Annotated in this window: 86 protein-coding genes and 1 riboswitch (1 of these 87 cut by a window edge); of the genes, 27 read left to right on the forward strand and 59 right to left on the reverse strand. The window is 65.5% G+C overall.

Features of this window, described 5'->3' with window-relative positions; genetic code table 11:
• Positions 1 to 1,935: the 3' portion of a 5-methyltetrahydropteroyltriglutamate--homocysteine S-methyltransferase gene (metE, locus tag ACK4HJ_RS02010; RefSeq protein WP_409827217.1), read on the forward strand. The gene continues 363 nt to the left of window position 1, outside the view; the window shows 1,935 of its 2,298 coding nt (coding positions 364-2,298); its start codon lies beyond the left edge, outside the window; the stop codon is at positions 1,933 to 1,935.
• 141 nt (positions 1,936 to 2,076) lie between these two features.
• Here metE and glmS read toward each other — a convergent pair whose 3' ends face one another.
• Positions 2,077 to 4,032: a glutamine--fructose-6-phosphate transaminase (isomerizing) gene (gene glmS, locus ACK4HJ_RS02015; protein ID WP_409827219.1), complete on the reverse strand. Its 1,956-nt coding sequence runs from the start codon at positions 4,030 to 4,032 to the stop codon at positions 2,077 to 2,079.
• Positions 4,033 to 4,174: 142 nt separating this feature from the next.
• Here glmS and ACK4HJ_RS02020 point away from each other — a divergent pair, with 142 nt between their 5' ends.
• Both ACK4HJ_RS02020 and ACK4HJ_RS02025 read left to right on the forward strand, forming a co-directional pair.
• Positions 4,175 to 4,663 carry an Lrp/AsnC family transcriptional regulator gene (locus ACK4HJ_RS02020; RefSeq protein ID WP_409827221.1) on the forward strand — a complete coding sequence of 163 codons (489 nt, stop codon included), beginning with the start codon at positions 4,175 to 4,177 and terminating at the stop codon, positions 4,661 to 4,663.
• Positions 4,664 to 4,905: 242 nt separating this feature from the next.
• Positions 4,906 to 5,958, forward strand: a complete 1,053-nt coding sequence (locus ACK4HJ_RS02025; RefSeq protein ID WP_409827222.1) for a diguanylate cyclase — start codon at positions 4,906 to 4,908, stop codon at positions 5,956 to 5,958.
• A 56-nt stretch (positions 5,959 to 6,014) separates the two neighbouring features.
• On the opposite strand, the gene ACK4HJ_RS02030 is transcribed toward ACK4HJ_RS02025, so the two are convergent.
• The 3 genes from ACK4HJ_RS02030 to ACK4HJ_RS02040 all read right to left on the reverse strand — a co-directional run bounded on the left by ACK4HJ_RS02030 (position 6,015) and on the right by ACK4HJ_RS02040 (position 9,370).
• Entirely contained in the window at positions 6,015 to 6,845 is an 831-nt protein-coding gene (locus ACK4HJ_RS02030; RefSeq protein ID WP_409827224.1) for a sensor histidine kinase, read from the reverse strand.
• A gap of 10 nt (positions 6,846 to 6,855) precedes the next feature.
• Positions 6,856 to 8,289 (reverse strand): bifunctional UDP-N-acetylglucosamine diphosphorylase/glucosamine-1-phosphate N-acetyltransferase GlmU, encoded by a 1,434-nt coding sequence (glmU, locus tag ACK4HJ_RS02035; RefSeq protein ID WP_409827226.1) that lies wholly within the window; start codon positions 8,287 to 8,289, stop codon positions 6,856 to 6,858.
• Positions 8,290 to 8,611: 322 nt separating this feature from the next.
• Positions 8,612 to 9,370, reverse strand: coding sequence for a Crp/Fnr family transcriptional regulator (locus tag ACK4HJ_RS02040; protein ID WP_409827228.1), 759 nt, complete (start codon positions 9,368 to 9,370; stop codon positions 8,612 to 8,614).
• 112 nt (positions 9,371 to 9,482) lie between these two features.
• Here ACK4HJ_RS02040 and ACK4HJ_RS02045 point away from each other — a divergent pair, with 112 nt between their 5' ends.
• Positions 9,483 to 9,881 carry a BLUF domain-containing protein gene (locus ACK4HJ_RS02045; protein ID WP_409827229.1) on the forward strand — a complete coding sequence of 133 codons (399 nt, stop codon included), beginning with the start codon at positions 9,483 to 9,485 and terminating at the stop codon, positions 9,879 to 9,881.
• Positions 9,882 to 10,012: 131 nt separating this feature from the next.
• On the opposite strand, the gene ACK4HJ_RS02050 is transcribed toward ACK4HJ_RS02045, so the two are convergent.
• A complete protein-coding gene (locus ACK4HJ_RS02050) occupies positions 10,013 to 10,390 on the reverse strand; it encodes a DUF2917 domain-containing protein (RefSeq protein WP_409827230.1) in 378 nt (125 codons plus the stop codon).
• A 105-nt stretch (positions 10,391 to 10,495) separates the two neighbouring features.
• Positions 10,496 to 11,035, reverse strand: a complete 540-nt coding sequence (locus tag ACK4HJ_RS02055) for a DUF2917 domain-containing protein (protein ID WP_409827232.1) — start codon at positions 11,033 to 11,035, stop codon at positions 10,496 to 10,498.
• A 121-nt stretch (positions 11,036 to 11,156) separates the two neighbouring features.
• Here ACK4HJ_RS02055 and ACK4HJ_RS02060 point away from each other — a divergent pair, with 121 nt between their 5' ends.
• On the forward strand, positions 11,157 to 12,158 hold the full coding sequence (locus ACK4HJ_RS02060; RefSeq protein WP_409827234.1) for a LysR substrate-binding domain-containing protein: 1,002 nt from the start codon (positions 11,157 to 11,159) through the stop codon (positions 12,156 to 12,158).
• 102 nt (positions 12,159 to 12,260) lie between these two features.
• Here the strand turns inward: ACK4HJ_RS02060 and tyrS are convergent, their stop codons facing one another.
• The gene (gene tyrS / locus ACK4HJ_RS02065) at positions 12,261 to 13,493 is read right to left on the reverse strand and encodes a tyrosine--tRNA ligase (RefSeq protein WP_409827235.1); all 1,233 of its coding nucleotides are present in this window, start codon (positions 13,491 to 13,493) and stop codon (positions 12,261 to 12,263) included.
• 205 nt (positions 13,494 to 13,698) lie between these two features.
• Here tyrS and ACK4HJ_RS02070 point away from each other — a divergent pair, with 205 nt between their 5' ends.
• Together ACK4HJ_RS02070 and ACK4HJ_RS02075 are read left to right on the forward strand one after the other, a co-directional pair.
• Positions 13,699 to 15,057: a peptidoglycan DD-metalloendopeptidase family protein gene (locus tag ACK4HJ_RS02070; protein WP_409827237.1), complete on the forward strand. Its 1,359-nt coding sequence runs from the start codon at positions 13,699 to 13,701 to the stop codon at positions 15,055 to 15,057.
• A gap of 78 nt (positions 15,058 to 15,135) precedes the next feature.
• Positions 15,136 to 16,245: an anhydro-N-acetylmuramic acid kinase gene (locus ACK4HJ_RS02075; RefSeq protein WP_409827239.1), complete on the forward strand. Its 1,110-nt coding sequence runs from the start codon at positions 15,136 to 15,138 to the stop codon at positions 16,243 to 16,245.
• Between the two features lie 113 nt (positions 16,246 to 16,358).
• On the opposite strand, the gene erpA is transcribed toward ACK4HJ_RS02075, so the two are convergent.
• The 6 genes from erpA to ACK4HJ_RS02105 form a co-directional block, all read right to left on the reverse strand.
• Positions 16,359 to 16,724, reverse strand: a complete 366-nt coding sequence (gene erpA / locus ACK4HJ_RS02080; protein WP_409827241.1) for an iron-sulfur cluster insertion protein ErpA — start codon at positions 16,722 to 16,724, stop codon at positions 16,359 to 16,361.
• A gap of 61 nt (positions 16,725 to 16,785) precedes the next feature.
• Entirely contained in the window at positions 16,786 to 17,184 is a 399-nt protein-coding gene (locus ACK4HJ_RS02085) for a polymer-forming cytoskeletal protein (protein WP_409827243.1), read from the reverse strand.
• Positions 17,185 to 17,343: 159 nt separating this feature from the next.
• On the reverse strand, positions 17,344 to 18,054 hold the full coding sequence (locus ACK4HJ_RS02090; RefSeq protein ID WP_409827244.1) for a DUF6776 family protein: 711 nt from the start codon (positions 18,052 to 18,054) through the stop codon (positions 17,344 to 17,346).
• 162 nt (positions 18,055 to 18,216) lie between these two features.
• A complete protein-coding gene (gene rpsI / locus ACK4HJ_RS02095; protein ID WP_409827245.1) occupies positions 18,217 to 18,609 on the reverse strand; it encodes a 30S ribosomal protein S9 in 393 nt (130 codons plus the stop codon).
• Positions 18,610 to 18,621: 12 nt separating this feature from the next.
• Positions 18,622 to 19,053, reverse strand: a complete 432-nt coding sequence (gene rplM, locus ACK4HJ_RS02100) for a 50S ribosomal protein L13 (RefSeq protein ID WP_291504048.1) — start codon at positions 19,051 to 19,053, stop codon at positions 18,622 to 18,624.
• A gap of 184 nt (positions 19,054 to 19,237) precedes the next feature.
• The gene (locus ACK4HJ_RS02105; protein ID WP_409827247.1) at positions 19,238 to 21,145 is read right to left on the reverse strand and encodes a serine/threonine protein kinase; all 1,908 of its coding nucleotides are present in this window, start codon (positions 21,143 to 21,145) and stop codon (positions 19,238 to 19,240) included.
• A gap of 296 nt (positions 21,146 to 21,441) precedes the next feature.
• On the opposite strand from ACK4HJ_RS02105, the gene ACK4HJ_RS02110 reads away from it, so the two are divergent.
• The gene (locus ACK4HJ_RS02110; RefSeq protein ID WP_409827249.1) at positions 21,442 to 22,329 is read left to right on the forward strand and encodes a 23S rRNA (adenine(2030)-N(6))-methyltransferase RlmJ; all 888 of its coding nucleotides are present in this window, start codon (positions 21,442 to 21,444) and stop codon (positions 22,327 to 22,329) included.
• Between the two features lie 169 nt (positions 22,330 to 22,498).
• On the opposite strand, the gene ACK4HJ_RS02115 is transcribed toward ACK4HJ_RS02110, so the two are convergent.
• The 5 genes from ACK4HJ_RS02115 to ahcY form a co-directional block, all read right to left on the reverse strand.
• Positions 22,499 to 23,005, reverse strand: coding sequence for a hypothetical protein (locus ACK4HJ_RS02115; RefSeq protein ID WP_409827251.1), 507 nt, complete (start codon positions 23,003 to 23,005; stop codon positions 22,499 to 22,501).
• Between the two features lie 334 nt (positions 23,006 to 23,339).
• A complete protein-coding gene (locus tag ACK4HJ_RS02120) occupies positions 23,340 to 23,858 on the reverse strand; it encodes a septal ring lytic transglycosylase RlpA family protein (protein ID WP_409827253.1) in 519 nt (172 codons plus the stop codon).
• A gap of 104 nt (positions 23,859 to 23,962) precedes the next feature.
• On the reverse strand, positions 23,963 to 24,814 hold the full coding sequence (metF, locus tag ACK4HJ_RS02125) for a methylenetetrahydrofolate reductase [NAD(P)H] (RefSeq protein ID WP_409827255.1): 852 nt from the start codon (positions 24,812 to 24,814) through the stop codon (positions 23,963 to 23,965).
• A complete protein-coding gene (locus ACK4HJ_RS02130) occupies positions 24,811 to 25,809 on the reverse strand; it encodes a TlyA family RNA methyltransferase (protein WP_409827257.1) in 999 nt (332 codons plus the stop codon). The genes metF and ACK4HJ_RS02130 overlap by 4 nt, the downstream gene beginning before the upstream one ends.
• A gap of 175 nt (positions 25,810 to 25,984) precedes the next feature.
• A complete protein-coding gene (gene ahcY, locus ACK4HJ_RS02135; RefSeq protein WP_409827259.1) occupies positions 25,985 to 27,421 on the reverse strand; it encodes an adenosylhomocysteinase in 1,437 nt (478 codons plus the stop codon).
• Positions 27,422 to 27,489: 68 nt separating this feature from the next.
• Positions 27,490 to 27,572, reverse strand: a riboswitch (S-adenosyl-L-homocysteine riboswitch).
• Positions 27,573 to 27,687: 115 nt separating this feature from the next.
• On the opposite strand from ahcY, the gene ACK4HJ_RS02140 reads away from it, so the two are divergent.
• The 8 genes from ACK4HJ_RS02140 (at position 27,688) to ACK4HJ_RS02175 (ending at position 37,547) form a co-directional block, all read left to right on the forward strand.
• On the forward strand, positions 27,688 to 28,464 hold the full coding sequence (locus ACK4HJ_RS02140) for an SDR family oxidoreductase (protein ID WP_409827261.1): 777 nt from the start codon (positions 27,688 to 27,690) through the stop codon (positions 28,462 to 28,464).
• A gap of 126 nt (positions 28,465 to 28,590) precedes the next feature.
• Positions 28,591 to 30,219 (forward strand): peptide chain release factor 3, encoded by a 1,629-nt coding sequence (locus ACK4HJ_RS02145; protein ID WP_409827263.1) that lies wholly within the window; start codon positions 28,591 to 28,593, stop codon positions 30,217 to 30,219.
• A gap of 124 nt (positions 30,220 to 30,343) precedes the next feature.
• Positions 30,344 to 31,594, forward strand: a complete 1,251-nt coding sequence (locus ACK4HJ_RS02150; protein ID WP_409827265.1) for a hypothetical protein — start codon at positions 30,344 to 30,346, stop codon at positions 31,592 to 31,594.
• Positions 31,595 to 31,970: 376 nt separating this feature from the next.
• The gene (locus tag ACK4HJ_RS02155; protein WP_409827267.1) at positions 31,971 to 32,318 is read left to right on the forward strand and encodes an EamA family transporter; all 348 of its coding nucleotides are present in this window, start codon (positions 31,971 to 31,973) and stop codon (positions 32,316 to 32,318) included.
• A gap of 9 nt (positions 32,319 to 32,327) precedes the next feature.
• Positions 32,328 to 33,299, forward strand: coding sequence for a glycosyltransferase family 2 protein (locus ACK4HJ_RS02160; protein ID WP_409827269.1), 972 nt, complete (start codon positions 32,328 to 32,330; stop codon positions 33,297 to 33,299).
• A gap of 39 nt (positions 33,300 to 33,338) precedes the next feature.
• Complete coding sequence (locus ACK4HJ_RS02165; protein ID WP_409827271.1) at positions 33,339 to 34,718, forward strand: hypothetical protein; 1,380 nt, start codon at positions 33,339 to 33,341, stop codon at positions 34,716 to 34,718.
• Positions 34,719 to 34,812: 94 nt separating this feature from the next.
• A complete protein-coding gene (locus tag ACK4HJ_RS02170) occupies positions 34,813 to 36,666 on the forward strand; it encodes a hypothetical protein (protein WP_409827273.1) in 1,854 nt (617 codons plus the stop codon).
• Entirely contained in the window at positions 36,663 to 37,547 is an 885-nt protein-coding gene (locus ACK4HJ_RS02175) for an HAD-IIB family hydrolase (RefSeq protein ID WP_409827275.1), read from the forward strand. The genes ACK4HJ_RS02170 and ACK4HJ_RS02175 overlap by 4 nt, the downstream gene beginning before the upstream one ends.
• 477 nt (positions 37,548 to 38,024) lie before the next feature.
• Here ACK4HJ_RS02175 and ACK4HJ_RS02180 read toward each other — a convergent pair whose 3' ends face one another.
• From ACK4HJ_RS02180 to ACK4HJ_RS02195, 4 genes are all read right to left on the reverse strand, one after another.
• On the reverse strand, positions 38,025 to 39,515 hold the full coding sequence (locus ACK4HJ_RS02180; protein ID WP_409827277.1) for an NYN domain-containing protein: 1,491 nt from the start codon (positions 39,513 to 39,515) through the stop codon (positions 38,025 to 38,027).
• 76 nt (positions 39,516 to 39,591) lie between these two features.
• The gene (locus ACK4HJ_RS02185; RefSeq protein ID WP_409827279.1) at positions 39,592 to 40,554 is read right to left on the reverse strand and encodes a Bug family tripartite tricarboxylate transporter substrate binding protein; all 963 of its coding nucleotides are present in this window, start codon (positions 40,552 to 40,554) and stop codon (positions 39,592 to 39,594) included.
• Positions 40,555 to 40,704: 150 nt separating this feature from the next.
• Positions 40,705 to 41,136 carry an Lrp/AsnC family transcriptional regulator gene (locus tag ACK4HJ_RS02190; protein ID WP_409827280.1) on the reverse strand — a complete coding sequence of 144 codons (432 nt, stop codon included), beginning with the start codon at positions 41,134 to 41,136 and terminating at the stop codon, positions 40,705 to 40,707.
• Positions 41,133 to 41,555 (reverse strand): hypothetical protein, encoded by a 423-nt coding sequence (locus tag ACK4HJ_RS02195; protein ID WP_409827282.1) that lies wholly within the window; start codon positions 41,553 to 41,555, stop codon positions 41,133 to 41,135. The genes ACK4HJ_RS02190 and ACK4HJ_RS02195 overlap by 4 nt, the downstream gene beginning before the upstream one ends.
• 257 nt (positions 41,556 to 41,812) lie before the next feature.
• Between ACK4HJ_RS02195 and ACK4HJ_RS02200 the strand changes: the two genes are divergently transcribed.
• Complete coding sequence (locus tag ACK4HJ_RS02200; RefSeq protein ID WP_409827284.1) at positions 41,813 to 43,693, forward strand: putative nucleotidyltransferase substrate binding domain-containing protein; 1,881 nt, start codon at positions 41,813 to 41,815, stop codon at positions 43,691 to 43,693.
• An 831-nt stretch (positions 43,694 to 44,524) separates the two neighbouring features.
• On the opposite strand, the gene ACK4HJ_RS02205 is transcribed toward ACK4HJ_RS02200, so the two are convergent.
• The 9 genes from ACK4HJ_RS02205 to uvrA form a co-directional block, all read right to left on the reverse strand.
• The gene (locus ACK4HJ_RS02205) at positions 44,525 to 46,765 is read right to left on the reverse strand and encodes an exonuclease domain-containing protein (protein ID WP_409827286.1); all 2,241 of its coding nucleotides are present in this window, start codon (positions 46,763 to 46,765) and stop codon (positions 44,525 to 44,527) included.
• Positions 46,762 to 47,148, reverse strand: a complete 387-nt coding sequence (locus ACK4HJ_RS02210) for a response regulator transcription factor (RefSeq protein WP_409827288.1) — start codon at positions 47,146 to 47,148, stop codon at positions 46,762 to 46,764. Before ACK4HJ_RS02210 ends, ACK4HJ_RS02205 begins: the two co-directional genes overlap by 4 nt.
• Complete coding sequence (locus ACK4HJ_RS02215) at positions 47,145 to 49,940, reverse strand: ATP-binding protein (protein ID WP_409827290.1); 2,796 nt, start codon at positions 49,938 to 49,940, stop codon at positions 47,145 to 47,147. The genes ACK4HJ_RS02210 and ACK4HJ_RS02215 overlap by 4 nt, the downstream gene beginning before the upstream one ends.
• A 4-nt stretch (positions 49,941 to 49,944) precedes the next feature.
• A complete protein-coding gene (locus tag ACK4HJ_RS02220; RefSeq protein ID WP_409827291.1) occupies positions 49,945 to 50,256 on the reverse strand; it encodes a hypothetical protein in 312 nt (103 codons plus the stop codon).
• Positions 50,257 to 50,416: 160 nt separating this feature from the next.
• A complete protein-coding gene (locus ACK4HJ_RS02225; RefSeq protein WP_409827293.1) occupies positions 50,417 to 50,779 on the reverse strand; it encodes a hypothetical protein in 363 nt (120 codons plus the stop codon).
• Between the two features lie 162 nt (positions 50,780 to 50,941).
• A complete protein-coding gene (locus tag ACK4HJ_RS02230; RefSeq protein WP_409827295.1) occupies positions 50,942 to 52,747 on the reverse strand; it encodes a sodium:solute symporter family protein in 1,806 nt (601 codons plus the stop codon).
• 11 nt (positions 52,748 to 52,758) lie between these two features.
• Positions 52,759 to 53,019 carry a DUF4212 domain-containing protein gene (locus ACK4HJ_RS02235; RefSeq protein WP_409827297.1) on the reverse strand — a complete coding sequence of 87 codons (261 nt, stop codon included), beginning with the start codon at positions 53,017 to 53,019 and terminating at the stop codon, positions 52,759 to 52,761.
• A 356-nt stretch (positions 53,020 to 53,375) separates the two neighbouring features.
• Positions 53,376 to 53,876 carry a hypothetical protein gene (locus tag ACK4HJ_RS02240; protein WP_409827298.1) on the reverse strand — a complete coding sequence of 167 codons (501 nt, stop codon included), beginning with the start codon at positions 53,874 to 53,876 and terminating at the stop codon, positions 53,376 to 53,378.
• A 199-nt stretch (positions 53,877 to 54,075) separates the two neighbouring features.
• Complete coding sequence (uvrA, locus tag ACK4HJ_RS02245; RefSeq protein WP_409827300.1) at positions 54,076 to 59,949, reverse strand: excinuclease ABC subunit UvrA; 5,874 nt, start codon at positions 59,947 to 59,949, stop codon at positions 54,076 to 54,078.
• Positions 59,950 to 60,153: 204 nt separating this feature from the next.
• On the opposite strand from uvrA, the gene ACK4HJ_RS02250 reads away from it, so the two are divergent.
• A complete protein-coding gene (locus tag ACK4HJ_RS02250; protein WP_409827302.1) occupies positions 60,154 to 61,272 on the forward strand; it encodes an ABC transporter substrate-binding protein in 1,119 nt (372 codons plus the stop codon).
• A 160-nt stretch (positions 61,273 to 61,432) separates the two neighbouring features.
• Positions 61,433 to 62,551, forward strand: coding sequence for an ABC transporter substrate-binding protein (locus tag ACK4HJ_RS02255; RefSeq protein ID WP_409827304.1), 1,119 nt, complete (start codon positions 61,433 to 61,435; stop codon positions 62,549 to 62,551).
• 55 nt (positions 62,552 to 62,606) lie between these two features.
• On the opposite strand, the gene ACK4HJ_RS02260 is transcribed toward ACK4HJ_RS02255, so the two are convergent.
• The 13 genes from ACK4HJ_RS02260 to ACK4HJ_RS02320 form a co-directional block, all read right to left on the reverse strand.
• Complete coding sequence (locus ACK4HJ_RS02260) at positions 62,607 to 64,265, reverse strand: MFS transporter (protein ID WP_409827306.1); 1,659 nt, start codon at positions 64,263 to 64,265, stop codon at positions 62,607 to 62,609.
• Between the two features lie 214 nt (positions 64,266 to 64,479).
• Positions 64,480 to 65,136 carry a 2-hydroxychromene-2-carboxylate isomerase gene (locus tag ACK4HJ_RS02265; RefSeq protein ID WP_409827308.1) on the reverse strand — a complete coding sequence of 219 codons (657 nt, stop codon included), beginning with the start codon at positions 65,134 to 65,136 and terminating at the stop codon, positions 64,480 to 64,482.
• The gene (locus tag ACK4HJ_RS02270; RefSeq protein WP_409827310.1) at positions 65,133 to 65,447 is read right to left on the reverse strand and encodes a DUF1289 domain-containing protein; all 315 of its coding nucleotides are present in this window, start codon (positions 65,445 to 65,447) and stop codon (positions 65,133 to 65,135) included. The genes ACK4HJ_RS02265 and ACK4HJ_RS02270 overlap by 4 nt, the downstream gene beginning before the upstream one ends.
• Positions 65,444 to 65,974 carry a YbaK/EbsC family protein gene (locus tag ACK4HJ_RS02275; protein ID WP_409827312.1) on the reverse strand — a complete coding sequence of 177 codons (531 nt, stop codon included), beginning with the start codon at positions 65,972 to 65,974 and terminating at the stop codon, positions 65,444 to 65,446. The genes ACK4HJ_RS02270 and ACK4HJ_RS02275 overlap by 4 nt, the downstream gene beginning before the upstream one ends.
• 27 nt (positions 65,975 to 66,001) lie before the next feature.
• Positions 66,002 to 66,916 carry a hydroxymethylglutaryl-CoA lyase gene (locus ACK4HJ_RS02280; protein WP_409827314.1) on the reverse strand — a complete coding sequence of 305 codons (915 nt, stop codon included), beginning with the start codon at positions 66,914 to 66,916 and terminating at the stop codon, positions 66,002 to 66,004.
• A 46-nt stretch (positions 66,917 to 66,962) separates the two neighbouring features.
• Complete coding sequence (locus tag ACK4HJ_RS02285) at positions 66,963 to 67,454, reverse strand: DUF3592 domain-containing protein (protein WP_409827316.1); 492 nt, start codon at positions 67,452 to 67,454, stop codon at positions 66,963 to 66,965.
• 52 nt (positions 67,455 to 67,506) lie between these two features.
• On the reverse strand, positions 67,507 to 68,427 hold the full coding sequence (locus ACK4HJ_RS02290; RefSeq protein ID WP_409827318.1) for a 2-hydroxyacid dehydrogenase: 921 nt from the start codon (positions 68,425 to 68,427) through the stop codon (positions 67,507 to 67,509).
• A gap of 37 nt (positions 68,428 to 68,464) precedes the next feature.
• A complete protein-coding gene (locus tag ACK4HJ_RS02295) occupies positions 68,465 to 70,486 on the reverse strand; it encodes an acetyl-CoA carboxylase biotin carboxylase subunit (protein ID WP_409827319.1) in 2,022 nt (673 codons plus the stop codon).
• Positions 70,487 to 71,206, reverse strand: coding sequence for a DUF4126 domain-containing protein (locus ACK4HJ_RS02300; protein WP_409827321.1), 720 nt, complete (start codon positions 71,204 to 71,206; stop codon positions 70,487 to 70,489).
• A 16-nt stretch (positions 71,207 to 71,222) separates the two neighbouring features.
• Complete coding sequence (locus ACK4HJ_RS02305; protein WP_409827323.1) at positions 71,223 to 72,020, reverse strand: enoyl-CoA hydratase/isomerase family protein; 798 nt, start codon at positions 72,018 to 72,020, stop codon at positions 71,223 to 71,225.
• Positions 72,017 to 72,526, reverse strand: coding sequence for a DinB family protein (locus ACK4HJ_RS02310; RefSeq protein ID WP_409827325.1), 510 nt, complete (start codon positions 72,524 to 72,526; stop codon positions 72,017 to 72,019). The genes ACK4HJ_RS02305 and ACK4HJ_RS02310 overlap by 4 nt, the downstream gene beginning before the upstream one ends.
• 8 nt (positions 72,527 to 72,534) lie before the next feature.
• Entirely contained in the window at positions 72,535 to 74,142 is a 1,608-nt protein-coding gene (locus ACK4HJ_RS02315; RefSeq protein ID WP_409827327.1) for a carboxyl transferase domain-containing protein, read from the reverse strand.
• A gap of 22 nt (positions 74,143 to 74,164) precedes the next feature.
• Positions 74,165 to 75,901 carry an AMP-binding protein gene (locus tag ACK4HJ_RS02320; RefSeq protein WP_409827329.1) on the reverse strand — a complete coding sequence of 579 codons (1,737 nt, stop codon included), beginning with the start codon at positions 75,899 to 75,901 and terminating at the stop codon, positions 74,165 to 74,167.
• 102 nt (positions 75,902 to 76,003) lie between these two features.
• Here ACK4HJ_RS02320 and ACK4HJ_RS02325 point away from each other — a divergent pair, with 102 nt between their 5' ends.
• The 3 genes from ACK4HJ_RS02325 to ACK4HJ_RS02335 all read left to right on the forward strand — a co-directional run bounded on the left by ACK4HJ_RS02325 (position 76,004) and on the right by ACK4HJ_RS02335 (position 79,291).
• Positions 76,004 to 77,143, forward strand: coding sequence for an AraC family transcriptional regulator (locus tag ACK4HJ_RS02325; protein ID WP_409827331.1), 1,140 nt, complete (start codon positions 76,004 to 76,006; stop codon positions 77,141 to 77,143).
• Positions 77,144 to 77,282: 139 nt separating this feature from the next.
• Entirely contained in the window at positions 77,283 to 78,407 is a 1,125-nt protein-coding gene (gene ribD / locus ACK4HJ_RS02330; RefSeq protein WP_409827333.1) for a bifunctional diaminohydroxyphosphoribosylaminopyrimidine deaminase/5-amino-6-(5-phosphoribosylamino)uracil reductase RibD, read from the forward strand.
• A 215-nt stretch (positions 78,408 to 78,622) separates the two neighbouring features.
• A complete protein-coding gene (locus ACK4HJ_RS02335) occupies positions 78,623 to 79,291 on the forward strand; it encodes a glutathione S-transferase family protein (RefSeq protein WP_409827334.1) in 669 nt (222 codons plus the stop codon).
• 52 nt (positions 79,292 to 79,343) lie between these two features.
• Here ACK4HJ_RS02335 and ACK4HJ_RS02340 read toward each other — a convergent pair whose 3' ends face one another.
• From ACK4HJ_RS02340 to ACK4HJ_RS02360, 5 genes are all read right to left on the reverse strand, one after another.
• Positions 79,344 to 79,598: a hypothetical protein gene (locus ACK4HJ_RS02340; protein ID WP_409827336.1), complete on the reverse strand. Its 255-nt coding sequence runs from the start codon at positions 79,596 to 79,598 to the stop codon at positions 79,344 to 79,346.
• 104 nt (positions 79,599 to 79,702) lie between these two features.
• The gene (locus ACK4HJ_RS02345; RefSeq protein ID WP_409827338.1) at positions 79,703 to 80,224 is read right to left on the reverse strand and encodes a glycine zipper domain-containing protein; all 522 of its coding nucleotides are present in this window, start codon (positions 80,222 to 80,224) and stop codon (positions 79,703 to 79,705) included.
• Positions 80,225 to 80,398: 174 nt separating this feature from the next.
• Positions 80,399 to 81,052, reverse strand: a complete 654-nt coding sequence (locus tag ACK4HJ_RS02350) for an HAD family hydrolase (RefSeq protein ID WP_409827340.1) — start codon at positions 81,050 to 81,052, stop codon at positions 80,399 to 80,401.
• A gap of 76 nt (positions 81,053 to 81,128) precedes the next feature.
• Positions 81,129 to 81,533, reverse strand: a complete 405-nt coding sequence (locus ACK4HJ_RS02355) for a YchJ family protein (RefSeq protein ID WP_409827394.1) — start codon at positions 81,531 to 81,533, stop codon at positions 81,129 to 81,131.
• Between the two features lie 29 nt (positions 81,534 to 81,562).
• A complete protein-coding gene (locus ACK4HJ_RS02360; protein ID WP_409827342.1) occupies positions 81,563 to 82,270 on the reverse strand; it encodes a DUF4197 domain-containing protein in 708 nt (235 codons plus the stop codon).
• A 312-nt stretch (positions 82,271 to 82,582) separates the two neighbouring features.
• Here ACK4HJ_RS02360 and ACK4HJ_RS02365 point away from each other — a divergent pair, with 312 nt between their 5' ends.
• Positions 82,583 to 83,761 (forward strand): peptidoglycan-binding protein, encoded by a 1,179-nt coding sequence (locus tag ACK4HJ_RS02365; protein WP_409827344.1) that lies wholly within the window; start codon positions 82,583 to 82,585, stop codon positions 83,759 to 83,761.
• 142 nt (positions 83,762 to 83,903) lie between these two features.
• On the opposite strand, the gene ACK4HJ_RS02370 is transcribed toward ACK4HJ_RS02365, so the two are convergent.
• Positions 83,904 to 84,962, reverse strand: coding sequence for a hypothetical protein (locus ACK4HJ_RS02370; protein WP_409827346.1), 1,059 nt, complete (start codon positions 84,960 to 84,962; stop codon positions 83,904 to 83,906).
• Between the two features lie 316 nt (positions 84,963 to 85,278).
• Between ACK4HJ_RS02370 and ACK4HJ_RS02375 the strand changes: the two genes are divergently transcribed.
• A complete protein-coding gene (locus ACK4HJ_RS02375; RefSeq protein ID WP_409827348.1) occupies positions 85,279 to 85,920 on the forward strand; it encodes a LuxR C-terminal-related transcriptional regulator in 642 nt (213 codons plus the stop codon).
• Positions 85,917 to 88,511 carry an ATP-binding protein gene (locus ACK4HJ_RS02380; protein ID WP_409827349.1) on the forward strand — a complete coding sequence of 865 codons (2,595 nt, stop codon included), beginning with the start codon at positions 85,917 to 85,919 and terminating at the stop codon, positions 88,509 to 88,511. Before ACK4HJ_RS02375 ends, ACK4HJ_RS02380 begins: the two co-directional genes overlap by 4 nt.
• Before the next feature lie 27 nt (positions 88,512 to 88,538).
• Here the strand turns inward: ACK4HJ_RS02380 and ACK4HJ_RS02385 are convergent, their stop codons facing one another.
• From ACK4HJ_RS02385 to ACK4HJ_RS02425, 9 genes are all read right to left on the reverse strand, one after another.
• Positions 88,539 to 90,308, reverse strand: coding sequence for a hybrid sensor histidine kinase/response regulator (locus ACK4HJ_RS02385; protein WP_409827351.1), 1,770 nt, complete (start codon positions 90,306 to 90,308; stop codon positions 88,539 to 88,541).
• Between the two features lie 46 nt (positions 90,309 to 90,354).
• Positions 90,355 to 91,485 (reverse strand): acyl-CoA dehydrogenase family protein, encoded by a 1,131-nt coding sequence (locus tag ACK4HJ_RS02390; protein WP_409827353.1) that lies wholly within the window; start codon positions 91,483 to 91,485, stop codon positions 90,355 to 90,357.
• A 38-nt stretch (positions 91,486 to 91,523) separates the two neighbouring features.
• A complete protein-coding gene (locus ACK4HJ_RS02395; protein WP_409827355.1) occupies positions 91,524 to 92,192 on the reverse strand; it encodes an SDR family oxidoreductase in 669 nt (222 codons plus the stop codon).
• A gap of 116 nt (positions 92,193 to 92,308) precedes the next feature.
• The gene (locus ACK4HJ_RS02400) at positions 92,309 to 93,502 is read right to left on the reverse strand and encodes an acetyl-CoA C-acyltransferase (RefSeq protein WP_409827357.1); all 1,194 of its coding nucleotides are present in this window, start codon (positions 93,500 to 93,502) and stop codon (positions 92,309 to 92,311) included.
• Positions 93,503 to 93,568: 66 nt separating this feature from the next.
• Complete coding sequence (aceK, locus tag ACK4HJ_RS02405; protein ID WP_409827358.1) at positions 93,569 to 95,374, reverse strand: bifunctional isocitrate dehydrogenase kinase/phosphatase; 1,806 nt, start codon at positions 95,372 to 95,374, stop codon at positions 93,569 to 93,571.
• A gap of 83 nt (positions 95,375 to 95,457) precedes the next feature.
• A complete protein-coding gene (gene can, locus ACK4HJ_RS02410) occupies positions 95,458 to 96,117 on the reverse strand; it encodes a carbonate dehydratase (protein WP_409827359.1) in 660 nt (219 codons plus the stop codon).
• A 40-nt stretch (positions 96,118 to 96,157) separates the two neighbouring features.
• Complete coding sequence (locus tag ACK4HJ_RS02415; RefSeq protein WP_409827361.1) at positions 96,158 to 97,348, reverse strand: isovaleryl-CoA dehydrogenase; 1,191 nt, start codon at positions 97,346 to 97,348, stop codon at positions 96,158 to 96,160.
• Between the two features lie 39 nt (positions 97,349 to 97,387).
• Positions 97,388 to 97,849 carry a PaaI family thioesterase gene (locus ACK4HJ_RS02420; protein WP_409827363.1) on the reverse strand — a complete coding sequence of 154 codons (462 nt, stop codon included), beginning with the start codon at positions 97,847 to 97,849 and terminating at the stop codon, positions 97,388 to 97,390.
• 42 nt (positions 97,850 to 97,891) lie between these two features.
• The gene (locus ACK4HJ_RS02425; protein ID WP_409827365.1) at positions 97,892 to 98,287 is read right to left on the reverse strand and encodes a MerR family transcriptional regulator; all 396 of its coding nucleotides are present in this window, start codon (positions 98,285 to 98,287) and stop codon (positions 97,892 to 97,894) included.
• A gap of 123 nt (positions 98,288 to 98,410) precedes the next feature.
• Here ACK4HJ_RS02425 and ACK4HJ_RS02430 point away from each other — a divergent pair, with 123 nt between their 5' ends.
• On the forward strand, positions 98,411 to 99,484 hold the full coding sequence (locus tag ACK4HJ_RS02430) for an MBL fold metallo-hydrolase (RefSeq protein WP_409827367.1): 1,074 nt from the start codon (positions 98,411 to 98,413) through the stop codon (positions 99,482 to 99,484).
• Between the two features lie 24 nt (positions 99,485 to 99,508).
• The coding region (locus tag ACK4HJ_RS02435) for a class II glutamine amidotransferase (protein WP_409827369.1) at positions 99,509 to 99,730 on the forward strand (222 nt) is incomplete at its 3' end.

A 99,730-nucleotide genomic window follows, 5' to 3' on the forward strand; every position in this document is an offset into this window, starting at 1 on the left:
ACCAAGTGGTTCGACACCAACTACCACTACATCGTGCCCGAGCTCACGGCGGCCACGCAGTTCACACTGGACGCGTCCCGCCTGCTGGAACAGCTGGCCGAAGCCCGGGCCCAGGGCGTGCCCGCCAAGCCGGTGCTGATCGGCCCCGTGACCTACCTGCACATCTCCAAGGCCAAGGACGGGTCGGACAAACTGGCCCTGCTGCCGCGCCTGCTGGTGGCCTACACCGCGCTGCTGGACACGCTGGCGGCACACGGCGTGGTGTGGGTGCAAGTGGACGAGCCGGTGCTGGTGACCGAGCTGGATGCCGACTGGCAATACGCCTTCACGACCGCATACCACCAGCTCAAGACTGCGAAGGTCAAGCTGCTGCTGGCCACCTACTTCGGCCAGCTGCAAGAGAACGCGTACCTGGCCGCCAACCTGCCCGTGGCCGGCCTGCACATCGACGCGGTGAACGACCGCGACGGCGTGCTGCCCCTGCTCAACCTGCTGCCCGCGCACAAGGTGCTGTCGCTGGGCGTCATCAACGGCCGCAACATCTGGAAGACCGACCTGACCGCCGTGCTGGACTGGCTGGAGCCCCTGGCCGAGCGCCTGGGTGACCGGCTGTGGATTGCGCCGTCATGCTCGTTGCTGCACGTGCCGGTGGACTTGGCGCAGGAGCAGGCGCTGGATCCCGAAGTCAAAAACTGGCTGGCCTTTGCACTGCAAAAGCTGGACGAACTGCGCGTGCTGGGCCGGGCCCTGAACGAGGGCCGCGATGCCGTGCACCAGGAACTGGCCGCCAACCAGGCAGCGCTGGCCGCACGCCGCAACTCGCCACGCGTGCACAACCCCACCGTGCAAGCTGCTGTGGCCCGCATCGCCCCGCACTTCGGCCTGCGTGAAAGCCCGTACGCCCGCCGTGCACCGCTGCAAGCAGCCCACCTGCAGCTGCCGGTCTATCCCACCACCACCATCGGCTCGTTTCCGCAAACTGGCGAGATCCGCCGTGCGCGCAGCGAATACAAGGCAGGCCGGCTTGAAGAAGCCGGCTACCACGCTGCCATGCGCGCCGAGATCGAACGCAGCGTGCGCGAGCAGGAAGCGCTGGGCCTGGACGTACTGGTGCACGGAGAAGCCGAGCGCAACGACATGGTCGAATACTTTGGCGAGCAGCTGGAAGGCTACGCCTTCAGCCAGTTCGGCTGGGTGCAGTCCTACGGCTCGCGCTGCGTGAAGCCGCCCATCCTGTTCGGCGACATCCACCGCCCCCGCGCGATGACGGTGGACTGGATCGCCTACGCACAGTCGCTCACACGCAAGCCGATGAAGGGCATGTTGACCGGCCCCGTCACCCTGCTGAACTGGTCCTTTGTGCGCGACGACCAGCCGCGCGCGGCGTCCTGCAAGCAGCTGGCCCTGGCCATCCGCCAAGAGGTGCTGGACCTGGAAGCGGCCGGCGTGCGCGTGATCCAGATCGACGAAGCTGCCCTGCGCGAAGGCCTGCCGCTGCGCCGCGCGCAGTGGGCCGACTACCTCGGCTGGGCCGTGGAGTCCTTCCGCATCACCGCCAACGGCGTGCGCGACACCACCCAGATCCACACCCACATGTGCTACTCGGAGTTCAACGACATCCTGGACGCCATCGCCCGCATGGACGCCGATGTGATCACCATCGAAACCTCGCGCTCGGACATGGAACTGCTGGATGCGTTTGAGCACTTCCAGTACCCCAACGAGATCGGCCCCGGCGTGTACGACATCCACTCGCCCAACATTCCCAGCGAAAGCCACATCGTGCAGCTGATGCAAAAAGCCGCCGAACGCATCCCTGCCGAACGCCTGTGGGTGAACCCCGACTGCGGCCTCAAGACCCGCCAGTGGGCCGAAGTGCTGCCCGCGCTGCGCAACATGGTGGCTGCGGCGCAGCAGTTGCGGGCGGCGGCCTGAGCGCTACTCCACCGTCACGCTCTTGGCAATGCCTGATTCGGTTGTGCCGCCGCATAACTTCGCTGCGCAAAGTGAGCGGCGTCCAAGCCGCGCATCCTGGGCGCTGCGCGCGGCGGCTTTGCCGCCCCCAGCCCACGCCGGTCATTCGACCGTCACGGACTTGGCCAGGTTACGCGGCTTGTCCACATCCGTCCCCCGCGCACATGCCGTGTGGTACGCCAGCAGCTGCAGCGGCACCACGTGCAGCAGCGGGCTCAGTGGACCGTAATGTTCGGGCATGCGGATCACGTGCAGGCCTTCGCCGCTTTCGATGCGGGTGTCGCCGTCGGCCAGCACATAGAGCACGCCGGCGCGGGCGCGCACTTCCTGCATGTTGCTCTTGAGCTTTTCCAGCAGCGCGTCATTGGGGGCCACGGTGACCACGGGCATGGCGCTGGTCACCAGGGCCAGGGGGCCGTGCTTGAGTTCGCCCGCGGGGTAGGCCTCGGCGTGGATGTAGCTGATTTCCTTGAGCTTCAAGGCGCCTTCCAGTGCGATGGGGTAGTGCAGGCCCCGGCCCAGGAACAGCGCGTTTTCCATGCGGGCGAAGTCTTCGGCCCAGCTGATGATTTGCGGCTCCAGGGCCAGCACGGCTTGCAGGGCCACGGGCAGGTGGCGCATGGCCTTGAGGTGGGCGGCTTCCTGCTCTTCGCTCAGGCGGCCCTTGCTTTGGGCGAGGGCCAGGGTCAGCAGGAACAGGCCCGCCAGCTGCGTAGTGAAGGCCTTGGTGCTGGCCACGCCAATCTCCACGCCCGCGCGGGTGATGTAGGCCAGCTTGCATTCGCGCACCATGGCGCTGGTGGCCACGTTGCAGATGGTCAGCGTGTGCTGCATGCCCAAAGACTGCGCATGGCGCAACGCAGCCAGGGTGTCCGCCGTTTCGCCGCTCTGGCTGATGGTGACGACCAGGGTGCGGGGGTTGGGCACGCTGGTGCGGTAGCGGTATTCGCTGGCCACTTCGACTTGCGTGGGGATGCCCGCGATGTCTTCCAGCCAGTACTTGGCGGTGCAGCCGCTGTAGTAGCTGGTGCCGCAGGCCAGGATGAGCACGCTGTCGATCTCCTTGAACACGCGCCAGGCGGCAGCACCGGGCTCGCCGTGCAGGCCCGCGCCGTCAAACAGCTCGGGCACGATGCCTTCGACACCCTCCAGCGTGTCGGCGATGGCGCGCGGCTGTTCAAAGATTTCCTTTTGCATGTAGTGGCGGTACGGCCCCAGCTCGGCCGCGCCGCTGTGGGCCAACACGGTGCGCACGGGGCGCTGCGCGGGCGTGAGTGCGGCGCCATCCTTGCCGACGATCCAGTAGCGGCCCAGTTGCAGGTCCACCAGGTCGCCTTCTTCCAGATAGACGATCTGGTCCGTCACGCCGGCCAGGGCCATGGCGTCGCTGGCCAGGAAGTGCTCGGACGCCGCACCGGCGGCCGCGTCCTTGCCCACGCCCAGGATCAGCGGCGAGCCCGCACGCGCGCCCACCACGCGGTGGGGTTCGTCCTTGTGCATGACAGCGATGGCGTACGCGCCATGCAACTCGGCCACGGCGGCCCGCACGGCGTCGAACAGGTCGCCGCTGTAGTGGCTGTCCACCAAGTGGGCGATGACTTCAGTGTCGGTCTGGCTGGCAAACACGTAGCCACGCGCCTGCAGGGTGCGGCGCAGCTCTTCGTGGTTCTCAATGATGCCGTTGTGCACCAGGGCGACGCGACCGGGCCTGGCCGCGTCGCTTCCGTCGTTCTGGCCTGGGGTGCCTGCGGCATCGCCCGTGCCGTGGCTGAAGTGCGGGTGGGCGTTGTGCACCGCCGGTGCGCCGTGCGTAGCCCAACGCGTGTGGGCAATGCCGGTGGCGCCGTCAATGTGCTCGGTGATCACCTGCTCCAGCAGCTCGGCCACGCGGGCGGTGCTGCGGGCGCGCTGCAGGCCGGCGGCGCGGCACGCGTCCAGGCTGGACGCGTGCACGGCCACGCCGCAGGAGTCATAGCCCCGGTATTCCAGCCGCTGCAGGCCCTGGACAAGGATGGGAACGATGTTGCGCGTGGATACTGCGCCGACGATGCCGCACATGGTGACTGCCTTGGAGGTGAATAAGGAATGGAGGCGATGGTAGGCAGCCGATGTGTGAATTTGTGATTGATATTGAACAGAGTTTGAATTTAAATTTCATTGACCCATGCTTATGAAATTTTGATTCATAAAATTCAAGGATATGGAATCCATCACCCTAGACGCTGTGGACCTGCAGCTGCTGCACCTGCTGCAGACCGATGCCTCCCAGAGCAACCTGGCCCTGGCCGAGCAGGTCCACGTATCGCCCCCTACCTGCCTGCGGCGGGTGAAGCGGCTGCAGGACGCAGGCCTGATCGAGCGGCAGGTGGCCATCCTGCAGCCTGACCGGCTGGCGGCCCTGCAGGGTCACGGGCTGGCGTGCATCGTGGAGGTGTCGCTGGACCGCCAGGGCGCCGAGCTGCTGGACGCGTTTGAAGCCCGCGCAGTTGCCGATGAGGCCGTGCAGCAGTGCTGGCGCGTGTCGCCCGGGCCGGACTTTGTGCTGGTGGTGCACACGCGGGACATGCCGGGGTATCTGGCGCTGTCGCAGCGGCTGTTTGCGGGGGATGCCAATGTGCGTAACGTGAAGGCCTTTTTTGCCACCAAGCGCGCAAAATTTGATACAAAAGTGCCTCTAGCGCTTAACTAGCAAGCGCTGGCAGCTATCATTTTTGATTTCACCGCTCGCGCCGCGCCATGTAGCAGCAGTCCGTCAAACAGGCGGGGAAGGCGTGGTCATTTGTTGCTGGCATCTGGCGGCGTGCACGGGTAAGCTCCCCGCCACCTTTCCTGCCGTCTGCGCACACCCCCTCCAGCACACGCGGTCCGCCCCACCAGCCCGGGCGCCCCGGCCTTTGTTCCAGATTTTTCTGATCCCCGTCGCCGCACCGCATGCCCACCCGCCGCCGCCAGATGCCCCGCCGTATCTACCCTCTCCGCATTCTGGGCATGGGGCTGGGCGGCATGGTGACGGCCGTGGTGTTGTGGGAGCGGCAGGCGTCCATCTACGCCTGGGTGGCCATGGCACTGCCGGCCTTTGTGTGGCCGCATGTGGCCTACCTCATCACGCGGCGCAGCGCAGACCCGTACCGGGCCGAGGCGCGCAACCTGCTCATCGACTCGGCCATGGCAGCCAGCTTTGTGCCGCTGATGCACTTCAACCTTCTGCCCAGCGTGCTGCTGCTGACGCTGACCATGGTGGACAAGATCACCACCGGCATCCGCCGGCTGTGGGCGAGGTCCATCCCCGCCATGCTGGCGGGCGGACTGGTGGGGTTGGCGCTGGCGGGTTTTCACTGGTCGCCCGACACGTCCATGCGCGTCATCGTGGCCTGCCTGCCGGTGATGGTGCTGCACACGCTGTCCGTCAGCGTGGTGAGCTACCAGCTCATCCGCAAGACGGCGCAGCAGAACCAGCAGCTCGATGAACTGCGGCGGGTGGACGCCCTGACGGGCCTCTTTGGGCGCGGCCACTGGCAGGAGCAGGCCGAGGCCGCACTGCGCCGCCACCACACCACCAGCGAGCCGGCCTGCATGCTGCTGCTGGACATTGACCACTTCAAGGAGATCAACGACGAACACGGCCACACTGTGGGCGACGAGGTGATCCGCGCTCTGGCGCATGTGGTGCGTGGCAATGTGCGGGCGGGCGACTGCGCTGGACGCTATGGCGGCGATGAGTTCGCAATCATTCTGCCCGGCATGAAAGCCAAGGACGCGCTGGCGATCGCCCACCGCATCCGCGAGCAGACCGAAGGCGTGCGCCTGCGCAGCCTGCCGGGCCTGCGCATCACCAGCAGCATTGGCGTGGCCCCCGCCGACCACCGCCACAGCAGCCTGCGCGCCTGGATCGACGCAGCCGATGCGGCGCTGTACGCCGCCAAGAACGGCGGGCGCAACCGTGTGGCGGGGCACATGGAGCGGGACCTGGCACCGGCGGTGTAGCGGCCCACCCCTCACACGGCGCCCCACGGCGCCACACAGCGCCGCACTGCCCGGCGCTATGCCGGTGGAGTGTTCGTTGCCATCGCCGCCGGCCACAGCACCCGCACTGTGCAGCCTTCGCCCGGCACCGCCGTTGCACTGATCTGGGCACCGTGCCGCTGTGCAATGGCGCGGCACAGGGCCAGCCCGGTGCCCACACCTTCGAACTCGCCCTCCCGGTGCAGCCGCTGGAACACGCCAAACAGACCGGCCGCGCGCGCAGGGTCAAACCCCACGCCGTTGTCCTGCACCACAAAGCCATGCTGACCCGCGGGGGCCGACGCGTCTGCCAGCACGGCAATGCACGCCTGCGCCACGGGCCGCGTGAACTTGAGCGCATTGCCCAGCAACTGCACCAGCAGGGTCTGCAGCAGCGCCGGGTCAGCCTGCAGCGTGGGCAGGTCGGGCGCCACCCGCCAGTCCACACTGCGGCCCGCGGCCTGCGGGGCCAGTGCGACGCGGGCCTGTGCCACTGCGTCTGCCAGCGGCACGGCTTGGGGATGCAGCGGTGCGCGGCCTGCGCGCACCAGGGCCTGCAGGCCGTCAATCATCAGGCCCATGCGGCGGGCCGACTGGTCCATGGTGGCCAGAAAACCCAGCGCCTCCTGCACCGGCTCGCCCTGCGCCACATCGGCGGGCAGGTCGCCCAGTACCTCGCGGACCAGCGTGCCGTACGACGTCACGTGCCGCAGCGGCGCACGCAGGTCGTGCGATACAGCGCGCAGAAACTCTTCCTGCGCAGCCGCCATGTCAGCCATCTGCTGCTGGCAGCGGGCCAGTTCGGCGCGCAGCTGCGCGGCCTCGTCAGAGGGGCTTGCCGGGGGTGCGGAGGGATCGTGCGACGCCATGTTCAGCGCCTTACGGGGCCTTGGGCAACTTGGCAGGGCGTTGCCAGTTTTCTTTGGTGATCTGCTTGCCGCGCGCCACGCTCAGAGCGCCGGGGGGTGCGCTTTTGGTGAGGGTGCTGCCCCCACCCACCGTGCCACCGGCGCCGATAGTGATGGGTGCCACCAGCACGCAGTTGCTGCCGATGTGCACGTCGGCCTCGATGACCGTGCGGTGCTTGTTGGCGCCGTCGTAGTTGGCGGTGATGCTGCCCGCGCCATAGTTCACGCGCTCACCCACCGTGGCGTCGCCCAGGTAGGCCAGGTGATTGGCCTTGGCGCCGTCGGCCAGCGTGCTGTTCTTCACTTCCACAAAGTTGCCGATGTGCACCTCGCGGCCCAGCTGCGCGCCGGGGCGCAGGCGTGCAAACGGGCCGATCAGCGCGCCCTCGCCCACGGTGGCGCCGGCCTTTTCGCCGTCGATGTGGGTGTAAGGGTGGATCACGGCGCCCGCCGCGATGCGCGCGTTGGCAATGCAGCAGTTCGCACCGATGGTGACGCCCTCGCCCAGCTCCACGCGGCCGGTGAAGACGCAGTTCACGTCGATCTCCACGTCTTGGCCGCAGACCAGCTCGCCGCGAACCCCGGTGCGCGCATCGTCGCGCAGGTCCAACCGCGCCGGGTCGGCCAGGCGCACGCCCTGCTCCATCAAAGCGCGCGCCGTGCGCAGCTGGTGGGCGCGCTCCAGCTCGGCCAGTTGCAGCGGGCTGTTGACACCTGCCACCTGCAGCGCGTCGCTGATGCGGTGGGCCACCACGGGCACACCGTCGGCCACGGCCATGGCGACGATGTCGGTGAGGTAGTACTCGCCTTGCGCGTTGTCATTGGTCAGCCGCGTCAGCCAGCCGCGCAGCAGGCGTGCGGGCACAGCCATGATGCCGCTGTAGATCTCGGTGATGGCGCGCTGGGCGTCGCTGGCGTCCTTGTGTTCGACGATGCCTCGCACCGCGCCATCGGCGTTGCGCACGATGCGGCCGTAGCCTGTGGGGTCCGGCAGGATCACGGTGAGCAGTGCCAACTTGCCGCCCTCACTGGCGGCCACCAATGCGCGCAGCGTGTCCGCCTGGGTCAGCGGCACGTCGCCCGACAGCACCACGGCCGTGCCGTCGTCCGGCAGCTGCGGCAGGGCCTGCTGCACGGCGTGGCCGGTGCCCAGCTGGGGTTCCTGGCGTGCAAATTTGATGTCAAAACTGCCGCTAGCGCTTTTGTAGTCTGCGCAAGATGCTTCCACTTCTGTAGCACCATGGCCGGTGATGACGATGGCGCTGCGGGCCTGCAGGTGCGCGGCCTGGTCCAGCACGTGGTGCAGCAGCGGGCGTCCGGCCAGGCGCTGCAGCACCTTGGGAACGCGGCTTTTCATGCGCGTGCCTTTGCCGGCCGCCATGATGAGGATGTCAAGTGAGGTCATGGAAAAGCTCTGAATCGGTAGAAGCTGCGGCGCCCGCGCACCCAAAGTGGCGCAGGCGGCATGCGCTGGATTATCGGCTGCCCCTCATGCCACAGCCCCGCCTTACGGTTGCTACACAAACCATAGCTGCTAGCGCTTGCCTAATAAGCGCCAGAGGCCATTTTGCCTTGAATTTTTTGCAAGCTAAGGACACCAGTCCACTGAATCCGAGAAATCGGCGGTGCGTGAGGGCCCGGCAAGGCCGCAATCTAGGCGCAGAGCGCAGTCGGGTTGCACACCCGCCGCAGCCCCGGCGCACCGCCAATTTCTTGGATTCAGTGGACTAGAGCAGCGGCATCAGCCGCGGCGGCGTGTTGTAGTACTCGGCAATGCGGGCCAGCGCCTTGGTGTTCAGCAGCCGCAGGCGCCCGTTCTTCAGATCGTGCAGGCCCAGGGCCGACAGGCGGCGCAGTGTCTTGTTGGTGTGCACCAGCGACAGCCCCAGCGCGTCGGCAATGTGCTGCTGGTTCAGCGGAAACGCCACCGTGCCGTCGGCGTCCACCAGCCCGATGCGGTCCAGCCGCCTGTACAGATGCATGAGCAGCATGGCCACGCGCTCGGTGGCGTTGCGGCGGCCGGTGGTCAGCAGGTTTTCGTCCAGGTGCCCTTCGCTGTGCGCAGCCAGCCAGGTCACGTCATAGCCCAGCCGCGGGTGTTCGCGGAATACGGCCCACAGGCTGTCGTTCTGGAACACGCACAGCGCGCAGTCGGTCAGCGCCTCGATGCCGTGGGACGACACCTCGCCAAACTCTTGCTGCAAACCCACCAGGTCGCCCGGCAGCACAAAGTTGAGGATCTGCCGGCGCCCGTCGCTCAGCGTCTTGTAGCGAAACGCCCAGCCGGAGTACAGGGTGAAGAGCTGGGCGTTGCTCTGGTTCTCGCGCACCAGCGCCTGGCCGGCCTCCACCACCTGGGCGCCTTGGCGAAAACCTTCGATGAACGCCAGCTGCGCCGGGGTGACCAGGGTAAAGGCGCCCGTCTGTCGCAGCCTGCATGTGTGGCAATTTTCGGGGCAGGCGGCGGGGGGCGGGGGGGCGTTCATGGTGGCGAGATTCTAGAGAGCCCCGGCCGGATGTTTGCGTGTGCGGCGGGCACCACAACTATGTCTTTTGACATTGCACAAGCCCCACCCTCCACCTACATTGACCCCCTCTATGGAAATCCGCACCGCCCTCTACGAGGTCCTTTACGTGAGCACGATTGCTCCTGATCAACCTCTGAGCGTGGTGGCAGGCATCGCCGGGCGTGCGCGCACGGCCAATGCCGCACTCGACATCACCGGGCTTTTGATTTTTGACGGCCAGCGCTTTTGCCAGCAGCTGGAAGGCCCGCAGAAAGCGGTGCTCAAGCTCATTGAGCGCATCCGCAACGACCCGCGCCACGTCAATGTGGAAGTGCTGCACCACGGCCCGCTGGCGGGCCGGCGGTTCCAGAGCTTCAGCCTGGCCTTCAGCACCGTGGAAGACGCCGATGCCCTTGCCCGGCTGGAGCAGCTGGACGGCGCCACGGCGCTGGCCGCCTTCGAGGCGGTGCGGGAAGAGCTGGTGCTGTGATCCGCCATCACATCCACATCCCTGTCTGAATAACAAAAAAGAGCTGCCAGCGCTTGCAGTACAAGCGCTGGCAGCTCTTTGGATGGCTGAGCCCCGAGCGGCCCAGCGTGCGAAAAGCCCGAAGAGTGCGCTCAGGCGCAGCAGGCATCGCCCCAGGCGGGAGCCCCATTGCCCACGGACGCACGGCGCCACCAGGCGGCGGGGCGTGTGTCGGCAGCATCGCCGCGCACCCAGCGGTACTGCAGGCGGCGACCGTTGAGTGCCTCCACCACGACCGACTGGCCTGCGGCCACGGGCAGCGTTTGGCCAGCGCACAGAAACACATCGCTGCTGTCGCCCAGGCCCTGGCCCAGCGTGACCCAGGCCTGGCCTTCGGCAATGCGCAGTGTCATCGCGGCCTTGGGGGCCAGGGTGACGGCGGCGCCTGCGGCCACGCTGCCCGCCTCACCGGCGGCAGCGCCCGTGGCGCGGGAAGATGCAAACAGATGAAGAGCGTGAGAGGTTGTCATGGTTTTCTCCGGGTTAACCCTAATAAGACCGTATGGTGCGCCGACTGCAGAACAACGTCCAATGAAAAGCACGGCGCTGATTGATGCTTTTCCTGCATGAAGCCGTCAGGCGGCGTTGCGCGACCACTGTGGCGCTATCCGATTGAGAGCAAACCGGGCCAAACCAGCGGCAAACCGGCCGCCTGCGCCTGTCACATCGGCCAGCGCCGCGCCCAGGGCACGCCCGCCCCGGCCCAGCGCCTGCAGTGCGTCGCGCAGGGGCTGCACCACACCGCATTCCCAGTCCCGGGCGGCGGGGCTGGCGGACTCGGGCAGCACAGGGGCTGCGAGGGGGTCCCAGCGGAATGCCACGGCTGTGGCGTGATCGTGGCTGCTCCAGGCCTCCATCACCACATGCTGGCCCGGCGAGACGGTCAATTGCTCGCCAGCGTGCAGCACATGGTCCGCAGCGGCGCCGGGCATGTCTGCCAGTGCACCGCACAAAGTCACCCACGCTTGACCCTGCGCAATGTGCAGTACGCCAGGGATTTCGGGACGCAGCGACAAGGCTTTGCCTGTGGCCAGATTCCAGCAACCGGCCGCGCGACTGCCAGCCGTGGCGGCGTGGACGGATTGTTGCGATTCCAGAACGTTGCGGGGGGACATGACAGGCTCCTTGGCTTCAGTAAAACGTGTTGAGGAGCCTGAATGGTGCGCCTTGCACCGTACACAGTCCAATGAAAACGCGGTACGCTATTCATTCCGCCACCGCATGAATCATGCCGCCATGACCGCTGCTGAATACTCCCCTGCCGTCTTGCGCACCCGGCCTGTGGCCACCGGGCATTGGCGCGCCTTTCTGGCCGTGGCCAAGCACCTGAACTTCCGGGCTGCGGCCGATGAGCTGGCGCTCACCCAGTCGGCCGTGAGCCGCCAGATCCAGGCGCTGGAAGAAGAAGTGGGCGTGCCCCTGTTCCTGCGCCACACGCGCGCGGTGGAGCTGACCAGCGCGGGCGCGCAGTTGCACCGCGCCGTGGGCCCGGCGCTGGAGCGCATGGACGCGGCTGTGCGCCTGGTGCGCCAGACCGCCGGGCGCCGCAGCGTGGCCATCACCACCTGGGCCAGCTTCGCGTCGATGTGGCTGATCCCGCGAATGGAGGAGTTCCAGCGCGACAACCCGGGCATCGATATCCGCATTGATGCGAGCGACGTGCAGGTGGACCTGGAGACGTCGGACGTGGACCTGGCCTTGCGCTATGCCATGCCCGCCGGGGCCACCCAGGGCGGCATCCGCCTGTTTGGCGAGCAGCTGGCCGTGGTGGCAAGCCCCTGGCTGCTCAAGAGCGGCAAGCCGCTGCGCACCCCCGCCGATGTGGCGCAGTTCACCCTGATCGAGGCGGGCGACGCCCACCGCACGCACTACCTGGAGTACCTGAGCTGGCGCCGCTGGTTCGACACGCGCGACCTGACCAAGCTGCAGCCCCAGCGCTGGCTGTACTTCAACTACGCGCACCAGATCGTGCAGGCCGCGCTGGCCGGCCAGGGCCTGGCGTTGGCCCGCATGCCACTGATCGCCGATGCCCTGGCCGCTGGCGACCTGGTGGAGGTTCTGCCCGGCCACCGCATCGACTCGCCCCTGGCCTACTGGCTCATGGTGGGGCCGCGCAGCGCGCAGCGGCCGGAGATCAAGGCGTTCTGCGCCTGGCTGCAGGTGCAGGCCGAGGCCACCCGCCAGGCGATTGGCGATGTGCCCGACCCGGATTTGAACGACAACCTGGACGGGTCATGAAGGAAAAAAGCGCCGAGCCTTGCGACTCCAGCGCTTTTATTTTGATAGCTGCTAGCGCTTTACCAACAAGCGCTAGAGGCCAATTTCATTCATATTTTTTCATCAGGTCAAGGTCACCCGCGCAAACTTACGCTTGCCCACCTGCACCACGTAGGTGCCGGCGTTGAGCTTCAGGCCTTTGTCGCTGACCACGCTGCCCTCCACCCGCACGCCGCCGCCGTCGATCAGGCGGTTGGCCTCGCTGGTCGAGGGGGCGAGGTTGGCCTGCTTGAGCAACGCACCAATGCCCAGCGGTGCGCCCGACAGGCTCACCTCAGGGATCTCATCAGGCACGCCGCCCTTGCTGCGGTTGATGAAGTCCTGCTCCGCCGCATCGGCCGCCGCCGCGCTGTGGAAGCGCGTGGTGATCTCCTTGGCCAGCATCACCTTGGCGTCCTTGGGGTTGCGCCCGCCCTCCATCTCGGCCTTGAGCGCAGCGATCTCGGCCAGGCTCTTGAACGACAGCAGGGTGAACCAGTCCCACATCAGGGTGTCGCTGATCGACAGCACCTTGGCGAACATGGTGTTGGCGTCTTCGGTAATACCGATGTAGTTGTTCTTGGACTTGGACATCTTGTCCACGCCATCCAGACCGACCAGCAGCGGCATGGTGAGCACACACTGCGGCTCCTGGCCGTATTCCTGCTGCAGATGTCGGCCCATCAGCAGGTTGAACTTCTGGTCCGTGCCGCCCAGCTCCAGGTCGCTCTTCAGGGCCACCGAGTCGTAGCCCTGCATCAGCGGGTACAGAAACTCGTGCACGCTGATGGACTGGCCGGAGGTGAAACGCTTGTGGAAGTCATCCCGCTCCATCATGCGGGCCACGGTGTAGCGGGAAGCCAGCTGGATCATGCCGCTCGCGCCCAGCGGCTCGCTCCACTCGCTGTTGTAGCGAATCTCAGTCTTGGCCGGGTCCAGCACCATGCTGGCCTGCTTGTAGTAGGTCTCGGCATTCACCTTGATCTGCTCGGGCGTGAGCGGCGGGCGCGTGCTGTTGCGGCCGGAGGGGTCGCCAATCAGACTGGTGAAGTCGCCAATCAGAAAGATCACCTGGTGGCCCAAATCTTGCAACTGCCGCATCTTGTTCAACACCACTGTGTGGCCGATGTGGATGTCCGGTGCCGTGGGGTCGAGCCCGAGCTTGATGCGCAGCGGCTGGCCCGTGGCCTCCGAGCGGGCGAGCTTCTTGACCCATTCGTCCTGCGGCAGCAGTTCCTGCACACCGCGCAGCGAGATTTCAAGGGCGCGTCCTACACCATCAGACACCGGGGTTGTTGTAACAGCAGATTGATTCATAAGGGTTTTTTGGGATGTCTATACAGCGTGCGCCGCTATACTCCAGCCCACATTGCGTGTGACGGATTCTAGTAGGCCCGCCGTCTCGACTTGTTTTTCACGCTGTCAAACGGCTGCAGCCCGACAGCATGTGGCCCGTGCACTGGGCCCCGCTCGCCACCGCAGCGCAGTGCCACGGATCCACGCTCACCCTGGGGATAGACCATTGATTCACGGCTTGACCACCGCACGCACGGCTTTGCTTGACCGGCTGTCCCACACGATCCAACTACACCCCAAACGCATTACCGCCGCCCTGGCAGCCCTGCTGCTGACGGGTGGAGGCGGCGCATTCGCCGTGGCTTCGCTCGCACCCGACGCGTCGGACCTGCCCGTGCGCATGGTCAGCTACCCCGTGGAATCGCTGGCCGAGAACGTGGTGCTCGACCAGTTGGAGACCCCGGGCTTCTCGCTGTTCCGCTCCGAGCAGGTGCGCAGCAGCGACACCCCCGAGTCGCTGCTGCAGCGCCTGGGTGTGGCCGACCCTGCAGCTGCCGCTTTTCTGCGCAGTGACACTCCTGTTCGACAAAACGTGCTCGGCCGCACGGGCCGTGTCGTTTCCGCCGAGACCACCGACGACCACCGCCTCCTGCGCCTGACGGTGCGCTGGGTTCCGGACGACAGTGGCAACTTCCGCCGCCTGGTCGTTGAGCGCACCGGCGACAAGTTCGCAACGCGCATCGAAACCGCGAAGATGACGGCCAGCAGCCGCCTGTCGGGCGGCATCATCCAGAGCTCGTTGTTCGCCGCCACGGACGCCTCCAACATCCCCGACGCCGTGGCCGTGCAAATGGCCGAGCTGTTCTCGGGCAACATCGATTTCCGCCGCTCGCTGCGCAAGGGCGACCGCTTCTCGGTGGTGTACGAAACGCTGGAGGCCGACGGCGAGCCGCTGTCCACCGGCCGCGTGCTCAGTGCCGAATTCATCAACAACGGCAAGACGCACGAGGCCATCTGGTTCCAGGAGCCCGGCGCCACCAAGGGCGCGTATTACACGCTGGACGGCGAAAGCATGCGCCGCGCCTACCTCGCATCTCCGGTGGAGTTCTCACGCGTCACCAGCGGCTTCAAGATGCGCATGCATCCCATCCTGAAGACCTGGCGCGCCCACCTGGGCACCGACTTTGCCGCCCCTACAGGCACCGCCGTGCGCACCGTGGGCGATGGCGTGGTGGAGTTTGCGGGTGTGCAGAACGGCTACGGCAACGTGGTGTTCGTCAAGCACCGCAACCAGCATGTCACCGTGTACGCCCACCTGAGCCGCATCGACGTGCGCCAGGGGCAGTCGGTGGAGCAAGGCCAGAACCTGGGCGCCGTGGGCGCCACAGGCTGGGCCACCGGCCCCCACCTGCACTTCGAGTTCCGCGTCAACGGCCAACACCAAGACCCCATGACCATGGTGGCGCAGAGCGAAGCCGCAGCCCCCGTCTCGGCCGCAGGTCGTGCCGCCTTCGACCGCCTGGCCAGCAACATGCGCGTGCAGCTGTCGGCTGCGGCCCTCATCCAGCAGGCCAGCGCAGAGTGAGCGTCCGAAGCAGGGCAAACGCGTTCTTTCCCAGCTTCTTTCCTCAGCCTTTTCCAGGCCTTTTCTCACACCCGGGCCATGTCTGACCTGTACATCGGCCTGATGTCGGGCACCTCGCTCGATGGCATTGACGGTGTGCTGGCTGACTTCTCGGGCGACCGCTTGGCCGTCACCCACCATGTCAGCGCAGAATTTGCCCCCGCGCTGCGGGCCGAACTGCTGGCACTGAATACCCCAGGCGAGAACGAACTGCACCGCGCCGCACTGGCTGCCAACGGCCTGGCGCGGGCCTATGCGAGCGTGGTCGCCACGCTGCTGGCCCGTAGCGGCATAACTGCCCACAGCATCCGTGCCGTGGGCGCCCACGGGCAGACCGTTCGGCATCGCCCTCAGGAGTTCGACGCCACCGGCTACACGCTGCAGCTAAATAACCCCGCCCTGCTGGCCGAGCTGACCGGCATCCCCGTGGTGGCCGACTTCCGCAGCCGGGATGTTGCGGCCGGCGGGCAAGGAGCCCCACTGGTACCGGCCTTTCACCAAGGCGTCTTTGCGCAGCCCGGGCGCACGGTGCTGGTGCTCAATATCGGTGGGATATCCAACCTGAGCGTGCTGGGCGCTGACGGCTCGGTGCTGGGCTTTGACTGCGGTCCCGGCAACGCGCTGATGGACCACTGGTGCCAGCGCCATACCGGCCAGCCGTTCGATGTTGGGGGGGCCTGGGCGGCGAGCGGACGGGTTGCACCAGACCTGCTGGCGCGACTGATGGAAGAACCGTTTTTGCACCGGCAGCCCCCCAAAAGCACGGGCCGCGACCTGTTCAACCCGCCCTGGCTCACGGCCCACCTGCTGGCATTTCCGTCCTTGTCGCCAGTGGACGTGCAGGCAACACTGACAGAATTCACCGTCAGCGCTTGTGCAGAAAGCGCAAACAGCTACAAAAACAATAGCAGTCTACTTGCCGTTTGTGGGGGTGGGGCGCTGAACACCCACCTCATGCTGCGCCTACAGGCCCTGTGCCCCCGTCTGCGGGTGGTACCCACCGACACCCTGGGGCTGCCTGCCCTGCAGGTAGAGGCGGCGGCCTTTGCATGGCTGGCCCGCCAGACGCTGACGGGCGCCCCCGGCAACCTGCCGGGGGTAACGGGGGCGGCAGGCCCACGCGTGCTGGGGGCCATTTACCCGGCCTGAGGCAGTCCCAGTACTGCCGGCGCTGGCGCCAGCCTGTGGCAACCGCAGCGACCCAGCAAAAAGCCGCCCGAAGGCGGCTTTTGAACCCAATGGGGTGCTTTGGTGCTTTTAGATCAGGCCGAGAAGCTGGAACCGCAGCCGCAGGTGGTCGTGGCGTTCGGGTTCTTGATGACGAACTGTGCGCCTTGCAGGTCTTCCTTGTAGTCGATCTCTGCGCCCACGAGGTACTGGTAGCTCATCGCGTCAATCAGCAGCGACACACCATTCTTTGTCATGGTGGTGTCGTCCTCGTTGGTGATTTCATCGAAGGTGAAACCGTACTGAAAGCCCGAGCAACCGCCGCCTTGCACAAACACGCGCAGTTTGAGGTCAGGGTTGCCCTCTTCCGCGATCAGGTCGGCCACCTTGGCGGCTGCGCTGTCCGTGAACAGGATGGGGGCGGGCATGTCGGTCTGGATGTTGTCGGCAACGGCGCTCATGGGGTACTCCGGGGATCAAAGCTGGCCGTGAATACTACTGCAAACCGCTCGGGAATTCAGATCACTGTCCATTTGACGCCAACTTGAGTGGGGGCTTTTCCTCCACCAGCTGGGCCGCCGGGCACATCTGGCCCGCGATCATCGCGCCCTGGTGCATCTCCAGCGCCTTGTAGTGCACGTTGCCTGTGATGCGAGCCTTGGGCTGCAGTTCCAACAACTCCTTGGCGTGCACGGGCCCGATCACCTGGCCGTTCACGATGACATGGTCGCCATGCACGGCGCCCTCCACCCGCGCGGTCTCCGAAATGACCACGATGCTCGGCTGGTCGGTCCCGGCGCGGATGTCACCCACCACCTCGCCATCGATGCGCATGCCTTCGGCAAATTGCACGTCCCCTTCGATCTTGGTGCCCTCCGCGATCAGACTTTTGATGGGGGGTTGCTTTTTACGGGAAAACATGGGCGGAACTCCTGGTAGTGGTGGGACCGGACGGCCATGGGCCGGCGGGCAACAACAGCAATTGAAAGGAAGTGCGCTGGGCACTTCCACAGCAGGCTGGCGCTGAAAGATGCCGGGAGATGGCCCCCAGCACTGCAAGGCGCTGGCAGCCGAGCTTGGTCAATCCAGCACCATGGTCTGGGTGGTGCGGACGGTGGTGCCGTCCAGCACGCGCGCTGTCACGGTTTTTACCACGGCGTTGGCGGGGAGATTCAGCACGCCTTCAATACGACGGTACTGCTTGACCTGCAGCGGCTGCCCTTGGGGAGGCTGGGTCTGGGTCCAGGCCTTGCCGTCCTGGGTGCCCGTGAGCACCAGCTCCAGCTTGCCGTTAAAGTCTGGCGCATTGCGCGCGGCTTGAATCACCAGCACCTGCCAGCGCAACTGCATGCCCCCCAGCACTTCAGCCTGTAGACCCCGAATCGCCAAGCCATCTCCAGAGGCCGCGGGTAACAACTTTTCAAAAAATCCCAGGTCTTCACGCAGCGTGCGGTTGTCGGCCTCCAACTGACGCACCTGGGCCATGAGGCTTTCCTTGGCCGAGCGCTCGGCCACCAGCAGGCTCTCGGCCGTATGGGCCACGGTCTGCTGCTCGTTGCCCTCGTCCCGCAGCCGGGCGACTTCCGCGCGCAGCTGCAGCAACTCCTGGCGGGACACGGTGTCCAGGCCAGCAATGGACTTGCCAAACTCAAACGCCCAAAGCGCCACGGCGCCGCAAAATCCCAACACCACCGCCAACGCCATCCAGCGGAAAGGCCATGGCAGTGCGCTGCGGATCGCCACCCGCGGAGCGCTGATGGTCAGCCGGCGGCGAAGGAGGCGAAGACGCATGGTGAAGGCTTCATGGGAGAACGGCCAAAAACAAGAAAGATGCGCACCTTAAACGAAAAAACCGCCCGAAGGCGGTTTTTTGTTCTGTAAAGCATCCCGTAGAACACCTTGCAGGGGATGGATGCCGCCCCGAGGAACGGACATCCGGCAGAACAGCAGCGATTAACGCTTGGAGAACTGCTTGGCGCGGCGTGCGGAGTGCAGACCGACCTTCTTACGCTCGACTTCACGGGCATCGCGGGTCACAAAGCCGGCTTGGCTCAGTGCGGACTTGAGCGATGCGTCGTAGTCGATCAGGGCGCGGGTGATGCCGTGGCGGGTGGCACCGGCCTGGCCGGATTCACCGCCACCGTGCACGTTGACCTGCACGTCGAAGGTTTCGACGTGATTGGTCAGCACCAGCGGCTGCTTGGCAATCATGATCGAGGTTTCGCGGCCGAAATACTGCTGAATGTCCTTGCCATTCACAGTGATCTTGCCGGAGCCCTTCTTCAGAAACACACGGGCGACGCTGGACTTGCGACGGCCGGTGCCATTGTTCCATTCACCAATCATTCTCAAGGCTCCTTAGATTTCCAGAGCCTTGGGCTGCTGGGCGGTGTGTGGATGCTCTGCACCACCGTACACCTTGAGTTTCTTGATCATTGCGTAACCCAGGGGGCCCTTGGGCAGCATGCCCTTGACGGCCTTCTCCAGCGCGCGGCCGGGGTGCTTGGCTTGCATGTCGCGGAAGTTCGTGGCCGTGATACCGCCGGGGTAGCCCGAGTGGCGGTAATACACCTTGTCCAGGGACTTGGTGCCGGTAACCTTGAGCTTGGCTGCGTTGATGATGACGATGAAGTCACCGGTATCGACGTGAGGCGTGTAAATGGCCTTGTGTTTGCCGCGCAAACGGAGAGCAACTTCGCTGGCTACTCGTCCGAGGACCTTGTCGGTCGCGTCAATCACAAACCACTCGTGCACGACCTCAGCGGGCTTGGCGCTGAAAGTAGTAGTCATGAGATTTCTCTGCAAAGAGGGTTTGGCGGGTCCTTTTCCACGGTCGGTGCTTCTCTTTCGGAAGCCTCTTAGGTGGCGTTAAGTTCTCCGCCGCGGGACCACAAATGCGCTGCGAAGCCGCGATTATACAAACCAACGCAGAACCGGCGCAAGCTGCAGGGGCCCGGTGGGGCAAGTGCACCCTTCAGTTAGGCGTTTGGCGGCGGCGCTGCTCTTCGGCTTCGTAGCGGCGCCGGTTCTCCACGCAGATCTGCTGGCCGGCCTGGGCGGGTTTCTGGCACTCCTGGTGGATGCACATGGGGCGCGCCAGGAAGCTGGAGTCGGCGCACACCTCTTGCGGCGTGGGGATGCGCACGGGGGCTGGCCTGGGCTTGGGCGCCACCACCACGGGTGGAGGCTCTGGGGGTGGCTCCTCTTGCACGATGACCGGCGCGGGCGCGGGTTCCGGCACCACGGCTTTCTTTGGCGCTGCCCGGGGCGCAGGCTTTGGCGCGGAGGCCGCAGCCACCGCCACTTCGGCCGGTGGTGCAGCACCGTCGCTGGCGGCCGAGGCGGGTGATTCCGCAGCCGACGCCGCAGCCAGGGTGTCCGACGCAACCGCCTCGGCAGACGCGGCCGGAAGCGGCGGCTCCGCCAACTCCGTGATGATGTCGTCTTTGGGTTCCGGGCCGTGCTGCGCCCAGCGCACGCCTGCCGCAGCAGCCACGACCACCAGCGCCCCGGCCGCCACCCAAAGCAGGGGCGACCGCCTGCGCCCCGCGGCGGGTTTGGCAGCACGCGCCGCGTGGCGATCGCCGTGGTGCGGCCGGCGATCGGCAGCAGAGGGCGGGCGGTCCCCCCCGTGTTCGCGGCGCGTGGGCGGCGGCGCATCGTCCGCCGCCACGGTGTTTCCGGCGTCGATGAAGACGGTATCCCCCGCATCAATCACCACGGTGTCGGGGCCACCCGTCACCGCATCGCGCGACACAGTCTGCACTCCCGCCGCGCCATGGGCCGCCGCGCGCTGAGCTTGCGCCTGCAACTCGGCTGCCAGCTTGGGTGCAGAAGTGACGTCGACCGTGGGCGTTACCAGGCCGGGTCCAGGCTGGTCGGCAGGCTCCACCCAGATGTCGCCCAGGTCGGCGCGGAAGTCAAAATGCTGCACGCCCTCGGGTGGCGAGGTCATCTCCATCGCCTGCAGGAAGGCATCGATGCTTTGGGGACGGTCTTCCGGGCGCAGGGACAAAGACTGTGCGATGGCCGCCACGAACGGCGCGGAATATTCCACCCCGAACTGCCGCTTCACCGTCTTGGCGACGCGCGGAAAGGACACCATCCGGTCGCGGATGGAACGCAGCGTGGCCGGCAGCGGCGTGTCGTTGCACAGGCACCCGTGTACCACTGCTGCCAGAGAGTACAGGTCGCTCCACGGACCTTGGCGCAGGTCCTCGTCCCCATCTGCATACTGCTCGATGGGCGCGTAGTTCACCTTGAGCACGGCCGTGTGCTTGCGGTCCTGGTCGTTGATGGCGTGGCGGGCGGCGCCCAGATCCAGCAGCACAGGTGGGCCGTTGTCCTGCAGAAAGATGTTGTCAGGCGATATGTCGCGGTGCAGCGTGTTGCCGTCGTGCAGTACCCGCAAGGCGCCCAGCACCGTCCACAAAAGTTTGCGCAGCCAGATTTCAGGGGGCGGCGTACGCATCTGCGCCCGCGCCTGCTTGAAGGTCATGCCGCTGTACAGGGGCATGACCATGTACGCGGTGTTGTTGGCTTCCCAGAAGCGAAACACCTTGACCAGCGACGGGTGGTCAAACTGCGCAAGCAGGCGCGCTTCATCCACGAAGGAGGCCAGCCCCGTCTGGAATGTCTGCTGGTCTGACGAAGAGCGAACCCACAGCGACTGCCCCTGTGAGCGGCCCGCCAGCGCCGAGGGCATGTACTCCTTGATGGCCACCGCGCGGTGCAGCGAATGATCGAACGCCTTGTAGACCATGCCAAAGCCCCCCACGCCCAGCAGCGCGAGGATCTCGAACTCCGCCAGCCGCGTCCCGGGGGGCAGCGCGTCCACATGGCTGACACCGCTGGAGGAGGCTGGGCTGGAACTATCGGTCATGGTAGGAAGGGGTAGCGGGAAGCGTGGGCACGTCAAAATCAGCAGCTGCAATCAGGATCAGCCTCAGATTCGGGCCGCGGTAGCGATCATGCGGTCAGGCTGTTGCTGCAATAGCAACAAAAGGCATCCTGTCTGCCAAAAACGTCACATGAGAGCCACTTAGCCCGCCATTGTGCCCCGCCGCGAGGGCGGACACCATTGGCAGGTCATGAGCAAGCAGCATCATCGGGCAATCTGGAATGCCATTCCAGCAGCATTCGTGCCACCTGCTGGTGCGCACTCGCTACCATTGCGCCATGTTCAGTTACCGCCACGCCTTCCACGCGGGCAACCATGCCGATGTGCTCAAGCACACGGTATTGATTGCCGCCTTGCAACACCTCACCGAGAAAGACGCGGCCCTGACCGTGCTGGACACCCATGCGGGCGCAGGCCTGTACCGGCTGGACGGCGACTATGCCAGCACCAGCGGCGAGGCCGCCGAGGGCGTCGCCCGCCTGTTCGCACCCACTACGCCCGCCCTCGCACCGGCCTTGCAGGGCTACGTGGACATGGTGGGCGCCTTCAACCAGGGCAACACCCTGCGCGTTTACCCCGGCTCGCCCTTCATCATCCAGCGCCTGCTGCGCAGCCACGACAAGCTCAAGCTGTTCGAGCTGCACCCGACGGATCTTCGCTCTCTTGCGGGTAATGTCGCGCAGCTGGAGGCAGGCCGCCAGGTGGCCGTGCTGCACGAGGACGGGTTTGAAGGCATCAAGAAATTCTTGCCCCCGCCAGCCCGCCGCGCTCTTGTATTGTGCGATCCTAGCTATGAAATCAAGAGCGACTATGCCAAAGTGCTCGACATGGCGGCCGATTCGCTCAAGCGTTTTGCCACAGGCACCTATGCGTTCTGGTACCCCATCATTCCCCGCCCCGAGGCCCACGATCTGCCCCGCCGGCTCAAGACCCTGGCCACCAAAGCCGGCAAAAGTTGGCTGCACGCAACCCTGACCGTCAAGTCGAGCAAGATCACGGAGACAGTGACAGGCGACACCAAGCGCCCCGGCCTGCCCGCCAGCGGCATGTTCCTGATCAATCCGCCTTACACACTTAAGGCGGCGCTGAAAACCGCACTCCCCCAAATGGCCGAGCTGCTGGCGCAGGACAAGCACGCCACGCACACGCTGGAATCGGGCGGTTGACCGGCCCCGCCCCCCGCGCCCTTCCGGACCAAAGTTCACCTCGCCTCCACCAAGGGCAGCACTACCCACACGCACTCACCAGCCACTGTCCTAAACCGCGTAAGAAAAGCACCGCCTGCGCACAACCGGTTGAGGACAAGCCCAAGGCGCTCCCGCCACCAAGCGCGCTCTAACGCCTGCAGCGCTGAAGAAACGCCTCCTCAAAACGGCGCAGGTCGTTCTTTTCGCCTTCCGTCAGATCCGTCCGCGCCCCCTTGGTAGCCAGAATGCGACGCGACTCGGCACATTGCTGGGCGCGGCGCGCCTCCTGTTCCCGGTCGGCCTGCGCCGCCAGCGCGGCGGCTTTTTCCTGCTCTCGGCGCTGGCTTTCCCGGCTGCGCCGCTCAGACGAAATGCGTGAATACGCGTCCTGCTCTTCCTCGCGGCAATCACGCCGGTATTCGCGACGCATGCCTTCTACCACCTCGGCCTTGATGCCGCGGCCGTACGCGCTGCGGATGTTTTCGTCCAGGGCACGGCAGCGACCACTCAGATACTGGTGATGCTCGGGGGTCTCTGGAGGAAGGCGAGGCGAATTGCTGGTGCTACCAGTGCTACTGTAGGAATTGCGCTGCGGCGCAGGGCCTGCCGCAGCCGCTGTCGTGCGGGTACCACTGGGACAGGGACGCGACAGCACGTAAGTGTTTCCGCCATCGTCTCTGCAGTGGTATTGGATTTGTGCCTGACCGGGCAATGCAACGGCTGCACCCGCAAGCCCTACGCACCACCATGCCGCCATCGCTGCTCTCATCACCTGCCCCGCTCCCTGGTTACTATGGACCGCAATGGTAGCGAAATGTAAACGCGACAGATCCCACCCGAGCAAACCCACGTGCATGCCAGAGGCTGTGTTGAAAGACGCACTACCGCAAAGGTGAACGCAAGGGGACAAAAAGTCGGGCCCGCCGCAGCCACGCTGAAATCGGGCGGCTGACGCGGGTGCGCCACCTCCCGGCGGGCCCTAGGACGCATCAAGGTTCGGGGCAATCACGCTCGCCGTCCTGCAGGGCGAACAACTCCACGGGCTTGAGCCCCAGCCCGATCATCCCCAGTTCTTCGGCCGCGGCCCGGCTGAGGTCGATGACGCGCTTGCCCGTGTGCGGGCCCCGGTCATTGATGCGCACGATCACAGTGCGTCCGTTGACCGTGCTGCGCACGCACACGAAGGAGCCAAAAGGCAGCGTGGGATGGGCAGCGGTCAGCGCCCGCATGTCAAACAGCTCACCACTGGCAGTGCGGCGGCGGTGGAATTTGCCCCCGTACCAGGACGCCAAGCCCACCTGATCGGCCTGGGCCCGGGATGGCGCCGTGGGCGGGGCGGGATTGGAACGCGCTTCCGGGACCGTATCCTCGGTCTCGGTGGCCTCCGAGCGCGGCGGGTCGGCCAGAGGCGCCTTGGCGGGCTTGCCGGCGCGCTGCGGCGGCACTGCCACCTTGGGCACTGGCGCTGGGGTTTGTGCAACCCCTGCCTCGGGGTGCTCTGCGGACATGCGCTCCCCAGGAGCGCGTTCGCCAGACGCGCAGCCAGCGACGACCACGCAACAGGCCAAGGACAGCGCGCGCCACCCCAGGCTCCCGGCGGCCTGCGCCTGCATCAAATCCCCAGCCGACGGCAAATTTCGAGCGTCGCCGTGCTCTGGTTCATCGTGTAGAAATGCAGCGCAGGCACGCCCGCGCTGCGCAGTTGGTCGCACAAGTCGGTCACCACATCCAGGCCGAAGGCCTTGATGCTGGCCGTGTCATCGCCAAACCCCTGCAGGCGCAGGCGGATCCAGCGCGGGATCTCGGCGCCACACGCGTCGGAAAAGCGCATGAGCTGCGTGGAGCTGCCAATCGGCATGATGCCCGGCACCACCGGCACATCCGCGCCCAGGCGCTGCGTGTCTTCGACAAAACGGAAGTACGCGTCGCTGTTGTAGAAATACTGGGTGATGGCCGAATCCGCCCCGGCCTGCACCTTGGCCACATAGGCCTTGAGGTCGGCCTCGGGCGAACGCGCCTGGGGGTGCACCTCGGGATAGGCCGCCACTTCGATGTGGAAGTCGCGCCCCGTCTCTGCACGGATGAAGGCCACCAGGTCGCTCGCGTACTGGAACTCGCCGCCCGCGCCATAGCCGCTGGGCAGGTCGCCGCGCAGCGCCACCAGGCGCTTGACGCCCATGGCCTTGAGCGTGGCGAGTTGCTCGCGCACCGACTGGCGCGTGGCGCCAATGCAGGAGAAGTGCGACGCGGCGCCCACGCCTTCGGCCAGGATTTCGCGCACGGTGCCAAAGGTGCCTTCTTGCGTGGAGCCCCCGGCGCCGTAGGTCACCGAGCAGAAGTCCGGGTGCAGCGCATACAGCTGCTGGCGGGCCACGCGCAGCTTGTCGGCGCCTTCGGGCGTCTTGGGCGGGAAGAACTCAAAGCTCACAGGGAAACCGGTGCCCTGTGCATTGGCAGCATTCATGCAGCCCTCCTTGCATGGATAAAAAATTCACGGTTGCCGTCGCCGCCCTGGATGGGGCTGTCCAGCCACGCCAGCACGGCCAGGCCCACGGTGGCGCAGCAATCGCGGATGCGTTGTTCGACCACGGCGTACAGAGCCTCGTCGCGCACGATACCGCCCTTGCCCACCTGGCCGGGCTGCAGCTCGAACTGCGGCTTGACCAGCATGACCAGATCGCCCTGCGGCGCCAGCAGCGGCACCAGCGCGGGCATCACCAGCGTGAGTGAGATGAACGACAGGTCGCCCGTCACCAGGCCGAACTCGGGCGTGATATCGACGTCTGCACGGTCGGCGCGGCGGCGGCGCTCCACCGGCAGCGTGCCCTGTGCGCGTGCCTTGGCCAGCTCGGCGCGTTCGGACTTGAAGGCTTCGATGTCCTTTTCCTTGGCATCGTCGCTGTCGTCGTAGTCCTCGTCCACCTGGCCGCCGTTGCGCATCCAGCTGTAGGGGGCTTCGGGCTGGGTCTCGTTATCTTCTTCCAGCTCGATGACTTCCGAGAGCGCCAGATCGCAGGCCAGCTGCAGCGCCTCGGCGGTCAGCGAGCGGGCATTCACCCCCTCGACACACACCACCCGCAGGTCGCTGCGCAGCCGTTCATGCAACTGGTCATGACCCACGTCCACGCCAATCACCTGCGCGGCGCCGCGCTGCAGCAGGCAGTCGGTGAAGCCGCCGGTGCTCTGCCCCACATCCAGACAGCGCAGCCCCTCCACCTTCAGACCCAGGGCATCGAGCGCACCTTCGAGCTTGAGCCCGCCGCGCGAGATGTACTTGGCCTCGGCGCCGTCGAGCAACTGCACCTCGGCAATGGCCGGGATGTCGTCGCCATTCTTGGCCACCTTCTGCCAGGGCGCGAGCGGCGACAGGCGCCATTCGACACCCGACGCAATCAGGCGCTGGGCCTGCGAGCGGGTGGCGGCATGCCCCCGCTCCACCAAAAACACATCTGCGCGCATGGCGCCCATCCTTTTTTGAGTAAAAACAGCCGCCACCGCGCGACCATCATGCCCCGATAGCTATTATTAATATAGCAAACAGGTTATCAGCACACGGCGTGCAAGCGCCGCTGCCCGGCCCCCGCGCGGCTTCACGCCACGGGGGAAGGGGGCGCAGCCCCCTCAGCAGATCCAATCAATAGCGGTACGTATCAGGCTTGTAAGGGCCTTGCTTGGGCACGCCGATGTAGGCGGCCTGGTCGTCGCTCAGCTCGGTCAGCATGGCGCCCACCTTCTTCAGGTGCAGGCGCGCCACCTTTTCATCGAGGTGCTTGGGCAGCACGTAGACCTTGCCGTTTTCGTAGTAGTCGCTGTGCGTGAACAGCTCGATCTGGGCAATGGTCTGGTTGGCGAACGAGTTGGACATCACGAAGCTGGGGTGGCCCGTGCCGCAGCCCAGGTTCACCAGGCGGCCCTTGGCCAGCAGGATGATGCGCTTGCCGTCGGGGAAGATCACATGGTCCACCTGCGGCTTGATCTCATCCCACTGGCAGTTTTCTTCGAGCTTGGCGACCTGGATCTCGTTGTCGAAGTGGCCAATGTTGCAGACGATGGCCTGGTCCTTCATCGCCGCCATGTGCTCATAGGTGATCACGTCGCGATTGCCGGTGGTGGTCACGAAGATGTCGGCCTTGTCGGCAGCCCATTCCATGGTCACGACCTTGAAGCCTTCCATCGCGGCCTGCAGCGCGTTGATGGGGTCGATCTCGGTCACCCACACCTGGGCGCTCAGGGCGCGCAAGGCCTGGGCACTGCCCTTGCCCACGTCGCCGTAGCCCGCCACCACGGCCACCTTGCCGGCAATCATCACGTCGGTGGCGCGCTTGATGCCGTCCACCAGAGATTCGCGGCAGCCGTACAGGTTGTCGAACTTGGACTTGGTCACCGAGTCGTTCACGTTGATGGCGCGGAACATCAGCGAGCCCTTGGCCGACATTTCCTTCAAGCGGTGCACGCCGGTGGTGGTCTCTTCGGTCACGCCAATGATCTCGGCGCTCTTGCGGCTGTACCAGGTGCCGTCTTCGGCCAGCTTGGCCTTGATGGCGGCGAACAGGATGCGCTCTTCTTCGCTACCTGGGTTGGCCAGCACAGACGCGTCCTTCTCGGCCTTCTTGCCCAGGTGCATCAGCAGCGTGGCATCGCCGCCGTCGTCCAGGATCAGGTTGGGGCCTTCGCCTGCGGTGCCCTTAGGGCCGAAGTCAAAAATGCGGTGGGTATAGTCCCAGTACTCAGCCAGCGTTTCGCCCTTGACGGCAAAAACGGGCGTGCCGGTGGCGGCAATGGCGGCGGCGGCGTGGTCCTGCGTGGAGAAGATGTTGCACGAGGCCCAGCGCACTTCGGCGCCCAGGGCCTGCAGCGTTTCGATCAGCACGGCGGTCTGGATCGTCATGTGCAGGCTGCCCGTGATTCGGGCGCCCTTGAGCGACTGCTTGGCAGCGAATTCCTCGCGAATGGCCATCAGGCCGGGCATCTCGGTTTCGGCGATGCGGATCTCTTTGCGGCCCCAATCGGCCAGGCCGATGTCGGCAATGATGCAGTCGGTGTTGACCGGGGCGTTGACGCGTGCGTTCATGGTGGTGTGCTCCAAAGCATGTTTGAAAAACCACTGGTCGGGGGAGTGACAAGGCTCACCACACGAGAAGTGGCTGAGCGTCGTTGCGGGTAGATGGTTCCGAGCCTCACGCCCCGCCTGTGCTGGGGGCGCTGCAACGCTCCTCGGATCGGCGGATTATAAAAGCAAGTCGGCAGCGGTCCTTTGCGCATGTCGCCTGCGCGGCTGCCAGCGCGGTCCACCAGGCCGACACTGCGCTTCTTTAAAAAAGCGCCAAGGAACACAGCATGGACCCCAAGGACAAGGTCGTCATCGTCACCGGTGCCGCCAGCGGTATTGGCCGCAGCATCGCGCGGCGGTTTGCGCAGGAGGGCGCGCGCGCCGTGGTCGTGGCGGACCTGAACATGGAGACCGCGCAGGCTGTTGCCGCAGAATTTGGCGGCCTGGCCGTGCGCTGCGACGTCTCCAAAGAGGCCGACATCCAATCCCTTGTGGCCACCACGCGCGAGCGCTATGGCCGCGTGGATGCGTACATCTCCAACGCGGGCATCCTGGGTCGCCCGGGCGGCATCGAACTCGAAGACCCGCTGTGGGACGCCATGTGGAACATCCACGGCATGGCCCATGTGTGGGCGGCACGCGCCGTGGTGCCCGAAATGGTGGAGCGTGGTGAGGGCTTCTTCATGGTCACCGCTTCGGCCGCCGGGCTCTTGACCATTGTCGAGTCGGCCCCTTATGCCGTTACCAAACATGCTGCCGTGGCTTTTGCCGAATGGTTGCGTATCGTGTACGGCCGCCGGGGTGTGGGCGTGGCCTGTCTGTGCCCGCAGTCGGTGCAGACCGCCATGGTCACGGGGGACGGCGGATCGGCTTCGCACGACGGTATCCTGCCGCCCGAGCAGGTGGCTGGCGACGTGCTGGCCGCGATGTTGGACGGGCGCTTTCTAGTGCTGCCCCACCCCGAGGTGGCGCAATACTTCCGCAACAAGGGACAGGACTACGAACGCTGGATCGGTGGCATGCAGAAGATGTACGCCCGCCACGCGCAGTCATCCACAAGCTGATACACGTCCAGAGACTCAAAGAGAGTAACCCGCCCAGTAAAATTGCGCGCTTCGGCGCACAGCGCCTGTCGCGCCCTCTGCCGCAGCCCTTGCCGCAGCGGGCCCCTAGCACTCCTGGAATCCCCTGTGTCCTACGCCCCCGAAACCCGGCGCCGCCGTACCTTTGCCATCATTTCTCACCCCGACGCGGGTAAAACGACGCTGACCGAGAAGCTGCTGCTGTTCTCGGGCGCGATCCAGATTGCAGGAGCGGTGAAGGGCCGCAAAGCCAGCCGCCACGCCACATCGGACTGGATGGAAATTGAAAAGCAGCGTGGCATCTCGGTGGCCAGCTCGGTGATGCAGATGCTGTACCGCGAGCATGTGATCAACCTGCTCGACACGCCCGGCCACAAGGACTTCTCGGAAGACACGTACCGCGTGCTCACCGCCGTGGATTCGGCGTTGATGGTGATCGATGCCGCCAACGGTGTGGAAGCACAGACCCGCCGCCTGATCGAGGTCTGCCGCCAGCGCGACACGCCCATCATCACCTTCGTCAACAAGATGGACCGCGAAGTGCGCGACCCACTGGACATCATGGACGAGGTGGAGCGCGAACTGGGCATGCCCTGCTGCCCCATGACCTGGCCCGTGGGCCAGGGCAAGAGCTTTGGCGGCATCATCAACCTGCGCACCAAGACGATGACCGTGTTCGAGTCCGGCAGCGAACGCCGCCCGCAGGACTTTGAATCCATCCCACTGTCGGACGAGGCCACGTTGCGCGCGCGCTTTGGCGCCGAGTTCGACGCCGCGCTGGAAAGCATGGAACTGGCCGTGGGCGCATCGCCCGCGTGGGAGCACGAAGCCTTTCTAGCTGGCAAACTGACCCCCGTGTTCTTCGGCTCCGGCGTGAACAACTTTGGGGTGATGGAAGTGCTGGACGCACTGGTTGACATGGCGCCACCACCGGGGCCACGCGTGAGCACGCTGGAAGTCAATAGGCAGACAGTCGTCAAGACCATCCAGCCCGAGGACGAAGGCTTCTCTGGCGTGGTTTTCAAGGTGCAGGCCAACATGGATGCCAACCACCGCGACCGCATCGCCTTCGTGCGCGTGGCCAGCGGCAAGTACACGCCGGGCATGAAGCTCAAGGTGCAGCGCACCGCCAAGGAGCTGCGCCCCACCTCGGTGGTGACCTTCATGTCGCAGCGCCGCGAGGCGGTGGAAGAGGCCTACGCGGGCGACATCATCGGCTTCACCACGCACGGCGGCGTGCAGTTGGGCGACACCATCACCGACGGCGCCAATCTGCAGTTCACCGGCCTGCCCTTCTTCGCGCCAGAAATGTTTATGACCGTGGTGCTCAAAAACCCGCTGCGCACCAAGCAGCTCCAGCAGGGCCTGGCCCAACTGGGCGAGGAAGGCGCCATCCAGGTCTTTAAGCCCGACGCCGGCGGCAATATGCTGCTCGGCGCCGTAGGCCAACTCCAGTTTGAAGTGGTGCAGCACCGCTTGAAGGCGGAGTACGACGCCGACGTGCGCCTGGAAGGCTGCCAATACACCGGCGCACGCTGGATCACAGCGGACAACGCGGCCGACCTGCGAGCTTTTGCAGATGCGTACCCGCTGCGGCTAGCGCACGACGCGGCGGATACCTTGGCGTATCTGTGCACATCCCCGTATGACGTGCGCCTTGCACAAGAGCGGTTTCCGAAGATTCGCTTTCACCCGCTGAGGGAGCACGCGGGGTTGTCGCTTGGTAATGCATATTAGGCCAACAAACGAACACGAAACGTCGGGCGAAAGGGCACCCATCCTATGGCGCCCTTTCGCCTGCCTGTCCGGGCTGCTCGCGTTGGTTTACGGCAGCTGGCTACTGGCTTTCTGGCCCGGCGTCTTGGGAGAGGATAGCCTCGCTGTACTGCTGGAGATAGAACACCCTGATGACCGCCACTCAGGCAAGCCTGCGCTGTGGTATTGGTTCGTAAGGCTTTGCTATGAGGGCACGCGCCGGGTCGAGGTACCTATTGCCGTATTGATGGTGCTGGCGATACTTGTCTTCGCCCGGATTCTCGCGTGGTACTGGCAGCACGGCCTGCGCAAGAGCGGCGTGGCACTCTTTATTCTGATCTGTGTGACCCCGCATATGGTGTATTTTTCGGGGACGCTGTACCCCGACGGCTACTACGCTATAGCGGTCGCAGGCTTGCTGTTTGAGCTGTGGTTTGCGGTAAAAGTCGGGCGAATGAGTGCCGCAGGATTACTGGTGACCGCAGTCACCCTACCGTTTGCCGCATTCGCTAGGCCCAACGGCATCATATTTCTAGTCCCGATAGCGGTTGCACTGCTGTGGGTGGATCGCAGGAGTCGCGTCTGGATGTCAGTCATTCTCGCGACCTCCCTTGGCCTAAACATCGCCGCCGTGGAAATGCGCCGTGACGTGCCAGGCCACGGCGCGCTCTTCCCGCTGGTAATTTTTGAGACTGCCAACTTTCTGCAGCCCCGCCCTATGAATATCTGGACTACCGAGCCTCGCGTGCTTCCAGAAACAGTTGCGCTCCTGCAGCAGCGCGGTATATACGATCAGGTAGTGCGGTACTACGACCCCGACTACTGGGATCCGCTCGTATTCAATCCGCAGGGGCCGCGCGTGATGGGGCTCCCAAAAAAAGACCAGAAGGTACTCGTCCATCAGTTTCTGACATACAACCTCTGGCACAACATCCCCAAATTTGTAGGCAGCCGCGTAAATGTGATGTTGACGTCCGCTTTAGCACAAGGCGGCCTACCTGCCCACAGCTATGCGGAACATGTTTTGGCACAGCTAGAGTCACGGTCCCGTTTCAGAATACATGGCTGGGAGCCGCTAACTGTTGCACTGTTTCAGTTGCATGAACAGTCTTACAAATGGCGATGGCTGCTTTGGACACCGTTTATTGGCATCGCAATGACCTTCTGGGCACTAGCCACTGGCTGGCGTCGCCGTGACCGTGCACTGCTGCTTGTGGGAATTCCGATGTGCATTCAGTTCGTCGCGATCATGCTGTTCTCCATTGCGGGGGAATACCGCTACTTATTGCCATTTTTTACACTGCCGCTTGCGATGATTCCTGCATATGTGGGTTTGCGGTCGGAAGTTAATTCTTAACGTGCAATTTGCTCTTTCGACATCGAGGGATCCACCACCCGGACTAGGATTGCCTGCGGCTTAATGACCAAGGGCTGACTCGAGGACCCAAGAGCGCTGCGCCATACACCGCGTCACCAAACTCGCACAAATTACATCAGGCAGCTTTTAGACTTCTGCTGTCGACGCGGGTGATGACACATGCCCAATTGACTCCAGTCATACAACAGGCATGCTCCTCCTGCAGGGCCCCTGGTCAACTGGCAGGGAACTGAATTGCTCGAAAGCCGCCACCCTTGGGATTGTCTCGGCCCCTATCCGTTAATGTGAAGTAAGTTTCATGCTAAGGGTTGGCTCAGCCAGTTCAGCCATGAGATCAGGACCTGTTAGAACACTCATGACCTTCATCCTCAGTCTTTACACCATTTTTTGTGTAGTGTGCATTTCAGTCGGACAGCTTTTGTTTAAAAAGGCCGCGACAGCGCTTCCTGCGCATCCAAACGTCATTGACTGGGTATTCAATGGCTGGCTGGTCGCCTCGCTGATCTTGTACGCACTAACTACCATCGGCTGGGTCTGGATCCTGCGCAACGTCCCATTGCATCTAGCCTACCCTTTCATGGGCTTAGCTTTTTTGATAGTGCCCACACTAGCTTGGGCTTTTTTAGGGGAGCCTTTGCACTGGCGCACACTCGCAGGTGGGGCACTCATCATCGCCGGTGTCGCACTGGCGTCAGCACATTAGAGGCGACTCATGCGCATAGCCGTCGCCATCCCTTGCTATAAAGTCACCCAGCACGTTCTGGGAGTGTTAGCCGCTATCGGGCCAGAAGTTCATACCATCTACGCCGTAGATGATGCCTGCCCAGATCACAGTGGTCGCTTTATTGAAGCGCACAACAAAGATCCACGCGTCAAAGTGTTATTCAATTCTGAAAATCGTGGCGTCGGAGGAGCCATCGTCACTGCGTACAAAGCCGCGATTGCAGAGGGCTTGGATATCGTGGTGAAGATAGATGGTGATGGGCAAATGAACCCCGCCCTGTTGCCCAAGTTCACTTTCCCCTTGCTGCGCGGCGAAGCTGACTACACCAAGGGCAATAGGTTTTTCCGCCCAGAGTCTGTGCAGGGCATGCCGCCTGTCCGGTTGTTTGGAAATGCGGTGCTATCTTTCATGACCAAGCTCAGCTGCGGGTACTGGAACATCATGGACCCGACCAACGGCTACACGGCAGCCCGCACCTGCGTGCTGGCGGAGTTGCCTCTGGACAAGCTGGAAAAGCGTTATTTCTTCGAGACTGACATGCTCTTCCGGCTCAATACACTGCGTGCCGTTGTGAAAGACATTCCGATGGATTCGGTCTATGCCGACGAGGAATCCAACCTCAAGATCGGCAAGGTGCTGCCTGAGTTTTTGAAAAAGCATGCATCGCGCTTGTGGCGCAGGTATGTTTACAACTACCTGGTGCGGGACTTCAATGTGGGCACGCTCTATAGCCTCTTTGGGGGCGTGCTGCTAACCGTTGGCTCTGCATTTGGAGCGATGCACTGGCTCGATAGCGCTTTGTCCAACCAACCGGCCACCAGCGGCACGGTCATGCTTGCGGCGCTACCTGTATTGATTGGCATCCAGTTCCTGATTGCATTTTTGCACTATGACGTGAGTAACCTCCCAACAGAGCCCCTCAGTAACTCGCTCGCTGCGCCACAGCCCTATGAATCTTGACGGGCGCACGTGAAGCTACTCCCATCGATATGTTCTGAGTTGGTTGACCAACGCAGTTTGGCGCGGTTTCTTCCGTTGTTGGCAGTGCTCACCACTGCCTATTCCATCTGGCTGCTGACGTTCTGGCCCGGCGTCCTGGGCGAAGACAGCGTCGCCATCCTGCTAGAGGTCCAGAACCCTGAGGCTTTCCGCTCGGGCAAGACAGTCGTCTGGTATTACTTTGTCAAACTGCTGTACGGCACCACCGGGCGTGTGGAGGCGCCGATCGGTGTGGCACTGGCACTGTGCGCTGTGATGTACGCCCGGATGCTGGCCTGGTATTGGGGCCAAGGCCTTTACAAGACATTGTGGTTTGCGCTGTTGGCCGTCGCCATGGCACCCCACATGATTTACTTCATGGGCACGCTGTACCCCGATGGCCTGTTTGCTGTGGCATCGGCAGCGTTGATGTTTGAAGTGTGGCTGTGTGTGCAGCGCAGGTCAGCCTCCGCTGGCTCTTTGCTGATGATGGCCGTCGCTCTGCCATTTGCAGCGTTTGCACGGCCCAACGGGTGGGTGTTTCTCGCGCCCCTGGCAATCGCCACCCTCTGGCTGGATGCACGCAGCCGCCGCTGGACGCTGCTTATTGCGCTGGCTTGGTCGGCTGCAGTTTTTGCGGGTAACCAGTTGCATAAATCGACCACGCAAGAGACCCAGTTTCCGCTGGCTGCCTTTGAAACCGCCGGCTTCTTGCAAAAGCGGGCGATGAACGAACTTTGGGCACTTTACCCCCACATGAATGACCCCTGGGTGCTGCAAAAACCCAAAGTGTCCCCTGCAACCATCGAGGCCCTGAGCCACCGAGGCCCGCTGGAGAAAATCCAGCAGTACCGTGACCCTGCCTATTGGGACATGCTGGTATTCCACCCCAACGGCCCTCAAATCGGTGCGCTATCGGATGCAGACAAGCAAACCGTGGTGAAGGAGTTCTGGACCTACAACCTGTGGCAAAACCTACCCGACTTCCTCGCCAGCAGGGTCAATGTGTTTGCCTCTGCCGCACTGGCGCAGGGCGGCTTTCCCGCACTGTCCTATGCGACGAATGTGCTGCCAAGGGTGTCTTCACAGTCCACTTATCGACTCTGGCAGTGGTCTACGCTGGAGAACTGGCTACGTAAGGTACACGCCAAGAGCTACGCGTGGCGCTGGTTGCTATGGACGCCATGGCTGGGCTTTGGGTTGTTGTTATGGGCACTCACCCGAGGATTGCATCGTGCTGAAGCTGGCTTGCTGCTTGTCAGCGTCCCCATGTTCATCCAGTGGGGCGGCGTATTTGTCTTTTCTATCGCTGGCGAATACCGGTACCTCTTGCCATTTTTTACTCTCCCTCTGGTGCTGCTGCCCGCGTTGGCCACAAGAAGTAAACCCGCCGTTTTGTGAATCCAGTCCCCATTCACTGCGAAGTCAAGGCTTGGCGCTTCGCGTTTATTTCCGCGCTCTGCTGGAGCGCTGCCCCGAACACTAGTTTGCTTCGATGAAACCACTTTCCGATCTCAAATTCAGCACAACTTTCGCGAGCCTCGCAAGCGTTCTCGTGCTCGCAAATTGCACCCCTGCGGTCGCTCAAACTGGACTTTTGCGCGGTCCCTTGGTGGTGGCCCCGGTCATTGAGGGACTGCAAATGTGCGATGAGGCCGCACAAGATCAGCGTTTTACTAACGTCTACGAAGCGGAAGCGCAGTGCAGAAGTCTGAAGGTCAGCGGAACCGCTGCCTTGAACAGACTTCTCGACACGCTGGAGCCCGGCGGCCCCAAAGGCCAGGTACAAATTGGCTTCACCGCAACATTGCAGTTGCTTGGCCTGTACAAGCAAAGTGGAAAGGGCTGGGAGATTGATGACGCACAGCTGGATAATTTTTTTCGAGTCATCAGCCAGGTCAAACGCCCAGTTGTACTTTACCTGGCCGCAGACCACTTTGACTCTTTCGGGCCTCTGACCCGAGAACTGCAGAAAGACCCTCGAAACCTGTTACAGCTGCGTGCTGGCAAGCCATTGACCCTGAACTATTTTGGCTACCACGTCATTCCGTACACCCTACAGACCGACCCCCATCTCCCCGTCAACAGGTACCGCTACGCGGCACTCAAACACGTTGCCAAGAAAATCAACGCCTTGCCGAAAGAAGCGCAGTCCAGGATAGTCGCCATCACTTTCATGGGGGAACTGCACCAGATGTTCCCAGACTTTGAAAACGGCATGGGATCGTTCAAGGACATTCAAGTCACCGATTACAGCCCAGCCTCTGTCACGGGGTTCCAACGTTGGCTGGAGAAGCAGTTTTCCACCATCGAAAAACTCAACTCAGTCACAGGGCTTACCTTCAAGTCCTGGACTGAGGTGACTGCACCTGCCAAGGACATCCGAAAAGAAAAACTGGCGCATTTTGGCGAACACTACGATGCGTTTGCGGATGGCAAACTGCCCTTTTCAGGCTGGTTGTGGGATCCACAGAAGCAAATCCAAAAACTTGATCTGTACGTAGACGGTCGCATGGTTGCGCCGATTGAACGAGGGCTTAATCGTCTGGATGTCTATCGCGCCGTAACCGACATCACCGATCCGAACGTGGGATTCAGGCTTGACTACGACTTTTCCCAACTGCCATCCGGTCGGCACCTTGCTCAAGTCGTCGCAGAAGCCAAAGGCAAAAAATATGTTGTGGGAGAGGCACCGTTCACCGTGGTCCCCCGCAATCAATCCTCGATTGCAACAGAGCCCGCAGCGCCATTACGGTCGATGCCAAAAGTCACCAAGCTGCCGGGGGTCAAAGCATGGATGGATCTCCCCTCGTCAGGGCAGGACGTTTACTTCAACCCTTTGGCCAAGCTATGGAACCAATACCGAGAATGGCAAGTGCAACACATGCTGGAAGAGTTTCATGCCCGAGCCATTCAAGCGGGGTTGCCAGCTGCCAAGCTGTTCTCACATCAAATCATGCCGCAGGTGAACTCCTCATGGAATCACAACCTGTTTGCGGCAAATTCATCACTGAAGGCCCGGATGCCCTGGAAGCAGGGCATCAATATGTATGGCGGCGCCACTCACAGCGCATGGATGCGAGACTACCTAGCCCGCGAACGAATCACCGACTATGGCATTCCTGAATTTCATCCTCAGCAATGGAAAACGCCAAGCGTGCACACGACTGCCCTGCAGGCTCAGTACGAACAAGGTGCCCGATTCATCAGCCCCTACTACTTTTCGCTCGTCCCTCAACGTTTTAAAGGCAATGGATTCGGCATTAACCGCCTGGAGCTTGGGCCACACAATCAACAAGATGGCTCCCACCATTTTTACAAAGCGCTGATCGAGTTCGCAAAAAAATGACGACAGCCCCCAACCACACAGTCACGCACCACCACCATGACTCCACGCACGACCTAAGCCCGCTCAAGACGTGGAGGGCAACACAACACATCGCAGGCCTGTTCACCGACATCGACGACACGCTGACCACCGACGGAGCAATCACCCCCGACGCCCTTCAGGCCCTCGCTGATCTCAAGGCCGCAGGTCTGAGCGTGGTGGCTATCACTGGGCGCCCCGTGGGATGGAGTGAGCCGTTTGCACTGCAGTGGCCGGTGGATGCCATCGTGGCGGAGAACGGGGCTGTGGCGTTGCGGAGGGCGGCGGCGGAGGGTTTTAATAAAATTGGCCGCCAGCGCTTATTGGATAAGCGCGGACAGCTATCAAAATCATATCAACAGGCTCCCGCGGTTCGGCAACGCAACTTTGCGCGCATGCAAGAGGTGCTGGCGCAGATTGAGGCCGAGGTGCCGGGGGCACGTCGCGCTACGGACTCGGCCGGGCGGGAGACGGACATTGCCATCGACCACAGCGAATTCACGCACTTGCCCCAAGAGGCCATCGACATTGCGGTGCGCATCATGCGCGAGGCTGGGATGAACGCCACGGTGAGTAGCATCCACATCAATGGCTGGTTTGGCGATCACAACAAGCTCGAAGGTGCGCGCTGGATCGTGCAAGAACTGTGGGGGCGCAATCTGGATGCGGAGATGAATCGCTGGGTGTATGTGGGCGACTCGACCAACGACCAGTTGATGTTCCAGCACTTCGCGCACAGCGTGGGCGTGGCCAATGTGGCGCGGTTTGTACCGCAACTACAGCACCTGCCCCGCTATGTGACCGAGGGTGAGCGTGGTGCAGGCTTTGCCGAGGTGGCGCGGGCGATCCTCGCAAGCCGGTAATCTGCACCGTGCATGTGCTATTGCCCACATATGGACGGATCATCAATCTCACATCAACACAAGCGATAGCGCGGCGCCTCAGAAGCGCGCGTCAAACCACGGAAATCGCCGCACGCGCCATTCGAGCCCGAATCGAATCGGTACTTTTGTACCTCGCTAACGGGCTGACGCACCCGGACGTCCTGGGGTCAATCGTCGTGGTCTCCTGCTCGGATAGTCCCCGATAAACACGTACCAAAACATTTCACTCTCATTGCGAGAATCCACACTGGCGTCCGAAGTTAGAGGTTCGTTAATGAACGAAAGACATAGAAATCGCCGTCAGCCAAAGCGTAAACCGCAGCGATAGCTGTAGCTATCGCGAGGATTGGCAACGCGGCATGGCGGCGCTTCTCGGCGTCGGTATGAAATGAATTCCAACTCGGCCAATTTGCAGTCGACGATTTGCAAGTCCCACAGGGTCATAGACCGTGGCGCTTACCCAGTTGACTCGCCAGCCGGTTTACGTGCTCGGCTACGCGGGCGGGTGGGGGTCGCCTGGGCGGGCGTAGAGCCCTTCACGTCAGCGAAAGACGTGTCGATCGCGGCGGCAAAAAGCTCGGCGTTAGCCTCCTCGCCCGCATTCGCTGCAGCGCGCGCACTGCGTGTACGGGGCTTGGCGGCCTTTCGGGGGCTGGCGTCCGACTTTTTATTATTGCCAATGCGCGTGCGTGAGGGTCGGGGTGAAGCGGTTTCGGGGCCATCGGCCTCGGTGGATGCGCCACCCTCAAGCGTTCGCTCATCCGCCTCTCCTTCGGAGCGCAACTCTTGCAGCGCGGCTGATTCGATCACCGGCTCTGTCGGTGCGGTGTCGGCGATCAAAGGCTGGCTGAAATAACGCCTGGCAGAGCGTTCGGCGGAGGCGTCTGCTGGTTCGGCGAAGAGGTGTTCGCTGCGCTGTGCGGGGCGCGTGTCTGTGGGGCCCGAGCCCTCACCCCGACGATTCCGGCTACCGCCCGGCGCACTCTGCCCTTCGCCGCCATCCAAACGCAGATCGGATGCCGTCGCCACCGCATGAAAGTCGTGCCGGGTGGCGCTGCGCTGGCTGGCGCGCTCACCGACCGTATCGGACGACGGGGGCGCGGCGAGGGCACTCGGTCCGCCGTGGCTGCGGTACACATACGCCCCTGACTTTTCATCGCGCCCAAATTCCAGCAGCCCACGCGCCTGCGCTTCCTCCAGCAGGTTGCCGAAGGTGCGGAAGCCGTAACGCCCTTCGCTGAAATCGGGCTTGCGGCGCTTGATGGCCTCTTTGAGCACCGATGCCCAGATCTTGCCAGTGTCGCCGCGCTCGGACAGCAAGGCTTCAAACGTTTCGGCGGCCAGCTCCACGCCCTGGGTGCGGCGTGCGTCCTGGCTTTCCTTGCGGCTGCGCTCCTCTTCGGGGCTGCGACGGGGCGCAGGTGGCGGGTTGCTGCCAGGGCTCTGGCGGCGGGCCTGGGCGCGCTGGTTTTCGCGCACAAGGTCGTCGTAGAAGATGAATTCGTCGCAGTTGGCAATCAGCAGATCGGACGTGGACTGCCTCACGCCCACGCCGATCACCTGCTTGTTGTTCTCGCGCAGCTTGGACACTAACGGCGAGAAGTCCGAGTCGCCGCTGATGATGACGAAGGTGTTGACGTGCGACTTGGTGTAGCAAAGATCCAGCGCGTCCACCACAAGGCGGATGTCGGCCGAATTTTTGCCCGACTGGCGCACATGCGGGATCTCGATCAGCTCGAAATTTGCCTCGTGCATGGTGGCCTTGAAGCCCTTATAGCGCTCCCAGTCGCAATAGGCCTTCTTAACCACGATGGAGCCCTTGAGCAGCAGGCGCTCCAGGATGGGCTTGATGTCAAACTTTTCGTACTGCGCATCGCGCACGCCCAGGGCGACATTTTCAAAGTCGCAGAACAGGGCCATGCTGATGCTGTCGAAGGGGGATGCCATATCTTGTGTGAGTTCTCTTCTCTTCAATACTGCAGATCATCACACGGAACGGGCACGCCCCTCCCCGAGCCTTAGCTCACATCGGCTTGGCCAGCCCCAGCTTCTCCACCAGCGCCTTTTCTTGCGCGAAGGTGTCCTGCGCAAACTTCTGGTACGCGGCGGTGCTCATGTACATGGGCACCATGTCGTAGCGCGCCAGTGCGGTCTTGTAGCTGTCCTGCTCCATGGCCTGCTTGAAGGCATCGTGCAGGCGCTTGACCACGGCATCGGGCGTACCCTTGGGCGCGCCGATGCCGAACGGCGAGTTTTGCACCAGGTTCAAACCAAGCTCCTTGAGCGTAGGCGCGTCGGGGAACTTGGCCAGGCGGTCGGCGCCCCAGGTGTTGAGCACGCGCAGCTTGCCGGCCTCGACCTGCGGGGCAAAGCCGGTGGAATCGGCCGCCGCCATGATCTGCCCACCCAGGATGGACTGCATCAGGTCAGCACTGCCCTTGTAGGGCACGTGCAGCAGTTCGATGCCCAGTTGCTGCGCAATCAGTTCCATAGTCAGGTGCGGGCTGGTCATGGTGCCGGTGGAGCCGTAGCTCAGCTTGCCCGGGTTGGCCTTGGCCCAGGCTACGAAGTGTGTCCAGGTCTTGAGCGGCGAGTCGGCAGGCACCACCAGGCCAAACGCGTAACCGGTGACGTTGAGCACGTAGCTGATGTCCTTGACCGGGTCCCAGTTGATCTTGGTGGTGTAGGGCAGACGGAACACGCCGAGCGGAATCTGCGCGATGGTGTAGCCATCAGCGGCCGAGGTCTGCAGGGTCTGGGCGGGCAGCGTGCCGCCGGCGCCGGGCTTGTTCTCCACGATGACAGGCTGACCCAGGATCTTGCTAGCGTTGTCGGCCAGCGCGCGCATGGTGATGTCGGTGGGCCCCCCCGCTGGGAAGGCGATGACGAGTTTGATGGGCTTGTTGGGGAAGCTTTGGGCCTGGGCCAGGAAAGCGGGTGCAGCCAGGCTGGCGGCTCCCCATTGAAGGACGTGGCGACGTTGCATGCGGGGCTCCTCAAAAGCGACAGACAAATATTGCCCCATTGGACTGCAGCCTCGCTGCACGGGCATGCAGGAAACCCCCTAGCCTCTGTCGCCAATGTGGCACCCGCCGATCGGCTTCGCACGCCGGTTCGGCTGGAAAGGCCGCGGCTTTCAAGCCTTATAGGTGGACAGCAGGATGCTGGTCTCGGTGTTGGCGATGCCGGGTGTGAGGCGGATGCGGGTGAGCGCGGCGTCAAAGGCCTCCAGGCTTTCTGCGCGCACCTCGGCCACGATGTCCCACCGGCCGTTGGTGGTGTGCAGGGTGCCCACCATGGGCTCGCCGCGCAGCGCGTGGATGACTTCGGGCGCGGCGTTGCCCTCCACGGCAATGCTCATCCAGGCGCGGATGCGCTGGGGTTCCGAGTCGGGCCGCAGGCGCACGGTGTAGCCCACGATGACGCCGGCTTCCTCCATCTTCTGCAGGCGGTTTTGCACGGTGCCGCGCGAAACACGCAGCCGCTGGGCCAGCGCAGCCACCGAGGTGCGCGCATCGGTCCGCAGGATGCTGATGATTTCACGGTCGGTGTCGTCAAGTCGGGTCATGGCGTGGTCGGTGGCAGTGGGGGTGCGACAGGCGGCGGGGACGGCGGCGGCAGTCCATGCGGCGGCACCGCCTGCGTTTGCAATTGCGCATCGCAGCCCACGCTCGAAGCTATCCAGCGGCGGGCCAGCGTCGCCAGCACACGCACGGCCCACGGGTGGGTCAGTCCTGTCACGCTGCCGGGGTCCAACACCATACCGCACCAGTAGCGCCGGTCCGCATCGCTCCAACGCAGGGCCTTGCAGGCACCCATGCGCTTGCGCGACACGATGGCCCCCAGCGGGCACGGTTCGGTCAGGCAGCACAGACCGCAGCCATTGCAGGGTGCGCCTTCCAGGGGCTTGGCGGGCGCGTCGGGATGCAGCCAGACCACGGTGGTGGCGGCCTCGGAATCGGCATCGGCAGCTGTTGGGGGAGGCAACGGCAAGACTGGAAGCCCAGGTGGATAACAATATGGAGAGATGGGTGGCGGCAGCAAGCAGGCGGCAAACAGGTCTGTCAGCGCGACCCGCCAGGCACACCACCAGCGCAGGCCGATGCTACGCCAGCCTGGACCGGCGCAGCTGTAGCGCTGCCCCTCATTCCACATTGACCCACGTCAATGCCGGTAACAACCCTGCCCCGCCGGCGCACGGCGGCTGCAACAATGGCAGGCCCTGTTGCCCGGTGCTGTCCGCCATGAACCTAGCCCCCCACACCCTTGCCACCCTGCAGACGGCATTGGCCAGCCACCGCGTGTGGAGCCAGCTGGACGCCGCCACGCTGGAGGCGCTGGCGCCGCAATGGCAGATGGAGGCATCGGACGTAGGCACCACCCTGCTGCCGCAGGGGCGCCTGCACAGCCGCACCGGGCTCATTGTGAGCGGTGCGGTGGACCTGCACGACCCTGACCTGGACATGGCTGTGCACCTGCTGCCCGGCGACATGTTCGGCTTTGGCGCCACGCCCGCGCAGCACCTCACCACCTGGCAGGCCACCGCTGCGGCAGACAGCCACATTGCCTGGCTCGACGCCGACACCGTGGCCGCGCTGTGCCGCGACCACGGCGCGCTGGCGTACTTTTTTCCGTCGCTGCCGAGCACGGGTCAGCCGCCGGCAGCTGCCGCCGCTGCGCAAGCGCCGGGCGCCGACGTGCAGCTGAACCTGCTGGGAACGCCCGTGCGCGCCCTCGTCAAGCGCGAGCCCATCACATTGCCGCCGCACTGCAGCATCCGAGACGCGGCGCTGCAGATGCGCGAACTGCGCGTGTCCTCTGTGCTGCTGGTGGAGCAAGGCCACCTGTTCGGCCTGGTGACCGACCGCGACCTGCGCAACCGCGTCGTGGCGCAGGGCCTCAGCACCGATCGGCCGGTATCTGACATTGCCACCCTGGCTCCCCTGACGCTGCAAGCCCAGAGCCCCGCGTTTGAGGCCCTGCTGCTGATGGCGCGGCACAACATCCACCATGTGCCGGTGATGGACGGGGCGCGCATTGTGGGCATGATCACCGCCACCGACCTGGCCGAGCAGCACAGTACCTCGGCCGTGTACCTGGCCGGCGAGGTCTACAAGCAGACCACGGTGGAAGGCCTGGCCCGCGCCAGCGCGCGCATCAAGGCGCTGCAGCAGCACCTGGCTGCGGCCGATGCCAGCGCCTACAGCACCGGCCACATCATCACCACCATCACCGATGCACTGACCACCCGCCTCATCCACCTGGCCGAGGCGCAACTGGGCCCCGCGCCAGTGGACTACGTCTGGGTGGCCGCAGGCTCGCAGGCGCGCAGCGAGCAGACCGCCAAGTCCGACCAGGACAACTGCCTGGTGTTGGACGACCGTTATGACGAGGCCGCGCACGGCGAGTACTTTCGTGCGTTCTCTCGCTTTGTATGCGACGGGCTGGCCGCCTGCGGGTATATCCACTGCCCCGGCGAGATGATGGCGATGACCGACAAATGGCGCCAACCGCGCCACCGCTGGGCCGAGTACTTCCGCCAGTGGGTGGACAAGCCCGAACCCATGGCGCTGATGCTGACCTGCGTGTTCTTTGACCTGCGCGCCATCCATGGCAAGGTGGAGTTGCTGGAATCGCTGCGCCATGAGGTGCTGCAGCGCACGCGCGGCAACAGCCTTTTCTTGGCGCTGATGGTGGGCAACGCCCTCAAGCATCGCCCGCCGCTGGGCCTGTTCGGCACCATCGCCCGCATCCGCAGCGGCGAAAACGCGGGCACCATCGACCTCAAGCACAGCGGCATCGTTCCCATCGTGGACCTGGCGCGCGTCTACGCCCTGGCCGGCGGTCTGGCCGCCGTGAACACGCACGACCGGCTGGAACAGTCGTCACGCAGCGGCGAGGTCAGCCCCCAAAGCGCGCGCGACCTGCGCGACGCGCTGGAGTTCCTGTCGCGCCTGCGCATAGCGCACCAGGCCCGGCAGATGGCGCAGGGCCTCCCGCCGGACAACTTCCTGGCGCTGGAGGAGCTGTCCAACTTTGAGCGCAGCCACCTTAAGGAGGCGTTCTCGGTGGTGCAAACGTTGCAGGGGGTGTTGGGGCAGAGGTATCAGACGGGGCGGTACTAGAGCGCGATAAGCGCCATGGCCCTGCGCGCTGCGCTGCCAGGAGGCGTGGCAATAGTCCGGACTGAGCCTGTCGCCAGAAGGGAACATCCACACGGGCCATTGCTTCGCTCGGCCCCATCTCGCGGGCGCAGGCGCAACGCGCTGCTCAGGTCGGGCCGAGCGCAGCGATGGCCCGAAGGGCTGTTTGGCTGTTTGGCTGTTTGGCTGTTTGGCTGTTTGGCTGTTTGGCTGCCCCACCCCTCTGGCTGCGCCTGTGGCGGGGCGGTTGCGGGGTGGCATGGGCGTCGAAGCGCCCATGCTTCGTGCTCTTACTCGCCGTAGTTGTTTGAACGGAGCTGCGAAGCAGCGCAGTGAGTTCTGCGGCGCACCCCGCAACCGCCCCGGCGCAGGTTTGCCCCTTCGCACCGCGAAGGGGTCGCAGACTGGGGGTCGCCTTTCTTTTGGGTACTTTTCTCTTTGGCGAAGTGTTCAGACCGGACACATGGTTAACAGGTGTCCGGTCTGAACAGCGAAGCAAAGAACAAGTACCTCGGCCGCCGGGCCGAGACCCGACCTCCGCCCTCAGCACAGGCATGCGGCCAATCAGGGAGCTCGCGAGCGGTGCCCTGGCTTCGAGAGGCTCAGCCTGAACGGCTGGAGTGGCACCCCGGCTTCGACACGCTCAGCCCGAGTGGGTCGATGCGTAGCCCAAACCTCGACAGCCTCTCCATCCCATCGCAAAACAAGAAGCTACAAAATCAATAGCTGCTAGCGCTTTCTACACAAGCGCTAGCAGCCAAAATCATTCACAATCGCCCAACACGAGCCCCAGCACGGCAAGCCGTCCCCAAGTCAATACTTCAACCTCGCGTAATACGTCTTCTGCGCCGCCTCCCGCGCCTGTCGCAGGGTGTGGATGCCCTGCTCCTGCAGCAGCGGTATCAGTCTGAGCCAGATCTCCGCCGTGACCAGCGCGTCCCCCAGCGCCGTGTGCCGACCCAGCACGGGGATGTTGAAGCGCTCAGCGATGGCTTCCAGCCGGTGTGACTCCTGGTGCGGGTGCACCACAGCCGACAGCAGCAGCGTGTCCAGCACCGGCTGGTGGAAGGCCACGCCGGTGGCGGCCTCCTGCAGTTGCAGAAAGCGCATGTCGAAGGCCGCGTTGTGGGCAACCAGCACCGTGTCTTGCGCGAAGGTGTGGAAGACTGGCAGCACCTCGGCAATGCGCGGCTTGCCGGCGACCATGTCGGGCGTGATGCCGTGGATGGGAATAGAGGCCTCCGGTATGGGGCGGCCCGGGTCCACCAGCTGCTCGAAACACTCCTGCCGCAGCAGTCGGCCGTTGACGATGCGCGCGGCGCCCAGCTGGATGATGGCGTCGCCGCCGGCGGGGTTCAGGCCCGTGGTCTCGGTGTCAAACACGGTGTAGGCCAGCTCGGCCAGCGGGCAGTCGTCCAGCGCGCGGCCCTGCTCGTCTCTCTGGAAGAGGTCGAAGTCGTAATACTCCGGGCGACTGTACTGGCCGCTGGCGCCTGCTTCGATCAGCGCTGCCGGCTGGGCCGGCGCATCCTGCGTGCTGACCAGCGGCAGCAAAAAGCGGAAGAAGGCTTGGTGACGGACACGATCGCGTTCGAACCACATCTCGCCGCCGTGGCGCTCGACAACGTCGCGCACCGTCAGCGGTGTGCGCTCGGTGCCAAAGCGCATGGCGTCCATCTCCCAGCTCATCACGGTTTCGTTGCTCATGGCCTGGCCGCTCCACACCAGGTCCAGCTGTGCATGGCCTCCTGCGGGTTGCAGGTTCAGTTGCAAAAAACGCACCTCAAACTCGTCCACCAAGCGGTGGGCCAGATAGGTCAGCGCCTGCAGCAGGGTGTAGCTGTCCACCTTGATCCACAGGCCTGCGTCCACGTGGTCCAGCGTCACGGGCCGGTGGCACACAGCCGTGATTTGCCGCTGCGCCGCGTACGCCAGGTCGGCGCCCAGCATGTCTTCCAGAGGCCAGCGGGTCTTCAGGCGCTGGGTCGCACGCTGGGCCAGGTCGTTGACGCGGCGGCCCATGGCGCCCACCTCGTCGCGCACCACGGCCAGAAAGCGCTCCCGCATGGCCGGCTCCAGGTCGGCATAGCCCAGCATGTCCACCGCCGCCTGGATATTGGCCAGCGAGGCGCGGCTGCCTTCGGTCAGGCCGTGAAGCAGCTGGTCACGCTCGGACTCTTCCTGCACGCTTTGCGTGACGTTCTCCAGCATCAGCACAAAGCCGGCCAGTCGATCGCGAGGGCTCTCGACAGACGGCGCTTCGCCGGGCGCGTCGTGTGCCGCAGCGGCATCGGCGCTGGCCACCACGTCGCGCACAGGCGCCACCTGCACACGCAGCAGCTGCCCGCCCTGCGCAGTGGTGACGAACTGGGCCGAGGGGTGAGCCGCGCCGCGCGCCAGGGCCTGGTGGATGCGTTCCAGCGCATGCGCCAACACCTGGCGCTCGAACACTGCGTACACCGACCGGCCAATGCCGACCAGCTCCGCGCCTGCCGCTGGCGCAGCGCCTTGCGACAGCGCGCGAAACTGCAAGCGCGCGCGCTGGTTGTACAGCAGGATGCGGCCATCGCGGTTGCACACGACCACGCTCTGGTTCAGCTCAGCCATCAGCGCGGCCAGGCGGTTTTTTTCCTGCTGCACGCGGCGGCTGGCCTGGGCCACCTGCGCATCCATATCTGCGCGCAGGCCGTCGCGCTGGGCGGCCAGCTCGTTCACCGCAACGGCCAGCGCCTGCATCTCGGCCGTCCCCCCGGGCTTGAGCTGCTGCGGCGTGGCTGCAGCCAGCACCACGCGGGTCTCTTCCAGCAGACGCGCGGGCGCACCCACGTAGCGGCGGTACAGCACCTGCAGCAGGCCGCCCACCACGGCCAGCCCTGCCAGCCAGCCCATGGCCACCAGGGCCAGACGGGGGGCCAGCACCTCGTCCACAGCCGCGCGCTCGTCCGGGCCCAGGGTGGACCACACCACCGCCCCCATCAGCACCAGCCACCCCGCCATCACGAGCCCGGTCAGCGCAACGGCCATCAGCAGGCGGGGGTCGATGCGCGGTTTCATGGCACTGCCCCGCCCGGCTGGGCCAGCAACTCAGCCACCTTGCTGACCAGTTCGCGCGTGGAAAACGGTTTGGTCATGTAGGCATTGGCGCCCAGGGCGAGGCCCTTGGCCACATCGGTCTCGCGCCCCTTGGCGGTGAGCATGAGGATGCGCGTGGCATGGAGGGCTTCGTTGGCGCGCACGGCCTGGCAGACCTCGAACCCAGACTTGTGCGGCATCATCACATCCAGCAACACCAGGTCCGGCAGCTCGCGCGCAATGCAGTCCAGCGCCTCATTGCCATCGCGCGCCACCAGTACGGTGTAGCCCTCCCGCTGTAGCAGGTATTCGAGCGAAATCACGATGTTGGGCTCGTCGTCGGCGATCAGTATCTTGGCAGTCATGGTGGCAATGGGTCTTCGAAAGTGTGGGGGTGCAGCGGCAGCCAGAAGCGAAAACATGCGCCAGAAGGCGGCTCGGACAGGCCTTCTGAGCGAGCATCAAGGCCTGCATTGGCAGGCTCCAACCAAAGCCGCCCGCCAAAGTGTTCAACGATCTGGCGGCTGATGGGCAGGCCCAGCCCTGTGCCCTGCGGGCGCCGGGCGGCATCGCCACCCTGGTGAAATCGGTCAAAAACGAACTCGGCTTGATCCGGCTCGACACCCGGCCCGTTGTCGTGCACCGACACAGTGATGCCCGGCGTGCGGCCCTGCTGTTCTGCCTGCACCGCCACCAGCACCCGGCCGCCCGGTTGTGGCACAAACTTGGCTGCGTTCGACAGCAGGTTGAGCAGCACCTGCATCAGCCGGTCCGGGTCTGCCTGCAGCGACGGCAGCTGCGTCGGCAACTGCACGCGCACCTCGGCCGCGCGCTCGCGGAACACCTCGGCAGTGGTGGCCACGGCCTGGTTGACCAGCGCGCGCAGGTCCACCTCGGCCACGTGCCAGTCGGCATGGCCGGCTTCAATCTTGGCCATGTCCAGCACCTGGTTGACCAGGCGCGTCAGGCGCTCGGTCTCGGCCACGATGATGCCCACGAACTGCTGGCGCTGGGCAGCAGGCATTTCCGCATCGCCCTGCATGAGTTCGGCCAGCGCACGGATGGAGGTGAGCGGCGTGCGCAGCTCGTGCGTGACGGACGACATGAAATCGTCCTTGAGCCGGTCCAGGCTCTGCAGCTGGTAGTTGGCTTCGCGCAGCTCAGCCGTGGCCTGCTCCAGCGAGCGGGATTTTTCCTCAAGCGCGCGTGAATAGGCACGCACCTGCGAGGTCTCGTCCAGGATGCGCAGCACGTCGTCGGGCGTGAGGGTTTCCTCCTCGGCCACCGATGCCACCAGAACGCGGGCCGATGCGCTGCCCACCGCGCCGGCCAGCTGGGTTTCCACAAACTGCACCAGGCGTGCGTCGGGGCGGATGGCGTCGGGCTGACGCACGTCCTCGCGCCGCGCGTACTCGGCAAACAGCGCCTCGGCCTTGGTCGTGCCCAAAAAGCGCTCGCACAGCTGCAGCAGGTCGGACGTGCGCGCACGGCCGCGCCAGAACACGGGGCTGGACACGGCCGTGCGCTCCAGCACATCCACAAACAGCAGCGCTTGGCTGGCCTCCTGGCCCGATGGTGCACGCCACAGCGAGACACCGATGTAGGCGCCCATGTTGGCGAGCAAGCTCCAGAACAGCGAGTGGGTCAGCCCGTCAAAGCCCGTGAGCCCCAGCAACTGCTCGGGCCGCAGCCAGCCAACGCCCCAGGGGCCATCGGCCAGAAAGCCCGCGTCCAGCCATCCGGACTTCGCGATGGAGGGCAGCATCAAGGTATAGGCCCACATCGCAAAGCCCACCAGCAGGCCTGCCAGTGCGCCCTGCCGGGTGCCGCCCTTCCAGTACATGCCGCCCAGCATCACGGGCGCAAACTGGGCCACGGCGGCAAAGCTGATGAGCCCGATGCTGACCAGCGCATACGCCTCGCCCGCGAGGTGAAAGTACACGTAGCCCAGCACCAGCACGCCCAGGATGGCAGCGCGCCGGATGCCGAGCAGCAGGCGCGACAGGTCCTGCCCGGCGACGCCGCTTCGCAGGTGCCGCCAGCGCAGCAGCAACGGCAGAACCAGTTCGTTGCTGACCATGGTGGAGACAGCGATGGTCTCGACAATGACCATGCCCGTCGCTGCCGACAGCCCCCCGATGAACACGAACAGCGCCAGCGCCGTCTGGCCTTCGGCCAGCGGCAGCGATAGCACGAAGTTCTCGGCATTCATCGCGCCGCCGCCAAAATACAGCAGCCCGCCGAGCGCAATGGGCAGCACCAGCAGGTTGATGAGCAGCAGGTACAGCGGAAACACCCATACCGCGCGGCGCAGGTGCGACTCGCGCACGTTCTCCACCACCATCACCTGAAACTGCCGCGGCAGGAACACTACCGACAGCATGGACAGCAGCGTGAGCGCAAACCACTGCGCCCATGCAAACTGGCCGCCCTGCTCCAGCCGCATGAGCTGCTGCAGCGCTGGCACAGCCTGTGCCCGTGCAAACAGGTCGGCGAGCCCGTCGAACAGGCCATACACCACAAACAGCCCCACCGACAAAAACGCCACCAGCTTGACCACCGACTCGAACGCGATGGCGGCCACCATGCCTTCGTGCCGCTCGGTGGTGTCCAGATGCCGGGCACCAAACACCATGGTGAAGCCAGCCAGCACCAGCGCCACGTAGAACGCGCTGTCCCGGCTCCAGTGCACCGCACCGGCGGGAGTGGCCTGGGCGGTGAGCAGCGCGTAACCCGCCGACACCGCCTTGAGCTGCAGCGCGATGTACGGCACGATGCCCACCACCGCGATCAGCGTCACCAGTCCCGCCAGCAGCGGGCTCTTTCCGTAGCGGCTGGCGATGAAGTCGGCAATGGAGGTGATGCGGTATGCCTTGGCGATGCGGATCATCTTGCGCACCACCAGCCAGCCCAGCACCATGGCCAGCGTGGGCCCCAGGTAGATGGGCAAAAACCATACGCCGCCCGTTGCCGCGCGGCCCACGCTGCCAAAGTACGTCCACGCCGTGCAGTACACGGCCAGCGACAGCGCATACACCCAGGGGTTGGCGATGACCGATCGCCCCTCGCGCCCGCGCCGGTCAGCCCAGTAGGCCACGGCAAACAGCACCAGCAGGTACGCCAGCGACGCGGCAATGACGAGTGCAGGCGACAGCATGGATTCAGGCCCGCGGTGGCGATGGCGGGATGGGTGAAGACGATGCCGGTGGCGCGGGCGCTGCAGGTGCGGAGGGTCGTTGACCTGTGGCCTCCGCCGCGGAAGCAGGCTCATCGTCCCGCAGCGAGGGCCGGTCTACCAGCCAGGCCAGGCCGGCAATCAGCACCAGCCACAACATGAACAGCGCCGCGGGGAAAACCGGAATGCCCCACAAGGTGGCGTCACGGTCCCACAACCCCAGCAGCGGAAAATTGAACAACACCCAGCCGCCGGCAAACAGCGCAACCAGGCGTTGGGAGCCGAGTCCTTTGTGCACAGCGGTCTCCTGGCGGGAGGTCTCCACGCCTCCCTATGGCCGCATTGTGCGCCTGGCACTTACCGCGGTCTTACTGGCCGAGTGGCCGAGTCAGGCTTTGGCGCCCGCGCATAGGCGATGCACTGCGGCCATGGACACCGGCCCTCCGTCTTTCGGACCTTCAGGCCTTCTCGGCCTTGGGCCGGGGCACACTGGCATGCGCCTGGCGCGACAGCGCAAAGCTGATGAAGAACTTGCACCAGATGGTGCTGCCGGCGATGGCGGTCCAGGTGTTGTAGTCCAACTGGCCCAGCGCCACGCTCACGATCACCACCGCCGCCACCGTGCCGGCGATCAGGTTGATGACCATCTCAAACGGTGCATATTTCTCGGCGTTTGGCGGTGGCACACCCCGCTTGAGCGCGACCTCGGAAAAGTCCCGCTTCACCACAATGCGCCACGCGCGGCGAAACCAGAAGAACGCCATCGGAAACAGCGCCAGATACAGAATCCACGTCAAAGCGACGCTTACATCGAAAACCATGCAGGACTCTCCTCGTGAGCAGTGCAGCGTGGCGCAGCACCCACCCGGTCATTCAGTAAAAAGGCCCTGCCAGCGCAGCCGACAGGGCCTCCATTGTCACTGTGCTGCGTTGCACCGAACAGTGGGTTTACACGGGGCAGGGCATGGGCCCCGCCGGCGCGCTCAATGAGCGCCCGTCACAGCTTTGGAGCCGCGTGGCACACGCACTGCTTCCACCATGGCCTGAATGTGCTGCGGTGGCTCCTTGGTGACCTTGTCCACCAGGAAGGCGACTGCGAAGTTCACCATGGCACCGACTGCACCAATGGCTTCCGGCGTGATGCCGAAGAAGCTGTTGGCGCCTCCGATCAGGCCCAGGTATTCCGTGCCCTTGATGAAGAAGATGCCCTTGTGTGCGAACACATAGAACAGGGTGAAGAACAGGCCTGCCAGCATGCCGGCCATGGCGCCTTCCTTGTTCATCTTCTTGCTGAAGATACCCATCATGATGGCCGGGAACAGCGAGCTGGCTGCAATACCGAAGGCCAGCGCCACCGTACCGGCCGCGAAGCCCGGCGGGTTCAGCCCCAGATAACCGGCCACCACAATGGCCACGGCCATGGACACCTTGCCCGCCAGCAGCTCGTTCTTCTCGCTGATGTTGGGGTTGAACACGCCCTTGACGAGGTCATGCGACACCGCCGACGAGATTGCCATCAGCAGACCGGCCGCCGTGGACAGCGCCGCAGCCAGACCACCCGCCGCCACCAGCGCGATCACCCAGTTGGGCAGCAGCGCGATTTCGGGGTTGGCCATCACGATGATGTCAACGTTCACGTTCAGCTCATTGCCCTTCCAGCCGGCAGCCTCTGCCTTGGCCTTGGCGTCGGCGTTGGTGGTCTTGTCGTTGTAGTACTGAATGCGGCCATCGCCGTTCTTGTCTTCCCACTTCAGCAGGCCCGTCTTTTCCCAGCGCTTCATCCAGTCGGGACGCTGTTCGTTCAGCAGGCTGGCTTCAGGCGCATACAGGTCGCCACCCGCCTTCACCGCGGTATTCACCGTGGAGTGCAGGTTGAGCTTGGCCATGGCAGCCACGGCAGGTGCCGTGGTGTACAGGATGGCGATGAACACCAGCGCCCAGCCTGCCGAGCTGCGGGCATCCTTCACCGAAGGCACGGTAAAGAATCGCATGATGACGTGGGGCAGACCGGCGGTACCGATCATCAGCGACAGCGTGTACATGAACATGTTCAGCGTGCTGCCAGGCAGTTGCGTGGTGTACTTGCCAAAGCCCAGTTCGGTGATCACCTGGTCCAGCTTGGCCAGCAGCGACATGTCGGTGCCCACATAGCTGCCACCCAGGCCCAGCTGCGGCAGCGGATTGCCGGTGAGCTGCAGCGAGATGAACACGGCGGGCACGGTGTAAGCCAGGATCAGCACGATGTACTGCGCCACCTGGGTGTAGGTGATGCCCTTCATGCCGCCAAACACGGCGTAGGCAAACACGATGGCCATGCCCACGTAGATGCCCATGTCGCTCGACACACCGAGGAAGCGCGAGAACGCGATGCCCACGCCGGTCATCTGACCAATGATGTAGGTGATGGATGCGACCAGCAGGCAGATCACGGCGATGGTGCTTGCGCTCTTGGAGTAGAAGCGGTCACCAATGAACTGGGGCACCGTGAACTTGCCGAACTTGCGCAGGTAGGGGGCCAGCAGCATGGCCAGCAGCACATACCCGCCTGTCCAGCCCATCAGGAACAGCGCGCCGCCGTAGCCCATGGTGGAGATCAGACCGGCCATGGAGATGAACGAGGCAGCGCTCATCCAGTCGGCCGCGGTGGCCATGCCGTTGGTAATGGGGTGGACGCTGCCGCCCGCTGCGTAGAACTCGCTGGTGGAGCCTGCACGGGCCCACACAGCAATGCCGATGTAGAGCGCGAAGCTCAGACCGACAAAGAGGTAGATGGTGGTTTGAAGATCCATGATGTCAGCCCTCAGTCTTCATGCACGTCGAACTGACGATCAATGTCGCCCATCTTCTTGGCGTAATAAAAAATCAGCGCAATGAAGATGTAGATGGAGCCCTGCTGGGCGAACCAGAACCCGAGCGGATAACCGCCAAGACTGATCTTGTTGAACAAGTCAACGAACAGGATCCCCGCGCCGAACGACACTAAAAACCAGACGATCAGAATCTTGGTGAGTAGCGCGAGCGTGGCTTTCCAGTAGGCGTGACTGCTTTTGTCTTCCTTCATGAAGTCCCCTCATGTGTGAGAACAGAAACACAGCGAAGAAGAATGAATCTGCGCTGCCCCTGCACATTCCGCGGGCCGGGCCACGGGATTGCGTGGGTGACTGTGGCGACGCTTCCTTACAGCGAACTGATGAAAACGGCCAAACCCCCGCCGTATCTTGAGACCCAAGGGAAAACACCGACCCGCCGTTTCGCACTGCGGCGGACAGCCGAGCGGATGCCGCAGTGCACCACGCAAAAAAGGCCTCCCATCGCCCAGGCAATGGAGGCCAAAGCCAGTCCGTTGCAGACCGGCGGGGAGGGATCCGAGGGGATCAGAAAATTAAATGAGACAGGATGCCTCGCTTGCACCCGCGCTCAGCAGCCCGAAGGCCGGTTGGGGCGCATGGGGACAATGCCCGACACGCGCACCGTTGCGCCAGAGCCGTCGCTGGCAAACAGGGTTTTCCCGGTAAATCGGACCTGGTCACTCTCACGCACCACGGCGGTGTCAGTCGGTTCGTCGCTGCCGTACTCCTTGCCGTCGAACGTGAGGAACACCTGGTGCAGGCCGGTGGCGTCGGGGCGGTAGCGGATGTCGCCGAACGCCGTGGCAGACGAGCCCACCTTGTTGGCGCCGTCGAACTTGAACGAGCACAGTTCGGGCACGGAGCCGATGGGATTGCGCTTGTCCACGTCCGTCAGGTTCAGCGATCCATTGCCATAGACACCGTTGAGGTCGCCCACGGTGGCATTGCTCACCGTGAGAACGCCGGGTTCGTTGCTGGGCGTAGGATCGTCGTCGTTGCCGCCGCCGCAGGCAACGAGAAGAACAGAGGTAGCCGCCAGGGCCGCGCAGGTCTTGAAAAGTGATGTCATGGTGAAGGGCGTCCGTAGTAAGGAAAGGGGAACAGTGGAACGGTCTGGATACATTGGTGGGGAGTTGCGCCCCAAGCGCTGATCCCTGGGCTGAATCCTAAAAATCAGTTCCCGCACTTCACGTGCGCCGTGTTCCGCCATGGTCGTAGGACATGGCCCGACATCCCTGTGCGGGATGCCGCCCCTCCGCAGTGCCCCCTCAGCGCGCCAGCACGGCCGCCAGCGCCTTGCCGGTGTGTGTGCCCGCCGTCACCACATCCTCGGGCGTAGCGGCTGCCACGATGCGCCCGCCTGCGTTGCCACCTTCCGGGCCCAGGTCGATGATCCAGTCGGCCTCTGCAATCACGTCCAAGTCGTGCTCGATCACGATCACGCTGTGGCCGCCGTCCACCAGCCGGTGCAGCACGCGGATGAGCTTGTCCACGTCGGCCATGTGCAGGCCCACCGTGGGCTCGTCCAGCACGTAGAGCGTGTGCGGCGCCTTCTGGCCGCGGCGTCCCACCTCGTCGCGCACCTTGGTCAGCTCCGTCACGAGCTTGATGCGCTGCGCCTCTCCACCGGAGAGCGTGGGCGACGGCTGGCCCAGCGTGAGGTAGCCCAGGCCCACGTCCTTCAAGAGTTGCAGCGGGTGCGCGATGCTGGGCATGGTGGCGAAGAAGTCCACCGCCTCGTCCACTTCCATCTGCAGCACATCGCCAATGCTCTTGCCCCGCCAGGTCACGGCCAGCGTCTCGGGGTTGAAACGCGCGCCATGGCAGGTCTCGCAAGGCACCTTCACGTCGGGCAGGAAGCTCATCTCGATGGTGCGCACGCCGGCGCCTTCGCAACTGGGGCAGCGGCCTTCGCCGGTGTTGAAACTGAAGCGGCCGGCAGCGTAGCCGCGCGCCTTGGCCTCCAGCGTCTCGGCAAACAGTTTGCGGATGGTGTCCCAGAAGCCGATGTAGGTGGCCGGGCAGCTGCGCGGCGTCTTGCCGATGGGCGTCTGGTCCACTTCGAGCACACGGTCAATGCTCTCAAAGCCCGACAGGCCCGCGCACCCCGCCAGCGCGGGGGCCTTGCCGGCGTCCATCGCATCGCGCCCCGCCTTGGTACTGCGCTGCTGCACCCAGGCCTGTACGTTGGTGAGCAGCACGTCGCGCGCCAGCGTGGACTTGCCCGAACCGCTCACGCCCGTGATGGCCACCAGGCGGTGCAGCGGAACCGTGGCCGTCACGTTCTTCAGGTTGTGCAGATGGGCGCCATGCACCGTGAGCCAGCGCATGGCGGCGCGCTCCTTCGCCTCGGTCAGTGCGTCAGCCGCCAGCGCAACGGCCTGGGCGGCACGCTTCTTCACGGCCGCGCTTTGGCGGCCGGTGGGCGCTGACGCCTCTGCCTGCGCGAAAGCGGCCGTGGCTTCGGCGCTCACCTCGCTGGCCACCATGCTGCGGCGCAGTTGCAGTGGGTGCTTCATCGCGTGCAGCAGGTAGCGGCCGGTTTGCGAATCTTCTGCATTCGTGAGGTCGCTCACCGAGCCCTGCGCCACCAGGCGCCCGCCGCGCTTGCCCGCGCTCGGGCCGATGTCGATGATGTGGTCGGCGCGGCGGATGGTGTCCTCGTCGTGCTCCACCACCACGAGCGTGTTGCCCTTGTCGCCGAGCTTGTGCAGGGCGTTCAGCAAAATCTGGTTGTCGCGCGCATGCAAGCCGATGGTGGGCTCGTCGAGCACGTAGCACACGCCTTGCAGGTTGCTGCCCAGCTGCGCGGCCAGGCGGATGCGCTGGGCCTCTCCACCGCTGAGCGTGGGCGCGCCCCGGTCGAGCGTGAGGTAGCCCAGGCCCACCTCTTCCAGAAATTCGAGTCGGCTCTGGATCTCGGGCACCAGATCGCGTGCGATATCGGCCTCGCGCGCGGTCATGCCGCCCTCGACGCGCAGGGTCTCGACCCAGCGGCGCACATCCGTCACGGACAGTGCCGCAATGTCGGTGATGCCCACGCCGGCAAACTTCACCGCGCGGGCCGTGGCGTTCAGGCGTGTGCCGTGGCAGGTAGGGCACACGGTGTCCTGCAGGTCTTCCACCTCAGGCTCGGCAAAGGTCTGCTCGCGGCCCTTCTCGTTGGCGTCCTGCACGGAGTCGTCGAACACCTTGCGTTGGTCCTTGGTGAGCTTGACGCCCGTGCCCACGCAGTCGGGGCACCAGCCGTGCTTGCTGTTGTAGGAGAAAAGGCGCGGGTCCAGCTCGGCATAGCTGGTGGCGCAGACGGGGCAGGCACGTTTGGTCGAATACGCATGCAAATGGCCAATGCCTGCGGTGGGCGCACCGCTTTCCATGGCAGCGGCCAGCGTGTCGATGCTTGAGAGGACATGCACCACGCCCTTGCCGTGCGTGAGCGCTTCGGCCAGCGCGGTGCGCAGCTGCGCTTCGTTCTCGGGCGACACATCAAGGCTCGCCACGGGCAGCTCGATGGTGTGTTCCTTGAAGCGGTCGATGCGCGGGAAGTTGGTGGTGGGCAAGAAGTTGCCGTCCACCCGCAGGTGGGTGTAGCCGCGCGGGCGGGCCCAGTCGGCCAGCTCGGTGTACACGCCCTTGCGGTTCATCACGAGCGGCGCCAGCAGGCCGATGTGCTGGCCGCGGAACTGCGTGAGCAGCTGGGCGGCAATGCTCTCGGGCGTTTGCGGCTGCACGGCAGCGCCGTCGTGCACGCAGTGCTGGGTGCCAAGCTTCACATACAACAGGCGCAGGAAGTGCCACACCTCGGTCGTGGTGCCCACGGTGGACTTGCGCCCGCCGCGCGAGAGGCGCTGCTCGATGGCCACGGTGGGCGGAATGCCGTACACCGCATCCACTTCGGGCCGCCCGGCGGGCTGCACGATGCTGCGGGCATAGGCATTGAGCGACTCGAGGTAGCGCCGCTGGCCTTCGTTGAACAGGATGTCGAACGCGAGGGTGGACTTGCCGGAGCCGCTGACACCCGTCACCACATTGAACTTCCCACGCGGGATGTCCACGCTCAGACTCTTGAGGTTGTGTTCCTTGGCATTGACGATTTCAATGACGTTTTTGGCTGCTAGCGCTTGTCCATCAAGCGCTAGCAGCTCACTTTTTCGTAGCAGCGCCGCTTTTTCGTGCACCGAATGCCCGCCCGCGCCCAGCGCCAGCTCGTAGTCGCGCAGCGCCTGTCCGGTGTGCGAGGTGGCGTGCTGCCGCACGTCTTCGGGCGTGCCCTCGGCCACGACCAGGCCGCCGGCATCGCCGCCTTCGGGCCCCAGGTCGATGAGCCAGTCGCTCGCGCGGATCACGTCCAGGTTGTGCTCGATGACGATGAGCGAGTGCCCCGCGTCGATGAGCTTGCGCAGCGCACGCATGAGCTTGGCGATGTCGTCGAAGTGCAGGCCCGTGGTGGGCTCGTCGAACAAAAACAGCGTGCCCTTGCGGGCCACGCTCTGGCGCGACTTGGCGGCGGTCTTGGCCGCCTCAGCCAGAAAGCCCGCGAGCTTCAGGCGCTGCGCCTCGCCGCCGCTGAGCGTGGGCACGGGCTGGCCCAGCGCCACATACTCCAGGCCCACGTCCACGATGGGCTGCAGCGCACGGATCACGTCGCGGTCGTTGGCAAACACGGCCGCGGCCTCGGCCACGGTGAGGGCCAGCACGTCGGCCACGTTGAGCGTGCGGCCGCCACGCTCGATGGTGATCTCCAGGATCTCGGGCCGGTAGCGCTTGCCGTCGCAGTCCGGGCAGCGAAGGTACACGTCGGAGAGGAACTGCATCTCCACATGCTCGAAGCCCGAGCCGCCGCAGGTGGGGCAGCGCCCGTCGCCGCTGTTGAAGCTGAACTTGGCGGCGGTGTAGCTGCGCTGTTTGGACAGCGGCGCCACGGCAAACAGTTCGCGGATGCTGTCCCACGCGCCCACGTAGCTCACGGGGTTGGAACGGGCTGTCTTGCCGATGGGCGACTGGTCCACGAACACCACGTCCGACAGGTGGTCGGCGCCCAGCATGCGGTCGTGCGCGCCCGGTGCATCCGTGGCCTTGCCGAAGTGGCGCAGCAGCGCGGGGGCCAGCACGTCCTGGATCAGGCTCGATTTGCCCGAGCCGCTCACGCCCGTGACGGTGACCAGGCGCTGCAGCGGGAACTCCACCGTCACATCCTTCAGGTTGTGCTCGCGCGCGCCTTCGAGGATGAGGCGCGGGGTCGACTCCGTCACCATGCGCTTGAAGCCAAAGCCCACGTGCTTGCGCCCGCCCAGGTAGGCGCCCGTGAGCGTGTCGGCCTGGCGCAGGTCGGCCGTGGTGCCGTCGAACACCACCTGGCCGCCCAGGCGGCCCGGGCCGGGGCCCATGTCGATCATGCGGTCGGCCGCGAGCATCACGGCCGGGTCGTGCTCCACCACCACCAGGGTGTTGCCCGCATCGCGCAGGCGCAGCATGGCCTCGGTGATGCGGTGCATGTCGCGCGGGTGCAGGCCGATGCTGGGCTCATCCAGCACAAACAGCGTGTTGACCAGGCTCGTGCCCAGCGCGGTGGTGAGGTTGATGCGCTGCACCTCGCCGCCGCTCAATGTGCGGCTTTGCCGGTCGAGCGTGAGGTAGCCGATGCCCACGTCGCACAGGTATTTGAGGCGCGTGGTGATCTCTTCGTGCAGCAGCTTCAGGGCCTGCGCGTCACCGCCTGCGGCCGCGTCGCCTTCGGGCAACTCCATGCGGTCGAAGAACCGGCGCAGGCGGTCGATGGGCAGCAGCATCAGGTCGTGCAGGCACAGGCCGGGCAGGGCTTCGAGCTGCTCGCGGCTCCACTGCACGCCTTCGGGCATGAACCGCTTGCCAGGCTCCAGCACCGCGTCGGCGTCTTCCTTGCGGCCGATGCGCCAGAGCAGGCTCTCGGTCTTGAGGCGCGCGCCCGCGCAGGTGGGGCACGGCGTGTAGCTGCGGTACTTGGACAGCAGCACGCGGATGTGCATCTTGTAGGCCTTGCTCTCCAGGTATTCAAAGAAGCGCTTGATGCCGTACCACTGCTTGCTCCACTGCCCTTCCTTGTAGCCCGGCGCACCGTGGATGACCCACTTTTTCTGGTCGTCGGTCAGCTTGTACCAGGGCGTGTCGCGCGGGATGCCGGCCGTCTCGGCGTGGCGCATGAGGTCGTCTTGCGCCTCCTTCCAGGCGGGGGTCTGGATGGTCTTGATGGCGCCTGCGCGCAGCGTGAGCTTGTCGTTGGGGATGACGAGGCCATAGTCCACGCCGATCACGCGGCCGAAGCCCCGGCAGCTCTCGCACGCTCCCACGGCGGAGTTGAACGAGAACATCGAGGGGATGGGGTCGCTGTAGCGCAGGTCGCTGTCGGGGCAGTGCAGGCCTGTCGAGAACCTCCACAACTCGGGCTCGCCCTCATCCACAAGGCGGTACACGTTCAAACGCCCCGTGCCACGCTTGAGCGCCACCTCAATCGCCTCAATCACCCGCGCCTTCTCGGCATTGCCCAGGCGGAAGCGGTCGGCCACCACGTCAAGCACCTTGCGCGGGCCGGTGGGCGTGGCCACTTCACGCTCGGCCTGCACCTTGGTAAAGCCGCTGGCGGACAGCCATTGCTCGACCTGCTCGGCCGACGTGCCACCCGGTAGTTCAACCGGGAAGGTCAGGACGATACGCGGATCGCTCGCCTCGGCACTACGCCGCTGCAGCTCGGCATAAATGGTCTCTGGCGAATCATGGCGCACGGGCTGCGCAGTCTGCTTGTCGAACAGCTGGCCTGCGCGGGCGAAAAGCAGTTTCAAATGGTCGTTCAGCTCCGTCATCGTGCCCACGGTGGAGCGGCTGGAGCGCACCGGGTTCGTCTGGTCGATAGCGATGGCCGGCGGCACGCCTTCGACCTTGTCCACGGCCGGCTTGTCCATGCGGTCCAGGAACTGGCGCGCATAGGCGCTGAAGGTCTCCACATAGCGGCGCTGGCCCTCGGCATACAGGGTGTCGAACACCAGGCTGGATTTGCCGGAGCCGCTCGGTCCCGTAACCACCGTGAGTTCGCCGGTGCGGATGTCCAGATCCAGGTTTTTGAGGTTGTGCTGGCGTGCGCCGCGGATGCGGATGGTTCCCTGGGTCATGTGGGGGCTTTGTGTGGGTATGAGGCCAAACATTCTAGAAACGCGCTGCTGACAGCGTGTGTCAGCAGCGCATTGCCCATGGTGGCTGCTGCGGTGTTACACGGCGGGCGTGCATTTCTGGGCACAAACCCTTTGAAACCCTGCGGGGCATCGGTTTAGACTGCCGTTTCCGACCTTTCAAAAAGATACACAGAGGAGACAGCCATGAAAACGTGGCATGCACTGTGGGCTGGCGCCGCGCTGGCCCTTTCGCTCTTTGCCCCATCTGCTCAGGCACAAATCCTGATCGGGCAGACCGCCGGCTTCTCGGGCCAAGTGGCGGCGGGCGTCAAGGAGACGACCGATGGCGCCCTGCTCTACATCGACTCGGTCAACGCCAAGGGCGGCGTCAATGGACAGAAGATCGAGCTCATCTCTCTGGACGACAAGTTCGACCCCAAGCTGGCCGCCGAAAACGCGCGCAAGCTGATTGAAGAGAACAACGTGTCCGCCATGTTCCTGAATCGCGGCACCCCCCACACCGAGGCCATCATCCCGCTGCTGGACAAACACGGCGTGGTGCTGGTGGGCCCGTCCACCGGCGCCATGGTGCTGCACCAGCCGGTGCGCAAATACATCTTCAACGTGCGCGCCACCTACCAGCGCGAAGCGGAAAAGGCCATGACCCACCTGGCCTCCATGGGTATCACGCGCATTGCACTGATGTACGCCGACGACAGCTTTGGCGCGGACGGCATTGCCGGTGCACAAAAGGGCCTGACGGCTGCCAAGCTGACCCCGGTGGTGGTGGAAAAGTTTGACCGCGCAAAGCCCGACTTCCCTCCCATCGCAGTCAAGATCGCCAAGGCTGACGCGCAGGCCGTGCTGATGGTGGCGTCGGGCTCGGCCGTGGTGGACGCGGGCAACGCGCTGCGCAGCGCGGGCTCGGGGGCCCAGATCGTGACGCTGTCCAACAACGCTTCGGGCGGATTCATCAAGAGCCTGGGCGCGAACGCGCGCGGCGTGATCGTGACGCAGGTCTACCCCAACGAGCGCGCCGTGACCTTCCCCATGGTGAAGGAGGCGCAGGAACTGGCCAAGGCCAAGGGCCTCACGGAAATCAGCCCCGCCATGCTGGAAGGCTACGCCGCCGCCAAGGTGCTGGTGGAAGGCCTGAAGCGCGCAGGCCCCAAGCCCAGCCGCGAAAAGATTCACGCGGCGCTGGAGAGCATCAAGAAGTTCGACCTGGGCGGCCTGGAAGTGACCTATGGGCCGGACGACCACACCGGCCTGGACTTCGCCGACCTGTCCATCATCGGGACGGACGGGCGCTTCCGCCGCTGAAGGCGATTGAACGCCACGCGAAGGTGCCTACCAGCCCAAACTGACGCGAAACTTGATCTCCCGCACCCAGGCCCGGCATTGCCCGGGCCTGGGCGTTTCTGGGCATGTGTTCGTCACAATTTGTATCTATATTCATACATCCCCCAGACAGGACATACGCATGAAATTCACGCAATGGTTACGCGCGGGCGCCGCTCTGGCGGTGTGCTGCACAGGCTGGATGGCCCAGGCGCAGATTCTGATCGGGCAGACCGTGGGCATCACGGGCTCCGCCGCGGCAACCGTGGCCGAATCCATGGGCGGCGCTGCGCTGTACATCGACAGCGTCAACGCCAAGGGCGGCGTGGGCGGTCAGAAAATCGAAATCGTCTCGCTGGACGACAAGTTCGACCCCAAGCTCACGCTGGAAAACACCCGCACGTTGATTGAGCAAAAGGGCGTGATCGGCATGTTCATGACGCGCGGCACGCCCCACACCCAGGGCATCGTGCCGGTGCTGGAGCAGCACGGCGTGGCACTTGTGGGCCCGTCCACGGGCGCCATGGTGCTGCACGAGCCTGTGAGCAAATACATCTTCAACGTGCGCGCCACCTACCAGCGCGAGGTGGAAAAGGCCATCACCCACCTGAACACGTTGGGCATCAAGCGCATTGGCGTGGTGCATGTGGACGACACCTTTGGCGCCGACGGCTTGGCGGGCGCCCTAAACGGCTTCAAGGCCAATAGCCTTGAAGCGCTGTTCATCGAAAAGTTTGACCGCGCCAAGCCCGACTACACGGCCATTGCGCCCCGTGTTGCGGGCAAGCAGCCACAGGCCGTCATCTTTATCGGCACCGGTGCGGCCGTGGTGGACGGCATCAAGGCGCTGCGCAGCGCCGGCGTCACCGGCCAGATCGTGACGCTGTCCAACAACGCGTCGGGCGGGTTTGTGAAGGCGCTGGGCGACAGCGCGCGCGGCGTGGTGGTCACGCAGGTGTTTCCGTCCGAGCGCTCGCTCAACTACGGCTTCATCAAAGAGGCCATGGACCTGGCACGGGCCAAGGGCGTGGGCGACCTGACACCGGCCATGGTGGAAGGTTTTGTGAGCGCCAAGGTGCTGGTTGAAGGCATCCGCCGCGCCGGACCCAAGCCCGACCGCGCACGCCTGCACGCCGCCCTGGAAGGCCTGAAGAAATACGACGTGGGCGGCCTTGAGCTGTCGTACAGCGCCACGGATCACACCGGGCTTGATTTTTCGGACCTGTCCATCATCGGCTCGGACGGGCGGTTCAAGCGCTAGCAGTTGCCGTCGCCGTTGCCGTCGCCGTCGCCGTTGCCGTTGCCGTCCAGGCGGCTTAGTCTTCGGCATAAATATCCACGCCGCGGGTTTCGGGCAGCAGCAGCAGGCCCACAACCGCCGTGGCGCCAGCCACGGCCACCGGGTACCACAGGCCGCTGTACAGGTTGCCAGTCTGCGCCACGATGGCAAACGACAGCGTGGGCAGCAGCCCGCCAAACCAGCCGTTGCCGATGTGGTACGGCAAGCTCACGGAGGTGTAGCGGATGCGGGTGGGGAACATCTCCACCAGCATGGCCGCCAAAGGCCCGTACACCATGGCCACCAGCAGCATGAGGTAGCTGAGGACTGCCACCACCGCCAGCGTGTGGATGCGGTCAGGGTCGGCCTGCAAGGGGTAACCATGTTCGGCCAGCGCGCTGGACACGGCCTCGCGGAAGGTGGTGGCTTGGCGGCGTGCCTCATCGGCCGGCAGCCCCTGGAGCGCGGGGCTGGTGAGGGTGGCGTTGCCGATGCGCACCCATGCCTGGCCCGGTCGCGCAGCGGGCTCGGTGTCATAACCCACTGAATGCCCGGCCAGCACCTGCTTGGCCAGGTCGCACGGGCTGGCATGCCGGGCCGCGCCCGTGGGATTGAACTGAAAGGAGCAGTCCGCCGGGTGTGCCGCCACAACCACGCGGTGGCGCGCCTGTGCATCGGCCAGCGCCGGGTTGGCCGCCCAGGCCAGCGCCTTGAACGCTGGGAAATACGTGGCTGCCGCCAGCACACACCCCAACACGATGAGGGGCTTGCGGCCCACGCGGTCCGATAGCGCGCCAAACACAATGAACAACGGCGTGCCAATAAGCAGCGCCGCCGCCACAAGCAACTGGGCGGTGGTCGCATCCACCTTGAGCTGTTGCGTGAGGAAAAACAGCGCATAGAACTGCCCCGTGTACCAGACCACTGCCTGCCCGGCCGTCAGACCCAGCAGGGCCAGCAGGGCCATGCGCAGGTTCTTCCAGCGCCCGAACGACTCGCGTACCGGTGCCTGCGACGTACGCCCCTGCGACTTGATGCGCACAAACGCTGGCGATTCGGCCAGCGACAGCCGGATCCACACCGACACCACCAGCAGCACGATGGACAGCAGAAATGGCACGCGCCAGCCCCAGTCGGCAAACGCATTGTCTCCCAGCGCCCACCGCGTGCCCAGGGTCACCAGCAACGCCATGCACAGGCCCAGCGTCGCCGTGGTCTGAATCCAGGCGGTGCAGGCGCCGCGCCGGCCTGGCGGCGCATATTCGGCCACGTAGATGGCCGCCCCGCCATACTCACCGCCCATGGCCAGCCCCTGCAGCAGCCGCAGCCCGATCAGCATGACCGGCGCGGCCACGCCGATGCTGCCGTACGTGGGCAGCGTGCCCACGATGAAGGTGGACAGCCCCATGATGAGGATGGTGACCAGGAAGGTGTACTTGCGGCCAATCATGTCGCCCATGCGGCCGAACACCAGCGCCCCGAAAGGCCGCACCACAAACCCCGCCGCCAGCGCCAGCAGCGTGAAGACGAATGCGGGGCCCGCCTCCAGCGGCGTGAAGAATTGCTGCGCCAGCACGGCCGCCATGGCACCGTACAGGTAAAAGTCGTACCACTCGAACACCGTGCCGAGCGTCGATGCGAAGACGACTTTTCGTTCTTCCCGCGTCATGGCGCGGGAAGCGGCGGCGTCGGCCATGGCTGTGTGTCTCCAGTTGGGGCGCTTGTTCTTGTCGTGGGCATGTCGCCGGGCGCACGTGGGGTGAATCCCACAGTGCACTGCGCGTCTGCCCATTCTTGAAGCGCACACTGACCCCGGTCTGACACGCAGCGCGAAGTCGTGCACCGTCGCACAACACCGCACGAACGTTACGACGGCGACGCGACGGCACGGCGCCCGCCGGACCCGGGTATCAGGGGTTTTTGGGTGCCAGGCCCGAAGGCACCTGCGCGGCAGCGTCCCACGCGCCGCCGTCAAACCAGGCATCGCCGTCCAGGTATGCGCGCAGCATGGGAAGTCCGTCCAGGCCCCAGAAGACCTTGCCGTCCACGCCGAAGGCGGGCACGCCAAACACGCCTGCCGCCTGCGCGGCCTCGGTGTTGGCACGCAGCAGGGCCTTGGGGCCATCGCTGTGCATGTCCTGCCCGGCGCGGATCTGCTCGGCCAGATCGGCTGCCAGGGCAGCCAGACGCGTCGGATCCAGCGCATCGTATCCGCCCTGCCACACATGGCGCAGCACGGTACCCGCCACATAGCGGTTGATGCCGCCATCGTCGCTGCAGGCCAGCGCCTGGCGCAGCAGCGGCAGCGGGTTGAACGGGTGGCGCGCGGGCATCGAGAGCGGCGTGCCCTGCGCATGGCCCAGCCAGGTCACGTGGCGGTAGGTCCAGTCGCGCTTGGGTGCGATGCCCGCCGGGCCGGGGTTGGCGTGCTGCTGCAGCAGCGCGCCCAGCAGCACGGGCCGGTAGGCCACGCTGTAGCTCAGGCCCTCCAAGGCCTCCGGCAGGCGCTCGAAAGCCAGCCAGGCATACGGCGATACGAAGTCAAGATAGAAGGTGATGTGCTTCATGGCTGGGGCTCCGTATGCGCGGCGGAATCGGTCAACGCTGCGGCCAGCGGTGCGGCCAGCGGTGCGGGCAGCGGAACGCCCGCGCGCTGCAGCAACTGCACCCAGATGACGCGCCGCTGCGCGCCGTCCGCAGCGGACCAGGCACGGATCTCGTCCAGCGTGCGAAAGCAGCCCACGCAGCCGCTGCGGTCGTCCGAGAGGCGGCATACCGAGATGCAAGGCGAAGGCACCACCTCGTCAGATTTCAGATCAAAATAGCCCGCATCGCTTACCAAACAAGCGCGTGCAGCTATTGATTCAGTAGCATTCATGGTGCGACGGCCCCGGGCGCTGGCGGGGCCACGGCTTGCACCACATCCACCACGGGCGCCCCGGTCAGGCGCTGCAAGTCGCTGGGGTGCAGCGCAAACACGCCATGCGGGTGCCCCGCGGCCGCCCACACCACGTCAAAGCGCAGCAGGTCCTGGTCGATCAGCGTGACGGGCGGCGTGGCGTGGGCCACGGGTGATACACCGCCAATCGAAAACCCGGTCCGGCTTTTGACGAACTCGGCATCGGCGCGGCCGATCTTGCAGCCCACGTGGGCCTCCACTTTCTTCTCGTCCACGCGACGGTCGCCCGAGGTGACCACCAGCACCGCCGCGTCGTCGCTCTTGCGGCGGAAGATGATGCTCTTGGCGATCTGCCCCACGGCAATGCCCAGCGCATCGGCCGCCTGCTGCGCGGTGCGCGCAGCGTCGTCCAACATCTGCGGGCGGTGGGGATGGCCCAGGGATTCCAGCGCTGCAGCCACGCGCTGCACGCCTTCGGGCAGGTTTTTCACTTCAGCTCCACACACGGTCTTTTTCTCCTGCGCCAGACGGGGTCACCCGCCGCGTTTGGTCAGCAGCGCATTCGCCGCACGGGAATTGGGTTTGCGGCCGAGAAAATCGCTGATGTACGCGCCCGCATCAATGAGCTTATCAAGGTCGATGCCCGTCTCGATGCCCATGCCCTGGAGCATGTACACCACGTCCTCGGTCGCTACATTGCCCGTGGCGCCCTTGGCATAGGGGCAGCCGCCCAGGCCCGCCACAGACGACTGGTAGTTCCACACCCCCATCTCCAGCGCCGCCAGCGTGTTCGACAGCGCCTGGCCATAGGTGTCGTGGAAGTGGCCCGACACTTCGTCGATGCCGAAGTGCTGCAGCGTGGCCTCGATGGCGCGCTGCACCTTGCGCGGCGTGCCTACGCCGATGGTGTCGGCCACGTCCACGCGCTGCACGCCGATGCCCTTGAGCAGGCCCGCCAGGTAGGCCACGCGCTCGGGGGCGATCTCACCCTCGTAGGGGCAACCCACGGTGCAGCTCATGGCGCCGCGCACGCGGATGCCAGCGGCCATCGCCGCCTCCACCACGGGCGCAAAGCGCTCGATGCTTTCGGCAATGCTGCAGTTGATGTTGCGCTGGCTGAAGGCCTCGCTGGCCGAGCCGAAGACCACGATTTCATCGGGCCGGTCGAGCACCGCCGCCTCGTACCCCTTGATGTTGGGCGTGAGCACCGAATACGCCACGCCGCTGGCGCGCGCAATGCCAGCCATGACTTCGTGGTTGTCGGCCATCTGCGGCACCCACTTCGGGCTCACGTAGCTGGTGACTTCGATCTCGCGCAGGCCGGCCTGCTGCAGGCGGTGCACCAGCTCGATCTTCACGGCGGCGGGCACGGGGGTCTTTTCGTTCTGCAGGCCGTCGCGGGGGCCGACATCGATGAGGTTCACGCGGGAAGGAATGCTGCTGCTCATGGGGGTGTGCTTTCATCAAACAAAAAGGAAGGCGGTCAGCGCCCCGTCAATCCAGGGTGGCGTGGGCCGCGATGGCGCCGGACCTGGGCCGCAAGCGCAGCAGCAGCCAGCCCACGAGCACGCCGATGCCGCTGAACAACAGCAGCACGCCGCCGCCCAGCACCTTGACCGTGGTGGAACTGCCGATCTCGGCCCGCGAGGGATCCTGAGCGTCGTAGCGCACCGTGACGGTCTCGCCGATCTTGTGCCTCGCGTGGCCTTGGCGTGCCACGCCGTCGGTAAAGCGCTGCGTGCGCCCGTCGCCCGTGGCGAACTCGACAATGCTTTGCCGGGCCAGGCTGCGGCGCCCCTGCGAGCCGAGGGTCACTTCCTGGTGCGCCACCACGCGGCCCGTGGCCGTATGTGTGCCACCCAGCATGCCCAGGCCCGAGGCCAGCATCCACGCCGCGCCCAGCGCCGTGAGCGCGCTGGGGACCAGAAGAATCCAGCCCAGAAGGCCAAAGAAACGCCGGACGTTAGAGGTGCTGGAGGTGGTCATAAGCCTGCGATTGTCCGTGCTGCGTGGGGGGCCCGCGCCTTCATTCATTCGCTCAGTAGCCGCGCCCGGCGTCCACCACGCCGGCCACGGTCTCGCCCCGCTGCAGTGCGGCGATCTTGCGCGCAATCTGGGCGATGCTCTCGTCGCGCAGCGTGCGTGCCGAGGTGTGGGGGGTGATGGTGATGCGCGGGTGGTTCCAGAACGGGTGGCCGGCGGGCAGCGGCTCGGTGCGGAACACGTCGAGCGTGGCACCCGCCACCTGGCCGCTGGCTATGGCCGCCAGCAGGTCGTCGTCCACCAGGTGCGCGCCGCGCGCCACGTTAATCACGTAGGCGCTGGGCAGCAGGCGGGCCAGCGTGTCCTTATTGATCACGTCGGCCGTCTCGGGCGTGAGCGGCAGCAGGTTGACCAGCACCCGGCTCGCGGCCAGGAAGTCGTTGAACTGCTCTGTGCCGCTGAAGGCCCGCACGCCCTCGATGGCCTTGGGGCTGCGGCTCCAGCCGTTGATGGGGAAGTCGAACTGCGCCAGCGCCTTCGCCACGCGCTCGCCCAGCACGCCCAGGCCCATCACGCCGATGGGGAAGTCGCTGCGCAAGCGCGGCTTGCGGTAGCCCCAGCGTCCCGCTGCCATGTCAGCCTCGTAGGCATCGAACTCGCGGAAGTGGCGGATGACCGCGTGGCACACATACTCGGCCATCTGCACGGCCATGCCCGCATCATCCAGCCGCACCACCAGCGCGTGCGGCGGCAGGCGCAGTTTGAGCAGCGCATCCACGCCCGCACCGATGTTGAACAGGGCCTTGAGCCCCGGCTGCTCGTCCATGAACTGCTGGGGCGGTGCCCAGACCACGGCGCAATCGGCCTGCGGTGCGCCGGGCTCCCACACGGCAATGTCAGCGCCGGGCAGTGCGGCGGCCAAACCCTGGAGCCAGGGCTCGGCCTTGGTGTCGGTACAGCAAAAGGTGATTTTCATGGCTGCCGAGCGTACCGCGCCCTGCCGCTGCTTGCTGTCACGCAGCGGAAAGCTTGAGCAGTTCAGCCCCCTCCGTCACCTGGTCGCCAGGCGCGTAGAGCAGCTCCTGCACCACGCCATCGGCCGGCGCGGCAATGGTGTGCTCCATCTTCATGGCCTCCATCACCGCCAGGGGCTGGCCCTTGGCCACGTTGTCGCCCGCCTTCACGGCAAACGAGACCACCTTGCCGGGCATGGGGGCCGTGAGGCGCCCGCCCTCGGCGGCCACTTCGCCCGCGTGGGCCAGCAGGTCGATGGCGGTGATCTGCGTGGCGCCCAGCGGGGTGAATACATGGTCCACCTCGCCCTGCGCGTACACGGCGGCGCGGGTGCGCTGGCCGGCAAACTGCAGCTCGATGCCTCCATCGGCCTGCGGTGCAAACGCTAGCGGTCCGGCCACAGCCGCTTCGCCTTCGCCCACGGCCAAATGCAGACTGCCGCCGCGTTCATAGGTGAGCCAGGCCTGGGCATGCTGGCCGCCAAATTCGAACTCGAACCGACGGCGGTTCAATCCGTGCGAATGGAAGCCATCGCGGCGGCTGAACGGGTCTGCGCCTTCGGTAGCGCGCTCGCGCAACAGGGTCTGGGCCACGGCGGCCGCCGCGGCCAGCGGCAGGCCCACGGGCTCCTGGTGGAACAGCACGGCCTGCTCACGCTGGATGAGCGCGGTGTCGAGCTTTGCGCCGGCAAACGCATCGGTGTGCGCCACGCGGCGCAGGAACTGCACGTTGGTCGCCAGGCCCACGATGTGGGTCTGCGCCAGCGCGTCATCGAGCCGTGCCAGCGCCTGCTCGCGCGTGTCGCCGTGCACGATGAGCTTGGCCACCATGGAGTCGTAGAACGGGCTGATCGCATCGCCCTGGCGCACGCCGGAGTCCACGCGGACCGCGCCCCTCTCGAACGTCACGCACTCGGGCAGCGCATACACATTGAGTGAGCCCGTGGCGGGCAGGAAGTTGTTGTCGGGGTTCTCGGCGCAGATGCGGGCCTCAATGGCATGGCCTTGGATGCGCAGGTCTTGCTGCTGCAGGGGCAGCGGCTCGCCCGAGGCCACGCGCAACTGCCACTCCACCAGGTCCAGGCCGGTGATGGCCTCGGTCACGGGGTGCTCCACCTGCAGGCGGGTGTTCATCTCCATGAAGTAGAACTTCATCTGGTCGGGCCGCTCGTAGCCGCCCGGCTGCTCCACGATGAATTCCACCGTGCCCGCGCCCACGTAGTTCACGGCCTTGGCGGCGGCCACAGCGGCCTCGCCCATCTGCGCGCGCAGTGCGGGTGTCATGCCGGGGGCGGGGGCTTCTTCCAGCACCTTCTGGTGGCGGCGCTGCACGGAGCAGTCGCGCTCGAACAGGTAGACGCAGTTGCCGTGCGTGTCGCCAAACACCTGGATCTCGATGTGGCGGGGGCGCTGCACGTACTTTTCGACCAGCACTGCATCGTCGCCAAAGCTGTTGATGGCCTCGCGCTTGCACGACTCGAGCGCGGCGGCGAAGTCTTCGCTCTTGTCCACCGCCCGCATGCCCTTGCCACCGCCACCCGCGCTGGCCTTGATGAGCACGGGGTAGCCAATGCGGTCGGCCTCACGCTGCAGCAGGGCCGGGTCCTGGTCGGCGCCGTGGTAGCCGGGCACCAGGGGTACACCGGCCTTTTCCATGAGCTGCTTGGACTCGGCCTTGAGCCCCATGTCCTTGATGGCCGATGCGGGCGGACCAATGAACACCACGCCCGCCGCCGCGCAAGCCTGGGCGAAGTCTTCGTTCTCGCTCAGGAAACCGTAGCCGGGGTGGATGGCCTGTGCGCCTGTGGCTTTGGCGGCCTCGATGATGCGTTCCCAGCGCAGGTAGCTGTCCTTGGGCGCACTGCCGCCGATGTGCACGGCCTCGTCGCAGACGGCGACGTGCTTGGCATTGGCGTCGGCGTCGGAGTACACGGCGACGGTCTTCACGCCCAGGCGCTTGGCCGTGGCGGCAACCCGGCAGGCGATCTCGCCGCGGTTAGCGATCAGTATTTTTGTAAACATTTAAGCCACCTTGGCAGAACCAGAAAAGAAAGAAGAAAGGCGCCGCACCACGGCGCGCAGAAACTTGAACAGCACCACCAGCAGCAGCACCGACACGGCCACCATCAGCACCAGCGCGACGCCGAAGGCCACCGGGTGCTGCGTGGCGAGCCACACCACGGCGATCACCAGGCCATCTTCGAAGAACGACAGCCCCCAGTTGGAGAACGGCTCGGGCGAGGTGTTGATCGCCGCGCGCGTAGTCATCTTGGTGGCCAGGGCGGTGGCCGAGAGCGAACCGCCCAGCAGCCCGGCCACGATCGCCATGGTGGCGTTGTCAGCGCCAAACACGCCCGCCGCCAGCGCTGCGCCCGCAGGCACGCGGATGATGGCGTGGGCGGCATCCCAGGCGCTGTCCACCCAGGGCACCTTGTCGGCAAAGAATTCCACGAACAGCAGGCAGCCGCTCACGATCAGCACCACCGGGTGCTGCAGCACGGCCAGGCCCGGGGGCAACACGATCCACCCCAGCACGCCCATCATCCCGACCAGGAACACCACCGCATACAGCCGAAACCCGCTGGCCCAACCCAGCGCGGCGGCCAGGGCCAGCAGGCTGGGCATGTCGAGCTGCGCGGTGGCGGTAGCCGCCGCATCGCCCACCGCACGCGCGGTGCCGCCATCCACATGCAGCCCCAGCGTGTGGAGCCACTGCACGATGTTGAACCAGAGGGTGTCCATGGCCTGCGGTGACCGGTCAGCCCAACCAGTTGGGCTTGCGCTTGGCCAGGAACGATTGCACGCCCTCCTTGCCTTCGTCGCTGGCGCGGATGTCGGCAATGCCCTGCACGGTGGCGGCGATCAGACCCGCGTTGATCTCGCGCTCGGCCACGTCGATGACCAGCTTCTTGCACACGCGCACGGCGTTGGGGCTGGCGCTGGTGAGCGCCTTGAGCAGCTCATCGACCTTGGCGTCGAGCTGGTCCGCAGCCACCACCTCGTGCACAAACCCGATACGCAGCGCCTCGGCCGCGTCAAACCGCTCGGCCGTCAGAAAGTAGCGGTGCGCCGCCCGTGGGCCCATGGCGCGGATCACATAAGGGCTGATGGTGGCGGGGATCAGGCCAAGCTTCACCTCGCTCAGGCAAAAGCCCGCCGTGTCCACCGCCACCGCCATGTCGCACGCGGCCACCAGGCCCATGCCGCCGGCGTACACGTCGCCCTGCACGCGGGCGATGGTGGGCTTGGGGCATTCGTAGATCACGCGCAGCATCTCGGCCAGCTTGCCGGCGTCGGCGATGTTTTCATCGCGCGTGTAGTCGGCCATGCGCCGCATCCAGTTCAGGTTGGCGCCCGCGCAAAAGGCAGGGCCCTCGGCCGCCAGCACCACGGCGCGCACATCGGCGCGGCTGCCCACGTCGGTGAAGGCGGCAGTGATTTCGGCGATGACTTCGTCGCTGAAGGCGTTGCGCACCTCGGGCTGGATCAGCGTGATGCGCGCCACCGCGCCCGACTGGGTGATGGAAAGATTCTGGCTGGTGCTGCTGTTGATCATGGCTTGGAAGGGTCCCGCAGGTAATACACAAAGTCCAGCACCGGGCACGGCTGGCCCAGCGCGGTGAGCGCCGCCGTGATCTGCCCCCGGTGGTGCGTGCCGTGGTTGAACACATGGGCCAGCGTGGCGGCAAACGGGAGCGACGCGGCCTCGCCATTCGTCGTGGTGTAGTGGAGCGTCCCGTCCCAGCGGGCGGCGGGCCAGCTGGCGATCAGGGGTTCCCACCGGGCCGCGCCCTCTCGCAGGCGCCGGGCCAGCGCGTCGCGGTCGGGTTCGGCCTCGGCATCCAGCGCCAGGCGGGGCGAGCTGCCTTCAGAAAACCGCACGAACCACAGCAAATGTTCACCCACCAACAGGTGGTTGAGCGTGCCGTGGATGCTGCGAAAGAACAGGCCCACATCGCGCCGGTAGTCGGCATCGGGCAGCGCCGCCACGGCGCCCAGCAAGCGCGCGGTGGCCCACGCGTTGTAGCGTGCAAGCAGGGTGAAATGGGCCACGGCATCCATCGCCCACCTCACATGCGGAAGATGCCGAACTTGGTGTCTTCGATCGGCGCATTGCGCGTGGCCGACAGGCCCAGCGCCAGCACGCGGCGGGTGTCGGCGGGGTCGATCACGCCGTCGTCCCACAGCCGCGCCGTGGCGTAGTAAGGGTGGCCCTGGTCTTCGTACTGGCGGCGGATGGGGGCCTTGAAGGCTTCTTCTTCCTCCATGCTCCACTGGCCGCCCTTGGCCTCGATGCCGTCGCGCTTGACGGTGGCCAGCACGCTGGCGGCCTGCTCGCCGCCCATGACGCTGATGCGCGCGTTGGGCCACATCCAAAGGAAGCGGGGCGAATACGCACGGCCGCACATGCCGTAGTTGCCCGCGCCAAAGCTGCCGCCGATGATGATGGTGAACTTTGGAACACTCGCCGTGGCCACGGCCGTGACCAGCTTGGCGCCGTGGCGGGCGATGCCTTCGTTTTCGTATTTGCGGCCCACCATGAAGCCGGTGATGTTCTGCAGGAACACCAGCGGAATCTTGCGCTGGCAGCACAGCTCGATGAAGTGCGCGCCCTTTTGCGCGCTCTCGCTGAACAGGATGCCGTTGTTGGCGATGATGCCCACGGGCATGCCCTCGATGCGCGCAAAGCCGCACACCAGGGTGCTGCCGAAGCGGGCCTTGAACTCGTCGAACTCGCTGCCGTCCACCACGCGCGCAATGATCTCGCGCACATCAAAGGGCTTGCGCGTGTCCACGGGGATCACGCCATACAGCTCTTCTGCTGCAAATTTAGGAGCTACCGGGGCTTGATCAGCGGGCGCAGGGGCCTTGTTTTTATTCAAATTGCGCACTGCCGTGCGCGCCAGCTGCAGCGCATGCAGGTCGTTCTGCGCCAGGTGGTCGGCCACGCCCGACAGGCGCGTGTGCACGTCGCCACCGCCCAGGTCTTCGGCGCTCACCACCTCGCCCGTGGCGGCCTTCACCAGCGGTGGGCCGCCCAGGAAGATGGTGCCCTGGTTCTTGACGATGATGGATTCGTCGCTCATGGCGGGCACGTAGGCGCCGCCGGCCGTGCAGCTGCCCATGACCACCGCGATCTGCGCGATGCCCTGGGCACTCATGTTGGCCTGGTTGTAGAAGATGCGGCCGAAGTGGTCGCGGTCGGGGAACACGTCGTCCTGGTTGGGCAGGTTGGCGCCGCCGGAGTCCACCAGGTAGATGCAGGGCAGGCGGTTCTGCGCGGCCACCTCTTGGGCACGCAGGTGCTTCTTCACCGTCATGGGGTAGTAGGTGCCACCCTTCACCGTGGCGTCGTTGCACACGATCATGCAGTCCACCCCGCTCACGCGGCCGATGCCTGCGATCAGGCCCGCGCCGGGTGCGTCGTTGTTGTACATGTTCAGCGCCGCCAGCGGGGCCAGCTCCAGAAAGGGCGTGCCGGGGTCCAGCAGGTTGGCCACGCGCTCGCGCGGCAGCAGCTTGCCGCGTGCGGTGTGTTTGGCGCGGGCTGCCTCGCCGCCGCCCTGGGCAATCTTGTCTTGCTGGGCGCGCAGGTCATCCACCAGCGCGCGCATCGCGGCGGCGTTGGCCTGGAAGTCCGCCGAGCGGGCGTTGAGTTGGGTGTCGAGAATGGTCATGCTGTAGTGCTTCTTGGGTGTTTCACGCGGTCTTGGCTTCGACCAGACCGAGCTGGTCCTTCATCTCGTCGCGGATCTTGAACTTCTGGATCTTGCCCGTCACCGTCATCGGAAAGCTGGTGACAAAGCGGATGTAGCGCGGCACCTTGTAGTGCGCAATCTGGCCCTTGCAGAAGGCGCGGATTTCGTCTTCGGTCGGCCGGGTGCCGGGCTTGGCGATGATCCAGGCGCAGAGTTCTTCGCCGTATTTCTGGTCGGGCACGCCCACCACCTGCACGTCCTGCACCATGGGGTGGCGGTACAAGAATTCTTCGATCTCGCGCGGGTAGATGTTTTCGCCGCCGCGGATCACCATGTCCTTGATGCGGCCGACGATGTTCACGTAGCCCTCGGCGTCCATGGTGGCCAGGTCGCCGGTATGCATCCAGCCGCCTTCATCAATCGCCTCGCGGGTCTTGGCCTCGTCGCCCCAATAGCCGTGCATCACCGAATAGCCCTTGGTGCAGAACTCGCCGCGCTGGCCGATGGGCACTACCGCACCGGTGTGGGGGTCCACGATCTTGATCTCCAGGTGCGGCTGTACCTGGCCTACGGTAGAGACGCGCTTAGGCAAAGGCGTGTCGGTGCTGCTCTGGCAGCTCACGGGGCTGGTCTCGGTCATGCCGTAGGCGATGGTGATCTCGCGCAGGTTCATCTGCTCCACCACGCGCTTCATCACCTCGGTGGGGCACGGCGATCCGGCCATGATGCCGGTGCGCAGGGTGCTGAGGTTGAACTCGGCAAAACGCGGGTGGTCCAGCTCGGCGATGAACATGGTGGGCACACCGTGCAGGCCGGTGCAGCGTTCGTCCTGCACCGTCTGCAGCACCGTGAGCGGGTCAAACCCGTCGTTGGGGTAGACGATGGTGGCGCCATGCGTGAAGCAGGCCAGGTTGCCCAGCACCATGCCAAAACAGTGGTACAGCGGCACGGGGATGCACAGCCGGTCTTCGGGCGTGAGCTTCATGCATTCGCCAATGAAGAAGCCGTTGTTCAGGATGTTGCGGTGCGTGAGCGTGGCCCCCTTAGGAAAGCCCGTGGTGCCGCTGGTGAACTGGATGTTGATGGGGTCGGTGGCCTGGAGGCCCGCCGCGACCTGCGCCAGGCGCGGGTCGGCCGCGTTGCCGCGTGCAATCAGCTCGGTAAAGCGCAGGAGACCGGGCTCGTCGGCGCCCTGCCCTGCTTCGTCATCAATCCACACCACCGTCTTCAGCTGCGGCAGCTTGGCCGCGTGCACGTGGCCCGGCTGCTGGCCCTGCCACTCGGGCGCCAGCTCGCGCAGCATGCCCAGGTAGTCACTGGTCTTGAAGCGTGCCATGCTCACCAGCAGCTTGCAGCCCACCTTGTTCAGCGCGTATTCGACCTCGGCCGTGCGATAGGCCGGGTTGATGTTGACCAGCACCAGGCCCACCTGCGCGGTGGCCAGTTGCATCAGCACCCATTCGGCGTTGTTGTGCGACCAGATGCCCACGCGGTCGCCGGGGGTGAGCCCCATGCCCAGCAACGCGCTGGCCAGGCGGTGGGCCTCGGTCTGCAATTGGGCATAGGTGTAGCGGCGGCCCTGGTGCACGCTGACCAACGCCTCGCGCTCGGGCTGGCGGGCCACCATGTCGGCAAAAAAGGCGCCGATGGTCTGCTCGATCAGGGGAACGTCGGTGGCGCCACGGGCGTGGCTGTCCACCAGCGGTGCGGAGTTCGTTGCGGCTGCGCTGCTCGTCACGGGTGTTGTCTCCTCGGCTCTGTCATCCGGCCCTGCGCCGCAAGAAGATGCGGGCGGGCGATCCGTAAGCATAGAAGCCTGAACCCCTTGCGGGTGGACACAATGGTTGCAAATCGTGCCACGGCTGGCACACTCTGCGGCGTGAAACCGCCTGCCCACCCCGCCCATCGCCTGCCCGCGCCCGCCACAGCCCCTGCCGCCACGCCCATCGCCTTCGTGCGCGCCATTGTCCTGGCCTATGAACGGCGCGGCCTGAGCCCCGAACGCGCGCTGGCCCAGGCACAGATTGCGCCGCAGCTGCTGCGGGACGACAGCGCCCGCATCACCGCCTGGCAGATGGAGCGCATCTCCGACGCCGCCATGCAGGAGCTGGACGACGAAGCCCTGGGCTGGTTCACCCGCCGCCTGCCCTGGGGCAGCTACGGCATGCTGGCGCGCGCCAGCATCAGCTCGCCCACGCTGCAGGTGGCCCTGGCCCGCTGGTGCCGCCACCACGGGCTGCTGACGGACGACATTGCCCTGCACCTGACCACCGAGGGCGACACCGCCACCCTGGCCATCACCGAGGCGCGCGACCTGGGCGTGCTGCGCGAGTTCTGTCTGGTCTCTGTATTGCGCAATGCCCACGGCCTGGCCTGCTGGATGGTGGACTCGCGCATCCCCCTCATCGCCGCCGAATTCGCATTCGATGCGCCACCACATGCCGATGCCTATGCCGTGCTGTTCCGGGGCCCCGTCACCTTCCACGCGCCGCGCACGGCCATCCACTTCGATGCCCGCTACCTGCACCTGCCCCTGCGCCGCGACGAGCAGGCCCTGCGCCAGATGCTGCAACACGCACTGCCCCTGACCGTGCTGCACTACCGGCGCGACCGCCTGCTGGTGCAGCGCGTGCGCCAGCTGCTGGCCGCGCCCCTGCCGGGGCAGCCCGCCCATGCATTGCCCCAGCACAGCGCCGAATCATTGGCCACGCTGCTGCATGTATCGCCGCGCACCTTGCACCGGCAACTGAAGGAAGAAGGCGCCACGCTACAGGGCTTGAAGGACGAGGTGCGCCGCACCCGCGCGGTGGAGCTGCTGCACCGCACGCAGCGGCCCATCAAGCAGGTGGCGGAGGCGGCGGGGTTTGAGAACGAGAAGAGTTTTATCCGCGCGTTTCGGGGGTGGACGGGGCAGTCGCCGACGGAATTTCGCAAGGGAAAGCTGGAGAGTGCGCTGCATGACACGGAGAAGAGTCCGTAGATAGCACGCCTGGGTGAGCCTGACAGGCCAATGCGGACGGTGCGTCCCATCTCGGCAAAAGACGCACATGCCCACACAAGCTCATGAACACAGTCGCTGAGCTTGAGGCGAGCCCCGGCAGTTCGTGCATTATTGGCCCATGGTGAATCACGATCTTTCTTCCGAATCTGGCCTGATGGACGAGGCGCTGCGCCTCGCACGCGAGGGGCTCTACCGCACCTCGCCGAATCCCCGTGTGGGCTGCGTTCTGGTCGGGCGCGAGGGAAAGGTGATCGGCAGGGGCTCTACCCAACGGGCCGGCGGCCCCCACGCCGAGGTCATGGCCTTGCGGGATGCAGCGCAGCAGGGGCACGCGGTGGCAGGCAGCACGGCGTATGTCACGCTGGAGCCCTGCTCGCACCACGGCCGCACCGGCCCGTGCTGCGATGCGCTGGTGGCTGCCGGCGTGGCGCGCGTGGTGGCGTCGTTGCCCGACCCGAACCCCCTGGTCGCAGGGCGCGGCTTTGCGCGGCTGCGCGCCGCGGGCGTGGCTGTCGAAGTGGGCCTGGGCCGCGATGAATCCCGCGAACTCAACCTTGGTTTTTTCAGCCGCATGGTGCGCAAGACACCGTGGGTCCGACTCAAAGTGGCAGCCTCTTTGGATGGCATCACGGCCCTGAACAATGGCGCCAGCCAATGGATCACGGGCCCAGAGGCCCGCGCGGACGGCCACCACTGGCGCGCGCAGGCATCTGCCATCCTGACCGGGATTGGCACGGTGCTCGCGGACAACCCGCGGCTGGATGTGCGCGAGGTGGCCACGCCCCGCCAGCCCCACGTGGTGGTGGTGGACAGCCGAATGCAGCTGCCTGCGGATGCCGCGCTGTTCCATGCCGAGCGCTCGGTGTACATCTACTCTGCCATCGACAACCCACCCCAGCGCCAGGCACTGGAAGCGCGCGGAGCGATCGTGACCTTGCTACCCAACCCCGAAGGAAGGGTGGACCTGGCGGGTGTGCTGCGGGACCTCGCGCAAAAGGAGATCAACGAGCTGCATGTGGAGGCCGGCGGAATCCTCCATGGAGCCTTGATCGAGCAAGGTTTGGTGGACGAGCTGATCGTGTACCTCGCACCCAAGCTGCTCTGCGCTGGGCGGGGGATGTTGGTGGCGAGCCCGCTGTCCGAGCTTTCGCAGGCGCAGGGGTTGCGCTTTCAGTCCGTCGAGCGGGTGGGCGAGGATTTGAGGGTGCTGGCGCGGGTTGCCGGGCGTGATGAGTTTGCGTAACAAGCCTATGGGTGTTGTTGCGCAGGCGTGCCGGCAGCACTGGCGCACGGGGCGCAGCGCGCGCTTCACCAGTAGTTGAGAAAAGCCGCCACGCTACCCTGGAGAGCATGCGAACTTCCGAAACACGCATCAGCGAAATAAAGCCTCGCTGGAAAGCCCTGCCAGTGAGACAAGCTGGCGCCATTGAGCCTAACTCTGAAAGCTGAAAAGCTCCCATGCTCCACCTCCACCACTGCATCAGCGCCCGGTCCTTCCGCCCCCTGTGGATGCTCGAAGAACTGCAACTCCCCTACCAGCTCCACATGCTCCCCTTCCCACCCCGCGCCAAGGCGCGGTGGTTTCTGGACGAGAACCCACTGGGCACGGTGCCGCTGCTGGTGCAGGGCGATGTGCGCATGACCGAGTCCGCGGCCATGTGCCAGTACCTCGCGGCCACGCACCCCGATGCGGGGCTGGACGTAGCGCCCACGCACCCGGCGTATGGCGCCTATCTGAACTGGCTGCACATGAGCGATGCGACGCTGACCTCTCCGCAGACGCTGGTGCTGCGCTATGGCCGCTTCGAGCCCGCAGAGCGCCAGCAGCCACAGGTGGTGGAGGACTACACGCGCTGGTTTCTGGCCCGGCTGCGGGCGGTGGAATCGGCCGTGGCACGCAGCGACTACCTGTGCGCGGGCCGCATCACGGCGGCGGATGTGGCGGTGGGTTATGCGCTGTTGCTGACGCAGCACCTGGGGCTCGTGCCGCAGTTCGGCACAGCCACGCAGGTGTATTGGCAGCGGCTGCAGCAGCGGCTGGGCTACCAGAGGGCGATGGCTGCGCAGATGCGCGCAGCCGCCGAGCAGGACGTGCCCCTGACTCCAGCGCCTGACACGCGGCCTTGATGGAGCTGTTGCGCAGGGCGCGCGGACCTGAACTGGCGCGCCTTACGCTCCCTCAAGACGCTTTCTTGCCACCGCCCATCGTGCCCTGCAGCACTTTGACCAGATGTTCTTTGGCTTCGGCCAGCTGGGCCTTGTCCGTATCGTGGACCTTGCGGAAGAACGCGGCGCATTCGGCAGAGCCGGCGGCTTCGGCATCTTTGATGTACTGGTCGTAGGCCAGCAGGGCCTGGGCCTTGTTCTGCATCAGCGTGATCCAATCGTAGGCCAAGTCGCTCAGCGGATGGGGGTCGGCGGGTTTTTCTTGCATGGAAGTCTCCGAAACTTTTTAAGGGTGAAGAAAAGCAAAAAGGGTGCGTGCACACGCACCCTTTGTCTCGAGGCCGGTTGACGCGAAGGACGCGCTGACCTGGATCAGCGGCCGTCGCCGTCAGAGTCGCCGGGTATGGCCCGTTCGGCCGCGTTGCTCACGCGTTGCCATGCGTCGCGCGACGCGTGCTTGGCATTGGCCCAGTCCAGTGACGACGCGCCGCGGGCGCGGCCCCAGTCGCGGCTCAGCTCGGGTTCCAGGTCGTCAAAACTGCGGCCGGGGTAGCGCGTGTACGAATCCAGGCCGTAGCGGTAGGCAGGCTGGTAGTCGTCATATGTGGAGCCGGGGCGGGCATAGGGACGGGAGGTGTAGTTCTCTCGCCAGTAGGTGTCCTCCGCCTCCGGATCGACCTTGACGTTGCGGCCCATCACGGCACCGGCAACGGCGCCCACGGCGGCACCAATGGCAGCGCCCACCGGGCCCGTCACGCCGCCCGCCAGCGCGCCGGCCGTGGCGCCGCCAGCCACCCCGCCGACCGCGCCGCCCAACACTGCGCCAGTGCCGGTTTTTGTTTCAGGTTCCAGGTTGCGGTGGGTGGGGGTCATTGCATCGTTGCGATCGCTCATGGGGGTCTCCTTCAGAGGGTTGGTGCGGCGTGGCCCGCTGCTGTTGCGGCGCCGCAGGTGGGTTGCAAAACTCCACCGTAATGCCGCAGCGCCCGCGCGGGCCGCTGCAACTTCCCAAACCCTTGAAGGCGCACACCTACACGGCGGGCCGCACGATGTCTCCAGCCCCGGCTGTCAGCAACCCAGCAGGCCCGGCAGATCCGCCATGCTCTTGAACACGTGCTGTGCACCCGCGGCCCGCAGCGCGGCGCCGTCACCCAGCGGGGCAAAGCCCAGTACGGTGGCCCCGGCCGCCACGCCCGCGGCGACGCCGATGGCAGAGTCTTCCACCACGGCGCAGCGGGCCGGGTCGGCCCCCAGGGCGGCGGCAGCGGCCAGGTACACGTCGGGCGCAGGCTTGGTGCGCGGCACCTCGTGCCCGCTGAAGATGCGGCCTTCAAAGTACGGCATGAGGCCGACCTTGACCAGCTGCATCTCGACCTTGAAACGGTCGGCGCCCGAGGCGCAGGCGATGCGCCCGCCGTGGTAGGCGTGCACGCGCTCGATCGCGGGGTGGATATGGTCGATGGCCAGCAGACGTTCGGTGAGTGCGATGTTGCGCCGCTCGTAGAACTGCGCCATCCATTCGTCCGTCAGCGGGCGGCCGGTTTCGGCTTCGATGCGGGCGGTGGCGCTGCGCACGGTGCGGCCGATGAAGTAGTCCATGCACTCCTCGTGGGTGATGGCCCAGCCGGCTTCGTTGAGCATTTGGCGCAGCACGCCATTCGTAATGGGCTCGCTGTCCACCAGCACGCCGTCGCAGTCAAACAGGATTGCTTCAAATTTCATAGCTGCTTGCGCTTACCCAGCAAGCGCTGGAGGCATATTTCATTAGAATAATCAATGACACCCGGCGGTGGGCGGCTCAGGCGCCGACATCGCCATCCACATAGCACCACCGCCCGCCTTCACGCACAAAGCGGCTTGTCTCGTGCAGACGAACGGCGCGGCCGCCCACGCGGTGGCGGGCGACGAATTCCACTTCGGCATGGTCGGCGTCGTGCACCCGGTGGCGGCGCACTTCCAGGCCTAGCCACTTGGCACCGGGCTCGAAGTCGAGCCGCGCAGGGCGGCGGCTGGCGTGCCAGGTGGCCAGCAGGTAGTCGGCCCGCTCGCACACAAAGGCCGTGTAGCGCGACCGCATGAGGTGCTCGGCGTCGGGCGCGGGCTGGGTCTCCCATTGGTCCAGGTAACGGCCGCAGCAGGCGGCGTACGGCACCGGACGGGCCTTGGCGCCTGCACCCTGCAGGCGCCCGCAGGGGCAGGGCATGGTGGGCGTGGGCGCTGCCGCCACTGCCGTCACCGCAGCACTCCGAACACGCGGCGCAGGATGTCGCTGCCCGCGCCAGCAGGGTTCTGGCGGATGCGACGCTCTTCCTCGCCAATGATGGTGTAGAGGCCGTCCAGCGTCTTGCCGGTGACGTACTGCGCCACGTTGGACTCCTCGGGCTTCAGCAGCCCGAAGCTGGCGGCCTTGCCGGCCACGGCGTTGTATTTGGCTGTCAGGCCCACTTTGTCGGTAGCCTGCTTCACAACGGGCAGAAAGCGCTCGCCCAGCGGGGCACGGGTTTTTTCGGCAAAGAAGGCAGTGACCGAGGTGCTGCCGCCGGTGAGGATGTTCTTGGCATCGGTCACCGTCATGGTCTGCACGGCCTGCACCAGCAGGTCCTTGCCCAGCGGCACGGCGGCCTCGGCCGCGCGGTTCATGGCGGTGACGAGCTCGTCCACCCGCCGCCCCTGGCCCAGCGACTTGAGCACCTTGCCCGCGTCTTCCAGATAGCCGGGCAGGCCGATGCGCACGCGCGGGTTGCCCAGAAACCCGTCCGTGCGGCCCAGCAGCAGCACGGCGGCCTGGGCGCCCTGGGTGAGTGCGGCCTTGACGCCGCGCGAGGCCTCGGCCGAGGACAGGTCGGCCAGCGTGAGGGCCTGGGCCGTGGAGTGTGTGCCCAGGGCCCAGGCGCCCCACAGGGCGGCAGCGGTGGCGTTGTGGAAGTGGCGGCGGTGCATGCGAAGAGGGGAAGAAGCGGGAATCAAAAGGGTGACCGTGCAGGGGCTTGCCAATGTCCGTGGCGGGCGGTCGTTGGCAAGCACAAAAGGACACGGTGCACTGCGATTTTCGCCGAGCCGCGCGGAGCAGCCATGAGCGGCCCTAGTAAAGCCCTTGAGCGGGGCGCCAGCGCACGGCCACACCCTACTTCAGTCGGGTTGTCGCCACGCCGTGCCGCGCCAAAGATCAGCGCCCAGGGCGCGCACCTGTTGATGCACGCGCTGCCTGTTCGTTCTTCGCTGTTTTCTTTTCCCCCAACTGGTTGCTGACCTATGACCCTGACCCTTGCCCACGGGCGACGCACCGCGCCCGGCCCCGCCGCTGATTCCCTGCCTGCACCCGCCCAGCCCGGGCACCACGCGCCGCCCTGGCGCCTGGCACTGCTGAGTGCCGCGCTGGCCCCTGTGCTGCTGCTGGCCGGCTGCGAGACCACCAATATGCGCATGGGCAGCGCCGAGGCCAAGACCGTGGCCACCGGCAGCGCGGCGGGTGGCGCTTCCACAGGCGCCAGCAGTTCGCTGGAGCGCTGCGAGAGCCCGCTCGGCACGGTCTCGCTGATCGAGAACCAACAGGCCGGCTGGTACACCGTGCTGCGCGACCAGTACCGCCTGCCGCCCACGGCCAACCTGCTGCGCCTGCTGGTGCAGCAATCCAACTGCTTTGTGGTGGTGGAGCGCGGCGCGGCCGGCATGAACGCGATGACACGCGAGCGCGCGCTGATGCAGTCGGGCGAAATGCGCCAGGGCAGCCAGTTTGGCCAAGGCCAGATGGTGGCCTCAGACTATGGCCTGTCGCCCGAGATCGTGTTCCAGAACAACAACGCGGGCGGCGCTTCCGCGTCACTGGGCGGCCTGGTGGGTGGCCGCGCAGGCGGTCTGCTCGCGGCCATTGGCGGCAGCATGAACACCAAGGAGGCAAGTGCCCTGCTCACGCTGATCGACAACCGCTCGGGCGTGCAGGTGGCGGCGTCGGAAGGCAGCGCCGCCAAGACCGACTTTGGCGCCATGGGCCAGTTGCTGGGCGGATCGGGCGGGGCCCGCATGGGTGGCTACTCCAACACGGCCGAGGGCAAGGTGATTGCTGCAGCCTTCATGGACGCGTTCAACCAGATGGTGCTGTCGCTGCGCAGCTACAAGGCCCAGACCGTGCGCGGCCAAGGCCTGGGCGGCGGCGGGCGGCTGAGCGTGGACGGCGCTGCGCCGCCTTCGCAAACCTCGGCGCCCCGCGCGGCGGCGGTGCCAGTGTCCACCGGCGGCGGGAGCATCACCAACGGCCTGGGCCTGCGCGACGCACAGGCCCGCCTGAACGCCCTGGGCTACGACGCAGGCACGCCCGACGGCGCCATGGGCGGGCGCACGGCGGCGGCACTGCGCGCGTTCCAGAAGGACCAGGGCCTGGCACAAACCGGACGGTTGGACGGCGCGACGGCGGCGGCGCTGGCGGCCAAATAGGCAGGTCAGCAATCCGGGGGCTGCGCCATGCGCGGGCCCTCGCCAGTGCTGAAACACGCACCTGTAAAAAAACTCCCCGTGCGGTTCGCGCGGGGAGTTTTTTTTATCCAAGGGGCAGTGTCCGCCCCTTCCGCAGCGCGGATCAATCCTTCACGTAGCAGGCCTTGGTGGGGAGGACCAGATCCACATAGCTCTCCACGTCCGAGGCGGCCGGGAACACGGTGGGGTTCTGGTCCGACATCAGGCACAGGCGCGTGCCTTTGCGGGCCCACACCACGCGGTCGGTGCGGCCGTTGGGCTGGCTCCATGCGCCCCAGAATGCGTTCAGCGTGGCCGTGCTGCCGGTGCGGTCAAACACGAAGCTTCCCAGGTCGGTCATGGGGCCGCTGACCGTGGCAGGGCCGGTGCAGTCGGCACCGGTGTAGGTGGCAAAGGTCATCGAGGCCGTGGCGCGCGAATCGCCCTGGCGAGTGATTCGCCACAGGTTGCGGGCCCAGACGCCGGGGCGGGGCTGCACGCACAGCTCCTGCTTCCAGTCGCCGTCGGGCAGGCCGGCTGTGGCCGTAGCGCAGCGCACTTCCACCGTGGTCACGTGGCCCGAAGCGACCGTGCCGGTGCCGTTGGCCACTGTGCAGCTCTGGCCGGCGGGCTGGGTGCGCACGGTCACCGCATAGGCCGTGCCGCCGGCTTGTGCCGTCGCAAACGTGAAGCCGCCGTTGGCCCCCACGGCCAGGTCGTCGCGCCCATTGTTCTGCAGCACCAGGCCGCTGCCAGACAGGCCCGTGACCGAGCCACCCACGGTATAGGTGGCGGCGGCCAGGTTCTCGCAGCGCACCTGCACATCGCGCACGTTGCCCGTGGCAGTGCCCGTGCCCTGCGCCACGGTGCAGCGCTGGCCTGCCGGCTGGGTCTTAACGGTGACGGCATAGGGCACGCCATGGTCCAGTCGGGTGGTGAATTCGAAGTTGCCGTTGGCGCTGAGCGAGAGGTCGTTGTTCGCGTTGTTCTGCAGCGTCACGGTGCGGCCGGCGGCTAGGCCGCTGAGCGCGCCGCCCACGGTGTAGGCGCCCACCACGGGCGGCGCGGCGCCATCGTCATCACCGCCGCCACAGGCAGCCAGCATGGCAAGGACCAGCGCTGCAGGTGCGGCGCGCAGAGCGGCGTGGCGGTGGCGTTGGCGTGTGGAGAGGGTGGGGGTCATGGGCAGAACACTCCTTGAAGACATGCGAGGGATGGACAAAGGGGGCACAGCGGGTTGGCCCGGCTGGCCCCATGGGCCGAAGCGGAAAAGAGGGCGGATTCTGTGCAGCGCTTGCTGCGGCGCGGAACCCTACCGACGTAGGGTTTGCGCGTGCAGCCCTGCCGCGCACACTTGGCAGAATCCGCGCATGGCGAGGACGCCCTACCCTGGCCGCCCGCCACGGCGCATTCCGAGGTCGGTGCCGCCTTCATGCCCGACTTCTCCCGCCCTCCCGCTCTCCCGCTTCTCTTTCTGCTTGACCGCCCGCCCGCCGCCCATGTCTGCCTATGCCCTCATCCTGGACGACCACCCCCTGGTGGCCCGTGGCGTGGCCGAGTTCCTGCGCGCGCGCCTGCCGCAGCTGGAGGTGGTGGTGGCCGGTGGCGCGGACGACCTTCTGCGCTGGGTGGACGAGCGGGGCACGCCGGCGATAGCGCTGATCGACTTTTGGCTGGCGGAAGGCGCTGCAGTAGGCCTCATAGCCCAGGTGCGCAGCCACTACCCCGGCACGCCCATCGCCGTGATCAGCGGCGACGATGACCCGGCCGTGATGGAACAGGCCAGGCAGGCCGGCGCGCAGGGCTTCATCCACAAGCAGGCGGCGCCGGAAACGTTTGGCGTCGCGGTGGAAGCCCTGCTGAGCGGGCAGACCTGGTTTACGCCGAGCACGCTGGGCAGCCAGCCGCCGCGCAACCGCGACCTGCCGGTGACCCCGGCCGAGCTGGGACTGTCCGCGCGCCAGGGCGAGATCCTTGCGCTGGTGCTGCAGGGGCTGCCCAACAAGCGCATCGCCTTGCAGCTGGACATTGCCGAGAGCACTGTGAAGGAGCACGTCACGGGCATCCTGGAGCGGCTGAGGGTGCGCACCCGCGTCGAGGCCATCACCCTGCTGCGCGGGCGGCGGCTGGAACTGTCGTGACACGCCTTGCCCGCACGGTGGTGGTGGCCGTAGCGTTGTGCTTGCTGTTCAGCCTTCCTGCTGTAGCCCAGTTACCGAACCAGGACCTCGCCGAGCTGGACCGGCTGCAGACCCTTTCGCAACGCAACAGCGCCCGGGCCGTGCAGGCGCTACAGGCCGCCGCCACCCGGTTTGCCAACGCGGCCGATGTTGTGACCCGGCGCACCTACCTGGCGGCGGTGACGGACGCAGCCTTCGAGACCGGGCAGACCACGGTCGTGACCGAAGGCATTGCGAAACTGAAGGAGCTTGCGGCTGCGCACAATGATGTGTCCACGCAGGTGCTTGCCGTCTGCTTCGAAGCTCGTCAACTGGCCGTGGCCGGAAAAATTCGCGCTGGGCTGGACGCACTGGCGGGCGAAGCGGCCGCGGCCGAGCAGGTGCCCGACCCGTGGGTGCGCTGGCTCTACCACCTGACGCTGGGCGCCCTGCACAGCAGCAACGGACAGTTCGAAGCGGCGATGACGCACCTGCTGCGCAGCCTGGACCTCTCGCGCACGCTGCCGCGCCAGGCAGCCACGTCCGAGCTGCGGTCGCGCACCCACCTGGAACTGCTGCACTTCGACATGAAGAACCCGGACCGCGCGCTGCAGGCCATCCGCGAGGCGCTGCCGCTGGCCGAAAAACTGGACGCCCAGCAGGCGCTGGGCTGGCTGCACTTGCACCGTGGCAATGTAGAAAACGTGCGGGGCAACCTCGACACCGCCATGGCGGCGTACCGCCAGTCCCTGCAGATCGCCCGCGCCGGCGGGCTCACCGGTCTGCGCGCCACGGCACTGAACAACCTGGGCGATCTGCTGCTGCAGCGCAGGGCGTATGCAGAGGCCGAGCCCGTAATGCGCGAGGCCATGGCCACGTACCGCGACGCGCACGAGCTGAACGGGGCCGCATTGGCACAGGCCAACCTGGGTTTTGCGCTGATGGGCCAGGGCCGCATCGCTGCAGGTGTGCATGAGGTGGAGGCCGGCATCCGGTTCGTGCACCAAGCAGGGAACCGGCCTATCGAGGAATTGCTGCTGGGCGAGCTCTCGCGCATGTACGAGCAGGCGGGGCTGTACCGCGAAGCCATGGACACCACGCGCAAGCAGCAGGCGCTGGCGAAGGAGCTGTTTCACACCGAGCGCGACCAGGCCGTGGCCGCGCTGCGGGAGCGTTTCGACAGCGCCGAGCGCCAACGCCAGATCGACCAGTTGGCGCAGGCCAATCAGCTCCAGTACGCCGAGCTGCGCGTGCGGCGCCTGCAGCAGATCGGCCTGGCCGCCACGGTGGCGCTGGCCCTGCTGGCGGCGGGTGCCAGCTACTGGCAATACCGCCGCACCCGCAGGGCCAACGATGCTCTCGCGGCGGCCCGGCGGCAGGCCGAAGGCGCACTGGCCGAGAAGAACCTGTTCCTCGCCACCGCCAGCCACGACCTGCGCCAGCCCGTGCATGCCATGTCGCTGATGGTCGAGGCGATCAGCCTGCGCAACAGCGACCCGGCTCTGCGCCCCCTGGTGGCAGACCTGCGCACCAGCATGCAGGCCATGAACCAGCTGTTCAACGCGCTCTTGGACCTTGCGCGCCTGGAATCCGGCCAGCCGCTGGGCGCCAAGGGCGCCGTGGACTTGAACGTGCTGCTGGCGGATGTGGTGCGCCTGTTCCGCGAACAGGCCAGCGCCGGTGGCCTGGCCATTCACCTGCGGGTTCCGAAGGCGCGCGCCACCGTGTGGGCCCAACCCTTGCTGCTGCGCCAGGCGCTGGCCAACCTGGTGCAGAACGCAATTCGCTACACCCCCCAAGGCAAGGTGCTAGTGAGCGTGAGGGCGCGCGGCAGCGATTGGCTGGTGGAAGTGCGCGACACCGGCATCGGCATCGCCGCGGCCGACCAGGCCCGCGTGTTCAGCCCCTACTACCGGGGCGATCGGGCGGACCAGATGAACGATGCCGGCCACGGATTGGGGCTGGCCGTGGTGGCGCGCTGCGCCGAACAGATGGGTGCCACCTACGGCCTGTTGTCGGGGGCGGGCCGGGGCTCGTGTTTCTGGCTGCGGCTGCCGGCCCACACCACCGCTACCACCGCTGACGCCGCTGACGCCGCTGCGGTGGCGGCGACTGTGCCATCCGCCCCGGAGGCCGGTCACCGGAATGGGATGGCCGTGGTGCACCCGCTGCACGGCCGCTGCCTGGTGCTGGACGACGACCGCCAGGTGCTCACGGCCTGGCGCGCCATGCTGGACGCCTGGGGTGTGACGGCTGTGTGCGCCACCACGGCGGCCGAGGCGCATGCCTGCCTGGACGGCGGGTTCGAGCCCGATGCCATCTTCTGCGACCAGGGGCTGCGCTCGGGCGAAAGCGGCTTTGACGTGCTGCGCACCCTGCTGGCCCGCTGCCCCGCCGCACGCGGCGCCATGATCAGCGGCGAGTTCAAGGCCCCCGCACTGCAGGACGCCGAAGACGAGGGCTATCTGGTGCTGCGCAAGCCGGTGGATCCGGCCGAGCTGCACGCGGTGCTGGCCCAGTGGCTGAGCCAGGTCGAACATGCACAAAAAGTGGCTATAGCGCTCTCCCAGTAAGCGCAAGAAGCTATATTTTCAATAGCATCATGCCCCATCGGGCAACCACTGCCGCAACAAGGCATGCAGGTGCTCCGGCGGCACCGGCTTGCGCAGCACTAGATAGCCCTCCTCCTCGGCCTGGCGCAGCGCGGGCGAATCCCATTCACCGCTGACCATGGCCAGCGCGGCGTCGGGGCACAGCGCCTGCAGGCGCTGGAGCAAGGCGAACCCGCTTTCGCCCGAGCGCAGCCGCTGGTCGCACAGGATCGCTTGCGGCGCGAAGCCCTGGGCCAGACACGCCAGCGCCTCGGCACCGTCGGCTGCGCAGCGCACCTGCACGCCCCAGTCCTGCAGCAGCTGCTGCCAGCCCGCGGCAGCTTGCGGGTCGTCTTCCACCACCAGGCAGCGGCCGTGAAGGCTGCCCTGCGGCGCCACAGCGGCGGCGCCGCCGCGGGGGGCTTCGCTTGCCGCAGCGCTGCGCAGCCGCAGCCAGAAGCGAGAACCCCGGCCCAGGCGCGACGCCAGGCCCAGCGGCGCTTCCATCAGCTCGGCGCAGCGCGCCACCACGGCCAGACCCAGACCGTAGCCAACGTCATCCGCGTCTGCCGCGCGCGCGGCGTTGTGGCTTTGGGTGAAGGGCGCGAAGATGCGCTCGCGCTCCTCGGCGGCCACGCCGGGGCCGGTGTCCCACACCTCCACCTGCCAGTGCCCGGCGCGGCGGCGCACTGCCAGCAGCACGCCGCCGTGCTGCGTGTAGCGCAGCGCGTTGTGCACCAGGTTGACCACGCATTGGCGCAGCAGCATGGGGTCGGCCTGCACCCGCGTACCGACAGGCGGCAGGCGCAGGCGCAGCGCCAGCCCCCGCGCGCGTGCCGATTCGCCCAGCAGCGTGGCCACCTCGTGCAGCAGCGGCGCCAGCGCAACGGGTTGCAGGCGCGCCTGCACGGCGCCGGCTTCGATGCGCGACAGATCCAGCAGCGCGTTGCACATCCACTGCAGCGACTGCACGCCCTGGCGCAGGTCCTGCAACGTGCCAGCCAGCGCTGCGTCGCGGTTGCGCAGCGCTACGGATTCGGCCAGCAGCCCCACAGCATGCACGGGCTGGCGCAGGTCGTGGCTGGCGGTGGCGAGGAATTGGTTCTTGACGGAGAGTGCCTGTTCGGCCTCGCTCTTGGCGGCGCGGAAGCGTTCGCTCAGCTCGACATTGCGCACGAAGAACTGGTGGCTGATCCGCGCATTGCGAAAGAAAACTGCAAAGAGCAGGTACATGGGCAGCAGATACAACCAGTGCTCCGGAAAAACGTACGGCACCGACAGCAGCGTGACGGCGAACCCGGACAAAAAGAACCCCTGGTAAACCGCCAGCACCGCCGACTGGTGTGTGGCATTGGCGGCAAGCACCATCATGGCTCCGCTGAGGAATGCCATGCGCATTTCGAAGGGAGCGCCAGGCCCTGCGCAGGCCGCCACGCTCATCAGCAAAGCACCGTACACCGCCGCCAGAGCCGGCACGCGCCGCAGCCAAATCGCCAGCAGCGCAGCATCGCCCGTGTGGGCCAGCCGCGGTCTGTCACGCTGCCACAGCCGCCAAACGTACCAGGCTACGCCTGCGAGGCACAGGGCGGCCACCCACCACAGCGTAATGCTCTGCGGCCACAGCCCCAGGGCCCCAAGCCATGCCGAGCCGGGCAAACCGAGCACCGGCATGATGAGACAGCCGTTGCGGACGCGCAGGAAGGCGGTGTCCAGCAGCTGCAGCCGGGCGTCCGGAGGCAGCGCAGACCAGGAGGGGACAAGCTCGGGAGGGGTACTCATGCGGGCGATATTCGCACGGGCAGGCCTGCCCCTGAAGGTTGAACGGCTACGCCAGCGCGCGCTGGATGATGATCTTCTGCACGTCGCTCGTGCCTTCGTAGATCTGGCATACGCGCACGTCGCGGTAGATGCGCTCCACCGGGAAGTCGTTCACCACGCCGTAGCCGCCCAGCGTCTGGATGGCGGCGCTGCACACGCGCTCGGCCATCTCGCTGGCGAACAGCTTGGCCATGGCCGCTTCCTTCAGACAGGGCTTGCCCGCATCGCGCAGCGCAGCAGCGTGCCAGATGAGCTGGCGCGCGGCTTCGATCTGCGTGGCGCAGTCGGCCAGGCGAAAGCCCACGGCCTGGTGGTTGAAGATGGCGGTGCCGAAGCTCTCGCGCTCCTTCGAATAGGCCAGCGCCGCGTCGAACGCGCTCCGCGCCATGCCCACGCTTTGCGCGGCGATGCCGATGCGCCCGCCTTCGAGCGCGCCCAGGGCAATCTTGTAGCCCTCGCCCTCGGCACCGATCAGGTTCTCGGCCGGGATGCGGCAGTTGTCAAAGTTGATCTGCGCGGTGTCGCTGCTGTGCTGGCCGAGCTTGTCTTCGAGCCGCGCCACCACATAACCGGGGTTGCTGGTGGGCACCAGGAAGGCGCTCATCCCCTTCTTGCCCGCGCCCTTGTCGGTGACGGCGATCACGATGGCCACATGGCCGTTCTTGCCGCTGGTGATGAACTGCTTGACGCCGTTGATCACGTATTCGTCGCCCTGCTTTACCGCCGTGGTGCGCAGAGCGGAGGCGTCGGAGCCCACATGCGGCTCGGTCAGGCAGAAAGCGCCCAACATCTCGCCGCGCGCCAGCGGCGTGAGCCAGTCGCGCTTTTGCTGTGCATTGCCATAGCGCATGAGGATGGCATTGACGGGGCAGTTCGTGACGCTGATGGCGGTGCTGGTGCCGCCGTCACCGGCTGCGATCTCTTCAAGCACCAAAGCGAGCGTGAGGTAGTCGAGGTTGGCACCGCCAAACTCTTCGGGCACGCAGATGCCGTAGGCGCCCAGGGCGGCCAAGCCCTGGTGGGCTTTCTTGGGGAAGTGGTGTTCCTTGTCCCAGCGCGCGGCGTGGGGCCAGAGCTCGGTCTGGGCAAAGTCGCGCACCGCGTCGCGGATCATTTCCTGGTCTTGGGTCAGCAGCATGGGGGGTGTCTCCGGAAGTCGTTGTTCGTTGAGAAGAATTACCAGTGCGCAGCCCGACGGCCGTCGTGGTGCAGCAGGCGGCCCTTGTCGGCCGGGGTCAGGCCCGCCACCGTGCTGCGCAGGCCGCGCACGCTGTCCTCCACCGTGAGCGGGGCGCTGTCGCCGCCCATGTCGGTCTGCACCCAGCCGGGGTCGATGGTGACCAGCGTGGCGCCGGGGTAGTCGTGCTGTGCGGCGGCCACGGCCATGTTGAGCGCGGCCTTGCTGGTACGGTACAGCCAGGAGCCGCTGTTCGGCACGCTGCCGATCTGCGACATGGAGGACGAGATGAACGCAAACACCCCGCCTGCATCGGCCACCAGCGGGGCCACCTGCGGGATGGCCTGCATCGCGCCCAGCACGTTGGTGTGCATGACGGCATCAAAGTCCTGCTGCGTGGGCGGCGTCAGCGCGTTCGGGCGGCGGATCACCCCGGCCACATACCAGGCGATGTCGATCTTCTCGCCATCGAGCTGCCAGGCCAGGCCGCTGATGCTGGCGGGGTTGGCCACATCCACCGTCAGCGCCTCGGCGCCCAGGGCCCGCACACGCTCGCGGCCCGCGTCGTCGCGCACGGTGGCGATCACGCGGCGGCCCGCCTCGGTGTACTGGCGCACCAGTTCCAAGCCAATGCCCCGAGAAGCGCCGATGACAAGTATGGAATTCATTTTCAAGCCAAATCAGCCTCTAGCGCTTATCAGCTAAGCGCTAACAGCTATCAAAACAGAAGCAATCATGCATCTGCACAACCACCCGGCAGTGCCGGGTGGGGCCATCACACCGGTTACACCAGCTCCAGCGCCACGGCAGTGGCCTCGCCGCCGCCGATGCACAGCGTGGCCAGGCCCTTGGTCAGGCCACGGGCCTTGAGGGCGTGGATCAGCGTGACCATGATGCGCGCGCCGCTGGCACCGATGGGGTGGCCCAAAGCGCAGGCCCCGCCGTTCACGTTGACTTTGTCGTGCGGCAGGTTGAGCTCCTTCATCAGCGCCATGGGCACCACGGCAAAGGCCTCGTTGATCTCCCACAGTTGCACGTCGCCCACTTGCCAGCCGGCCTTGGCCAATGCCTTCTGCGTGGCGCCCAGTGGAGCAGTGGCAAACCATTCGGGCTCTTGCGCGTGGGTGGCGTGGCTCACGATGCGGGCCAGGGGCTTGGCGCCCAGCTTCTTGGCGGTGGACTCGCGCATCATCACCAGCGCGGCGGCGCCGTCGTTGATGCTGGAGCTGGAGGCGGCAGTGATGGTGCCGTCCTTCTTGAACGCAGGCTTCAAGGTGGCGATCTTTTCGAGCTTGACCTTGCCGGGGCCTTCGTCCACCGACACCACGCGCTCGCCGCTGCGGTCCTTCACCGTCACGGGCACGATTTCGGCAGCGAAAGCGCCGGACTCGGTGGCCGCCTTGGCGCGCTGCACGCTGGCGGTGGCAAAGGCGTCTTGCTGCTCGCGCGTGAAGCTGTACTTGGCGGCGCAGTCTTCGCCAAAGGTGCCCATGCTGCGGCCTGCTTCGTAGGCGTCTTCCAGACCGTCGAGCATCATGTGATCGAAGATGCGGTCATGGCCCAGGCGGTAGCCGCCACGGCCTTTTTGCAGCAGGTAGGGGGCGTTGGTCATGCTCTCCATGCCGCCCGCCACCATCACGTCGTGCGTGCCCGCCAGCAGCATGTCGTGCGCCATCATGGCTGCCTTCATGCCCGAGCCGCACATCTTGCTGAGCGTGACGGCGCCCGCGCCCTTGGGCAAGCCGCCCTTAAAGGCCGCCTGGCGTGCGGGAGCCTGGCCTTGCCCGGCCATCAGGCAGTTGCCGAACAGCACTTCGCCCACGGCGTCGGGCGACACACCGGCACGCTCGATGGCGGCCTTGATGGCAGCGCCGCCCAGGTCGTGCGCCGCCAGGCTGGAGAAGTCGCCCTGCAGCGAGCCCATGGGGGTGCGTGCCGCGCCGACGATGACAATGGGGTCTTGGGTGGTTGTGGACATGGTGAGATCTCCTTAGAAAGGTGTCTGAGGCAAATTGGGTAAAGGAAAAGGTGGGTCGGCGTGTGATCAGCGGTCCCCAGTGCCCTGTGCAAAGCGGCGCTCCGTGTCGTAGGGAAACACATCGAACATGTGGCCCGCCTGTATGCGCTCCTTGTGTGCTTGCCAGAACGCGGCATCGAGCAGGTCGGCGTGGTGCTGCATGAATACTTCGCGTACCGCGTCGTTGCCCAGCAGAAAAGGGGCGAAGGTTTCTGGGAACACGTCGAGGGGCCCCACGCTGTACCAGACGTCGCCACTCATCTCTTCCTCTTCATTGCGTGGCGTGGGCACGCGGCGGAAGTTGCAATCGGTGAGGTACTCGATCTCGTCATAGTCATAAAAAACGACCTTGCCATTGCGCGTGACGCCGAAGTTCTTCCACAGCATGTCGCCAGGGAAGATGTTGGCGGCAACAAGGTCCTTGATGGCATTGCCGTACTCGATCACGCTGTGCTCCATCTGCTGGCGCGCCCGCGGATCGGCGAGACCAGTATCAAGGGCCTCCTGCAGGTAGATGTTGAGCGGGATCATGCGCCGCTCGATGTACAGGTGCTTGATGATCACCTCGGTCTGGCCGTCACCATCGCGGTCGCTGACTTCGAGCTGGCTGGGCGCGAACTTCTCGATCTCGGCAATCAGTGCATCATCGAACCGGTCCCGAGGAAAGGCGACTTCGCTGTACTCCAGCGTGTCGGCCATGCGGCCCACGCGGTCGTGCTGCTTGACGAGTAAATACTTGGCCTTGATCTGCTCGCGCGTGGTGTCCTTCTGGTGTGGGAAATGGTCCTTGATGAGCTTGAACACAAAGGGAAAGCTCGGCAGGTCGAACACCAGCATCACCATGCCCTTGATGCCTGGCGCGATGCGGAACTTGTCGCTGGAGTGTTTGAGGTGCGAAAGGAAGTCGCGGTAGAACAGCGTCTTGCCCTGCTTGGCCAGGCCCAGGGCGTTGTAGATCTCGGCGCGAGGCTTGCGCGGCATGAGACTGCGCAAGAACTGCACGTACGCGCTGGGCACCTCCATGTCCACCATGAAGTAAGCGCGCGCAAAGCTGAACAGCGCCAGCAGATCGTCTTCGCCAAACAGGGCTGCGTCGATAGCGAGCTTGCCGCTTTCAGTGTGCAGGATGGGCAGCGCAAAAGGCAGCTCGCTGAAACCGTTGATGATCTTGCCCACCACGTAGGCGCCCTTGTTCCGGTAGAACAGGCTGGCCAGCACCTGGATCTGGAAGTTGGCGCGCAAGGTCATGTGCGCAATGCGCGGCTCGATGGCGGCCGCCACGCGCCGGGTATCGCGCGGCAGGTCTTCAAACTCGCGCTGCAGCCGGAAGTTCTCGATGGCCGTCTGCAACGCCGTGGCCAGGTTGTCCCGCGCGGGGTAGTAGGCGCGGTAGGTGGGCAGTGCTGCGGGTTCGTCGTTTTCGATGTACTCGGTGCTGACGGCCGGCCGCACAAAGATGAAGTCGTTGTGGAAATGAGTGCGGTGCAGGATCTTGGTGGTGACCGAGTTGAAGAAGGTCTCGGCCAGCTCGGGCTGGTGGTGGTTGACCAGCAGGCCGATGTAATGCAGCTTGACCTGGTGCCACACGTCCATGGGCTGGGCGCCCGCGCCAAACTCTTTTTCGAGGCGGCGCACGCATTCTCTGACACGCAGGTCGTAGAACTCGATGCGCTCGCGCTGCGCGCGCTGCTGGCCGTGCCAGTCACCTGTTTCAAACCGGTGCTTGGCGCGCGCGGATTCGGTGCGAAACAACCGGTAATGCCGGTTGAAGCCGTCCATCATCGCCTTGGCGATGTCGTAAGCCTGGGGCGCGTCCAGCCTTTGCGGGAACATGGTGTTTCGGTCAGCTGGGACGGTGATGGAACAGGGATTGCAGGCAGGTGCGGATGCGCGCAGCAGCGTGGCGGGTGCAGTGCCTAGTGCCGCTTGACCGCGGCCACCCCGGCCACTGCGGCCCGGTAAAGCGCCTCCAGGCCTTCGGTGCTGTCCACGGTCATGTGCAAGTCGTTGATGAGCCCGTCTTTTAGGCCATAGCACCAGCCGTGAAGGGTAACCTTCTGCCCACGGCCCCAGGCGTCGAGCATCACCGTGCTTTGCGCCACGTTCACCACCTGCTCGATGGCGTTCAGTTCACAGAGCACATCGTGGCGCCACTGGGGGTCAATCGATGCGATCAGGTCGCGGTGGCGGTCGCGCACGTCGGTCACATGGCGAATCCAGTTGTCGGCCAGACCAACCCGTGTGCCCTCGAGCGCTGCCAGCACGCCGCCGCAGCCGTAGTGGCCCACGACCATGAGGTGTTCGACGCGCAGCTGATCAATGGCGTACTGGATGGTGGACAGGCAGTTGAGGTCGGTGGGCACCACCACGTTGGCCACGTTGCGGTGAACGAACACCTCGCCCGGTTCCAGGCCCGTAATTTGGTTTGCGGGCACGCGGCTGTCGGAGCAGCCGATCCACATGTACTTGGGCTTTTGTTGCGCGAGCAGGCCGGTAAAGAACCCGGGGCGCTCGCGTTCCATCTGGGCCGCCCAGGCGCGGTTGTGGACAAACAGGTCTTCGATGGATGCGGGCATGGGTTTCGGGCTTTCTGAAAGGTCAATCGGCCTGCCGGGTTTAGCAGGTCTCGGCAAACAGCTCGCGGCCGATCAGCATGCGGCGGATCTCGCTGGTGCCGGCGCCAATCTCGTACAGCTTGGCATCGCGCCAGAGGCGGCCCAGCGGGTACTCGTTGATGTAGCCGTTGCCACCATAGATCTGCACGCCTTCGCCTGCCATCCAGGTGGCTTTTTCGGCACACCACAGGATGACGCTGGCGCAGTCCTTGCGGACCTGGCGCACATGGTCGGTCCCGAGCATGTCGAGGTTCTTGGCCACCGTGTAGGCAAACGAGCGCCCCGCCTGGAGCACGGTGTACATGTCGGCCACCTTGCCCTGGATGAGTTGGAATTCGCCAATGCTCTGACCGAACTGCTTGCGGTCGTGAATGTAAGGGATCACGTTGTCCATGACCGACTGCATGATGCCCAGGGGGCCGCCGGTCAACACCGCGCGTTCGTAGTCCAGCCCACTCATCAGCACCTTTGCGCCATTGTTCACGCCGCCCAGCACGTTCTCGGCAGGCACTTCCACGTCCTGGAATACCAGCTCTCCAGTGTGGCTGCCGCGCATGCCCAGCTTGTCGAGCTTTTGTGCGATGGAGAAGCCCTTCATGCCCTTTTCGATCAGGAAGGCGGTGACGCCGCGTGCGCCCATTTCAGGCTCGGTCTTGGCGTAGACCACCAAGGTGTCGGCGTCGGGGCCGTTGGTGATCCACATCTTGCTGCCGTTGAGCAGGTAGTAGCCGCCCTTGTCCTCGGCCTTGAGCTTCATGCTGATCACGTCGGAGCCCGCGCCGGGTTCGCTCATGGCCAGCGCGCCCACATGTTCGCCGCTGATGAGCTTGGGCAGGTATTTGGCCTTCTGGGCTTCGTTACCGTTGCGGTTGATTTGGTTCACGCACAGGTTGCTGTGCGCGCCATAGGACAGGCCCACCGAGGCGCTGGCGCGCGAGATTTCTTCCATGGCCACCATGTGGGCCAGGTAGCCCATGGCGGCGCCGCCGTATTGCTCGGGCACAGTGATGCCGAGCACGCCCAGGTCGCCCATCTTGCGCCAGAGGTCCATGGGGAACTGGTCGCTCTTGTCGATCTCGGCCGCACGCGGCGCGATTTCGGCCTGGGCAAAGTCGCGCACGGCGTCGCGCAGGGCATCAATGTCTTCACCCAGCTGGAAGTTGAGGCCGGGCAGGTTGGCGGGAATGCTCATGGAATGTCTCCTCGGAATGGATTGGGGGAAATGCAGCGCTCAGCCCTGGATCGCGTCGCGCCCAGTAACCGCCATGAGGGTGCAGCCCATGGTGGCCACCAGTTTTTCCTGGCTGCCGTCGATGGCGAAGGCCCGGCCTTCGCACACGGTGATGGTGCGGCCAGGCTTGATGACCCGACCCTCCATGCGGAACCGCTCGCCCTTAGCAGGGGCCAGCAGATTGATCTTGAATTCGATGGTGAGGACCGCGGCGTCTTGCGCCATCAAGGTGAACCCTGCGTAACCGCAGGCCGAATCGAGCGCTGTGGCAACCGTGCCGGCGTGCAGGAACCCGTGCTGCTGCGTGAGCTGTGGCGCCCAGGCCAGTTCGATATCCACCGCCCCGGGCAGAACACGGCCCAGATAGGCCCCCAGTGTCTGCATGGCGCCCTGTCGTGCAAAGCTGCCGCGCACGCGCTCTGCATAGTCCGCACAGCGAGGCTCGAAGAGAGGCGATGTCACGACGGTCTCCTGATTTACGTTTACGTAAACGTCAATTATGAATCATTTTTGCTTTTCGACCTTGAGCAGCAGCGCTCGTGCTTCTTCCTCATGCTCCAGCACCTCTTCCAGATTGGCCCGCAGGTCGGCCATCTGTTCTTCGAGCTGCTTGCGATGGAGCACCAGCACGTCGAGGAATTTGCGCAGTTGCACACCTGTATCACGTGGGCTGTCGTAGAGGTCGATGATTTCCTTGGCCTCAGTGAGCGACAGGCCCAGGCGCTTGGCGCGCAGTGTCAGCCGCAGTCGGGTGCGGTCACGCGCGCTGTAGACCCGGTTGCGGCCTGCGGCGCCCGTGCGCTCGGGCTGCAGCAAGCCCATGTCTTCGTAGAAGCGGATGGCGCGGGTGGTGAGATCGAACTCTTTCGCGAGGTCGCTAATGCTGTAGGTGTTGGCCATGGTGGTGTTGCATACAACAAGGGGGTTTCGCACAGGAGACAGCTTGCGGACGGCTACTCCCTACAATGCCTTGTGTGCATGACGTTTACGTTAACGTCAATGCTAACCCAACATGTCGGCGCCATGAACCCACTTGAACATCAGATCCACTACCCCTTCGGTGATACGCTTCCCGCTGTAGGCGAGACCGTCGAGGTTGCCCCTGGTGTCCGATGGATCCGCATGGCGTTGCCGTTTGCCCTGGACCACATCAACCTGTGGCTGTTACGCGACCGCCAGCCTGATGCCTCAGGAGCCATGGTCGAAGGCTGGACGATAGTGGATTGCTGCATCGACAGCCCGACCACACGGGCGCAGTGGGAGCAGGTCTTCGCCTCCAGCCTGGGGGGCTTGCCCATCCTACGCGTCATCGTGACGCATATGCATCCCGACCACATCGGCCTGGCGCACTGGCTGTGCGCGCGTTGGGATGTCCGCCTGTGGATCAGCGCCACTGATTACAACGTCGCCCGCGTCGCCGTGTACGACCCCCAAGGGTTTGGAGGCGAAGCAGGTGCGGACTTCTATGCCTTACACGGTGCGCAGGACGAAGCGTTTCTCAGCCATGTGCGCGGGCGGGCGTCGTACTTTCCCACCTTGGTGCCAGCTCTCCCCGCTCGCTTTCGCAGACTGATGGATGGCGACGTACTCGACATCGGCGGTCGGACTTGGCATTGCATCAGCGGTTATGGGCACGCTCCTGAACACATTGCCCTCTATTGTGCTGAATTGGGCACCCTGATCAGCGGAGACATGGTGCTACCTCGCATCTCCACCAATGTCAGCGTACATGCGAGCGAACCGGAAGCCAATCCTCTGCAGCTTTTTCTGACTTCGCTCCTGCGGTATCGTGATTTGCCGGAAACCACCTCGGTGCTTCCATCGCACGGCAAGCCCTTCACCGGGCTGACTACCCGCATCGACCAGCTGCACCAGCATCACCAGGATCGTCTCGCAGATATCTTGCAAGCCGCTCAGAACCGCGCGCTGAGCGCTGCAGACGTCCTGCCCATCCTCTTCCGGCGAACACTGGATACCCATCAGATGACATTTGCCATGGGCGAAGCGCTAGCGCATCTCCACTATCTGTGGCGAGGAGGCCGGATGGGTCGCGTTATGGATGGCGATGGCGTTCTTCGGTTTCGCCTGTTCGAATAGGGCACCCTGCAGCCAAGCTCGATCATGGTGCCGGCATGCGGCGTAGCGCACAGGCGGCTCGGATGCCTGATAAGGTCCCGAGGTCTCACAAGAGCGTGCTCTCATCCGCTGAACTGTGAACCCGCCTTCTCCAAGGAGACTCAGGAGAACGACGAGGTGGCCGTGATTGCAACCAGCCCGCTCACCATCAACGAGCGCTGGACTGCATTTGAGCAAGGGGAGTTGCTGGTTTTTTCACAGGGACGC

Source organism: Acidovorax sp. (assembly GCF_046294525.1).
GTDB lineage: Bacteria > Pseudomonadota > Gammaproteobacteria > Burkholderiales > Burkholderiaceae_C > Acidovorax.

Excerpts from the sequence above, each read along its gene's own strand:
- glmS (WP_409827219.1), bottom strand. The coding sequence starts at position 4,032 with ATGTGCGGCATCGTCGGCGCAGTATCCACGCGCAACATCGTTCCCATC.
- ACK4HJ_RS02020 (WP_409827221.1), top strand. The coding sequence starts at position 4,175 with ATGGAATCCATCACCCTAGACGCTGTGGACCTGCAGCTGCTGCACCTG.
- ACK4HJ_RS02025 (WP_409827222.1), top strand. The coding sequence starts at position 4,906 with ATGCCCACCCGCCGCCGCCAGATGCCCCGCCGTATCTACCCTCTCCGC.
- ACK4HJ_RS02030 (WP_409827224.1), bottom strand. The coding sequence starts at position 6,845 with ATGGCGTCGCACGATCCCTCCGCACCCCCGGCAAGCCCCTCTGACGAG.
- glmU (WP_409827226.1), bottom strand. The coding sequence starts at position 8,289 with ATGACCTCACTTGACATCCTCATCATGGCGGCCGGCAAAGGCACGCGC.
- ACK4HJ_RS02040 (WP_409827228.1), bottom strand. The coding sequence starts at position 9,370 with ATGAACGCCCCCCCGCCCCCCGCCGCCTGCCCCGAAAATTGCCACACA.
- ACK4HJ_RS02045 (WP_409827229.1), top strand. The coding sequence starts at position 9,483 with ATGGAAATCCGCACCGCCCTCTACGAGGTCCTTTACGTGAGCACGATT.
- ACK4HJ_RS02050 (WP_409827230.1), bottom strand. The coding sequence starts at position 10,390 with ATGACAACCTCTCACGCTCTTCATCTGTTTGCATCTTCCCGCGCCACG.
- ACK4HJ_RS02055 (WP_409827232.1), bottom strand. The coding sequence starts at position 11,035 with ATGTCCCCCCGCAACGTTCTGGAATCGCAACAATCCGTCCACGCCGCC.
- ACK4HJ_RS02060 (WP_409827234.1), top strand. The coding sequence starts at position 11,157 with ATGACCGCTGCTGAATACTCCCCTGCCGTCTTGCGCACCCGGCCTGTG.
- tyrS (WP_409827235.1), bottom strand. The coding sequence starts at position 13,493 with ATGAATCAATCTGCTGTTACAACAACCCCGGTGTCTGATGGTGTAGGA.
- ACK4HJ_RS02075 (WP_409827239.1), top strand. The coding sequence starts at position 15,136 with ATGTCTGACCTGTACATCGGCCTGATGTCGGGCACCTCGCTCGATGGC.
- erpA (WP_409827241.1), bottom strand. The coding sequence starts at position 16,724 with ATGAGCGCCGTTGCCGACAACATCCAGACCGACATGCCCGCCCCCATC.
- ACK4HJ_RS02085 (WP_409827243.1), bottom strand. The coding sequence starts at position 17,184 with ATGTTTTCCCGTAAAAAGCAACCCCCCATCAAAAGTCTGATCGCGGAG.
- ACK4HJ_RS02090 (WP_409827244.1), bottom strand. The coding sequence starts at position 18,054 with ATGCGTCTTCGCCTCCTTCGCCGCCGGCTGACCATCAGCGCTCCGCGG.
- rpsI (WP_409827245.1), bottom strand. The coding sequence starts at position 18,609 with ATGATTGGTGAATGGAACAATGGCACCGGCCGTCGCAAGTCCAGCGTC.
- rplM (WP_291504048.1), bottom strand. The coding sequence starts at position 19,053 with ATGACTACTACTTTCAGCGCCAAGCCCGCTGAGGTCGTGCACGAGTGG.
- ACK4HJ_RS02105 (WP_409827247.1), bottom strand. The coding sequence starts at position 21,145 with ATGACCGATAGTTCCAGCCCAGCCTCCTCCAGCGGTGTCAGCCATGTG.
- ACK4HJ_RS02110 (WP_409827249.1), top strand. The coding sequence starts at position 21,442 with ATGTTCAGTTACCGCCACGCCTTCCACGCGGGCAACCATGCCGATGTG.
- ACK4HJ_RS02120 (WP_409827253.1), bottom strand. The coding sequence starts at position 23,858 with ATGTCCGCAGAGCACCCCGAGGCAGGGGTTGCACAAACCCCAGCGCCA.
- metF (WP_409827255.1), bottom strand. The coding sequence starts at position 24,814 with ATGAATGCTGCCAATGCACAGGGCACCGGTTTCCCTGTGAGCTTTGAG.
- ACK4HJ_RS02130 (WP_409827257.1), bottom strand. The coding sequence starts at position 25,809 with ATGCGCGCAGATGTGTTTTTGGTGGAGCGGGGGCATGCCGCCACCCGC.
- ahcY (WP_409827259.1), bottom strand. The coding sequence starts at position 27,421 with ATGAACGCACGCGTCAACGCCCCGGTCAACACCGACTGCATCATTGCC.
- ACK4HJ_RS02140 (WP_409827261.1), top strand. The coding sequence starts at position 27,688 with ATGGACCCCAAGGACAAGGTCGTCATCGTCACCGGTGCCGCCAGCGGT.
- ACK4HJ_RS02155 (WP_409827267.1), top strand. The coding sequence starts at position 31,971 with ATGACCTTCATCCTCAGTCTTTACACCATTTTTTGTGTAGTGTGCATT.
- ACK4HJ_RS02160 (WP_409827269.1), top strand. The coding sequence starts at position 32,328 with ATGCGCATAGCCGTCGCCATCCCTTGCTATAAAGTCACCCAGCACGTT.
- ACK4HJ_RS02170 (WP_409827273.1), top strand. The coding sequence starts at position 34,813 with ATGAAACCACTTTCCGATCTCAAATTCAGCACAACTTTCGCGAGCCTC.
- ACK4HJ_RS02175 (WP_409827275.1), top strand. The coding sequence starts at position 36,663 with ATGACGACAGCCCCCAACCACACAGTCACGCACCACCACCATGACTCC.
- ACK4HJ_RS02180 (WP_409827277.1), bottom strand. The coding sequence starts at position 39,515 with ATGGCATCCCCCTTCGACAGCATCAGCATGGCCCTGTTCTGCGACTTT.
- ACK4HJ_RS02185 (WP_409827279.1), bottom strand. The coding sequence starts at position 40,554 with ATGCAACGTCGCCACGTCCTTCAATGGGGAGCCGCCAGCCTGGCTGCA.
- ACK4HJ_RS02190 (WP_409827280.1), bottom strand. The coding sequence starts at position 41,136 with ATGACCCGACTTGACGACACCGACCGTGAAATCATCAGCATCCTGCGG.
- ACK4HJ_RS02200 (WP_409827284.1), top strand. The coding sequence starts at position 41,813 with ATGAACCTAGCCCCCCACACCCTTGCCACCCTGCAGACGGCATTGGCC.
- ACK4HJ_RS02205 (WP_409827286.1), bottom strand. The coding sequence starts at position 46,765 with ATGAAACCGCGCATCGACCCCCGCCTGCTGATGGCCGTTGCGCTGACC.
- ACK4HJ_RS02210 (WP_409827288.1), bottom strand. The coding sequence starts at position 47,148 with ATGACTGCCAAGATACTGATCGCCGACGACGAGCCCAACATCGTGATT.
- ACK4HJ_RS02215 (WP_409827290.1), bottom strand. The coding sequence starts at position 49,940 with ATGCTGTCGCCTGCACTCGTCATTGCCGCGTCGCTGGCGTACCTGCTG.
- ACK4HJ_RS02225 (WP_409827293.1), bottom strand. The coding sequence starts at position 50,779 with ATGGTTTTCGATGTAAGCGTCGCTTTGACGTGGATTCTGTATCTGGCG.
- ACK4HJ_RS02230 (WP_409827295.1), bottom strand. The coding sequence starts at position 52,747 with ATGGATCTTCAAACCACCATCTACCTCTTTGTCGGTCTGAGCTTCGCG.
- ACK4HJ_RS02235 (WP_409827297.1), bottom strand. The coding sequence starts at position 53,019 with ATGAAGGAAGACAAAAGCAGTCACGCCTACTGGAAAGCCACGCTCGCG.
- ACK4HJ_RS02240 (WP_409827298.1), bottom strand. The coding sequence starts at position 53,876 with ATGACATCACTTTTCAAGACCTGCGCGGCCCTGGCGGCTACCTCTGTT.
- uvrA (WP_409827300.1), bottom strand. The coding sequence starts at position 59,949 with ATGACCCAGGGAACCATCCGCATCCGCGGCGCACGCCAGCACAACCTC.
- ACK4HJ_RS02250 (WP_409827302.1), top strand. The coding sequence starts at position 60,154 with ATGAAAACGTGGCATGCACTGTGGGCTGGCGCCGCGCTGGCCCTTTCG.
- ACK4HJ_RS02255 (WP_409827304.1), top strand. The coding sequence starts at position 61,433 with ATGAAATTCACGCAATGGTTACGCGCGGGCGCCGCTCTGGCGGTGTGC.
- ACK4HJ_RS02260 (WP_409827306.1), bottom strand. The coding sequence starts at position 64,265 with ATGGCCGACGCCGCCGCTTCCCGCGCCATGACGCGGGAAGAACGAAAA.
- ACK4HJ_RS02265 (WP_409827308.1), bottom strand. The coding sequence starts at position 65,136 with ATGAAGCACATCACCTTCTATCTTGACTTCGTATCGCCGTATGCCTGG.
- ACK4HJ_RS02270 (WP_409827310.1), bottom strand. The coding sequence starts at position 65,447 with ATGAATGCTACTGAATCAATAGCTGCACGCGCTTGTTTGGTAAGCGAT.
- ACK4HJ_RS02280 (WP_409827314.1), bottom strand. The coding sequence starts at position 66,916 with ATGAGCAGCAGCATTCCTTCCCGCGTGAACCTCATCGATGTCGGCCCC.
- ACK4HJ_RS02285 (WP_409827316.1), bottom strand. The coding sequence starts at position 67,454 with ATGACCACCTCCAGCACCTCTAACGTCCGGCGTTTCTTTGGCCTTCTG.
- ACK4HJ_RS02290 (WP_409827318.1), bottom strand. The coding sequence starts at position 68,427 with ATGAAAATCACCTTTTGCTGTACCGACACCAAGGCCGAGCCCTGGCTC.
- ACK4HJ_RS02295 (WP_409827319.1), bottom strand. The coding sequence starts at position 70,486 with ATGTTTACAAAAATACTGATCGCTAACCGCGGCGAGATCGCCTGCCGG.
- ACK4HJ_RS02300 (WP_409827321.1), bottom strand. The coding sequence starts at position 71,206 with ATGGACACCCTCTGGTTCAACATCGTGCAGTGGCTCCACACGCTGGGG.
- ACK4HJ_RS02305 (WP_409827323.1), bottom strand. The coding sequence starts at position 72,020 with ATGATCAACAGCAGCACCAGCCAGAATCTTTCCATCACCCAGTCGGGC.
- ACK4HJ_RS02310 (WP_409827325.1), bottom strand. The coding sequence starts at position 72,526 with ATGGATGCCGTGGCCCATTTCACCCTGCTTGCACGCTACAACGCGTGG.
- ACK4HJ_RS02315 (WP_409827327.1), bottom strand. The coding sequence starts at position 74,142 with ATGACCATTCTCGACACCCAACTCAACGCCCGCTCGGCGGACTTCCAG.
- ACK4HJ_RS02325 (WP_409827331.1), top strand. The coding sequence starts at position 76,004 with ATGGTTGCAAATCGTGCCACGGCTGGCACACTCTGCGGCGTGAAACCG.
- ribD (WP_409827333.1), top strand. The coding sequence starts at position 77,283 with ATGGTGAATCACGATCTTTCTTCCGAATCTGGCCTGATGGACGAGGCG.
- ACK4HJ_RS02335 (WP_409827334.1), top strand. The coding sequence starts at position 78,623 with ATGCTCCACCTCCACCACTGCATCAGCGCCCGGTCCTTCCGCCCCCTG.
- ACK4HJ_RS02340 (WP_409827336.1), bottom strand. The coding sequence starts at position 79,598 with ATGCAAGAAAAACCCGCCGACCCCCATCCGCTGAGCGACTTGGCCTAC.
- ACK4HJ_RS02345 (WP_409827338.1), bottom strand. The coding sequence starts at position 80,224 with ATGAGCGATCGCAACGATGCAATGACCCCCACCCACCGCAACCTGGAA.
- ACK4HJ_RS02350 (WP_409827340.1), bottom strand. The coding sequence starts at position 81,052 with ATGAAATTTGAAGCAATCCTGTTTGACTGCGACGGCGTGCTGGTGGAC.
- ACK4HJ_RS02355 (WP_409827394.1), bottom strand. The coding sequence starts at position 81,533 with ATGCCCTGCCCCTGCGGGCGCCTGCAGGGTGCAGGCGCCAAGGCCCGT.
- ACK4HJ_RS02360 (WP_409827342.1), bottom strand. The coding sequence starts at position 82,270 with ATGCACCGCCGCCACTTCCACAACGCCACCGCTGCCGCCCTGTGGGGC.
- ACK4HJ_RS02365 (WP_409827344.1), top strand. The coding sequence starts at position 82,583 with ATGACCCTGACCCTTGCCCACGGGCGACGCACCGCGCCCGGCCCCGCC.
- ACK4HJ_RS02370 (WP_409827346.1), bottom strand. The coding sequence starts at position 84,962 with ATGACCCCCACCCTCTCCACACGCCAACGCCACCGCCACGCCGCTCTG.
- ACK4HJ_RS02375 (WP_409827348.1), top strand. The coding sequence starts at position 85,279 with ATGTCTGCCTATGCCCTCATCCTGGACGACCACCCCCTGGTGGCCCGT.
- ACK4HJ_RS02385 (WP_409827351.1), bottom strand. The coding sequence starts at position 90,308 with ATGAGTACCCCTCCCGAGCTTGTCCCCTCCTGGTCTGCGCTGCCTCCG.
- ACK4HJ_RS02390 (WP_409827353.1), bottom strand. The coding sequence starts at position 91,485 with ATGCTGCTGACCCAAGACCAGGAAATGATCCGCGACGCGGTGCGCGAC.
- ACK4HJ_RS02395 (WP_409827355.1), bottom strand. The coding sequence starts at position 92,192 with ATGAATTCCATACTTGTCATCGGCGCTTCTCGGGGCATTGGCTTGGAA.
- ACK4HJ_RS02400 (WP_409827357.1), bottom strand. The coding sequence starts at position 93,502 with ATGTCCACAACCACCCAAGACCCCATTGTCATCGTCGGCGCGGCACGC.
- aceK (WP_409827358.1), bottom strand. The coding sequence starts at position 95,374 with ATGTTCCCGCAAAGGCTGGACGCGCCCCAGGCTTACGACATCGCCAAG.
- can (WP_409827359.1), bottom strand. The coding sequence starts at position 96,117 with ATGCCCGCATCCATCGAAGACCTGTTTGTCCACAACCGCGCCTGGGCG.
- ACK4HJ_RS02415 (WP_409827361.1), bottom strand. The coding sequence starts at position 97,348 with ATGAGCATTCCCGCCAACCTGCCCGGCCTCAACTTCCAGCTGGGTGAA.
- ACK4HJ_RS02425 (WP_409827365.1), bottom strand. The coding sequence starts at position 98,287 with ATGGCCAACACCTACAGCATTAGCGACCTCGCGAAAGAGTTCGATCTC.
- ACK4HJ_RS02430 (WP_409827367.1), top strand. The coding sequence starts at position 98,411 with ATGAACCCACTTGAACATCAGATCCACTACCCCTTCGGTGATACGCTT.